94 protein-coding genes and 1 pseudogene are annotated in these 98551 nt (G+C 66.9%); 45 read left to right on the top strand and 50 right to left on the bottom strand.

The window, feature by feature from the left end; genetic code table 11:
* Positions 1–561: 561 nt before the first annotated feature.
* From Acor_RS27230 to Acor_RS27215, 4 genes are all read left to right on the top strand, one after another.
* Positions 562–819, top strand: a complete 258-nt coding sequence (locus Acor_RS27230) for a hypothetical protein (RefSeq protein WP_174876200.1) — start codon at positions 562–564, stop codon at positions 817–819.
* A gap of 28 nt (positions 820–847) precedes the next feature.
* A complete protein-coding gene (locus tag Acor_RS27225) occupies positions 848–1312 on the top strand; it encodes a DUF6879 family protein (protein WP_246239170.1) in 465 nt (154 codons plus the stop codon).
* A 254-nt stretch (positions 1313–1566) separates the two neighbouring features.
* Positions 1567–1800 (top strand): hypothetical protein, encoded by a 234-nt coding sequence (locus Acor_RS27220; RefSeq protein WP_155339600.1) that lies wholly within the window; start codon positions 1567–1569, stop codon positions 1798–1800.
* A gap of 186 nt (positions 1801–1986) precedes the next feature.
* Complete coding sequence (locus tag Acor_RS27215; protein WP_155339599.1) at positions 1987–2151, top strand: hypothetical protein; 165 nt, start codon at positions 1987–1989, stop codon at positions 2149–2151.
* A 125-nt stretch (positions 2152–2276) separates the two neighbouring features.
* On the opposite strand, the gene Acor_RS27210 is transcribed toward Acor_RS27215, so the two are convergent.
* On the bottom strand, positions 2277–2705 hold the full coding sequence (locus Acor_RS27210) for a GNAT family N-acetyltransferase (RefSeq protein WP_170317102.1): 429 nt from the start codon (positions 2703–2705) through the stop codon (positions 2277–2279).
* 108 nt (positions 2706–2813) lie between these two features.
* Positions 2814–3641, bottom strand: coding sequence for a hypothetical protein (locus Acor_RS27205; protein WP_155339597.1), 828 nt, complete (start codon positions 3639–3641; stop codon positions 2814–2816).
* Positions 3642–4236: 595 nt separating this feature from the next.
* On the opposite strand from Acor_RS27205, the gene istA reads away from it, so the two are divergent.
* Genes istA through istB form a run of 3 tightly spaced genes read left to right on the top strand, consistent with a single transcriptional unit; the run spans position 4237 to position 6892 of the window.
* Entirely contained in the window at positions 4237–5724 is a 1488-nt protein-coding gene (gene istA, locus Acor_RS27200) for an IS21 family transposase (protein ID WP_155339596.1), read from the top strand.
* Positions 5721–6074 (top strand): hypothetical protein, encoded by a 354-nt coding sequence (locus tag Acor_RS27195; RefSeq protein WP_155339595.1) that lies wholly within the window; start codon positions 5721–5723, stop codon positions 6072–6074. Before istA ends, Acor_RS27195 begins: the two co-directional genes overlap by 4 nt.
* Positions 6071–6892 carry an IS21-like element helper ATPase IstB gene (istB, locus tag Acor_RS27190; RefSeq protein WP_155339594.1) on the top strand — a complete coding sequence of 274 codons (822 nt, stop codon included), beginning with the start codon at positions 6071–6073 and terminating at the stop codon, positions 6890–6892. Before Acor_RS27195 ends, istB begins: the two co-directional genes overlap by 4 nt.
* A gap of 664 nt (positions 6893–7556) precedes the next feature.
* Here istB and Acor_RS27185 read toward each other — a convergent pair.
* Together Acor_RS27185 and Acor_RS27180 are read right to left on the bottom strand one after the other, a co-directional pair.
* On the bottom strand, positions 7557–8507 hold the full coding sequence (locus Acor_RS27185) for an inositol monophosphatase family protein (RefSeq protein WP_155339593.1): 951 nt from the start codon (positions 8505–8507) through the stop codon (positions 7557–7559).
* A 20-nt stretch (positions 8508–8527) separates the two neighbouring features.
* Positions 8528–9313, bottom strand: coding sequence for a hypothetical protein (locus Acor_RS27180; protein WP_155339592.1), 786 nt, complete (start codon positions 9311–9313; stop codon positions 8528–8530).
* 645 nt (positions 9314–9958) lie between these two features.
* On the opposite strand from Acor_RS27180, the gene Acor_RS27175 reads away from it, so the two are divergent.
* From Acor_RS27175 to Acor_RS27145, 8 genes are all read left to right on the top strand, one after another.
* Complete coding sequence (locus Acor_RS27175) at positions 9959–10891, top strand: SAM-dependent methyltransferase (protein ID WP_155339591.1); 933 nt, start codon at positions 9959–9961, stop codon at positions 10889–10891.
* On the top strand, positions 10888–11520 hold the full coding sequence (locus Acor_RS27170; protein WP_155339590.1) for a hypothetical protein: 633 nt from the start codon (positions 10888–10890) through the stop codon (positions 11518–11520). Before Acor_RS27175 ends, Acor_RS27170 begins: the two co-directional genes overlap by 4 nt.
* A 90-nt stretch (positions 11521–11610) precedes the next feature.
* A complete protein-coding gene (locus tag Acor_RS27165; protein WP_155339589.1) occupies positions 11611–11826 on the top strand; it encodes a hypothetical protein in 216 nt (71 codons plus the stop codon).
* A gap of 138 nt (positions 11827–11964) precedes the next feature.
* On the top strand, positions 11965–12486 hold the full coding sequence (locus Acor_RS27160) for an HAD family hydrolase (RefSeq protein ID WP_170317101.1): 522 nt from the start codon (positions 11965–11967) through the stop codon (positions 12484–12486).
* A gap of 179 nt (positions 12487–12665) precedes the next feature.
* A complete protein-coding gene (locus Acor_RS42370; RefSeq protein ID WP_170317100.1) occupies positions 12666–12833 on the top strand; it encodes a hypothetical protein in 168 nt (55 codons plus the stop codon).
* A gap of 8 nt (positions 12834–12841) precedes the next feature.
* A complete protein-coding gene (locus Acor_RS27155; protein ID WP_155339587.1) occupies positions 12842–14056 on the top strand; it encodes a JmjC domain-containing protein in 1215 nt (404 codons plus the stop codon).
* A complete protein-coding gene (locus Acor_RS27150) occupies positions 14053–14787 on the top strand; it encodes an aldo/keto reductase (protein ID WP_218034511.1) in 735 nt (244 codons plus the stop codon). The genes Acor_RS27155 and Acor_RS27150 overlap by 4 nt, the downstream gene beginning before the upstream one ends.
* Positions 14784–15644: a protein kinase family protein gene (locus Acor_RS27145; protein ID WP_155339585.1), complete on the top strand. Its 861-nt coding sequence runs from the start codon at positions 14784–14786 to the stop codon at positions 15642–15644. Before Acor_RS27150 ends, Acor_RS27145 begins: the two co-directional genes overlap by 4 nt.
* A 149-nt stretch (positions 15645–15793) precedes the next feature.
* Here Acor_RS27145 and Acor_RS44705 read toward each other — a convergent pair whose 3' ends face one another.
* A complete protein-coding gene (locus Acor_RS44705; RefSeq protein ID WP_246239168.1) occupies positions 15794–16141 on the bottom strand; it encodes a helix-turn-helix domain-containing protein in 348 nt (115 codons plus the stop codon).
* A 34-nt stretch (positions 16142–16175) separates the two neighbouring features.
* A pseudogene (locus Acor_RS46400) lies at positions 16176–16352 on the bottom strand (helix-turn-helix domain-containing protein); the annotation flags it as partial.
* Between the two features lie 503 nt (positions 16353–16855).
* On the opposite strand from Acor_RS46400, the gene Acor_RS43450 reads away from it, so the two are divergent.
* Positions 16856–17065, top strand: a complete 210-nt coding sequence (locus Acor_RS43450; protein WP_218034509.1) for a restriction endonuclease — start codon at positions 16856–16858, stop codon at positions 17063–17065.
* Between the two features lie 28 nt (positions 17066–17093).
* Here Acor_RS43450 and Acor_RS27130 read toward each other — a convergent pair whose 3' ends face one another.
* Positions 17094–17528, bottom strand: coding sequence for an NUDIX hydrolase (locus Acor_RS27130; RefSeq protein ID WP_155339583.1), 435 nt, complete (start codon positions 17526–17528; stop codon positions 17094–17096).
* 85 nt (positions 17529–17613) lie between these two features.
* On the opposite strand from Acor_RS27130, the gene gltX reads away from it, so the two are divergent.
* Complete coding sequence (gltX, locus tag Acor_RS27125; RefSeq protein WP_155339582.1) at positions 17614–19017, top strand: glutamate--tRNA ligase; 1404 nt, start codon at positions 17614–17616, stop codon at positions 19015–19017.
* A gap of 5 nt (positions 19018–19022) precedes the next feature.
* Here gltX and Acor_RS27120 read toward each other — a convergent pair whose 3' ends face one another.
* From Acor_RS27120 to Acor_RS27095, 7 genes are all read right to left on the bottom strand, one after another.
* Entirely contained in the window at positions 19023–19970 is a 948-nt protein-coding gene (locus Acor_RS27120; protein ID WP_170317099.1) for a hypothetical protein, read from the bottom strand.
* Between the two features lie 373 nt (positions 19971–20343).
* The gene (locus Acor_RS27115; protein WP_155339580.1) at positions 20344–20943 is read right to left on the bottom strand and encodes an FkbM family methyltransferase; all 600 of its coding nucleotides are present in this window, start codon (positions 20941–20943) and stop codon (positions 20344–20346) included.
* Positions 20940–21614 carry a phytanoyl-CoA dioxygenase family protein gene (locus Acor_RS27110; protein WP_155339579.1) on the bottom strand — a complete coding sequence of 225 codons (675 nt, stop codon included), beginning with the start codon at positions 21612–21614 and terminating at the stop codon, positions 20940–20942. The genes Acor_RS27115 and Acor_RS27110 overlap by 4 nt, the downstream gene beginning before the upstream one ends.
* Positions 21611–22249 carry a class I SAM-dependent methyltransferase gene (locus Acor_RS27105; protein ID WP_155339578.1) on the bottom strand — a complete coding sequence of 213 codons (639 nt, stop codon included), beginning with the start codon at positions 22247–22249 and terminating at the stop codon, positions 21611–21613. The genes Acor_RS27110 and Acor_RS27105 overlap by 4 nt, the downstream gene beginning before the upstream one ends.
* Positions 22246–22434 carry a hypothetical protein gene (locus Acor_RS43445; protein ID WP_218034508.1) on the bottom strand — a complete coding sequence of 63 codons (189 nt, stop codon included), beginning with the start codon at positions 22432–22434 and terminating at the stop codon, positions 22246–22248. The genes Acor_RS27105 and Acor_RS43445 overlap by 4 nt, the downstream gene beginning before the upstream one ends.
* Entirely contained in the window at positions 22431–23435 is a 1005-nt protein-coding gene (locus Acor_RS27100; RefSeq protein WP_218034507.1) for a methionine adenosyltransferase, read from the bottom strand. Before Acor_RS27100 ends, Acor_RS43445 begins: the two co-directional genes overlap by 4 nt.
* Entirely contained in the window at positions 23432–24328 is an 897-nt protein-coding gene (locus tag Acor_RS27095; RefSeq protein WP_218034506.1) for a radical SAM protein, read from the bottom strand. The genes Acor_RS27100 and Acor_RS27095 overlap by 4 nt, the downstream gene beginning before the upstream one ends.
* A 78-nt stretch (positions 24329–24406) precedes the next feature.
* On the opposite strand from Acor_RS27095, the gene Acor_RS27090 reads away from it, so the two are divergent.
* The 4 genes from Acor_RS27090 to Acor_RS42845 all read left to right on the top strand — a co-directional run bounded on the left by Acor_RS27090 (position 24407) and on the right by Acor_RS42845 (position 29086).
* A complete protein-coding gene (locus Acor_RS27090; RefSeq protein WP_155339577.1) occupies positions 24407–25717 on the top strand; it encodes a helix-turn-helix domain-containing protein in 1311 nt (436 codons plus the stop codon).
* On the top strand, positions 25714–27462 hold the full coding sequence (locus tag Acor_RS27085; RefSeq protein ID WP_155339576.1) for a S9 family peptidase: 1749 nt from the start codon (positions 25714–25716) through the stop codon (positions 27460–27462). Before Acor_RS27090 ends, Acor_RS27085 begins: the two co-directional genes overlap by 4 nt.
* 83 nt (positions 27463–27545) lie before the next feature.
* Positions 27546–27896 (top strand): LLM class flavin-dependent oxidoreductase, encoded by a 351-nt coding sequence (locus Acor_RS27080; protein WP_246239166.1) that lies wholly within the window; start codon positions 27546–27548, stop codon positions 27894–27896.
* A gap of 407 nt (positions 27897–28303) precedes the next feature.
* Positions 28304–29086, top strand: coding sequence for a hypothetical protein (locus Acor_RS42845; RefSeq protein ID WP_174876201.1), 783 nt, complete (start codon positions 28304–28306; stop codon positions 29084–29086).
* Positions 29087–29194: 108 nt separating this feature from the next.
* Here the strand turns inward: Acor_RS42845 and Acor_RS27070 are convergent, their stop codons facing one another.
* Positions 29195–29779: a hypothetical protein gene (locus Acor_RS27070; protein ID WP_155339574.1), complete on the bottom strand. Its 585-nt coding sequence runs from the start codon at positions 29777–29779 to the stop codon at positions 29195–29197.
* 557 nt (positions 29780–30336) lie between these two features.
* Here Acor_RS27070 and dpdE point away from each other — a divergent pair.
* The 9 genes from dpdE to Acor_RS27025 all read left to right on the top strand — a co-directional run bounded on the left by dpdE (position 30337) and on the right by Acor_RS27025 (position 48544).
* Complete coding sequence (gene dpdE / locus Acor_RS27065) at positions 30337–33447, top strand: protein DpdE (protein ID WP_155339573.1); 3111 nt, start codon at positions 30337–30339, stop codon at positions 33445–33447.
* Between the two features lie 11 nt (positions 33448–33458).
* Positions 33459–35891 (top strand): protein DpdF, encoded by a 2433-nt coding sequence (dpdF, locus tag Acor_RS27060; RefSeq protein WP_170317098.1) that lies wholly within the window; start codon positions 33459–33461, stop codon positions 35889–35891.
* Between the two features lie 28 nt (positions 35892–35919).
* Positions 35920–36852, top strand: a complete 933-nt coding sequence (locus tag Acor_RS27055) for a hypothetical protein (RefSeq protein ID WP_155339571.1) — start codon at positions 35920–35922, stop codon at positions 36850–36852.
* Positions 36849–39758: an ATP-binding protein gene (locus Acor_RS27050; RefSeq protein ID WP_155339570.1), complete on the top strand. Its 2910-nt coding sequence runs from the start codon at positions 36849–36851 to the stop codon at positions 39756–39758. Before Acor_RS27055 ends, Acor_RS27050 begins: the two co-directional genes overlap by 4 nt.
* Entirely contained in the window at positions 39755–40519 is a 765-nt protein-coding gene (locus Acor_RS27045) for a hypothetical protein (RefSeq protein ID WP_155339569.1), read from the top strand. Before Acor_RS27050 ends, Acor_RS27045 begins: the two co-directional genes overlap by 4 nt.
* Complete coding sequence (gene dpdJ, locus Acor_RS27040; RefSeq protein WP_155339568.1) at positions 40513–44967, top strand: protein DpdJ; 4455 nt, start codon at positions 40513–40515, stop codon at positions 44965–44967. The genes Acor_RS27045 and dpdJ overlap by 7 nt, the downstream gene beginning before the upstream one ends.
* Entirely contained in the window at positions 44964–45503 is a 540-nt protein-coding gene (dpdK, locus tag Acor_RS27035) for a phospholipase D-like domain-containing protein DpdK (protein ID WP_155339567.1), read from the top strand. The genes dpdJ and dpdK overlap by 4 nt, the downstream gene beginning before the upstream one ends.
* Entirely contained in the window at positions 45500–47755 is a 2256-nt protein-coding gene (gene dpdD, locus Acor_RS27030; protein WP_155339566.1) for a protein DpdD, read from the top strand. The genes dpdK and dpdD overlap by 4 nt, the downstream gene beginning before the upstream one ends.
* A 456-nt stretch (positions 47756–48211) precedes the next feature.
* Positions 48212–48544 carry a hypothetical protein gene (locus Acor_RS27025; RefSeq protein WP_155339565.1) on the top strand — a complete coding sequence of 111 codons (333 nt, stop codon included), beginning with the start codon at positions 48212–48214 and terminating at the stop codon, positions 48542–48544.
* A gap of 1156 nt (positions 48545–49700) precedes the next feature.
* Here Acor_RS27025 and dbpB (Acor_RS27020) read toward each other — a convergent pair.
* The 11 genes from dbpB (Acor_RS27020) to Acor_RS43440 form a co-directional block, all read right to left on the bottom strand.
* Positions 49701–50873 (bottom strand): DGQHR domain-containing protein DpdB, encoded by a 1173-nt coding sequence (gene dbpB, locus Acor_RS27020; protein ID WP_155339564.1) that lies wholly within the window; start codon positions 50871–50873, stop codon positions 49701–49703.
* Entirely contained in the window at positions 50870–52108 is a 1239-nt protein-coding gene (gene dpdA, locus Acor_RS27015; RefSeq protein ID WP_155339563.1) for a tRNA-guanine transglycosylase DpdA, read from the bottom strand. The genes dbpB (Acor_RS27020) and dpdA overlap by 4 nt, the downstream gene beginning before the upstream one ends.
* Positions 52105–53235 (bottom strand): DGQHR domain-containing protein DpdB, encoded by a 1131-nt coding sequence (gene dbpB, locus Acor_RS27010; RefSeq protein ID WP_155339562.1) that lies wholly within the window; start codon positions 53233–53235, stop codon positions 52105–52107. Before dbpB (Acor_RS27010) ends, dpdA begins: the two co-directional genes overlap by 4 nt.
* Entirely contained in the window at positions 53232–54158 is a 927-nt protein-coding gene (locus Acor_RS27005; protein WP_218034505.1) for a hypothetical protein, read from the bottom strand. Before Acor_RS27005 ends, dbpB (Acor_RS27010) begins: the two co-directional genes overlap by 4 nt.
* On the bottom strand, positions 54155–54955 hold the full coding sequence (gene folE2, locus Acor_RS27000; protein WP_155339561.1) for a GTP cyclohydrolase FolE2: 801 nt from the start codon (positions 54953–54955) through the stop codon (positions 54155–54157). The genes Acor_RS27005 and folE2 overlap by 4 nt, the downstream gene beginning before the upstream one ends.
* On the bottom strand, positions 54952–55308 hold the full coding sequence (gene queD, locus Acor_RS26995) for a 6-carboxytetrahydropterin synthase QueD (RefSeq protein ID WP_155339560.1): 357 nt from the start codon (positions 55306–55308) through the stop codon (positions 54952–54954). The genes folE2 and queD overlap by 4 nt, the downstream gene beginning before the upstream one ends.
* On the bottom strand, positions 55308–55952 hold the full coding sequence (gene queE / locus Acor_RS26990; protein ID WP_246239164.1) for a 7-carboxy-7-deazaguanine synthase: 645 nt from the start codon (positions 55950–55952) through the stop codon (positions 55308–55310). Before queE ends, queD begins: the two co-directional genes overlap by 1 nt.
* Positions 55949–56641, bottom strand: coding sequence for a 7-cyano-7-deazaguanine synthase QueC (gene queC / locus Acor_RS26985; protein WP_155339559.1), 693 nt, complete (start codon positions 56639–56641; stop codon positions 55949–55951). Before queC ends, queE begins: the two co-directional genes overlap by 4 nt.
* A 510-nt stretch (positions 56642–57151) precedes the next feature.
* Positions 57152–57901, bottom strand: coding sequence for a DUF2637 domain-containing protein (locus Acor_RS26980; protein WP_170317097.1), 750 nt, complete (start codon positions 57899–57901; stop codon positions 57152–57154).
* A gap of 260 nt (positions 57902–58161) precedes the next feature.
* Positions 58162–59187 (bottom strand): recombinase family protein, encoded by a 1026-nt coding sequence (locus Acor_RS26975; RefSeq protein ID WP_281353268.1) that lies wholly within the window; start codon positions 59185–59187, stop codon positions 58162–58164.
* A 28-nt stretch (positions 59188–59215) separates the two neighbouring features.
* A complete protein-coding gene (locus tag Acor_RS43440) occupies positions 59216–59581 on the bottom strand; it encodes a serine integrase family protein (RefSeq protein WP_218034503.1) in 366 nt (121 codons plus the stop codon).
* A gap of 5 nt (positions 59582–59586) precedes the next feature.
* Here Acor_RS43440 and Acor_RS42365 point away from each other — a divergent pair, with 5 nt between their 5' ends.
* The gene (locus tag Acor_RS42365; RefSeq protein ID WP_281353266.1) at positions 59587–59823 is read left to right on the top strand and encodes a GntR family transcriptional regulator; all 237 of its coding nucleotides are present in this window, start codon (positions 59587–59589) and stop codon (positions 59821–59823) included.
* Positions 59824–59956: 133 nt separating this feature from the next.
* Here Acor_RS42365 and Acor_RS26970 read toward each other — a convergent pair whose 3' ends face one another.
* The 4 genes from Acor_RS26970 to Acor_RS26955 form a co-directional block, all read right to left on the bottom strand.
* Positions 59957–60652 carry an MFS transporter gene (locus Acor_RS26970; RefSeq protein ID WP_218034502.1) on the bottom strand — a complete coding sequence of 232 codons (696 nt, stop codon included), beginning with the start codon at positions 60650–60652 and terminating at the stop codon, positions 59957–59959.
* A 514-nt stretch (positions 60653–61166) separates the two neighbouring features.
* Positions 61167–62342: a Dyp-type peroxidase gene (locus Acor_RS26965; RefSeq protein WP_155339557.1), complete on the bottom strand. Its 1176-nt coding sequence runs from the start codon at positions 62340–62342 to the stop codon at positions 61167–61169.
* Positions 62342–62875 (bottom strand): copper chaperone PCu(A)C, encoded by a 534-nt coding sequence (locus tag Acor_RS26960; RefSeq protein ID WP_155339556.1) that lies wholly within the window; start codon positions 62873–62875, stop codon positions 62342–62344. Before Acor_RS26960 ends, Acor_RS26965 begins: the two co-directional genes overlap by 1 nt.
* 122 nt (positions 62876–62997) lie before the next feature.
* On the bottom strand, positions 62998–63450 hold the full coding sequence (locus tag Acor_RS26955; RefSeq protein WP_155339555.1) for an MFS transporter: 453 nt from the start codon (positions 63448–63450) through the stop codon (positions 62998–63000).
* A 265-nt stretch (positions 63451–63715) separates the two neighbouring features.
* On the opposite strand from Acor_RS26955, the gene Acor_RS26950 reads away from it, so the two are divergent.
* Both Acor_RS26950 and Acor_RS26945 read left to right on the top strand, forming a co-directional pair.
* Positions 63716–63919: a heavy-metal-associated domain-containing protein gene (locus tag Acor_RS26950; protein WP_155339554.1), complete on the top strand. Its 204-nt coding sequence runs from the start codon at positions 63716–63718 to the stop codon at positions 63917–63919.
* 32 nt (positions 63920–63951) lie between these two features.
* On the top strand, positions 63952–66123 hold the full coding sequence (locus tag Acor_RS26945; protein WP_281353265.1) for a heavy metal translocating P-type ATPase: 2172 nt from the start codon (positions 63952–63954) through the stop codon (positions 66121–66123).
* Here Acor_RS26945 and Acor_RS26940 read toward each other — a convergent pair.
* The gene (locus Acor_RS26940) at positions 66120–67262 is read right to left on the bottom strand and encodes an acyl-CoA dehydrogenase family protein (protein WP_246239162.1); all 1143 of its coding nucleotides are present in this window, start codon (positions 67260–67262) and stop codon (positions 66120–66122) included. The two genes, Acor_RS26945 and Acor_RS26940, sit on opposite strands and share 4 nt — an antisense overlap.
* Before the next feature lie 136 nt (positions 67263–67398).
* Here Acor_RS26940 and Acor_RS26935 point away from each other — a divergent pair, with 136 nt between their 5' ends.
* Positions 67399–69132: a CoA transferase gene (locus tag Acor_RS26935; RefSeq protein WP_155339552.1), complete on the top strand. Its 1734-nt coding sequence runs from the start codon at positions 67399–67401 to the stop codon at positions 69130–69132.
* Positions 69129–70745, top strand: coding sequence for a class I adenylate-forming enzyme family protein (locus Acor_RS26930; protein WP_155339551.1), 1617 nt, complete (start codon positions 69129–69131; stop codon positions 70743–70745). Before Acor_RS26935 ends, Acor_RS26930 begins: the two co-directional genes overlap by 4 nt.
* A 38-nt stretch (positions 70746–70783) precedes the next feature.
* Here Acor_RS26930 and Acor_RS26925 read toward each other — a convergent pair whose 3' ends face one another.
* A complete protein-coding gene (locus Acor_RS26925; RefSeq protein WP_155339550.1) occupies positions 70784–71365 on the bottom strand; it encodes a sigma-70 family RNA polymerase sigma factor in 582 nt (193 codons plus the stop codon).
* 101 nt (positions 71366–71466) lie between these two features.
* Here Acor_RS26925 and Acor_RS26920 point away from each other — a divergent pair, with 101 nt between their 5' ends.
* Both Acor_RS26920 and Acor_RS26915 read left to right on the top strand, forming a co-directional pair.
* Positions 71467–72621 carry an MFS transporter gene (locus Acor_RS26920; RefSeq protein ID WP_218034501.1) on the top strand — a complete coding sequence of 385 codons (1155 nt, stop codon included), beginning with the start codon at positions 71467–71469 and terminating at the stop codon, positions 72619–72621.
* The gene (locus tag Acor_RS26915) at positions 72618–73607 is read left to right on the top strand and encodes a sugar ABC transporter permease (RefSeq protein WP_155339549.1); all 990 of its coding nucleotides are present in this window, start codon (positions 72618–72620) and stop codon (positions 73605–73607) included. The genes Acor_RS26920 and Acor_RS26915 overlap by 4 nt, the downstream gene beginning before the upstream one ends.
* Positions 73608–73713: 106 nt before the next feature.
* Here Acor_RS26915 and Acor_RS26910 read toward each other — a convergent pair whose 3' ends face one another.
* The 5 genes from Acor_RS26910 to Acor_RS26890 all read right to left on the bottom strand — a co-directional run bounded on the left by Acor_RS26910 (position 73714) and on the right by Acor_RS26890 (position 77322).
* The gene (locus Acor_RS26910) at positions 73714–74484 is read right to left on the bottom strand and encodes a metal ABC transporter solute-binding protein, Zn/Mn family (protein ID WP_155339548.1); all 771 of its coding nucleotides are present in this window, start codon (positions 74482–74484) and stop codon (positions 73714–73716) included.
* Positions 74484–75314: a metal ABC transporter permease gene (locus Acor_RS26905; RefSeq protein ID WP_218034500.1), complete on the bottom strand. Its 831-nt coding sequence runs from the start codon at positions 75312–75314 to the stop codon at positions 74484–74486. Before Acor_RS26905 ends, Acor_RS26910 begins: the two co-directional genes overlap by 1 nt.
* A complete protein-coding gene (locus Acor_RS26900) occupies positions 75311–75955 on the bottom strand; it encodes a metal ABC transporter ATP-binding protein (protein ID WP_155339547.1) in 645 nt (214 codons plus the stop codon). The genes Acor_RS26905 and Acor_RS26900 overlap by 4 nt, the downstream gene beginning before the upstream one ends.
* 83 nt (positions 75956–76038) lie before the next feature.
* The gene (locus Acor_RS26895) at positions 76039–76587 is read right to left on the bottom strand and encodes an MFS transporter (RefSeq protein ID WP_155339546.1); all 549 of its coding nucleotides are present in this window, start codon (positions 76585–76587) and stop codon (positions 76039–76041) included.
* Between the two features lie 183 nt (positions 76588–76770).
* A complete protein-coding gene (locus Acor_RS26890) occupies positions 76771–77322 on the bottom strand; it encodes a hypothetical protein (RefSeq protein WP_155339545.1) in 552 nt (183 codons plus the stop codon).
* Between the two features lie 158 nt (positions 77323–77480).
* On the opposite strand from Acor_RS26890, the gene Acor_RS26885 reads away from it, so the two are divergent.
* Together Acor_RS26885 and Acor_RS26880 are read left to right on the top strand one after the other, a co-directional pair.
* Positions 77481–78032, top strand: coding sequence for an MFS transporter (locus Acor_RS26885; RefSeq protein WP_155339602.1), 552 nt, complete (start codon positions 77481–77483; stop codon positions 78030–78032).
* A gap of 60 nt (positions 78033–78092) precedes the next feature.
* Positions 78093–78842 carry a YcnI family protein gene (locus Acor_RS26880; RefSeq protein ID WP_155339544.1) on the top strand — a complete coding sequence of 250 codons (750 nt, stop codon included), beginning with the start codon at positions 78093–78095 and terminating at the stop codon, positions 78840–78842.
* A 54-nt stretch (positions 78843–78896) separates the two neighbouring features.
* Here Acor_RS26880 and Acor_RS26875 read toward each other — a convergent pair whose 3' ends face one another.
* Both Acor_RS26875 and Acor_RS26870 read right to left on the bottom strand, forming a co-directional pair.
* Complete coding sequence (locus Acor_RS26875; RefSeq protein WP_155339543.1) at positions 78897–79454, bottom strand: copper resistance CopC family protein; 558 nt, start codon at positions 79452–79454, stop codon at positions 78897–78899.
* 99 nt (positions 79455–79553) lie between these two features.
* On the bottom strand, positions 79554–80105 hold the full coding sequence (locus tag Acor_RS26870) for an MFS transporter (protein ID WP_155339542.1): 552 nt from the start codon (positions 80103–80105) through the stop codon (positions 79554–79556).
* 399 nt (positions 80106–80504) lie between these two features.
* Here Acor_RS26870 and Acor_RS45600 point away from each other — a divergent pair, with 399 nt between their 5' ends.
* Positions 80505–81134 carry a PepSY domain-containing protein gene (locus Acor_RS45600; protein ID WP_155339541.1) on the top strand — a complete coding sequence of 210 codons (630 nt, stop codon included), beginning with the start codon at positions 80505–80507 and terminating at the stop codon, positions 81132–81134.
* Positions 81065–81937, top strand: a complete 873-nt coding sequence (locus Acor_RS26860) for a PepSY-associated TM helix domain-containing protein (RefSeq protein WP_281353267.1) — start codon at positions 81065–81067, stop codon at positions 81935–81937. The genes Acor_RS45600 and Acor_RS26860 overlap by 70 nt, the downstream gene beginning before the upstream one ends.
* Before the next feature lie 30 nt (positions 81938–81967).
* Here the strand turns inward: Acor_RS26860 and Acor_RS26855 are convergent, their stop codons facing one another.
* Positions 81968–82297: a hypothetical protein gene (locus Acor_RS26855; protein ID WP_155339539.1), complete on the bottom strand. Its 330-nt coding sequence runs from the start codon at positions 82295–82297 to the stop codon at positions 81968–81970.
* A gap of 228 nt (positions 82298–82525) precedes the next feature.
* On the bottom strand, positions 82526–82933 hold the full coding sequence (locus Acor_RS26850) for a four-helix bundle copper-binding protein (protein WP_155339538.1): 408 nt from the start codon (positions 82931–82933) through the stop codon (positions 82526–82528).
* A gap of 314 nt (positions 82934–83247) precedes the next feature.
* On the opposite strand from Acor_RS26850, the gene Acor_RS26845 reads away from it, so the two are divergent.
* Positions 83248–84396, top strand: a complete 1149-nt coding sequence (locus Acor_RS26845; RefSeq protein WP_218034499.1) for an MFS transporter — start codon at positions 83248–83250, stop codon at positions 84394–84396.
* Here the strand turns inward: Acor_RS26845 and Acor_RS26840 are convergent.
* From Acor_RS26840 to Acor_RS26825, 4 genes are read right to left on the bottom strand one after another with little or no spacing between them, the layout of a single operon-like run.
* Positions 84374–85138 carry an ATP-binding cassette domain-containing protein gene (locus Acor_RS26840; protein ID WP_218034498.1) on the bottom strand — a complete coding sequence of 255 codons (765 nt, stop codon included), beginning with the start codon at positions 85136–85138 and terminating at the stop codon, positions 84374–84376. The two genes, Acor_RS26845 and Acor_RS26840, sit on opposite strands and share 23 nt — an antisense overlap.
* On the bottom strand, positions 85135–86952 hold the full coding sequence (locus Acor_RS26835) for a dipeptide/oligopeptide/nickel ABC transporter permease/ATP-binding protein (protein ID WP_170317095.1): 1818 nt from the start codon (positions 86950–86952) through the stop codon (positions 85135–85137). The genes Acor_RS26840 and Acor_RS26835 overlap by 4 nt, the downstream gene beginning before the upstream one ends.
* A complete protein-coding gene (locus tag Acor_RS26830; RefSeq protein ID WP_155339535.1) occupies positions 86949–87947 on the bottom strand; it encodes an ABC transporter permease in 999 nt (332 codons plus the stop codon). The genes Acor_RS26835 and Acor_RS26830 overlap by 4 nt, the downstream gene beginning before the upstream one ends.
* Positions 87944–89503 (bottom strand): ABC transporter substrate-binding protein, encoded by a 1560-nt coding sequence (locus tag Acor_RS26825; RefSeq protein ID WP_155339534.1) that lies wholly within the window; start codon positions 89501–89503, stop codon positions 87944–87946. Before Acor_RS26825 ends, Acor_RS26830 begins: the two co-directional genes overlap by 4 nt.
* Positions 89504–90616: 1113 nt before the next feature.
* Here Acor_RS26825 and Acor_RS26820 point away from each other — a divergent pair.
* Positions 90617–91060 carry a CBS domain-containing protein gene (locus tag Acor_RS26820; RefSeq protein WP_155339533.1) on the top strand — a complete coding sequence of 148 codons (444 nt, stop codon included), beginning with the start codon at positions 90617–90619 and terminating at the stop codon, positions 91058–91060.
* Complete coding sequence (locus Acor_RS26815; RefSeq protein WP_155339532.1) at positions 91057–92349, top strand: ArsB/NhaD family transporter; 1293 nt, start codon at positions 91057–91059, stop codon at positions 92347–92349. The genes Acor_RS26820 and Acor_RS26815 overlap by 4 nt, the downstream gene beginning before the upstream one ends.
* Here Acor_RS26815 and Acor_RS26810 read toward each other — a convergent pair.
* The 5 genes from Acor_RS26810 to Acor_RS26790 form a co-directional block, all read right to left on the bottom strand.
* Positions 92342–94147, bottom strand: a complete 1806-nt coding sequence (locus Acor_RS26810) for a glycoside hydrolase family 15 protein (protein ID WP_155339531.1) — start codon at positions 94145–94147, stop codon at positions 92342–92344. The two genes, Acor_RS26815 and Acor_RS26810, sit on opposite strands and share 8 nt — an antisense overlap.
* Complete coding sequence (locus Acor_RS26805) at positions 94144–94560, bottom strand: hypothetical protein (RefSeq protein ID WP_218034497.1); 417 nt, start codon at positions 94558–94560, stop codon at positions 94144–94146. Before Acor_RS26805 ends, Acor_RS26810 begins: the two co-directional genes overlap by 4 nt.
* The gene (locus Acor_RS26800; protein WP_246239160.1) at positions 94557–95885 is read right to left on the bottom strand and encodes a molybdopterin-dependent oxidoreductase; all 1329 of its coding nucleotides are present in this window, start codon (positions 95883–95885) and stop codon (positions 94557–94559) included. Before Acor_RS26800 ends, Acor_RS26805 begins: the two co-directional genes overlap by 4 nt.
* A gap of 70 nt (positions 95886–95955) precedes the next feature.
* A complete protein-coding gene (locus Acor_RS26795) occupies positions 95956–96666 on the bottom strand; it encodes a TIGR04282 family arsenosugar biosynthesis glycosyltransferase (RefSeq protein WP_155339528.1) in 711 nt (236 codons plus the stop codon).
* On the bottom strand, positions 96663–97328 hold the full coding sequence (locus Acor_RS26790; RefSeq protein ID WP_155339527.1) for a glycosyltransferase family 2 protein: 666 nt from the start codon (positions 97326–97328) through the stop codon (positions 96663–96665). Before Acor_RS26790 ends, Acor_RS26795 begins: the two co-directional genes overlap by 4 nt.
* A gap of 229 nt (positions 97329–97557) precedes the next feature.
* On the opposite strand from Acor_RS26790, the gene Acor_RS26785 reads away from it, so the two are divergent.
* On the top strand, positions 97558–98544 hold the full coding sequence (locus Acor_RS26785) for an NAD-dependent epimerase/dehydratase family protein (protein ID WP_155339526.1): 987 nt from the start codon (positions 97558–97560) through the stop codon (positions 98542–98544).
* Positions 98545–98551 lie beyond the last annotated feature (7 nt).

Raw genomic sequence — 98551 nt, 5'->3', positions numbered from 1 at the left:
GTGCGATCAGGCTCAAATGGCCGTGATCATTAATTGAGTCAGGCGAACGCTCTCATGGACCCAGAGCCGAGATGATCTTGCAACGTCGAGTGGCTTCAGGAAGGAGTCCCTGCCGCAGAAGCGCAAAGAGTCCTACGGCCGGGGGCACCTGACAATGGAGAGGCCCGAGTTCGGCTGCTGGTGCCGCATCGGCCAGCGAGGCTGTCTCCTGGGTTCGGGCGGGTTGCGTGGGGGCGAATCGATATCGGCGCTGATTGCCGACTACGTCCTAGCGGCCGGGGCGCACAGCGCATCCCGAAGGTCAACCAACGCCACTTCCGGCTCAGCACTTCGCCATTTCGCCGCACTCTGGCCTGGTTTATCGCACGTCGCCCCGGTAGCGATCTCACTGGTTCCCTGGTCCGCGGGCGGGATGAAGTTCCGGGTTACCCGCGCGATCGTTTGGCGAGTGCGTCACCTCCCCCGGCGTCGTGTCATGAGTGAAGGAAGTCGCCGACAAGCTAGAGATCCTCCTCAACGGTTGACGTGACGACACCGGACACCGATGACGACTGTCCAGCCGTGTTCATCGACCCTGAGACCGGAGACTTCTACTTTCAGGGCGACACGGTCACAGATCCGGACGTGATCGCCTGGATCAATTCCGACAGTCGGATCAAGGACACAGAGTCGGTGGTACGACTCGCCGCAATGGCGGAGATCATCATGGAGGCGGCCAGTGGCAGGTACGAACGGGGCAAGCGGCGGTTCACGCCCGACACCCACCCCCGGCCCGCTGAGAACGTACGGAGCACACGAGAGCAAGCCGACATTCGCTGAACTACTAGCCGAATGCGATACCTCAGCCGTGCATCTGGAGATGCACGATCAACATCTCGTGACCGATCCGCGCTACCTGGCATGGAAGGAAGGCCGACCCCAACCAGAGACGCCAGGTGGAAGAGCGTTCCGCGAAACGGTCAGTGAGGCGGTAGCGCGAGGTGTGACGATCCGCCGGGCTCGTATCGTCTCGGAGCCGGTCAGCGACTATGTCCGCTGGGAGCACAGCCTCACGGCTGACCACAACATCGCCGCAGGTGAACTGGTCCGTTGGCTGCCCAGAGCGTTCGCGTCCGCTCTACCACTGCCCGGTAATCCCTTTTGGGTATTTGACCGGCGACTTGTGCGATTTTCCCTATTCGGTGGGGACGGCCAAGTTGTCGGCCACCAGTTCACTGAGGACCGTGCCGTCGTGGACCTTTGCGTGGCCGCGTTCGAAGCAGTGTGGGACCTCGCGATTGACCATGAGGACTACAGCCCTCCTGCCGCTTGATCAAGAGCCGTGCCATCCTCGTCATCGCCCAGCGCCCAGCAAGCCAGGCGAGCTCTCGCTGACCAACTCCGCGAGATCCGGCTCAATGCCGGACTGCCGCGAAAGAACTGGCGGACCGTGCTGGCTGGCACACCGAATGGACCGACGATCCGTCCGCGCACGGCGAGGACGGTGTCGCGGTCCTGGCCAGCGGCTCCCGCTGGTGTATCGCGGACGGCCTGGCGAAGGTCCGTGGCCTGCCCCCGGGCGCGGAGGTGGACATCGCCTGGTCGAGGTACAGCCGCGACGGCAAGACGTTCAAGGATGATGCCTGGCCGCTGACGGCGCACGCCGACGCCGACGGCCGGGTCGAGGAGTCCGTGGGCGGTCAGTTCTCGCTCAACACCAACAACCAGTTGCGTCTTCGCGTGCTCAACCCGCGCGAGGACGTCGCCGCGGCAGTCGTCGAGAAGGTCTCGATAGCCAAGATCAGCATGTCTGGCCGCTGATCACCCGCTTCCAACCCTCACCCAATTCGTTGGAAGCGCGGCCCGTGCTTCCAGCCTGCGTTAAACCCCCGCCATGGTGGCGGGACTCCCCGGAGGAGAGGCACATGCACGCTGAGCCCGTAACCTATTCCAGGCCCGTGGAAGCCAAGGTCAAGACGATGACCCTAACTTCCTACTTTCGCCGGTATGGCCATCCTGCAGGTGGTCGCGGACGACCCGTCGCTGATCTCGCTCCTGCCCGACTGGGTGGAGGCGATCGTCATGCCGCTAGTGCCGACCGGACTGGCGGCTCTGGCCGGCTACAAGGCCAAGCACACCCCGCGGCCGGACCTCCCGGCCAACCTGCGGTAGCACCTGCACGAAAAGCGATCGAGAGGTCGGCGGCAACGACAGCGACCCGCTGCACTTCGACGACGCGCTCACGGCAATGAGGAGCGACGCCGCAGGCGTGCCCCTAGGTGTTCGATGACGTGGGCCTATCGTCGGTCCAGGATCAAGACGTCGGTCACCATCGCATCCGGTGCCGGACGGCAGGTTCCGACCATCCGCCAGCCCCACCTCAAATACATGGCATGAGCAGCGGCGGCAGGGTTGGCCAGAAGCGTCGCATACGGCTCAGGCCGCCCCTCCAGGAGGAGATCCAGCAGGCGTTTGCCGTAGCCGTGACCGCGATACTCCGGCAGCAGATTGAGTTCGATGACCGCGAATTTCGCCTGCGCCACCGCCTCAAGCGGGCCGGGTGTCGTCTCGCCGCCCCACCAGGCCCCTTCGGCCATCGGAAGACCGAATGCAAACCCGACCAGCTTCCCGGCCTCATCGTTGGCGGCGACGAGGGCGAACCCCGCACGCTGGGCCTGGGCGCTTGTCCGGTCGCGGAACCTGTCGCGCCGATACAGGGGGTCCATTGTTGTACGGCGGTTCTTCTCTGATCCGGAGGTACACCTCGGCGTATTCGTCGCCGAGGACAGCGGCGGCGGCATCCTCTCCGGTCATGCGGTGGAAGGCGATGCTCATCACGAACCTCTCGGAAGGGCCAGCTTCTCCCGGTATTCGATCACAGCGGGCAAATGGGCTCGTAACTCGTTCTGAGGCACGACAGCGACAACGGTCGAAGCCGCGTGCAGGACGAAGCTCGTCACATCATCCGTGCCGAGTAATTCCAAAGTCCTCCGCGCGTAGGCCAGTCCTTCTGACACATCTCCTGAGCGCACCGCAGAGGTAGCCACATGCAGGTGCACTTGTGCCGACTGGCGGGCGGCATGGCGCGACCGGCCGGGAGCGTAGGCGGCGATCGAATCTTGCTGCGCCTGGCCGGCAGCAGGATGGTCGGCGAGGGTATAAACGAGCGAGCGAGTGTGAAGCAGCCTCTGTACCGGCCAACCCCACACAGACACCTCATCGTCGGTGATCGAGCCGGGAAGCAGCTTGTACACGCGCGCCTGCTCGTCGAGCGCCTCGAATGAACCCTGACGATCCCCCATTAAGGCCAAAGCATGCGCCCGAGCGCCTAACGCCTTGGTGGTCGCATGGCAAGGCATCCCGCGAGATGCCTTCAAGGCTGAATCGACGCGGGCGAGGATCAGCGGGAGCGGCCGGGGCTCGTAGAGTCCCAGGATCGCCTCGAAGGACGCCACAAGGGCGACCATGTCGTCACCGGCCGCCGCGGCGACTCGGCGCGCTGAGGACCACCAGTGGTGGGATTGTCTGGTGTGACCAGCCGAACCGAGAGCGTAGGCGAGGAACATCATCATTTCGGCATTGACTCGTGCCCAGCCTGTAGCTCTCTGCTTGGGCATGATTTCCTGCAAGGTCAGGATGTCCACGCTCAGGTCGCCGATCACTTGAGGCAGTGGGTGAGAGACCATCCGGGTGCGCGTACTCCCACGCGCGCTCCTCCCAATCGGCCAGGTCTGGCCCGCCCAACCCTTGGTCTATGACCGTATGCAGGCGTTCTAGTCCGTCCAACGGGGTAAACGCGGCGGTTGCTCCCAGGCCGACGATGCCGATGAGCAGTTGACGGCGTAGTTCTTCCATATCCATAGCATCGTGGGGGCGCGCGCTGGAGACGACAGGCTGGCGATCCGTATGGGCCTGGCCGCCGACGTCCTCCGTAGCCATGGTCCTCGCGCCAAACTGAAACGTTTCTCGCCGATTCGTTGGCGCTTCCTTTTCACGAGATGTCCTAGCGACACCTAAAGGCACTGTTATGACATCAGGAGGTCGAAACCCTTCGGGACGTTCCAGCCTCTTGGTGTTCAGCCAGCTCAGAGAGGCTGTCACCGGTGTAGGTCTTGGAGGATGGTGGGTGTGAGCGGACACGGAAGACTCCCCAGTGGCGGACATGAGGGCTCCCCACTGACGGACAGATAACCTCCCCGGTCGCGGACAGGAGATCTCCCCACGAGCCCCGGAAGACACACCGCAAAGTGGTCGTCCGTGAAGACGAATGAGGAGATCATGGAGATTCTGGCTGCCTACGACCTCACAGGCAGTTACCGGCGAGCGGCCGAGCTGGCCGGCTGTGACCACCACACCGTGCGCCGTTACGTGCTTTTGCGCGGTACCGGGGCCGACCCGGCGGCCCGTGCCGAGCGGGTGAAGATGATCGACGTCTTCATGCCGAAGATCGAGGAACTGGTCGAGGAGTCCCGCGGACGGATCGGCGCCGACCAGGTTCACAAGAAACTGGCCGCGATGGGCTTCACCGGCACCGACCGCACGACGCGGCGGGCGGTCTCGGCGGCCAAGCACTCGTATGCGTCCGGGCACCGCCGGGTGCACCGGCCGTGGATCCCCGAGCCGGGCCTGTGGCTGCAGTGGGACTGGGGAGCCGGCCCGCGCCTGGACGGGCGGGACACCTCACTATGGTGCGCGTGGCTGGCCTGGTCGCGCTACCGGGTGGTGATCCCCGTGCAGGACAAGACGATCCCGACGATCGCCGCGTGCCTGGATGCGACGTTCCGGATCCTGGGCGGCGTGCCGACCTACTGCCTGACCGACAACGAGCGCACCGTGACCACGGAACGGATCGCGACACTGCCGGTCCGCAACCCCGACATTGTGGCGATCGGCCGCCACTACGGCACGGTGGTGCGCACCTGCCGCCCCTACGATCCGGCATCCAAGGGCGGAGTGGAGAACACCGTGAAGATCGCCAGACGAGACCTGGTGCCGGCCGAGGTGAACCTGCGCCCCGCCTACGCCTCCTGGGGCGAACTGGAGGAAGCGTGTGACGCGTTCACCGCGCAGGTCAACGCCCGGCTACACCGCGAGACCCGCAAGATTCCCGCCCAAGCCCTGGCCCAGGAGCGGCAGCGGCTGCACCTGCTACCCGAGATCCCCTACACCGCCGCGTTCGGGCAGACCCGCAAAGTCCACGACAAGGAGGCCACGATCAAGGTCGACGAGGTCCGCTACTCGGTGCCCTCGACGCTGGCCGGGCAGCGGGTGTGGGTGCGCTACCACGGCCGGGACCTGGTGGTCATCGGCATCGTCGACGGGACCGCGGTCGAGGTTGCCCGCCATGTCCGCTCCACGCCGGGCAACCCGTGCATCCACGACGAGCACTACCCCGGCTCCGCACGCGGCCTTCAGGCCGCCCGCCCCACCACTGCCGCCGAAGAGGAGTTCCTCGCGCTCGGGCCGGGCGCCGAGGCGTGGCTGAGCGAAGCCGCGGCCAGCGGGGTCCGGCTGATCGCCACCCGGATGGCCGAGGCGGTCGCGCTGGCCAAACTCCGCGGCACCGGCCAGGTCGACCGCGCCCTGGGTGCCGCCGCGCTGGCGGGCCGATTCGCCGCCGCCGACCTGCGCTCGATCCTGGACCATCAGGCCCACCATGACGCCGAGGCGGTCGCCAGAGCCGGGGAGGAACACAGCCTGCAGCCGGGCACCGGGGCCTGGTCCGGCTTTGGAGGCCACCCGTGAACCTCATCGGCCCCGATCCCGGCCCCGATCCCGTCGCCGATCCCGTCGCCGATCCCGTCGCCGATCCCGTCGCCGACCCTGGCCGCGATTATGACACCGGCGCCGGCGAGTGGGCCTGGCTCCCCTTACGGATCTGGTTCGTTGAGGAACTGCGCGCTGTCTTGCGCGCCGCCGGCCAGCACGCGTTCGACCACCCCGACGAGGGCGGCCGGCTCGCCCGCGACCTGGCCTACCACGAAGGCATGCTCGGCTGGCACCTGCACAAACACAGCACCCAATGTCCCGGGCCCACCGCCTCCCCTGACATCGATCCAGCCGTCAACCCCGACACCAAGGACACCCCCCGATGAGCATCGACATCCCCGCCCCGGCCCGCCTGGCCGCTCCCACCGGCGCCGCGGCCGCCGTCTCCGGCGCGGCCTACGAGGAGGCGATCGAACTGACCCGCAGGCTCAAGCTCCCCCACATCCGCCGTGCCATGGCCGAGGTCATCCCCACCGCCAAGGCCCAGCGCTGGGATCCCGCCGAGACGGTGAAAGTCTTGCTCGCCGAGGAAGCCGCCGGACGAGCGACGGCGAACCTGCGCACCCGCCGCGCCCGAGCCGCGTTCCCCACCGGCAAGACCTTCCACATCTGGAACGAGCAGGCATCCTCCATCCCGGCCCCGACCCAATCCGCGCTGCGCACCCTGGAATGGGTCGCCCGCCGCGAGAATCTCTGCGTGGTCGGCCCGTCGGGCACGGGCAAAAGCCACTTCACCGAAGCCCTCGGGCAAGCGGCCGTCGACGCGGGAATGACCGTCGCCTGGTTCACCATCGAGGACCTGGGCGGGCTGGTGCGCCGCCACCGCGTCGACGACTCGGTGGCCAAGGCGTTCGCCCGGCTCACCCGCACCGATTTGGTCATCGTCGATGACATTGGCCTGCTGCCGGTGTCCGCCGACGCCGCCGAGGGCTTCTACCGCCTGGTGGATGCCGCCTACGAACGGCGGTCTCTGGCCGTGAGCTCGAACCTCCACCCCTCGGGATTCGACGAGATCATGCCCAAGACCCTCGCGACCGCGACAGTTGATCGCCTTCTGCACCACGCGCACGTCGTGGTCACCAACGGTGACAGTCACCGGCTCACCGAAGCGACCGGCGGACACGGAGTCGTCCCGCTCAGCTGAGCTGTCCCCCCGGAGATCTACTACCCGACCGGGGAGAACTGCTGTCCGTCAGCGGGGAGGTTATCTGTCCGCCGATGGGGAGTTCCTATTGTCCCTTGACAGGTGGGCGTCGATGCCGCCCGTTCCACCCCCTTCGGTTGACGAAATGTTGGCTGGGAGGTGCCAGCCTGCTGCCTGTGGAGGCTTGCACGCTAGGGGTTGTCTGCTTTGCTCTATCGGGGGCGCACAGCCCTACCAAGCGCGGGTGTGGGTAGACGCCTTTGCCTGAGCCAGGACCGGATTGAACGGTAAGGCCCCTCAGGGTTGGAGCTCCAATTAGACGTGTCCTGACCTGCGGGTTTGCACATAATGTGGCTGGGAACAGCGCGATGAAACCCCAAGGAGCCGAGCTTTGAACGAGTGCGATCACCAAGTTCTCCGCCCCGTCGATCCAGAATCCTGAAGATCCGGAAGCGTATGAGGCCGTGGCGGCCAAGGTGCAGCTCTCGATGTACTTGCTTCATCAGATAAGAGAGTGGTTGCGCAACCAGCAGCCAGAACTGCTGGCCCAAGCCCTTCCTCGATGGCTCTGCCCAAGTTGCGGCCATCCCGTTGATGTCGCGGTTGAGAGGCGAAGCCCCTGACCTCTGGCCATGCGCGATCCCTGTCAGCTCCCGTGGTGACGTTACGCTGACCCGGACATGCCTGTTTCCACCATCGTGTGGAGGATACTCTGGGCCAATGCTAGATCAGTGGCAGCAACGAACCTCTGACGCTTATTCATGGCCGCGTTGATATCGGCGAGAGTATCGAGTCGATAATCCAGTGGAATAGGGCGACCTTCGAGATCAAGAACGGCACCCCCAGCAGCATTGAGGATGTAATGACCTGGAGCTAGGTCCCATATCGCAAACCCTTTAGCGAACTCGACCATGGCATCGGTAAAGCCAGCGGCCACATGGCAGAGGCCGATCGACCCAAAATCGACCCCAAGGCGTCCCCGCCTCAAGCCATCCTGAGATCGCTGCCCCAACGCCTGCAAGAGATGAGTTTGCTTAGCCATCGGGAGGAAGCGTTCAGTTGGCTTCATCAAATAATTCGTGATCAGTGACTCAGGCAATGACTGGGACTCTCCTAGGTGAAGAGGATGGTGGTCTCCGTCTCTCGTAACTACGAACACTTGGTCTTGCCCGTCTTGATCACGTGCCGCAACGTAGACTTGAAGATGATGAAAAATGTCACCAACCACAGCTGCGATCGGGCGGCTGAGGGCACGCGAGTAGATCATGGCATGGGTATAACCATGCAGGGCTCGAACTGCGAGTTCGCTTGTATCAAGGGGATCGACCAGCACGCAGAGGTCGGGGTCTCGATCGGTCCCAATTACTTGCGGATCTGCCTCCTCTGAGGCATAGATGTATGATGGAATTCTTGAGCTAATCAGCTTTTTATATCGCTCATGCATCCATATATCATGGGCGGATAGAAAATTGCCCTCATGTCGAATGTTTTTGTTCTCCGCACGTTCTCTTGAAAGGGCGGCATCTACTAGCCGCGGGCGGATCTCACTCATGACGGTTTTGACCAGATCAGTGAGATGAAGTGCAACATCTGGCAAGGGTACCCGCGAAGTCATGGTGTTCCATCTCCTGCATTTCAGCGAAGTTCTAGGGGCGGTTCAATCCCGGGTGGACTCATGGTCGCCGCGATGAATACGGCAGCGAAATCGGCTGCCCGCATGATTTCTGCACCCGTTAGATCATCGAAATTTCTCACTTCAAGTGAAGGGTCCTTTGTCATCGCACCGAAGACGGCGAAATATATCTCAGCCCCCGGGTAGCGATGCCGGATTTCTTGAGTGATGATTCCGACCACATTTGCATGTTTTACTTCGAAGTCACATAAGACGATCGTCGGCGCGTCTCGCAAGTCCGGATAGGCCGAAGCATTGTCAAGAGTGATACCATCATGACTTTTGTTACACTTAAGATAGCCGATAGGACAGCGCCCGAACTGTGCGGACGCTAGGAAGGTTGCCATCACCAGGCCGGCCTCGTTTATACCGAAGCAGGCATCGGCATCCAAACGCCGCCCTAGATTCTTTATTTGACTGATTAGTCGTTCGAGCCCGTATCCGAAGGATGTCCATGTTAAATTGAGTAGTTGCCCCGAGTGAGGGTTTGGCAACGAATACAGCCGAATTGCTGGATTCCCATACTCAACTGTAGGGACGTCCAGAAAGAAATCGGGGCCAATAAGATTTTCGCCTGCGGAGGATTCGCGGGAACTCAATTTTGCAGACTTACTGGCGTCGATGATTGGCGGTTTCGTTTCCGGTAACAATTTGGCGGACGCCAGCTTCAACGAAAGCTGATCCTCGGGGGCTAAGCGCTCATATGCCTCGGCCACTAGGTCGCCAGGAGAGATGATTTCGTCTGCCATGCCATGGGGGCCGCGACTGTAGGCAGTGGCGAGAATTAGCAAGCTCGAATAGGTTGGTGGAGATCCACCCCCGCCGTGACTCCGCGCCCATGTCTCCCATGCATTTACAGTGGTACCGCCAAGGCTAGTCTGATGCCCAGTTACCTCGTTGTATCGAGCAGCAGCTTGATCTTGCGAGAGCCCGCAGGCGTAGCGATGTGCTTGCAGGCTACAGACATCAGGATGCCGAATCATCAATTCGCTGGCTGTAGCCCTGACAGAACCCAACTGCTGCCAAATCTGCCTTCCCAAGCGCGCTAGCTCGCGCCCTCGCGCTTGAGGGCTCACGCCGGTCTGCCTTTGAGACGTCACTGGGCCTCTCCCGCACTGCTTGGAAGCAGGTGTGCTCGTCGCTGTGCTACGTAGCGGCGGTTACTCTATTAGTTTACCCATTCGGATGGGCAATCTAATGCCAGTCCTGAAAACACGCAGGTCAGCGCCGCCCACAGATCCGGTTATCTACACCCCTTGCCGTAGGTGTGCCGTCCTCATGGAACTGCGATCCTCAAAACCCACCTTCTGTCAAGGGTGGCCCGAGACTGGACGGGCTCGAACTGGCGCTGACACGACCAGCCGAGCCCTTGATCGCACGCGGAGGTGCGACCCATGGGAGAGCCTAGAGCCATTGATGCCGCCGTTGCGGCAGTACTTACTGAAGCCGATCCGGAGTTGCTGAAGCGCAGGGGCCTGGTCCCCGGCGCGGTGGCCTATCAGGCAGAGGTCCCCAACAGCGCGCGCATCTACGATCGCCTGCTGGGCGGGAAAGACAACTTTGCCGCTGATCGTGATGCGGCAAATCGGCTGGTGCAGTTGATTCCCGATCTTCCCCTTCATGTGCAGGAGAACCGGTCCTTCCTTCACCGGGTAGTGACGGAACTGGCCGGGCTGGGAGTCCGGCAGTTCATCGACATCGGTTCAGGGTTGCCGACTCGCGATAACACTCATGAAGTCCTCCAGCGGAGGATGCGAGCGATGGTCGCCGGCACTGGCCGACCGGTGGAGCAGACGCGGGTGATCTACGTCGATTACGACGAACTGGCCTGTGTCCATGGCCGTGCCTTGGTCTACGGCTTGGACGGGGTGGCGATGGTCCACGCGGATCTGCGCACCCCCGAGGCGATCATGGAGGATGAGACGGTCCGCGACTTGATCGACTTCGGTGAGCCGGTCGCGGTTCTCATGATCGCCGTCCTGCACTTCATCACCGACCAGGAGGACCCCGCCTCCATCATCGACCGTTTCCGCCTCATGCTTCCCGGAGGAGGCTACCTGGCCATCTCCCACGCCTGCGGGGACGAGATGAAGCCGGACGAGCGTGAGGCGGCCGTGGCGGTTTACGCGAAAGCCTCGGCTCCGATAACCGTGCGGACCAAAACGGAGATCACCGGCCTGTTCGACGGCTGGGAGTTGCTGGAGCCCGGCGTGTGCGAGGTGTCGCAGTGGCGGCCCCAACTGGAGAAGATCCTCATCGGCGGGAATGGCGCGCCCAGGGTGGAACGGTCGGGTGCGGCCTTCATCGGCGCGGTGGCGAAGCGATGACGGCGGAAACGGTCGGCAATCCCCTGCCGGAGACGGAGGCCGGACCGCTCGCCCGGGTACGGAGCACGCTGCGAGCCCAGAAGGTTCTCTCGTTCTATCGGGAGGACCAGGACGACCTATCGCCGGACACCGGCTCGCGCGGCGACCTGGATGGGGACGATGTCGGCCGGCGGCTGGTGGTGGTGCATCCCCGCGGCGGGAAACCGGCAACCATCGGCTGGGCGAGTTCTCTGGGCGCCTACCTGTTGAGCGTCCCGCGCAGCGATGGCGGCGCCGACTCGCTGACGACAAGGACGGAGCAGGAGACGGTCGAGGCTCTGGCCCGCTTATGGGAGGGCACGGCGGTGGGCCAGCCGGTGACGGCCGCCGACCGGCTGAGGGAGCTTCGGCTGCTCCTGGAAGCCCGTGGGATCGCCACGAAAATCCTGAAAGCCGATGTAGAGGCCCGGCTGGAGGTCGAGGCGCCGGGCATCGCGGTGACGGTGACCGTGGGCGGCCGGGGCATGGCGTATCTGGTGTGCATCGGGTCGGGCCGGGAGGCTCCGATGCTGATGGCCGGCGAGGCCGGTGAAGCGGCCGGGTTCGTGGTACGCGGGATCAACCGGGGGCCTGACGCGTCCCCTGATTGAAGCGCATCCGGTCTTACAGGCTCGTAGTACCCCTCTCGGGTTCGGTGTTCGTCTCATCAGCTTGCGGCGAGAAACGAGAAAGAGGATTTCATGATTGTTCGAGGATTGGCCCTGGTCTCCTGTCTGACTGTCCTGCTTGCGGTGATGGTCACGCCTGCGGGTGACCTAGTTTCTGCGATGTACGAGTTCGCTTACTCGGCGGCGATCCTTGCGGGAGTGGCGGCGCTGCTGGTGGTCGCGTTGCACGTGGACCATCTGATGGTCGGAGCATGGCGGCAGATGATCCGAAGAGGAACGGCGCCCTAGTGCGTTATCCAGCTCGCAGCTGGCCGGTTTGCCCTCCTCGTAGCCGCACTCCACGGGCCAGCTGTGATCGTCCTCAACCCACTGCTCCCAGCTTCCATTCATCCTTAGGCGGGGCATGGCATGGGTGAAAGAGCCGTGATGGAGACGACGTTCCGGGATCGGATTTCCTGCGTGATATTCGACTACGGCAGTACGCTCACCGAACTCGATGCCCCGCCCGAGCCTGCCCTGGGGATGCGGCCGGTATCGGCGGGCGCGGTAGCCGCGCTAATGGCCTTTCGCAAGGCCGGGCTGCGCATGGTTCTGGCCTCCAACACCAAACCCGAGCAGGATCGGCGGCTGGCATTGCGGGCCGCCGGGGTGGAAGACCTGTTCTCGGTGGTACTCCAGTCCGCGCAACTCGGCGTGGCCAAGCCCAGCACAACCTTCTACGCGATGGCCATCGCCGCCGCCCAATCTCCGGCCGATCAGATCGTGTGGGTGGGCGACAACATGCGGACCGACGCTCTGGGGCCCGTCATGAACGGCATGCGCGCTGTCCTCGTCCGCCCCTTCGGCCTGGACGACGGGGAAGTTCACCCCTTCGGCGTTCACATCGTAAAGGACGTCGAGTCGGCCGCCCAATTGATCGTCTCCCACACGAAATGGTTCATTGTATGAGCATACGAGGGGACGGGCGCGTGAGTTCACTTCTTCTCTACTTTACCGCTCTCTATATTAAGCAACAGGCCGATAAGGAGGGATAACTCGACACCAATCCTTGTGGTATGCAACGTTCAATTCGATTCGCCCTCCATATGGACCCCGGAGGAGATCTCTACCAGAGAGGAACGCACCTCATGAACGAGACCGGGTTGATGACGGACCAAACCAGTCTGCTGATCGCCGTAGAAGAACTGGCGTCGGCGCACGATCGCCAGCAAGCGGAGCGCTCCGACCTCACCAGCTCAATGAACAGCGCTGGCGACGACGGCGACAACCGAGACCTGAACCTTCCCAAGGAATAGGAGAAAACATGGAGCACCGGCTCATCACCGGTATCGAGAAGGCGCTCGGCTGGGATGGGCCGGGCACCATGGGTACCGCGTTCACTCGCGGGCATTTGGCGGACCCGACGCTTACTATCCGCCTGCTGACCCCCTACCGGCTGCTGGACATCGTCAAGCGGCGCCATCTGTCCAACCCGCAACTACGCTGTTACGCCGAAGGGGACGAACTGCACCCCTCCTCCTACCTGTCCACCGCCGTAAACCGGCGCAGGCAGGCGGTCACTCAGGCCGACATGGCCGCCCTCGGAAGAATTCTCGGTGGCGGTGGGACCGCCATACTCGACGCCATCGATTCCTTCGATCCGACCTTCGAGGTGGCCTGCCGCGCGCTTGGGTGGTGGTCAGGCGAACTGGTTTCCGCCAACGCCTACCTGGCAGTCGGCGAGACCGATGGCTTCCATCTCCACTGGGACGATCACGACGTGATCGCTGTGCAGCTTTCCGGCGAGAAGGCATGGGAGGTGCGAGGCCCCTCCCGGCCGGTGCCGATGTACCGCGATGCTGAGCGCAACCTGGTGCCTTCAGAGACGATCCTGTGGTCGGGAACCATGGTGACCGGCGACGTCATGCACATTCCGAGAGGGTTCTGGCATACCGCCACCCGACTTGGTTCCGGAAGTGAGGGGCACTCCCTCCATGTGACCTTCGGGATCACCAAGCGAACCGGGGTGACCTGGGTCAACTTCCTGTCCGACACCGCGCGTGCAGACGAGGACTTCCGTACCGATCTGGAGAGCCAACAGGGTTCACTCAAAGGTGAACTACTCTCTGCGAAGCTCGCCGAACTGGCCCGCGAATACAACTCGGAACGCTACCTGGCCAAGCTGCGGGCGACGACCCCGCCCGCCCGGCACATGCCGTACCTGCCGACGTTCGGCCCGCTGGAACAGGTCGTAGCCGTCACCGAATTCGCACCGACCATCACCTCGGCGGACGCCACCGTTCAGGTGGCCGCAGGAGGCAAACGTCTCACCTTCCACGGCCGGGCCGAGTCAGCGCTGCGCGACCTGCTGTCCGGGCACCCTGTCCGCCTCGCGGGAGGCGGCCCCCACCTCATGGACCTGGCCGAGCAGTTGATCAAGGAGGGGCTGTGCGCACCGTTGAACGACGAATTGTCCTCGGGCTATACCGATCTAGTCCCATCCGTGAGCTACTCAAAGGAGCGCTCGACCTTGGTGTGACCGCACTCGATACCGCCTACAACTACCAGCACTTCGGCTCACATCGAGCCCTGGCCGCCACCGCAGCCGACCTTCTGCCGGACTTCTCCATCTCCACCAAGGTCGGCTACTTCCCCGGCGGCCACGACCTGGACCCGACGCGGCTTCGCCACGCAGTCCGACAGTCAGCCCAGGACCTCGGCCGCACACCGGACACCGTCTTGCTGCACAATCCGGAGCGTTCGCCTGGCGGCTTGGTTGATGGGTGCGCTGCGCTGGAGCAGGCACGCCAGGAAGGGCTGTGCCGCGCATGGGGCATTTCCACCTGGGATCCACAGCCTTTGCTCGGTCCTCTGCTCGATGGCACCGGCGCGATACCACGCCCGGATGTGGTCATGGTTCGTGCCGGGTTGACCGTTCCCGCGGCGGTGCTGGAGGCTGGAGAGCGGTTCGCCGAGCACGTTCGCGCCCGCCGCGTGTGGGGCATGGCCCCCTTCGGCGGGGATACCTCCGACCCGGTGTGGGCGAAGATCGACACGTCCTTGTTCCTGGCACCGGGGCAACAGGCCACGGCCATCCAGGCAGTCACGGCAGCGGCATTCGCGATACCCGAAGTAGCGTGCCTGGCTGTCGGAACCAGCAACCTCGACCATCTCAACGAGGTGTCCCAGGCGAGCCGTCTGGAAGCCGACATCGCCACCGTGAGGAGATATCGGGATTTGCTGAGCAGGAGGGCTACGGTAGGCCGATGAGCCCCAGCCCGAACGGCCGGCCAGCAAGCCCCAGCTTGGATGATCTGTCCACCGTTGGCATTGATGATGTCCTGGACATCATCGAGCAGCGGCTTGGGTGTCGGCTCCGGCACGAGGACGGCCACTTCAGCAGGTACAACGGGAGCGCTGGATTTCCCACCGAGGCGGACACCTGGGTACGGCTGACCTGGCGAAAGGCGAGGCGCATCAACGCCCAGGCGTGGACCGGGTTCGAAGGGGCGCAGGCCATCGAGGGGGTGCCCCGGCCTCGATGGTCGTCCGCTGTCATCTGGTTCGACATGGTCCGGGATGTTGTGTGGCGCGCTGATGAAATGACGCTGGCGGATGATCCGGTTCTTTCCGTGACGAGCGAGATTATCAGCGATCCCTTCCTTCCCGAACAGTGGTGGACCGACCTGCGGTCGGCGCTCGCTTCCCTGGCCGGCCACGCCACGGACCGGGTCTGTATGAGCCAGGCCCATCTCACATCCCGGATTCACGAGATCTACGGGGAGGAGGTTGACACCACGATCACGGATTGGGCTTGCGCGCACGGCGATCTCGGCTACGCCAATCTGTGCGGGCCGCGCCTGGCACTCCTTGACTGGGAGAGCTGGGGAATGGGTCCGGTCGGCTGGGATGCGGCTTGTCTGTGGTCGGCTTCGCTGGCCGTCCCTCAGCTTCCCGAGCGAGTCCTTGCCCTCTTCGATGACGTCCTGTCCACACGTTCCGGACGCCTGTCCCGGCTGTTGCTGTGCGCCAACACCGCGCGGGCGTTCAAAAGATCGGGCCTGTCGGCACCAACGACCGAGACTATGGCAGCAGTCGCAGATTCACTCCTTGACGAACTGCGCTGATTCGGGCTGGGCAGAGAATTTTGTTCGCCCCCGTGATGATCAGATATCCGGCAATAGTGGGCCAGATCGAGGATTCTGCCATTGGCCCGCACTCAACGGCCCCCACAGGTCATTCAAGGAGAAGAGTCCTCCGACCCTCCTGGAACCACTTATTTGGGTGGTCTCAGTCCTTGTCCCCGACTCGTCCTGGAAGCAGATCCACGCCGCCCGCTCGGCGGCCGTGCTTTTACCCGGGGCCAGGTCTCCTTCCGCCAGGCGGTGATCTCCTCATGGTCACGCTCGACCGCGCGTCGGGTCGGGACCTGTGGCGACCATCCGATCCGATGCAGCAGGTAGGAGGTCCCGCGCAGCGTGTAGGAGACCCCGGTCAACTCGGCGATCAGCGTGCTGATCCTGGCCAGAGTCCATCGCTGGTCCTGCCACCCGTGCGCGGTCGGACCGCGTCCCAGCTCCGACACCAGGACCGCGATCTGCCGCTCGTCCAGCCGGCACGGCAATCCCTGCGGGTCCTTTGGAGGCCAGCGCGGCCTTCCCGCCGTTCTTCCAGGCCCGATGCCACAGGTTGGCCGACTTGCGCGTCACCCGCAGCTGGTGGGCCACCTGCGGCGGCGTGAGTCCGGCCGCGAACAACTCCGCCGCCTCAAACCGGACCTGCTCCCGCTTCGCCCGGCCCTCCGCCGTTAACCCTCCACCATCCGGGTACCGCATACCTCGGTTGTACTGCTTAAACACATCGATGTAATTAACCGGTGACGCTACGAAACCCTACCCATTCAAGATCTGGTAGCGCCCCTGTCCAGGTTGCCCTGATGGGCGAAGCCGATCCGGAGTCTGGTGATTCCCGCTATCTTCATCGGCTCAGGTGTTGGCGCCCGGCTTGTCGCGCCGACATCACTGCCGGTGGCGGTGGCCGTGTGCGCGGCCGTGACGGCGGCGGCCATCGTGCTGGTGTATCGCGGGCCATCCCGTCAGATGCGCGATGCTGGAGCACGGCTGATCCCTATTTGGAGCGAGGTAGCCCACCAGGTGCCGGTCGGCCATCAAGAGGTGCTCGCACGGGCGATCTCCCGCAAGCAAGCCCGCCATCCTGCGGTCTCGGGAATTCACCCCTATCTGCTGCCGTGCCCAGACAGCGTCGAGGACGGCAGCTGCAATCACCTGCCGTGCACCTACATCGGGATGCTTCGTGTCGCTACCGCTTCGACCTCAGGGTGGGCAGCCGGGAGCTCCAGACCTTCGGCGGCACGTTCCAGATCGTCCACGGTGCGCATCTCGGCGTGGTGGTGACCACCTCGACCTTCACCAAGGCCGCGCTCGCCTACGCGGCCCAAGCGGACATCCGGACCTACGATAAGACCGCCCTCGCAGCCTGGGCATCCGCGACCGGCCCCGCTCCATGGAACTGGCCTCTCACACCATAGTGGCGCGGGATCACCACAGACCGCCGCCTCATTGGAGTTTGTGGATCAAGGCACCATGGCCAGCTGCGAGGACATGGGCATTACGTAGCGGGATCCACAGGCATCGCAGCCGAGTGGGCGGGCGTAGGCCGTCATGTTCCTCGCTGCTGTTCCAGTCTCTTGGGCGGGCACCTGGAGCGGCAAGCTGGAAGAAGTAGCGCCGTTGGACCTCAGCGCGCAGAGGGCTGACGTCGTAGGTGGTGCGTCCGATGAGCCCGACCATCTGGAGATCATGGAGGTTGGTCTCCTCCATCGCTTCGCGTAGTGCCGCGGCTGACGGCTTCTCTCCAAAGCGAATGGTGCCTCCGGGGACCTGGAGGCCCACCTCGGTCCATGGGTGGTCAACATGGCGGATGACGAGGAGTTCGCCAACGTCGTTGAGGATGTAGGCGAGCGCCTTGAACACGATGGTCTTGCTGGCCATGGATGGGTGACGGGTTCCTTGGGATGTGGTCGGCCTGGCTCGAAAATGACCAGCGGTTGGGGCGCTACGCGGTTAGGGTTCGAGCATGCCGAATCCTGTTGTGCGTACTCGGATCGCGCCGTCGCCGACGGGCATGTTCCACGTGGGGAATGCCCGATCCGCCCTGTTCAACTGGGTGGTAGCCAAGCAGGCAGGCGGGGTGATGGTACTCCGGATCGAGGACACTGACGCGGAGCGCAACAGCCAAGCCGGGGTGGACTCCATCCTCGATGCGATGGCGTGGCTCGGCATGGGCCCGGAAGAGTACGAGGGGCCGTACTTCCAGTCGGCGAACCTTCAGGCGCACAAGGACGCGGTCACCGAGCTGTTCGGCAAGGGGCTGGCCTATCGCTGTGAGTGCACCCGCGACGATGTCATCGCGCGCACCGGCGATTCGAACAAGGGCTATGACGGGTTCTGCCGCGATCGGAACCTCCCGGAAGGCGAGCGGCGGGCGGTACGGTTCCGGACGCCGGACGAGGGCGTGACCACGGTCGTGGACCTGGTGCGCGGCAAGCCGACCTTCGAGAACGCCCTTCTGGAGGACTTCGTCATCGCCCGCGGTGACGGGACGCCGACGTTCCTGCTCGCGAACGTCGTCGATGACCTGCTGATGAACATCACGCACGTCATCCGGGCCGAGGAGCATCTGCCCAACACCCCCAAGCAGCAGTTGCTGTGGGAGGCGCTCGGGCACGAGCCTCCGGTCTGGGCGCACGCGCCGGTCCTGGTGAACGAGAAGCGGCAGAAGCTGTCCAAGCGGCGCGACCGGGTCGCGTTGGAGGACTTCCGGGCCGAGGGCTATCTCGCCGAGGCGATGCGCAACTACCTGATGCTGCTGGGCTGGGCGCCGGGCGAGAACCGCGAGATCGTCCCCTGGGAGGAGATCGTCGCGGAGTTCTCTCTCGCGGACGTGAATCCGTCGCCTGCTTTCTTCGACGTGAAGAAGCTCCGCGCGTTCAACGGCGACTACATCCGAGCGATGGAGCTCCCGCGCTTCATCGCCGCGTGCCGGCCGTGGGTCGAGGGGCCTGACGTCCCGTGGCGGCCCGAGGCGTTCGATCCCACGTCGTTCGCGGCCCTGGCCGAGCTCGCCCAGACCCGGGTCTCGCTGCTGAGCGAGATCATCGACATGGTCGACTTTGTTTACCTGGACGATCTGGTGCGCGATGACGGCTCCTGGGCCAAGGCGATGAAGGACGACAGCGCCGAGATCCTCACCGCCACGATCGCCGCGTATGAGAAGGCGGAGTGGACGGCTGCGGAGCTCAAAGCGGCGCTTGAGGCGGTCGGCGAGGCGCGGGGCCTGAAGCTGGGGAAGGTTCAGGCCCCGGTCCGGGTCGCAGTCACCGGCCGGACGGTGGGACTCCCGCTGTTCGAATCGCTGGAGGTCCTGGGCCGCGAGCGGTCGCTCGGCCGGATGCGCGCCGCTCTGGAGCGGCTGGGCTGAGGGCTTCACGGCAGTCTTGGCGCTGGCACGGTCACCCCGAACGGCGGCGTGACCGTGCCGAAGTCGGTGCCGAAGGTCTTGTCGGCCAGGGCGAAAAGCTGCGGTGCGTACATGCCGACGGGACGGCCTGGGAGGTCGGCCAGGTTCAGGCGGGCATGTAGCTGCCAGCCCCTTACCCACGGCCGTAGCGTCATGTGTCCGTGGACGGGTTGGGCGGACAGGTGCGGGCCGTCCGCCGCCCATGCCAGGGAACATTCGGAGGCGTCTTCCGAGGCGCGAGTAGCGAGGCCATAGATGTCGATCCTGGAGCTGGTCAATGCCGCCGCGGCGAGTTCCTCGATGGCTGGGAGGTCGGCGTTCTCGCGGGCGAGGATAGTGGCCGCGTGGAGCATGACCCTGACGAAAGGGTCGGAGCCCTCGAAGGCTGAGGTAAGCCGGGTCGTGAGTTCGGTCGGAAGGAATCCGTAGGCCGTGAGAATGCCGTCTGCGGCGAAGGGCCCCCTGTAGGCGAACGCGCCGTCCAGGAACGCTCCCGCTCGCCGGGCCGCCTTCTCCAACTCTGGTTCGGTTCTGCCGAGTGGGACAGCGCCCGCCCAGAGGAAGGTTCCTCGGTCGGGACGCGGCAGCGACAGAAGTTCCAAGGGCGGGAACACGGCGGTTCTGCCGTTGAGGACCATGCCATGAACCCGGCACGGGACCCCTTCCAGGAGCGGCATGAGACGCACTCTCATCCCCTCGCCGAGGAAGGGGAACCCGGATGGGATGTCGTCGCGCCACCACCAGATGCCTTCTCCTCCCGCGCTGGGAGCGCCGCCACGATGTTGCACGCTGGCCACGACTCCGCGGCCGTCGCCGATCGTGGCGGCCAGTTCGGGGAAGGATGGGCCCAGGTCGCAGATCAGGGACTCGGCCCTCGGAATGTGGGCGAGGTCCCAGAGTTGGTCCACCAGCATCTTGTCCTCCACCATCGTCCATGCCGATTGGCGGTGTCCGAGACGAGGGCGGCGGCCGACGCGCCGGGGTCGGAGAGGGTCGGGTACGAGCAGGACGGCGTGTTCCTGCGGGTCGAAGTCGTCCAAGGGCGAGGGCGCGATGGTCAGGGTGGCGATGGTGTCGTGGTGGAGGTCCAGGTAGGCGGTCGGGCCGGTCGCCGTCCGGTCTCCGATGAGGTCAGGCGCACGAGGGGTATGACGAGGTGCGGAGCCTCGGCAGCGGTGAGCAAGGCGCGCCAGGCGGCGGCGTCTCTCCCATCGGGGCACAGCACGATCGCCGCGCGCTGATCGAGGAGGCGTCTCAACGCCGTGGTGATGACACCAGCCATCTGGATCATTCGCGGCTCCTCAGGATCAGGTTCGAGGGTGTTCGGTGGATCTGCTCGTACCGGGGGCCGAGATGACGCTTGATCTCGGCCGCGTTACGACCCCGCTGCTCTTCGCTGTACTCGATGATGACGATCCGCGAGTGGTGCCGGTGGTGATCGAAGGAGTCCCAGACATCGAGTTCGGTCCCTTCGACGTCGATGCTCAGCAGGTCGATCTTCCCAATGCCGGCGTCGGCGAGCAGCGCGGCGAGCGGACGGCACTCGACGGTGATCGGCCGGTAGTCCGGCCCGGCAACGGCCAGGCCGGACAGGGAGGGCCGAGGCCCGTACATCGAGAACGTCCGGGGTCCGGGTTGCGATGCGACCGCACAGCTCGCCGTCCTGCACGTCCGGCCGGCGAGCGACTGCTGGTTACGAGGGTCGGCATCAACGCACAGCCCCGTCCAGCCACGCCGTTCCCAGTACAGGGTGTTGCTTCCTCGGACTCCGTCTCCAGCGCCGACATCGACGAAGACGCCTCGCTCGGGAAGGTTCGCGTGTTCGGCCAGCCAGCGATCCTCACCCCATTGGGCGTGAAACGGAGGCGGCTGTGTGTAGGGGATCATCGGGCGTATCCCAGGATGAGGAGGCGGCGCAAGTGCCCCGACCGGTTGGCTCTGCTCGAGTGCACCAGGCGTGCGTCCCATGCCAGGACCGATCCGGCGGGTGCCTCCAGGATCATCGCGGAGTCGTCCGGCGCGGCCTCATCGGGGACTACCGGCCCCTGGAGCTGTGTCTGGAGGTGCGGGACGTCCCGGCGGTGGGTACCGGGCCACACTCGGACCGCTCCCGATTCGGCGGTGCAGTCGTCCAGGCACACGGCGACCGTGATGATCGGGTCGCCGAAGCCGCGCTGGTGGTAGTAGGCGGCGTCGGTGTGCTTGCGAATCTCCTCGTCAAGAACACGGTCGGGGGGCTCCCACGGGACCCGCTGCTTGTAGGTGATCTTGTCGTCCATCAGCCGGGCGGGGGTTCCGAGGAGTCGCTCGACCTGCGGCTGAACCTCCCCTGCGATCTTCTGTGCGGCGGGCGATCTCCGGATAACCGACTTGATCTTCAGTAGATAGGTCTCTCCGGAGGGGAGCCTCCAGCAGGTCGCCGCCGGGTCGTCGGGGCCGGAGGTGTCGAGGAACCGTTGCGCGTCGATCCGCATCCGGGCAAGCGCATCCGGGAGGACGCCCGTGGGCAGCACCGTGAATCCGTCGAGGCGGAAGAGCCGCACCTGATCGGGCGTCATCGGATGGCCACCGGAACGACGAACTCGCGAGTGGGCTTGGTCCACGCGGGAGGTCTCAGGTGTTCGGGCATGGTGTAGCGGTACTGCTCCCACCTCGTGAAGCACTTGGCCATGATCTCCGCCCTCGCCGCCGACAGCACCGGCCCGGAGGAGAAGAAACTGAACCGCCCGCCCGGCTTCAGCCCCGGGATCGCGAAGCGTCGGACGAACGTCTCGAAGTCGCGATCCGCGAGGCCGTCCGGCGGCCAGGTGTCGTACATGATGGCGTCGAACTCGGCCTGGGGCGGCGGGACGAGCTGCCACGGCTGTAGGTAGACCGTCACCTGGTCGCACACCTCGCGCAGCACTCGGCGGCGGGTCATGGAGGCGACCTGGCTGTGCGGCTCGATCGCTGTGTAGGACGCCGGCCGGTGAGCGGCGGCCTGCTGGGCGAACACGCCGAGCCCGAGTCCGACTTCCAGAACGTGCGCGCCGGACATGCCCCCGAGCAGCGCGTTGGCATGCAGGCTCATCAACTCGGCCTCGGCGAAGAACATCACGTACGTGTCGCCCACCTTCATGCCCTGCTCGTCGATCTCCACGGGCAGGCTCCGCAACGTGGCCAGGTGTTCCTCGTGTACCTGGGACAGCGTCACAGCGCCCCCGTTCGGAAGCGGTCGACCGGGTCCACCGCCAGGAAGTCGGACACGAACTCACTCGCACCCGCGAGGATTTCGCGAACGATCTCCTCAGCCGCGGTTCGGTCGGCGTCGTCGAGGAGCGCGATGTGGAGGAAGGCCGGGTCTTCCAGCGGTTCACCGTTGCGGGCGACGATGGTCACCTCGGCCGGGCTGCCGCTCTTGGCCTCCAACGCCTGTGCGGCGCGGCAAGCCAGAGCGCTGTAGATCTTCCCGCCGTGGTGGAGCGGGTTTTACCCGCGGGCGCTTCGCATCCGGCCGGCCGCAGCGGCTCGATCACCCCGTAGGCCCTGTTCCCTCGTCCGACGACACCGCAGTCACCCTTGCCGAGGGCCGTCCCGAACGGGGCGAGATAGCCGCGCTCTGCCCGGTCCTTGGTGTTCAGGTGGAGTTCGGCGTCGCAGCGCGCGGCCAGGTCCGATTTCAGACGGTCGCGGAAGGCGTCGATGAGATCGGCGTATTCCCGCCACGACTGGACGGTTTCGGGGTGCACGGGTACGGCGGCCGTCACGTCGTACCGGTCGCCCTGGCGGACGACGAGCGTCTTCACGTCCGTCCCGATCTGAGCGGGAGCGATGTGCCGGATGTGCTCTTCGAGCCAGATCGCGAGCCGTCCGGCCGGCCCAGGGCCCGAGCTGCCCGTGCAGATCACCGTGTCGTTGGCCACCGTCTCCGACCGCAGCACCTTCCGCAGATCCTCCGGACCGCCCGGCGCGTAGAACCGCGCGTCATGGTCAACGGCGGTGCCCGAGGTGCTGGCGATGAACAGCAGCAGGTGTGGCCAGATGGACGTCCCGCCGAGCGCCTCGGCCATGACGTGCAGCGTCGCCTGCTCGAACAACTCCATCAGGGGAATCGGCCGGTCACCGACCTGCTCCGTGATCTTCCCGATGAGATGGCACTGGACAGGACGGGCGATCGTGAACGACCCGAATGCCACATGGGAGGCCGCGCCGACCAGGGTGACCTTGTCGACCCAGTGGTTCGGGATGACGCCGAACTCCTTCAGGCACCATCGCGAGTATTCGCGCGAGAACGTGTCGGCGATCAGGTCGGCGAGCGTGTCGGGGTGACCGATGCCCTTGCGTTCCGCACAGTCGAACCCGGCCTGCGCCGCGCCGAGCGCGCTGAAGAGGATCTTCATGCTCCCGCCTTCACCGACTCGGAGCCGATCACGTAGGCCATGCACTGCGACATGACGAGGATCCGCTTAGCAGGGCAGGGCTCGGGCTTGTCGGCCGGGGCGAAGGTTCCGTCGTAGAAGTTCCCGTAGCTCGTCGGAACCGACGCGCAGCGCCGGACCTCGCCGGTCACGGTGACCTTGAACGAGCTCATCCCAGCCGTGCAGGGCCGGCCGCGGAACGAGAGCATCCCGTCCAGATACGGCTTGTTGAACACGTAGTCCCCGGAGTTGGCGAGGATCATCTTTCGCTCGTCTTCGGTGTACGCCTCCGGATACCGGCGGCCCTCGTAGACGCCCTTGAACACCTTGGCCCGGATGTGCTCCACCCCGAGCTCGTGGAGCAGATCGAGGTCTCCGGCGAGCCGAGAAAGCAGCGGCGGGTACAGGACGTATAGGGCGTCTACGTCGAAGCCCCGTTCCCGAAGCAGGTGGTAGTTGGCGGCGAAGGAGCTCAGGTCCAGGCCCAGGCGCTCCCGCTCCGGCACGTGCAGCGCCGCGACGATCTTCACGGTCCTGCCGGGATCGACGCTCCGGACAAACGCCGCGACGTCGTCGGAGGCGAGGTTGGTGTTGATGCTGATGTGGTGCCGTTCGGTGAGGCCCGCGCACAGCTCCACGAACCCGGGGAACAGGAAAGGCTCGCCTCCCGACATGTGCACCAGGCACGTCCGCCCGGTCTCGTTGAACCGCCGCACCACCAGTTCGGGGGATGGCTCGTTCAGGTCCTTCTTGTTGAGGACGTACCGGATCTGCGGGTGGCAGTATTCGCAGAAGAAGTTGCACCGGTTCGTCAGGTGCCAGTCGAACTCCCACTCCCACGGTGCCGGGGACGACGTCATGGCCGAGATGCGCATATTCACCTCCGTGAATTTGCATGAGCGATCCGGGTGACAGCACACCCCTCGGCCTGATTTGCTCGCAACGACGAGTAAATGCCGCCCGAAAGCGAGCGGAAAATGGCCCCGCCCCCACGGCGTAGAGGACGCCCCACCAAAGCGCTGCCGCCCCCTACCACCGCGCGGGGGCGCTTGGGGGCTGAGCTGCGGCGTCTACGGATCGAGCGCAATCTGACGTTGATGCGGCTCGGTGAGCTGACCGGCAGTTCCTGGCAGCACCTGGGCGCGGTAGAACGTGGCGAGGTGGCCCCCTCAGAGCCGGTGGTGGCCGAGTGCGATCGTGTGCTGGCCGCAGGCGGCCAGTTGCTCGGGCTGTTCCCCACGGTCGTCACCGAGCAGGCCGCCGCCCGGCACAGCGCGATCGTCGCTCGACGGCACGATGTCCGTCCGGAAGCGACCGAGGACCCCTGGGCCCGGCTGCGTGAGGGCGCGTTGCGGCCCTCGACCGTCTCCGCGACCACCATCCAGGAGCTGGAGGACATCACCGACCGGCAGCGGAAACTGTACGGCGTCCTGCCGTCCGCCCAGATGGCTGTGGTCGTTGAAGCCCACCTCGGCGTGATCATGTCGTTGCTGACGGCGCCGCAGCCGAACGGGCGGAAAGAACGCCTCGTGGCTCTCGCGGGAGAAGCCGCGGGATTCTCCGCGTGGCTCTGGTTCGATCTCGGCGACCACCACAAGATGAGCAACTTGTACGGGCTCGCGAGCGAACTGCTTTCCACGACGGTCGATCCCGGACTCCGGAGCTACGTCTCCGGCTATCGGGCCCTGACCCACGAGGCGAACGGTCTCGGCGTCCAGGCGATCGGCTACGCGAGCGAGGCATTGGCGCAGGCATCGGCCTCGACGTCGCTTCTCACGAGATCATGGTTGTGCGCGGTCTCGGCAAGCGCCAAAGCGCTCGAACCCGACCACCAGGCCGAAGTCCCGGCCCTTCTCGACCGCGCGCAATGCCACCTCGACGCCGCGCGGGGTAAGGAACCGTGGATGTACGACTTCGACCAGACCTCACTTGCCGGGTTCATGGGCCAGAGCTATCTGCGCCTGGGCGACGCGGCCAGGGCGGCGTCCGCCTTCACGGACGGTCTGGCCACCATCGGCGCGGGCAGGGAACGGAAGGGTGCGCAACTGACCATGGGGCTCGCCGAATCCAGGCTCCTCGCGGGTGAACCGGAGGAATGCTTGGACGCGGCGACACGGGCGCTTGAGGTGTTCGCCCGCGTCGGCTTCTCCTCGGGGCTGCGGCGTGTCGGCCGGCTCAGGAATCGTCTTGAGGGCGCAGGGCACGCTTCGATGGTCGCGAAGCTCGACGAACAGGCACGCGCGCTCACGAGGGGAGCAGCATGACCCCGTTGCCCGCTGAGATCGTGGCGCGCCGATCGGTCTCTTATGACGCCCTTCAGCAGGACGGCGACGACCTGTACTGGATCGAAGGACGTCAAGAAGGCGACGTCCTCGTCCACTGGACGCCCGAGGAAGGTGTGCGAGTCGTCCGCGTCGGGGTCGCCTCCTACGTTCACGAGTACGGTGGCGGTGCCTATATCGCGGTCAGCGGCGAAGTCTGGTTCTGCGACGCGCAAACCCAGCGTGTCATCTGCCTCGGCCGCGACGGCACCGAAACGCCGATCACTCCCGCGACCGAACCAGCGGACCGCTACGCCGACCTCCAGCTGGTACGCGACCGCGTCGTCTGCGTCCGGGAACGACGTGCCGGGATCGACACGGTGAACGAGCTGGTGTCCGTCCCTGCGGACGGATCAGGCCCGGTGGAAGTGATCGCGTCCGGTTGGGACTTCTACGCCTTCCCAAGATCCAGCCCCGACGGCCGGACGCTCACATGGATCTGCTGGAACGCACCCCAGATGCCTTGGGACGGCACCTTCCTGTACCGCGCAGACCTGCGCACTGACGGAACTCTCGGAGCGCCGCAGTACCTAGCCGGAGGCACGGAAGAGTCGATCTTCCAACCTGAGTGGAGCCCCAGCGGCGTCCTGCACTTCGTCACCGACCGAGACGGCTGGTGGAACCTATGCTCCTGGCGAGGCGGGGCCGCTGTACCGGTCCTCCAGGGCGAGGAGGAACACGCCGTCGCCCTCTGGGAATTCGGATACCGGACCTACACTTTCCTGAATCCAGGCACGATCGCGGTACTGGCCCAGAGGGGCGGTCGCACCGTCCTGCGCCTTCTCCAGGAGGGCAGAACCCGCCCCTGCCCCGACATCCCGTTCACCTCGATCAAGCCCTATATCGCGGGGAACCCCATGCGCCTCGCCGTGATCGGGGCGAACCCGAAACAGCTGCCCGCGGTCCACCTGATCGATATCGAGTCCGGTATGTGTGAAGCCCTGACCGCTGTTCACCGATGGGACGACGCGACCGAACCGCAAGCCTGGACGATCATTTCGCGCGACGGCTCCCCGTTGAACGCGCTAGTCCACCAACCTGCCGCAGGTGGTGAACTGCCGCTGATCGTCAAAGCACACCCGGGCCCGACCAGTTGCGCCCCACTGCGCCTCGACCTGCACACCCAGTTCTTCGTCAGCCGCGGTTACTGCGTCGCGGAGGTCGACTACCGAGGCAGCACCGGCTACGGCCGCGCCTACCGCCAAGCCCTCCTCGGCCAATGGGGAACCCTCGACCCACACGACTGCGCCGACATCGCGCTGCACCTCGCACATGAAGGCATCGCCGATTCCTCCAGAACCGTCATCTGGGGCGCCAGCGCCGGAGGCTACACGGCCCTCCGGGCCTTGCAGCTCACCGACGTATTCACCGCCGCCATCGCAAGAAGCCCGATTATCGACCCCGCGACCTGGCAACGAACGGCACCCAAGTTCCAAGCCCACCACTCCGACCTCCTGACCGGCGACGCCGCCGACCCAACAGAGATCACCAAGCCGGTGCTGCTCCTTCATGGCGAGGCCGACCCCGTCACCCCCGTTGAGGAGACCATCCGCCTCTCGGCAGAGCTAAAGACCCCTCATCCCCTTGTGATCTTCAAGGACGAGGGCCACGGCTTGGGAAAGCAGACAACCATCGTGGAGGCGCTGGCCGCGGAACTGGCGTTCCTAAACGAACCCACCGCGTCTTGAACGGGCCCACGTCCGACGCCGGCTGCTCAGCCGGAGCACGACGAACGATGCCACGGAGATTTCGCTTCGGTGCCGTCCTCCGCATGGCCGAGTCCGGAAAGGAATGGACCGACAAGGCCAGACGCCTTGAGGGCGACGGATACAGCACCCTCCTCATCTCCGATCACCTCGGCGGACCCCGCTTCTCCCCGATCGCTGCGCTGACCGCGGCAGCCTGCGTCACGACAACGCTCCGCGTGGGCTCCCTGGTATTCGCCAACGACTTCCGACACCCGGCCGTGCTGGCCAAGGAAGCCGCCACACTGGACGTCAGGCTTGGCACCATCCCGGCCCCATTGATATCCGACCTTTTCTCAGCCGCGAAGACGAGCGAGACGGTGATAGCGGCCGGCCTGGACGTACCCGCCGAGCTTCATCGCAATTTCATCCTTTGAAGTCCCCGAACACGTACCTCGAGCTGTTATCCGACCGATTCGAGCAGCTATCAAATTGCCAGATACGCCGGCGGTCACCTGAAAGGCGACTCAATCCCGTGCGTATATCTGATGACATCAGCCTTGCCGACACACAGAAACGCCCCGCTCCTTCCGAAGGGACCCCGCAGCCTGTCCCAGTGATCAATTCGCCAAACAGTGTCTTCCGGGCGGGGCGGGCCACCAGGCCCCTGAGCGGCGGCGGCCAGGCCGCTCGCCCCGAGCCCCTCTCCCACCTGGAACAGCAACCACGCTCAGCATGTTAACGACCAGCAGCACCGGGCTGGTCGGCCGGGCGTCCGTCGCAGGAGCGCGTTGCACGCCCGCGTGAACTCGCCGAACTCCACGACGCTTTCGTACGACGGAACGTGGACGCCCCGTTCCACCCCGAGGGGCGCCACGCCGGCAGTGACTACAACCAGCATTACATCGACCTCGAGCCGCCCGACGGTGAACAGGAAGCCTTCCTACGGCGCGCCCGCCAGATAATGGGGCTCGACCCTGAGACAGGGCCTGGCCCAGCGTCTGACCTGCTAGCGCGCGTGAACAGCGATCGTGCGTCCTCATCGAGAGAAGATCACATGACCACCGACCCGCACGAGCTTGAGCGTCACTGCGTGCACTTCGTCCGAACATGGGGCGAAGCGGTACTCCAGCAGGTCGACCGACTGCGGACCATACGCACAAAGTTCCACCGCGATGGCCGCAACTATGAGCGGCTGGAAGAGTGGAGCCCCACTCAGGAAGACCTGGATAGGAATTTCCGGGAGCTCTGGGCCGAGGAGCACACCCTGGTATGGGCTGCCTACCAGTTGGAACGGTGGAACCGTCGCCTCGTGAAAGTGCGAGGTGGGAGTGCCCCGGTTCCCGACGTCGTGCTGGCGAATGTACGGAACACGCTCGAACACCTCGACGACGCTGACTTTGACGATGGCGATGCTGTCCCTGGCGCGAGGTCCCGGTCACTGCAGAAGCTTCCGAACGGTCGGCTGGTGATCTCCGCTGGAAGCGATCTCGCGTTCGGCCTCATCGATCCCGACGAGTTGGAGAGGCGGGCATTGTCTCTCATCGGCATGATCGAGGATGACCTTGAGCGGGCCGCCGTCGATAGGTACCTTGACATGCTCGAAGATGAGCGGCGTGGCCGCTGAGCGTTTCAACTCGCCAGCAGGCCTCAAGTGCGACGGGGACGCCCACCGAGGTGATCGAACGGATCGACGAGCTACGGGCGGAGGTATGGCGGGCGGGCTGGGCAGCCGCTAGTAGCTATTCGTCGCCGTGTATCCCAGGCCGAACCCTATGGGGTTGGCTTGCGCGAACGGTGCCCGCGCCCTGGCTTGCCCGTCGCGGAAGTCCAGCGAAAGCCGCCCTGCCACGAACTCCGCCGCCTCTTCGGCAGGCATGCCGCGTGTCCGCCCGAGGTCTCGGATGACGACTCCGTCCGATAGGTTCTCGCGCACGATGATCTCGGTAACTCTGCTCTTCATCGGCGCATAGACGGTCTCCGACCACGCCTGCGGCGCGTACTTAAGGAAGGAGAGAGCCGGCTCTCCATAGCTCCAACGGAAGAGATCTTCCGCTGGGTTGAGCAGAAGGTACGCCCGGCTGTTGGGATACCAGTCGGAGCCGATGCCCCCGACGACGAGGCCATCGCGGGTTCGGGATCGAATACGGGCGTAACCGTCGCGGTCGATCATCTCTTCGGGATCGGTGCGCAGATGTAGACGGTGCAGCGCCAACCCTCCAGCGAGAAGGTCAAGCCACCGCAGGAACGACCTCCGCCACCGGTTGTACGAGGTCTCAGCTCGTTGCTGGATCTCCTGCTCGAAGATCTTCACGCCCACTTGGGGTCCCGCATGTCCTTGATAGACCGCCTGAGCGTGCGCATGAAGACCCCTGAGAGCGGAGCAAGGTCTCCCCCTTGGTCGCTGATCGCGAGCGCGTTGAGGTAGCGGTTGCGGTCACCGGCCACCGATGATCAGAGGCGGAAGGCCAGCAGCGCCGATGATGATGTTGGCGAGGAGCCGAGCCAGTCGCCGTTTCCGTCTTCGAACGGGTGGATACAATCCAATCCCGGAGACCGAACCAGACAAACAGGCATGGATTTGGCCAAGACAACTACCCAAGATTATTTGACAGGTTCCGCTTCACGGGTGCTACGCCATGAGGGCACCAATCCCCAACCGAAGCAAGGGTGTGTGAAATGGCGAGTGAAAGTGTCGGTCCCCCTTGCTAGGATTCGTCCCTGACCGTATCGATCACGATGCGGGGGGAGACGATCTGCTGGTCGGTGTGCTCGCGGACGCCTGCCAGTCAACGCCCGGCATTCCTGAACGCGATGATCGGGAGGTGGCCGTGTCTAGTGGGGAACGCACTGCCCCTGGGCAGGTGACGTCGGGCCTTGAATAACGCTGTCGCTGCAACTGCCGACGCCTTCATCCGTCATCCGGTCTACGGCATCGGCAAGGTTCGGAAGGGTATGCGCGTTGTTCGGTTCTTCGACGGGCCGACGACGGACGAGGTTGCCATTCCGATAGGTAAGGACACACTCGAAACGGTGCGATTGGAAAAGCACCAGCGGGTGTGGTGCCGTCACGGTGGGACATGGCGCGCTGGGTTCGTCGATTCGTGTGACTCGGATGGTGTGACGTACCTGGTCGACTTCCCGAATGGCCACTCGGAGTATGTCGAAATAGACCGGTTATACGCCCGGTGGTCGCAGCCGGTTCACGATCCCGTGGCCCTGTTGAAGGCTGGCACCGTGGAGAGCCGGTTTCTCCATGACCGTCGGGCGGCCTTCGTTGGCGATGTTCTCCGTCAGCGTGTCGCCGCTCAAGGGCTGGCCGGAATCTGGTCGTCCGGCGTTGAGATTCACGCGCACCAGGTTGGAGCCGCACGGCGCATCCTTGCCGACCCTGTAAAGCGATATCTGCTCGCTGACGAGGTCGGTCTAGGAAAGACGGTCGAGGCCGGTATGGTAATGCGCCAACTCCTGCTCGATAGCGCCGACGATGCGCTCGTTCTCGCCCCGGACGGTTTGACCGAGCAGTGGCGAGCCGAGTTGTCGTCGAAGTTCCGAGTAGATCAGTTTCCGGGGCGAGTGCGTGTCCTTTCTCATTCGGAGATCCGGTCAGTTGCCCCGATCGGCAAGCTGATCGTCGTCGTCGATGAGGCCCACCGACTGACTAGAGTCGCGGACGCCGGTCACGAGGAGGTCTACCAGCGACTGTGCGACTTTAGCCACGCGGCGTCGAGTGTGTTGCTGCTCTCGGCGACGCCGGTGCGGTCGAATGAGGACGGGTTCTTGCGGATGCTTCACCTGCTCGATCCCTCGGCCTATCCCCTCGACGGGCTGGCCCAGTTCCGGCAGCGGGTCGAGATCCGGGATGATCTGGCGCAGGCACTGGCGGCGCTCGGCGATGACACGCCGGTGATGTTCTTGGACGAGCCCAGCGCGACGCTGCGCCAGTTACTGCCGGACGCGCAGTGGCTCCAGCAGGAACTCGATGTGCTTGATCGCCTCATTGCAGACCGGGATATCGACGCGGTCCGCAAAGTCTGCCGCCGCGTGCGAATGCAACTTGCTGAGACACATCGCATTCACCGCCGGATGATCCGGACGCGGCGGAGTGCCTCGCTGGCCCGCCTGTTTCCGGTGCGTGGACGCACCGTGGGGCGAGAGTGGCTGCTGACAGATCCCGACGCGCGGCGTGCGGCGGTCTTGACGATGATCGAGGATTTGCGAATCGAACTCGCCGTACTTGAGTCGGCGGAACCTCAGAATGTCTTTCGCACCGTCCTCGGCCGAGCCATGGCTCCGGTGACCGCGCTTGCCGATCTCGCTAGGGCTTTGCGTGGCGAGGACTGCCACGACCTCGACGACGCGGAGAGGGCGTCGCTGACAGGCTTCTCCGGTACCGCGCTTGGCTACACGGTTGCAGCTCAGATCGAGGCGATCCTCGAATCTGACACGGACGCGGACCGTTTCGCGGCGATGGTGCAGTGGGCCTGGCCACACGTCGGCCGTCATCGCATCGCGGTCACTTGTTCATTTCCTGCGACGGCCGAAGCCGCCGCACAACGCCTGGAGGCCCAGTTCGGGACTGGCCGCGTGGTGCGACTGTTGTCAACCATGAGCGCGGCTGAGCGGGCCGAGGCGGCCCGCGGCTTCGCCGACGAGCCATCCCGGGCCGTGATCGTCATGGATCGAGGTGGTGAAGAAGGCATCAACTTGCAGGTGGTTGAGGAGGTCTTGCACCTGGACTTGCCGGTGAACGTTGCCCGGCTCGAACAGCGCCTCGGACGGTTCGACCGTTGGTCTCTGCGGGGCTCTTCGGCGAATGCCCCGGTGCGCTCCGTAGCGTTTCGGGAGCAAACCACAATCCTCGACGCGCATCTCGGGGGATGGCGTCACGCCCTCGACGAGGGGTTGAGCCTGTTCGGTGAATCTAGCGCAACCTTGCAGTACATACTCCCGGACGTCGAATGCGATTTCCTCGCCGACGCGATCGACCGAGGGCTGGACTACGCCAGTGAACGTATGGCCGCCCGGCGCGACGATCTCGACACGCAGCGGCGGCAGATCGAGGGTCAGGACCTGCTCGACGCGATCGAGGACCGCGCCGAGGACGAGCAGTTGGCCGACGGCATGATCCAGGCCGACCGCGCGGACACCATCCTCAGCGCATTCCGCGGCTATGCGGTCAAGATGCTCAGATTCACCGAGGACGTGGACAAGCGCGGCATCCGCTTCGGCGTGAGCACCAAGCACCCGCCAGGGGTGACCGAGTCGGACATCCACAAGATCGGACCGGGTCACCTGCGACGCCGCTACGCTCACCGCCGCGCCGACGCCGCGAACGGTATCGGCTTGCTGCGATGGGGCGAACCGCTCGTCGACGGATTCGCCCACTTGGCTATGCGTGACGACCGAGGACGAGCCTTCGCGATCGAGATACACCAACCGCACCGCGAGCCCGGCTCCATACTCGCTGTGTTCATGTTCAGTGTCATCGTCACGGCGGACCCCGCGCCGGTGGACGATTTGCGCGCCGTCGATGACGCGGCCGCGGCGGCCGCCGCCGTACGGCTGGGCCAGCTGTTCCCACCGCTTGCTGAACGAGTGTGGTGGCGGCCCGACCGGGGGGAGCTCCCCGACGAGGTATGCCAGGCCCTCGACGCCGCCGATGGCGACAACCTGGGAAGCCGCCCGGAGCGATTCGAATACTTGACCCAGATGGCCGGCTGGCGGGATCTGTGTGAACGGACCGCCCGCGAGGCGTTGCGGCTGGTGGCGCGGCGTCCGAGCGTGCAGCAGTACGTGTCTTCCGCCTCGATCGAGGCGAAGGCGATGCATGCGCGCGAGGAGGCCGTGGTAGAGGCTCGTCGCCGCGTCGGTGCGGACGCATTCAGTGACCCTCATGTTCTCAATGCGGTATTGGCGGCTGCCGAGGCGCCCCAGTTGGCGATCGACTCATGTGGGGTCGTCTTCCTCACTGGGCCGGAAGCATGAGCATGGCAAGCGTGACGCTGGACGAGTTACGCGCGCGGGACCGGCGGCTGGACCGCCGGTTGTCCAGGCGAGGGGCGTCGGCTGCTGACCTCGCGGTCCTGATCCGTACGGGGTTGATCGCCAGCCGCGCCTCCCTGGCGCTGCCTGGTACGCCTTTCGAGCACTGGGACCCAGGCGTGTGGGCTGGCCACGGCCTGCTACGCAAGGGGACAGCGCTTCGGCTGGCCGAGTGGAAGCCTGGCTGGCTGGACCACTATGACACCACCGCACCCGACGACGCCCCAAGCCGCCGCGCGCCACGACGGTTTGACGACGACGTCCCGGCGGATGTCTTCTACCAGCAAACTATGGGCCACGCCGCTGCCAAAAGTTTCGGGCAGCGCGATGCGCTGCGAGCCGCCGCCCTTGCGGGCCCTGGCGACACCGTTATCTGCGTGTTGCCCACCGGCTCTGGCAAGAGCGATGTGGTCCTCACGCGGGCGCTGCGCAACCGGCCGCGGCAGGCTGTCATCGTCGTGCCTACCATCTCACTCGCGATTGACCTCGAGCGGCGGGTGCAGGGGCTGCTGGGCGACGACCGCGACCCGTTCGCCTACTTCGGCAGCGCGGACCCGTCGGACAAGGAACGCATCCGCGACGGCATCGCGGCGGGCTCTCAATGGCTGACGATCGCCGCGCCCGAGGCGGCCTGCACCGTTCTCGCCGCGCCCCTGACGCAGGCCGCTGAGCGGGGAACACTCGACCTCATCGTCGTGGATGAGGCCCACATCGTCGCCGAGTGGGGCGACGCGTTCCGCCCAGCGTTCCACGCCCTCGCCGGCCTTCGCCAAAGGCTGCTCGATACCGCCCCACAAGGCCGGCAGGCGGCTACTGTTCTGCTTACAGGGACGTTAGACACCTACGGCCTGTCAACGCTGACCCGGCTGTTCGGTGGTCGGCACCGCGTTCTCGTGTCCGGACAGACGACCCGGTCGGAGCCGGCGTGGTGGTCGGCGCGCTGCACGAACGAAGCCGACAAGCGCGACAAGTTGATCGAGGCGCTGCGGCACCTACCCCGGCCGGCCTTGGTGTACACCACGCTGCACATGTCGGAACGATCCACCAACACCAGGACGGTGCGTTCATGGCTGACTGATGCAGGGTTCGCCGCCGTGGCCGAGATCGCCGGCAACCCCAAGCCCAGCGTCCGGCAGGCGGCCGTGCGTGGTCTACGCCTGGACGGCACACCGGACGAGGACCTGGATATCGTGGTGGCAACCTCCGCTTTCGGGCTCGGCATCGACATTGACGACGTCCGCAGCGTGGTCCACGTGTGCATGCCCGAGTCCGTCGACCGGCTATATCAGGAGGTCGGGCGGTCCGGTCGCGACGGTCGCGCCGCGACGGCTTTGGTCCTGTGGACCCCTGTGGACATGCGAGTGGCGAATGACATCGCGCGTGAGCGCCTCATTGGTCCCGACCTCGCGTGGCTACGCTGGCAGAGCATGCGACACGGACAGTGGTCGGGAGACGAACTCACCGTCGATCTGCGGGCGGAGCATGCCGGAGTTACATATCCATCCAGCCGCGCCAACATCTACTGGAACGTGCAGACCCTGGCGGCGATGGACCGAGCGGGAATGATCCGGCGGAGTTGGCCGGTACCGCATGACGTGCCCGTCGACGCCGACGACGACGAGGTGGAGGCGCTCTTCGACGCGCAGCGGGCGGCAGCCACCGTCGAAATCCTGCACAGTGACCTCGACGACGCGGAAGCGTTCCGTGCGCGCCTCGCCGCCGGTCAGCGGGAGACCCGCGACGCCGCCGCCGCCGCGCTCACCACCGCGACAGACCTGATTCAAGGGATTGACGAGTGCGTCAACCACTACCTGGCCCGCCGCTATCGACTGGAAGATGATGTCGGGAACCAATTTCCGGTGTCGGTGGGCTGCGGGGGCTGCCCACACTGCCGCCGCACCGGCAGACTGCCCGCCCCAGCCCCGGGCCACCCCACGCTGCTGGCGGGCGAGTCGCACGCAGAAGCGATCGACGACCTGCGCTGCCTGTCGGCCGACGGCAGGATGAGCGTACGTCTGGGACCCTCCAACGACAGCGCGCTGCAGACGCTGGTTGACCGTCTTCTCCGTAGAGGCGTCATCGTCATCGTCACCGCAGACCGTAAGGGCGTCGCCTGGCGCACCCGGGCAACGGGGCCTTGGTGGGTTGAGGATGTTCACGCGTGGTCCGGGCGGTCGAATGCAACGTGGCGAGTGCCTACGCTGCTCGTGGTTGACCCATCCCTCGGCGACACAATACTGGCCCGGGCGTTGTCACGCCTTGCCCGCCAGCCACTCGGAATCGTGCTGACACCCAGAACGCGACGTGATCCGGCGAATTCGAGACAACTTCTGCACGAAGCGTGGACGCCCAGCTACGAGATCGAAGATCTGTTGAGGAAAATTTGATATGCCGTTACTCACCCCCCCCGATATCTTGCCCGAGGCGATGCGATACCTGCTTCGAGCCGTGTTGGCCCACCGGAAGGCCCGGTGCCCGAAACCAGAGTTGCTGGCGTTGGTGGCCCCCGTGGGCCTCACCGAAGCGATGAGGCCGCTGGACAGCGACAAGGACGGGGACCCCGATGTCGACAACACAGCGGCGAGTGGCCAGCTGATCGCCGAGCGGTCGCTGAGCGCACTGATCTCGCTCGGGTTCGTCGCGCTGGACGGCGTGGACGTGACGGCGACCGAGGTCGCGCTCGGCCACTGGCGCACCGCGCAGGCGGTCACGGCTGCGTCATTCAGCCGGCAGCTGCGGTCGCAGATCTGGCGCATCGCGGCGACGGACGTCAGCAACGACGGCGACGCCCGGGTCGGGGATCTGGTCAACGCGTTGGCGGTCCTGTTCGCCGCCCGAGAGCCGCTGCGGCCGTTTGAGTTCGAAACCGGCGCTGGCCGACGATTCGCCGACGCACAGACGCAGTGGTTCGGGGCGCACAAGCGTGACTGGCCGGTGACCAACTACACGCAGTTCCTGCCGTTGTGCCGGTGGGCTCCCTACCTGGGCCTAGCCCAGCCGATCAGCGTCCGGTCGCTCGTCGCCGACGCCAGCAGGGCTCTGCTGGAGGACTTGGTCGACCTGCCGCAGAAGCGATTCCGGGCTGACGAGTTCGTTGCGGAATGCGGTGAGAGGTTACCGATCAGCGACGGCGGACCCCGGTCGCTATGGAAGGCAGATGACAGTCAGGAACTATCTCCGGGGCTGTCGATGTCTTTGTGCCAGTTAGAAGCGGCCGGACACCTTACCCTTCCGCCGCCCGAGAGCGACACCGACACCATGGTGGTCACGCTGGGTGTGGCCGGCGAGCCCACCCGGATCTCCCACATCAACTGGCACCCGCGGACCGCGGCGGGGGAGGGCTCGTGACGCCGACATCGATCCCCCCATGCTGGTCGCGGCCCGAGATCCAGGTGGTGGCGCAGGTCGACGCCGGCGGACTGGAGTTTGGAGATCCAGCCGCCGACGCAGTGTTCGATGCCGTGCACCAGTCCGTTCCGCTGGCTCGGCGCACAAAAGCAGGAACCCGCGAACCTGTTACCGAAGCGGAGGTGCTCGCGGACCTGTGTCAGCCGCTCGTCTCGAACGAACCACATATCCGGTTCATCACCGGACGCGCCGGCACGGGAAAGAGCCACTTCGTCCGGTGGCTGCGCGTTCACGCACCGCGTCGCGACAACTGGCACTTCGTCTACATCGAAAAGCGCAACACGTCTCTACGTCGCATCATCGAACACGTACTCGACGGCATCGACACCCCCTCCGCGGATAACCTGCGAGCCAGCCTGGCGCGGGCTGCGTCACGGATGACCACGGTGCAGGAAGCGATGCTGGCGCTGCTTAACCACCTACACCGGCTAATCGCGTTCGACGACACACCGGTCATCCAGAACCTGACCGGAGCAGATCTTGTCGACATGCGTCAACGCGTCGCACGGCTGGTCGGCGACTACACCTTCAAGCAGCAACTGTCGCGGTCTGGTGGGCCGATCGAACGGATCGCGAAACTCGCCAAGAACGGCCACGAACCCGGCGCCGACGTCAACTCCGAAGACCTTCACCTCGGCGAGGCCGATCTCAAGATCAGTCCTGAGGCGTTTCTCGATGCCGGTGCAGATTTCCAGCGCAAGATTCGGGACTTCGTGTCCAACCGGAGCGTGCGCACGGCGGCGGCGGCCATCCTGGACTACTACCTTCCTCGCGCCACAGCAGAGGTCTTCACCGGCAACTCCACCGACCTTCTCCACGTCTTCGAAGACGTCCGGGGCGAGTTGGCCAGGCGCGGCCAAGAGCTAGTTCTGTTCGTCGAGGACCTGGTCCTACTGCACGGCATCGACGCTCAACTCGCCCAGGCTTTGACACTGCCGGCACGCGCGGATCTGTGCCCCATCCGGGCCGTGATCGCCGTCACCTCCGGGTATCTCGACGACCGGTATACCACGTTCGCCGAGCGGGGCGTGCACTACACCATGGATGTGGACCGCACCCAGGTCAGCACCGGGGACCTGCGGTCCTTCGTCGGCAGATACCTCAACGCTGGCCGTGTCGGTCGCCACGGACTATCTTTAGCCGCTCACTCGGGCGAGCCAACGCCCAACAAATGCACCGATTGCGTGCACCAGGATCGATGTCACCCGGCGTTCGGGGTCACCAGTGAAGGACACGGGTTGTTCCCCTTCAACGCCGCCGCCGTCGATCACCTGGTAGCGCTCGCCAGCCCGGAGGACTTTGACCCTCGCAACATCCTCCGGGAGGTCATCCGTGCACCGCTCGAGGTCGCCGAGGCCGAGTTGTCCAAGCCCGGCGAGTTCCCTTCCGCACGCTTCGCCGCAGGCCTCGCGCCCACCCGGATGACAGTGCCCGTCGAACTACGCGACGCGATAACCCGGCAATCAAATACCTCGCCAGCCGAAATCAGCCTGCGTGCGTTCTACGCGGCCAAACCACCGGCCGCCGACGGCCAGGTGCAGCGCATCGCCGACATCCTCGGCGTGCACCTCACCGATCTCGCCGAGGACCACAGTACGGCACACACCGCGGCTGAACCGATACCACTGGCACCGATGTCCGAGATAGACCTGTGGGTCAGCGGCGGGCGAATGGGGGCATCGACCGCCCAAAAGATCCGCCGATGGATTCTCGACGCACTGGCCGCCCGCCTACAAACCGGTCCCAAGGGGCTGAACGTCAAGCGCGCGGCCAGCAACATCTTAGTGGGACCGGTAACGATCAAACCCAGTCATGTGATCTTGGAGAACGCAGCCGGCGGCGGCAGCACACCACCGGAGAGCGCCACCATTAAGTTCTCCAGTAACGATCGTGACGGCGTCCTCCTCAAAGGGGTTCTTGCCGCCACCTCGGGCAACCTGGCAGGTCCGAACAGTGGCCGCTGGTTCTTCGAGATGCAACACCGGCTGGCCAAACTCGAAGCTGAGATCGTTGAGCACGCCAGACACGAGGCGACGTCCGGAGTCTCGTCGGCCCTTGCGGTCTTGGGCGTGCTGAGTACGGTGGACAGTCGAAATGTGGAGTCACCAGCCGAAGCCCTCGCTGTCATAATTCGGCCCAGGCGTCCTAACGACATCAACCCGGGGATCGTAAAGTTCTTCGACGGGGTGGAGCGATACCGCACCTCAGCTCTGACCGTCGTGCGAGACAGCCTCACCCAGCGCAAGGGCAGCGGTGCTGCATCCATCTTCGACGCTGGCGCCGTCCTGACCAATCTGCTGCCGTACGCGCGACTCACCCAACTGCCCGTCGAACTCCACGACGAGGCGGGGGCTCGCATCAACGTACGCGGATTCCACGACAGGCAAAGCAGCGCAGCCGACGCCCTGTGGACGCCGATCCGATCCGTCCTGGGACAGATCGGCGGGTACGTCGCCGAGGGCGAGGATCTTCACGCCACTTTGACGATGATGGATAGCTTCGTTGAGCAGGCGCACCGAGCGTCCGCGCTGGCCCGCCCGGACGCTAAGGACGCTTACGATCGGTTGCGGGTCCGGGTCACCAGCGAGCAACTGAGCGCGCTGCGTCGACTCACGCGACTCGCCCGGTCCACGTCAAACGCCGCGTCGTTGTGGGATCTGGCATCCGATCCCCTCCCCATGCTCACCGACCTGCTCAACTACTGGCGTTTATGTGACCACCTTCTGGGCTCGCTGCGCGACACGGCACCGTCCCCGAGCGGCCTATCGGACACTTACGATCGGGCCCGCCTCCAACGAGCGCTGCGGGCGCTCGCGGACACTCTCGAAGGGCTGACCAAGCAATGATCGAGCCGTCCTGTCCCGCTGCTGACCCTGAGCAGGGTTCGCTGGCCGAACGCGCCAATCATGCTCTCCTGGCCCTCGCCGACCGAGCCGACCGGAAAAAGACCGAAGCCGAATTGAGCGCCATTACTGCGGCCTGCACCCGCGCGGAGGCCCTAACGGCCCGGCTTGCCTCCTGTATGCGGATCGGCGTCGAACTCGCGTCCCTCGGCTTGGGGTATGTCCGGCCATCGGTGCCGTCGCAGGCGTCCAAGGCGATCCCGAACCTGCGCAGGGCTGCGACACAGGCCGCTGACCCGAGCCAAGACCTGACCGAGCGGCTGCGCAGCGGAGCAGTTCAGGACGCCCTCAAGGCGGCTGAGACCACCGCCAAGCTCATCGACCAAGCCTTGATCCGCGCAGCAGAGGCGGAACGTGCCCGCCTCACACCTGCCGATCTCCACCGGCCCATCGCGACGATGCCCGGCAACGAGTCACTGCAGGCACGCATTCGAAAGGTCCAGGCATCCCTGTCACGATCTTTCACCGGGCCTGTTGCCGAGATTCCGGCTTTTGTCGACCGCTGGAGACAGTACGCGGAAGAGTGGGAGGACACCCGCCACGAGGTCAGCCAGCGCCTGGCCGAACTGCCTGCAGAAATCAAGGCTTTTGTCGAAGCGGCCGCCAGTGAACGTGGCGCACCTTGGTCGATGCTCACCGCGGCGGTACGCGAGTGGCTCGACACGGACGACCACGGCGACGGTTACGAGGTCCGCAAGTGGTGAACCATCTTTCGAATCTCCTCCTCCGTGTGCTCGACGACCTTGAAGACGTGGAGGCCCGCTACTTGGTTTGGGGGTTGACCGAGGAGAGTTGGCCGGAAGACCGGCTCATTGAAACGATCGCCGCGGCGGCGCCGTCACACGATCCTCGCGACCTTCTCGAACAACTCCTGCAGCACAATCTGGTCTTCGAACTCGACCGACGTTGGCCGAAGGAGTACCGCACCCGCATGGCCGAGACCATGCGGCTCATGGCGCATCTACGCCAACAGTTCCCCAACCGGCCCTGGCAGGCCGCCCCCACTCTGGTGGCCGACTTTCGCTTCCGCCACGAACCCCGATGGTTTCCCGAACGCGACCTCACCCCGGACACGGTCGCCGCACGGTTGACGGTCCACCAGGTCTCTACGGCCCAGGTCGAGGCCGCACGGCAGATCCTTGGCGGGCGCAAGTTATCAACTTTCCAACTGGACTCGACCATTGAGGTGTTCGCCGCGATGGCCGGCCGCGATCGTGGTGTGGTTGTCAGCGCGGGCACCGGCAACGGTAAGACATTAGCCTTCTACCTGCCCGCGCTGACCTATCTCGCCACCCGGCCGGTGTCTGCGCGTGGCGTTGGCGTCGTCGCGATTTATCCGCGCAATGAACTGCTCAAGGACCAACTCGCGTCGGCCCTGGACGAGACACGGCGGCTCCGCAAGGCAGGCGGCCGGCCGATCCGCATCGGCGCTTACTTCGGCAATACTCCAAACAAGATCGACGCGAGGAGCGCACCCAACCGGGCCTGGCGCAAAACGGCCACCGGCTGGGTCTGTCCGTTTCTCACTTGCCCCGCCCTGGCTGGCGACGGCCGTTGCGGGGGCGACCTCGTGTGGCTCTTCTCCGACTATGACGCCCCGAGGGATCGACAGCGCGAACGACTGACCTGTGCCCACTGCGGCGGCGTGGTCGGTGACGACGAGGTCGCCCTGACCCGCAAATCCATGCAGAACCGCCCGCCCGACCTTCTGTTCACCACCACTGAGATGCTCAACCGCTCCCTCAGCGATGGGTGGAGCATGCACGTGTTCGGGGTCGGGCCGACCGCGCGCACTCGCCCCGGGCTGGTCCTGCTCGACGAAGTGCATACCTACGAGGGCACCGACGGTGCCCAAGTCGCCTACCTGCTGCGGCGGTGGCGGCACCTGCTCGGCCGACCCACCACCTGGGTGGGCCTGAGCGCGACGCTGGCGAACGCGGACCGCTTCTTCGAGACGCTGTGCGGGCTCGCTGACGGCACCGTGGTCACCGTCGAACCGGAACAGAACCACATGAAGCCGCGCGGGCGAGAGTACCAGGTTGTGCTGCGCGGCGATCCGGGCCAGCAGACCGCCCTGCTGTCTACCACGATCCAGTCCTTGATGTTATTGCGCCGGGTTCTCGATCCGCAGCCGACCCCCCTGTCAGCCTACGGTAACCGCGTATTCGCGTTCTGCGACAACCTTGACCTGGTCAACCGGCTCTACCGCCAGATGTTGTCCGCTGAGGGCTTCACCGAGATGGGCCGACCCAGGCGCAACGGCGTTGCACTCGCCAGTCTGCGGATGAGTCGGGCTGGGCAAAGATTCGGCCCGGTAGTCGACTGGGGCCAGCGAGACGCCGACGGCCAGCAGTGGTGGATGCCCGAACTGCTTGGCTTCGACGATCGGGGGTTGGCGATCGGTCGTACGTCATCGCAAGACACTGGGGTCCGAGTGGGCGCCGACATCGTCGTGACCACATCCTCGCTCGAGGTCGGGTTCGACGACCCAACCGTGGGGGCGGTCCTGCAGCACAAAGCCCCCCGCGATGTGGCGTCGTTCTTACAGCGGCGAGGACGCGCCGGGCGCATCCAGACCCAGCGACCATGGACCGTCGTGGTGCTGTCGGACTTCGGACGCGACCGCAACGCTTACCTGGACTACGAAACCCTGCTTGCCCCGGCGCTGCCCGAGAAACGCTTGCCGCTGGGCAACCAGTCGGTACGAAAGATGCAGGCGGCGATGTGCCTGATCGACTGGGCGGCGCATCGACTGGACGTGACGGTCCGCGTGGGCGGCCGGAGCATGCGCAAGGTGTTCATCCAGCCCGACTCTGCGCATGCCCAACTGCGCCAAGAGGTGGGAGTCCGGCTCACCCAGGTGCTGAACGGCGGACCCGAACGCCAGGACTTGATGACCTTCATAGGGTCGTCGCTGCAGTTGACAGCCGAGGAAGTCGAGGCAGTGTGCTGGGAGCAACCTCGCTCGCTGCTCCTTGACGCTGTGCCGACCGCTCGCCGCCGCCTGCTGAGCAGGTGGGCTGCCTACGAAAACGGTGAGGTGAATCCCGGGCGGGAGGAATGGGTCAACGACTCGCCGCTGCCAGAGTTCATCCCGAAGGCACTATTTAGCGACCTGTGCCTGCCCGAGGTGGCCATCAATCCGCCGAGCGACTACGACGAAGCGGCCCGCGAGTCGATCGCGGTACACATGGCGCTCAACGAACTGGCGCCTGGCAAGGTCACCATGCGGTGGGCCGTAGAACGCGGTCAAGGCCTGTGGATCGAACCCGCATCCGACGGCGCCGCCGTCGCGCTGGAGGAGGGTCTTGCCCGAAGCGGGCAGATCATCGGGGAGGTTCCCAGCGATCACGAATCGGTCCCGCTGGTGCGCCCGCTCATCACCGCACCGCAGGTCCCTGAAAGGGCGGTGCAACCTTCGTCGAACGGTCGCCTGCACTGGCAGGTGCGCCGACAGGCACCCAACGACGGGATCGAGGTGACTCGGCCTCGCTCCGGCCCGCTGGTAGGCAACGTGACCTCCGTACGGGCATACCTGCACACCGGTCGGGGCGCGCTGCGCAACTGGCGGTACGCCACGCAGGCGTCGGCCAGCGTGGTCCGGCGCGGCGGTGGACGCCAACAGATGACCAACAGCTTCACCTGGCATGGCCAACCGGCCGCCGTCGGGTACGAGGCCACCGTTGATGCCCAGGTCATCACCGTCGCGATACCGCAGACGTTGGCAGCCTTCGGTCTTCACCGCTCGCCGCGACGCCTTCACCAACTTCGCCGGGACTTCTTCGTCGATCAACTCCGCGCCCGGCTGCACGCGCTTCGGGTTGACACGTTCTTGTCGCGCAACATCGCAGAGGCCATCGTCGCGGCGTCCGCCGTAGCAGTGCGAGACAACACCGACCCGGCGCAGTTGTCGATGCTGTCGGCCGCGCAGTGGCGCCGACTCGTCGCCGATCTGCTCAGCGAAGGGGTGATCGGGCTTGACGACGACGAGGACGACGACGAAGACCACGACTTGGCCCCCCGCCATCAACAACTGCTCGACGTGCTGATCGACGGCCCCGTGGCGCATGTGATCGCCGAGAGCATCGGCCTGCTGGTCGCCGAGCCTAACGACGCCTGGCTGCCCTGGCTGCGTACCCGTTACGTGCACACCATGGCCGCCGCGTGGCAAGCTGCCGCACAGCAACTCTGCCCCGACTTCGACACTGACCTCGACAGCATCGTCGACGTCGACCCTGTCGCGGACGGCCCGACCGCAACGTTCGTGCTCAGCGACGCCACCATCGGCGGAGGCGGGATGATCGAGGCACTGACCTCACGAATCAGCGACGACCCGCGACAGTTCGACTACCTCGTGGTCGCAGCCCTGCAACCGTCCGATCTGGAGGAGGTCGACCGGTCGCTCCGCAACACCCTAGGCCTGCTCACCAACGAACCCGAGATCGCCGACGCCGCGCACCAATTCCGCACTGCGACCAGGGACCGGCTCACTACCTGGCAGGATCTGCTCGCTCTGCTCACCGCCCACGGAGTCAGCCCCGCCCACGTCACCGTCACCACCCTGGCCAGCCGCGTCTTCCGCGCCAAGTCCGGGCCTGAGTCCGATCTTTTGCTGCGAGACTGCCTGGCCCGCTGGGAGGACATCGAAGCCCGTGCCGGGTTTGCGATCGATCACCGCAGCATCTGTATGGCCCTTGCCGCCGATCCCCACATCCGGGACAGGCTGGTCCTAGCCGTTCCCGAAGGCGCCAGCGAAGGCGAGACGTGGGCACAATCGGTGTTGCAAGGACTGTTGTGGCCCAGAGCCGAAGCGCGGCGGGCCCAGTCTCTCGTAGCATCGAACCGTTTCGTCAACGAGGGCCCGATGACCGAACGGACGCTGGTGCTAGACGCTCTGCCTGACCCCGTCGACAACGTCGACATCGACGATCCGCAGTGGACCCGCCGGCTCACCGAGCGGATCGCCGCCTCGGGGCGGTGTCGGCTGGTCTCGGGAACCAATGACCGTGCCCGCCTCAAGCAGGCGCTTCAGCACCTCGTCACGCAGCCGATCGAATTGGGCTGGCTGCACGTGCACCCGCATGTGGAGGCTGCCTCTCGCCGCGACGGCTTCCTGGCCGTAGATGTGTCGCTGGAGGAGTCGCCGCAGTGAGTACCCGCCACATTCACCGGCTCGCCGCCCGCCCGCACCGCCTCATCGGCGAGGCCCTCCAGGGGCTGATCGTCAGTGAGTTACTCGCGCCCGGACGCCGCCTGCTGATCGCCTCGCCCTGGATCAGCGACGTACCGCTTTTGGATAACCGGGGCGGACGTTTCAGCGTCCTCGATACGGCCTGGGGAACTCGAGTTATCCGCCTGTCGGCGATCCTGCGCACCCTTCTCGCCCGGCAGACCAGCGTCTACCTGCACTGCGGGCCCGGCGCGGCTCAAACGCGTTTCGTCGAACGGCTCCAAGACGTCGCACGACGCGACGGGACGGAGGCGCTGTTTCACCCGCGCCAGTCCACTCATGACCCGGACACCGTGCTCGACCACGAGAAGGCGATCGGAGGCGATGACTGGATCGTCCACGGATCGATGAACCTGACCTATCGGGGAGTCGAGATCAACGGAGAGTTGGTGACGGTGTCCACCGACCCGGCGCACGTCGCGACGGTCACCACCGAACTGATGAGCCTGTTCACATGAGCCAGGAGATTGCCCCGACGACCGTCCTACAGCGCTGGCCGTCACTTCGAGACGCGTTCTTCGCACCGCCCAACAACCTGCGCATTGGCAGCGGAATACCCGCCCTCGACCGTCTCGTCGCGACCGCCGATGAGCTCATCGCCCAGGAACCTCCCCAGCCGGTGGTGCTGCCCGCGCTCATCGGGGGCGCGACCCATTACTTCGCCATGGCGTTCACGGAAGACCAGTCCCGCATGCTGCGCGAACTGCTGCAGTCGCACATCGGCAAGACCTGGACCGACTTCGACGGCCAGAGCATATACGGCAGAACGAACGGCGATCCTCTGGAGGAGGCAGCAGTTGCGTTCGCCGGCAACAGCCGCTACGTCTATCGCTTCAGGGTTGCCGACCAGGCCCAGGCCCGCAACCTCGTACGCGAGTCGATTCAGGCCCTGCTGACCTCGATCGGGTCGGCGCCCCGGCGACAGGCACGAATCTCCCTGCCCATCGGACGCCTCATTGGCGGCCTGGCTGACGCCTGCGCCGCTGGCGCGGAACAGGCAGCGCAGGCTGCCTACGCGATCCTCGCCAACGACCACCGCTTGTCGCAGGCGAACCGACTGTTCCTCCAGATCCAACTGCTCGCCGCATTCGAACGCTGGAACGACCTCGACCAGCACCCGGCTCTGGACATGCTGCTGAGGCTCCCCCGTCCGAGCCTGGCCTCCGACGCCCTCGCGCGTCTGGCCATGTCAAACCTGCCGGACTCGCCCGACCTGGTGACGTTCGCACCGGTCGCCACACGCTTCAACGCCCTCATCGACTCGGTGTCGACGATCCGGTCAGCCGCTGGCGCGCGGTATTACGCGCTGTGGGCACTCGCCGCCGGCGAGCCACCCGAACTGCTGCGACAGCGACTAACAGAGGCGGGATGGGCCGCAGACCCGACCATTGTCGCCGTGCTGAGCACCGTACCTGCCGCTAGTCGTGCCCCCACCGCGCCCGTGGCCGCGCCCTCGATCGCGCAACTGCGCCAGCGCGCCAAGGAGGCCATCGAGGCCGGCCGCTTCGACGCCGCCGTCGACCTGCTGTCGGAGTTGTCCGCCGACCTCGTCGACCTACCAGCCGTCGTCGAGGCGGTGTCGCACACTTTCACGGCCAAAGCGATTGCCCTGCTAGAGCGTCACCGCGCTGAGTACGGCGACGACGCCATCCGCCGTGCCTTCAACTCGGCGCAACGCTTCGACAGTCAGATCGAACCGGCAGCGCTGCCAGTCAAGCTCATCGACTTGTTCTCCGCCTCGACGAACCGTCAACGGATATCTGACCTCGTCGCGTCCATCGAACGCATCGGCGTGGCCGAACTGCGGGCGCCTGGCGGTACCGACGCCGCGTGCCAGGCGATCCGGGAAGTCATGGGCGGCGACGGGCTTGGACGACTTTCCCCCGGAATCGACGTGTGCATCGATCTGGTCCGCGACCTCAAGACCAGTGAAGCCCCGATCGACGACGTCCGGTCGCTCAGCTACCAGGTGCTGGAGTTGTGGGCCTACCACGACAGCAGCGGTGACCGGCATCGTGCGGCGCGGATCGTGCAACTCGTCGGTGACCTCGTCGAGCTCGGTCTCGGCGTGCAGACCTTCGACGAGGTCGTCGAACTTCTCCGCGCCGGGTGGGACCCGTTCCTCACCGACGCCGACCTGCCGATCGGCCTGGACCTGCTCGAACACCTCCTCGCCCACCGCTCCGACGTCAGTGACAGCCTCGACAAGTTCGCCGCCCCGATGCTGTCACGCATCGGGGCCTACAACGCCACACGCGTCCCGTCAGCGGCACTCGCCATCGCCGTCGACCTTGCCCCGTCGTTCGGGCTCATCGTCGCGGTCCCGCCCCCATCGGAGACCGTCGGCGAGCGACCAGCGACCGCGCGCCCAGGCCTCTGCATCGGCTTGTACTCGCTGCAGGAACACGCGCTCGACCGCGCCGCGCGGATTCTGCGTCAGCGTCACCCCGGCCTCGACGTACTGGTCTGCGCCGACCACGTGGCGACCGACGCGTTGCGTGCCGCGGCGCGTGCCGCGGACCTGTTCATCGTCATGGATCGTGCCGCCACCCATGCCGCCACGACCGCCCTCAAGGCGGAACGGCCGACCGCGCCGATCCGCTACGCCGCCGGGAAAGGGTCGACCTCCATGATCGAGGCCGTGGAGGCATGGCTCCGCGACGAAGCCACGCCTACCCGCGACGACCGCCTCACGAGTGGTGCACCGTAACCAGCCCGGTGGTGGCCGGTCGATGATATGACCCGAATGACCTCCAAGCGCTACGGCAAGGGCTCGATCATCCTGACTCCCAACAAGGCCTCAGCCCCAGATGAATGGGGACAGGCTTTCGCGACGGTGGCGGCGCGAAAGCTGACGGACCCTGATCCGATGGAGGCAGGGGGCGAACTCGATGCGGCTTCTGCTGTTGCCCGTCGAGAAGGGGGCTTTGCTCTAAGTCGGAATTCGCCAGAATCCGGAGATCGGAGTTCCCGGCCTGCCTGCGTGAGTACGACCTGGATGGGGGTCTTTTGCGGACGTCCATAAAAGTAAGATGGTTGGGCCAAAATAGCCGGATTCTCAATGGAATGGAGCACTGAGCTCACTTGCCAACCTTGGCGAACGTTCGTATCATCATCAACAATAAGTCACTTTGGGGGAGTTTTGGAACGATCCCTAGAAGAAACGGTGGCGCGTGCCGCGGTTCGCCACGCCATCGACAAGGTCGGCGAAGCGCACGGTGTCCCCATTCTGGGGACCGTCACACTCGCGGTTTACGACGAACTCAGCCCGGAACCGCCTCCGACCTTGAAGGATCGATTGTCCGGGGCGATCTCCAGCGCTGCCGATACGGTCGGCGGGGCAGTCGATGCGGTCGCTGAGAAAGGTCCCCAGATCCTCGAAAGCGCAGTCATCATCGGATCTGTCGGTGCCGCGGTGGTGAGCGGGCTGACCAATAGCGGTCCACGAGGACCGTTGCCCACGGCGAAGAAACCTCCAAGGGGTCGAAGGAAGGCCTGATCCATGCCGGCGAGAGTGGAATGCGGGCACTGCGGACGGCGATACTGGAACACCCGGTCATCCCAGGAAGAGTCTTTTTTGGAAGAGGCGGATAAACTCTTTCACCTTTTCCGAAACACCATCACGAATGTCCGTATGGGTGATTACAGGCCGGGAAGCTCGGTCGAGATGAGTCGATGCCCGACCTGTCGGGAACTAAATTTTCGCTGTCCAAAAATATCCTGCGGGCGATGGGTCGGCGTCGGAAGAGAAGCTGCGGGAAGTCCGCATAAATGTCCCTACTGTAATGCACAGTTCACCACATAGGGTCTCATATGAAAATTCACTGCCCGCATTGTGGGCTCAAGCACGACACCGAATCACAAGCGTTGCCATCGGCCGGTGAATTTTTTGACCTATTCGTCAACGCGGTCATTGGCAGTGACTCCGGGCAAAACGCGCGCGAAGATGACGAAGGCCCTCTTCCCGATAGCCATTTCTGTCCAGGGTGCCATAAGGCCATAATACATTGCTCAAACTGTGAGCGGTGGTTCGGCGCCGCCGCAAAAGATATTAGATATGGTCGCTACTGTCCACACTGCGGGGTCAGCCTCTAGGTGATCGCCGCTGGCAGTGGGATTGGCGGTGCGGGTTCGATGTCGTCGTCGCCATGGTGACTTCTCGTCAACCGAGCGGGAAGCGTAGCAGGGCGAAGGGGGCCGTCGACGAGGTCTTGGTCACGCGATCCTGGACCGGCTCCATCACTAATGAAGGTCATCGCGAACAACGGCCCCAAGCTAGCGCCTCAAGAAACTGCCTAGCCACCCCCGATACCCACGTGCCGCCGCCGACTGACCGGCATCACCATGCCATCCAACACTCCGGCCTCGATCCGCACCGCAAGCCCAACTACACCCCGGCGAGCGGGCCCAACTGGCACAACTCCTCACCCAGATTCGACACGTCCCTCCGGGGCACCCCAAACACCCGAGACTCCGGCGACGGACACTCCCACGATCTCGATCACCAGATAACAGCTGCTGCAGGCCTACCATCTCCTCGCGGCGTTCCTATCCACCGGCCCCATGACTGGGGCCGAACCGCGCCAATGCCTGATCCGCCCTCTGAACATAAACCGACGCGCAGATCACTCTGAACGTTTACAGTATGCGGCGTGTTATCGAGTTCCGCCGCGCCTACGGCCTACCCTGACTTCGTAACAGGAGATGAGGTAGTCCTGCAAGCGGGCAATGTCGCGCGAGGTGTTCTCCACTCCATTCCATGCGCGCGGCCCATCCGCGAAGGGCCAAGATCCTTCGGTCCAGTGACAGTCATCGGCGATCACTTTAAGATCGACGGCGAACTCTGCCGCACTCACGATCTCATAAGCGCTGCCGCGCGCGTGCGAAATCTCGTCCATGAGCGCGCCCATGCCCATGATGCCGACCCCGTGCATAAGCCGCGACCGCCGCGGCGACTTGTTCCACGCGTCCGGGAACACCTCGGCCACCGCACCCCAGAAGTTATCCAGGATTGATATCATACAGCCGAAGTTCGGGCCTCTACCGTCGCCACGATAGGGATAAAGAGCTCCGTTACTCAGGCTATTCTCCAACATTCGCAGTATCGAGTTATCTTTGATCAGCCCATTCGGATTGGTCGGCGTCTGGATCATGCGACGCAGCGGCGACGTCGTTGAAAAGTTCAGTCGTTCAACGAGGGTTGCCGGCAATTGGCGTGCCATGAGCGGCGCCGGGAGCGCACCGGCCGCCCCGGGGAGAAGCTCGTGAATCAAGCCCTTCGGCAATGCCTTGGTGGAGTTGACAAGGATGAACTGGGATCGCTGGTCAGCATGAGTATCGGTAATGAACGCGGTGACGCAGATCGGGAATTCATCGAGCTTGGAGTCACGAATGGCGGCGCTGCGCTGCTGGCCGTCCACAATGAACCCCGGCTTGTCCGCCTCCTCCCCGTCGATGACAACAGGAATGATGATCGTTCCGGAGCGTACGAACGCAGGCCGTTCATCGGTGGACTCGTCTGCATAGAAGCGGACCCGCTCGTCGAAGGCGACCACGATCGCGTTGGGCAGCAGCGGGCTGGGGTCAGTGTCGAGATAACGGCGGATCGCCGCGACGTGGGCCTGGCTCTCCGGCCGTTGGTATCCGTGCAGTTCGGTGGCCTCGTCGCGACGGATACGGGACACAGTCGCGATGTCCGCGACGTGTTTGCCGTCGATGGCGAAGGTATAGACGCGCCGATTGGGTCCTTGCTGGATCTCCAAGGCTGGCAAGCGCAACGTACGCCGTTGGCGGCTGGCCTTAGGCGGCGTGGCGGGTGTCCGCGTCACGTGAGGTCCTCTCCGAGTTGGGCGCGCAACCGGTTCCTGAAGATGTGCAGGTTGTGGAAGCCGCGCCGTTTGTTGCGTTCAGTGCCGCGAAATACGGCGATCTCGATACCCAAGGTCTGGCACAGCGTGCAGGTGCAGTCTCGCCAGGGTCTATCTTGCAGCGTCCGGCGGTAGGCGGCACTGCGGTCGGTCTTACCGTCCCAGACTTGGCTGTAGTTCTGCAGCGCCGCCAAGGTGTCATCGAGAGACGCAATGCCGGCGTCGTAGTCGCGCAGCAGCCGCAGGGCGGAGCGTTCTAGGATGATTGCCTGCCGTTGGTCTACTTCACCGGAGGCAATCCGTTTGCGCAGCTTAACGTAGCCGTCAACCTGTGGCACGCGCAGAGCGATGTAGGTGCTATCGAAGGTGTAGTAGTTGTCGCGGTCGTCCTTGAACGCTTGCCGGAACGGCGAGGTACTGTCGAAACTGGTGACTCCATGAGTGGCGAAGGTGGGGATGTCGTCACAGCGGCTGATGCCTAGAAGATGTAGTTGGGTGTCGGATCGCCGTATGTCATCGACGGCACGCAGGCAGGCGAGGATCTCGCGGGTCTTCAGCGGCACCATGCCGCCCATAGCGATGCGCCGATAGCCGATGCGTTGCAGGGCGACCACCGCATCTGCGTAGGACTGTGGGCTCCACCCTTGGGCGACTCCGAGCGGGGAGAAGCGGACGCGGCGGTCTTTGCACCGTTTCCAGAAGTCGTTGGCCAGGGTGAGAGTAATGTCCTGGCGACGTACCCATTCAATGGCTCGTTCGTCGTCGCGGCTGATCTCTGGTTCGTATTGGAAGATGACGTGGTCAACGGCGATGCCGTAGTCGAAGCCGCACCCGTCATAGAAGTCGATTACATCATCGACGCTATAGGGCGGATAGGTCTCCTTGACGTACGAGAACGCCCCGCAGTCACCCATGATCCGTAGCGGTCCGCTGGCGTGGTCGAGACGGAAGAACTCGCGCGCACCTTCCCGATAAAGGCGGCGCCGTTGAGCACCCGTGTACTTACCGGCGCTCCCGTCGGAGTAGCCGTCCACGATAGATTTCGACACCAATAGGCCGTGGAAGGGCGGCGGATCCAGGACTTCGTGGGCGTAGAGGTCATCACGCTGCCGCACCCGTAGGGGGTCGCGTTCCTCGGTGACGAAATCGAAGCCAGGGTCAACCTGGTCCTGGCTGTCAGGAAAGAAGAACCTCACGACTGTGACGCCCTGACGTCGCGATAAACGCGGATGAGGTAGTTCGACAGCGTCTGGATTTGGCCGTCGACATTTTCCACGGCGTCCCAGGCCAAGTTGATCTGGTCCCAGGTACCGGACGTCCACCGGCAGTACGGGGCAATAAGGTCGAGATGCTTGCGGATCTCGATGGGAGCATCCGGACCACGGGGGTCGACGATGACGAGTACGCGGTCCATCAACTGGCCCATCGCGCGGATGCCAGCACCGTGCATGAGTCGGCTTTCGGTGGCTGGCTTACCCCAGGCGTCGGGGAACACGTCGCGCACGGCGCTCCAGTACGTGCACAGCGCCTTGTGGATGCCGTCGATGTCGATTTCGTTGCTCGTCAGGTTCCGAAACGGGTACAGGCAACCGTTGGCCAGGCTCTTCTTGATCATCGACACGATACTATTGTCCGCGATGACAGCAGTGTGGGCAGCCTCAGCGCGGGTAGATGCCCGCTTGATCATCTTGTAGAACGGGGACCGCTCGTCGGTGTTGAGCCGGTCACATACCAGAGACGGCGCCTTCCGCGCGCTGAGTCGCTGGGGCAGCGGCGCGTCGACCTCGGGAAGCAGTTCAGTGACCAGGCTCGGTGGCAACGGTCGGGTGTTGTTAACGCGCACGAACTGGTCGCGTTGCAGGCTGACCGTGTCGGCGACAAACGCGGTGACCGGGACTGGAAAGTTGCTGCGCTCGGAGCGGGACAAGGCGATCGCGCGTTGCTGCCCGTCGACGATCCACGCCAGTTTCGGCTCTCCGTAGGCGGCTAGGGGCAGGGTCAAGATACCAGCGGTGGCTAGGCCGTCGTTGGCGCGCGGCCCGCGGCTCCCCGTGAAAGTGGCCCGAGATGACAGGGCGAGGATGATCGCGTTAGGGAAAACGACCGGGCCGCTGTTGAGGTAGTCGATGATGTCTTGGACGTGGCTGCGGACCTCAGGCCGCTGGTAGCCGATCAATTGACTGGCCTCGTCGCGGCTGACTCGCGACACGTCCGCGACCTGGAGAACTTCGGCGGCAGTCAGTGTGAACAAATACAGCGGGTGGCCATCGAGCTGCTCGATACGCAGCGCTCGCCGCTTCAATTCGGGGGCCGATTCAGTCATGGTCGATGCGCCCCACATACGTCGCGGTGCAGTTGCGCGAAGCGGCGCTGTTCGCAGGAGCGGCCGGTGTCCCGCAGTTGCCGCAGCAACTGGGTCGCGCTGTTGTGAGCATGACCGTGGATGTAGGCGACGAGCTCGGCATCCGACATGCGCTGGCCTGTCGCGCGAGGCGTCGGCGGGTTATCGGGTGCCGCAGCCGCTGCGGCGTACCGCAGGGCAGTGCGGCGCGTACCGGCGCCGTGCTCGAGGAGGTATTGGGTGGTGCGGACGTTGAGGGCTTGCAGGCTGCCGCCGACGGTGTGTTGCAGCGTCGCGGTAACCGGTACCAGCATGTCGACGAGTAGTGGGTGTCCGTTAGACGGCCCGACCACCGACAGCGCGTCGGAGTCGAGGAGATCGGCGGCGGCGAGTAGGTCATCGCCACAGGCACGCTGATAGGCAGCGGACAACACCGCGATCACAGTGGCATCGGGGTCGCGTGCGGCGAGCGCGGCGAAGCTGCGTGGCTGGTCGGGAGCGGGCCCTGCCCAGGTGCTGAGGCGGTGCCACCAGTCGGCGACCTCACTCACGGAGACACCGACCGCGTCGGATGCTGGGACAGAGAAGGTAGCGGCGTAGGCGCAAATCGCGGCGTCGGCCGGGATGAGTCCGTAGCCAGCCGAAGCGATCCACAGCTGCGCCGTCTTGGCCGCTGGCGTCTGGGTGAGGGCGCGGGCGATCTGCCAGTGTTCGCCAGCATAGAGGTCGACAGCCGAGTAACGGCCGCTATCGCTATCGTCGAGGCGGGCAGTCCAAGCGGCGAACCGGGCCGCCGGCCGTCGCTGGGTGACCGCACGCAGGTGAAGGTCTACGGGGATGGCGTGGCGTTTGCGGTTGGCGCAGGTCACAACGAGGTGTAGCGGGCCGCCGCTGGTGGCCGTCATCGCAGACGGCCATCTTGTATGGGCCATGAGGCCTGGGCGAACGCGGCGTGGTTGTGGATACTCTCGTCGTTAACCACCCGGACGGTGCCGCAGGTGATCCGCGGGTCATCACGCAGGGCGATGACGACATTCCGAGCCATATCCTCAACGAATACTGGGTGTTCGTATGCGGCCATGGTCACGTGTCGCTCGTCCGGACGCTTCAGCAGCGCGTAGAGCGGCGACGAGCCGCAGCGTTCGCCAATGTTGATCAGTTCATCGAACCACAGGCCGCCTGGATCTTCGAGGTTGACGTCGATGGTGACCCGGCCACGTTGGTTGTGCGCTCCGTAGTCGCTGATCGCCTTGCTGCATGGGCAGACGCTGGTGACCGCTATTTCGGTGCGCAGTTGCAGCACATTGGTGTCGAAGCCGACGACGGCAGTGATGGTGCAGGGATAGTCCATGAACGAGGCGACACCGGTGACTGGTGCCTGGCGTTCCAGGAAGTAAACGAAGCTAGCCGCTACGGTCGCGTGGCGTGAGCCCATGCGTTGGCGCAGATCGTCCGCCATGAGCAGCATGCTTGCGGTGTCAAGTTGGTCTCGCCAGGTGTGCAACACCTCCACGAACCTAGACAGGTGCGCACCCTTAACCTCGGCAGCTACGTCGACGGTCATGGTCATGGTGGCAACCGTGTCGCGTTTGCCGCCCTGACCGTCGCACACCAGTACGGGGTAGCGCAGCCCTTCCACCCCGACTGTGCCAAGAGCGATACCCCGTTGGTCGGGTAAGGCCTGCACGTCGATGAGACTCATCGCTCACCCCTATACACACAACCAGAGGTGCACGTCTCGCGGACCACGATCGCTGACAGCGGCAATGCATCGGCCAGCCGATCCCACACCCAGCGGGCCAGGTTTTCACTGGTTGGATTCTCTAAGCCAGGAACCTCATTGAGGTAATAATGATCTAATTGCACGATTACCGGGTTGACGGCAGCTTTCAGATCACCGAAGTCCATGATCCAACCCATGGACGGGTCAACAGCGCCAGAGATGCGGACCTCAAGCCGATAGGAGTGGCCGTGCAGCCGGGCACACTTGTGTCCCTCTGGCACCTGGGGCAGCCGGTGCGCGGCTTCAAAGGTGAACTCGCGGAAGATCTCCATCACGAGATCCCCAGGTACTTATGCGTTTGCAGGCTGAGTTGCCACTGCGGATGCTCAAGGCAGTATGCCACCGCGGCAGCCGTGTTCGCCTCTCGATCCGGGCCATCCATCGGTTGCAGAAGCAGTCTAGTGAAGGCCAAGTGCTCGAATCGTTCAGGCATTGCCTCGGGCTGCGGGAACACCAACTTCAGGTCGTCACCAGCGGTCAGGGCCAACTCTGTGCCGGCCTTGGGGCTCACGCAGATCCAATCGATGCCCGTCGGCACAGGAAGGGTGCCGTTGGTTTCAATGGCGACTTCGAATCCTTCAGCATGTAGCGCCTCTACCGCAGCGGCATCGAGTTGGAGCAGCGGTTCTCCACCCGTGCACACCACGTACCGGCGGGCCTGTGGATGGTCTCCACCCTGCCAGGCCTTGGCGACTGCGGCGGCGAGATCGGCCGCAGAACGAAAACGGCCCCCGCCGGGGCCGTCCGTACCAAGGAAGTCCGTGTCACAGAACTGGCATATGGCCCGATGTCGGTCCCGTTCCCGACCGGTCCACAGGTTGCAGCTGGTGAACCGACAGAACACCGATGGCCGGCCTGCATGGCTACCCTCGCCCTGGAGCGTGTAGAAGATCTCCTTGACTCGGTACACGATCACACCGTCGCCATCACCGGGTCCGTCATCCCGAGCACTGCGAAGCCCCGGATGCGCAGCAAGCACGAATCACACGTTCCGCATGCGCGGTCGCCAATTGGATCGTAGCAACTGTGGGTCAGGCCGTAGTCCACGCCTAGCTTCAGGCCGTAGGAGATCGTCTGCGCCTTAGTCAGATCCACCAGCGGCATATGGATCTCCAGTTGTTGGGTCCCCTCGACGCCCGCCTTGGTGGCAAGGTTCGCCATCCGCTGATATGCCTCGATGTACTCTCGCCGGCAGTCCGGATAGCCGCTGTAATCCATTGCGTTTACGCCAATGAATATGTCCGAGGCACCGAGCGTCTCCGCCCATGCCAAGGCAAATGACAGGAAGATCGTGTTGCGGGCCGGCACGTACGTCACCGGGATCCCCGAGCTGAGTTCATCGGCGCTGTCGTGATGGGGCACCGCGATCGCAGGGTCGGTCAGAGCGGAACCACCGAACACCCGCAAGTCAATGTCGGCGATCACATGGCGGCGTGCACCGAGTGCTGCGGCAACGCGTGTGGCTGCCTCCAACTCAACGGAGTGTCGTTGGCCGTAGCGGAAGCTCAACGCGTACGGATCGAACCCCTTGCTGCGGGCGATTGCAAGTACCGTCGCGGAATCCAAACCACCGCTGAGCAGCACCACTGCCTTCGGATCGCTCATCGCACACCCTCGCTCAGAAACTGTATGAGATATGGAAACTACATGGGCGTAGTTCTGCGCATCAGCGGCCACCGTACCGTGAAATAACTGCATGAGGAAGTCGTAGCGCCGAGGGCAGGCCGCACGGGTGATGGTTGCCTGAGCCTCCCGACCTGGAGACCCCACGGGAACCCTCCCCCGCGCTGCTGGCGCTCGCCATAGCCACCACCGGCTGTGCGGCCACACAGACCGCGGTGCCCGCCACCACCCGGCCCAATTCAGCCAAATTCCTCGGCGCCCGCCGGGAACATCAAGGTCGTTGGCGCCGACAACCCCGACGCGACTGATGCTGAACTCACCGACCCCACTTCCAGGAGTGGCTCGGCACCCAACCCTGACACGGACGGATAAGTAGGAGTTCGTTTCCCTATCCACCAGGGCGGTGGATAGGGAAACGTGGACCTACCCGTCGCGGTTGTTCGCTGATCGCAGGCGAGAGCAGCACCCGCACATTGCGGCGATCAGGATGCCTTACGTCCCGTCCCCATACGTGCGGCTCGGCGGCACCGCGTCCTCCGTATCGGACGTCTGGCTCGCTTCCACATCGGTGGACTGTGCCCTTTCCTTGTCCACCTCAGCGATGATTTCCTCCGCTTCGCGCTGCTCCAATCCCCACCGGCGCATCAGTGGGCGCCGACCGATGCGCTGCTTACCCTCGCCAAGGCTGTCGATATAGCTGAGCCGTGCCGCTTCATGCCGGTCGAAAGGAAGCACCGGCACCACCCGTTCCACCTCGACCACGGTCTCCATGAGCTGGCACACGTGCTCTTGCGCCTCGACCGCCTCCAAGGGTCGCCGATTGTTGCGAACGATCCACATCAGTAGCTCGTACGCTCCCGCGAAAGCCAGCGGTGCCAGGGCACTGACCAGCCGCGATCCGAGTCCACCGGACCAGCCGTGCGCCACATTCGCCGCCAGCGTCACCGCGCCGCCCAGGGAGAGCGCCACCCACGCCAGCACTGGCACACGAAGCCGACGACGCGAGCAATAGACCATCACCAGCGAAGCCATGACGATCACGCCGTCAGACATCGCTGGATACAGGATGGCCATGTCGTGCCGCTCACCCAGGGCGATCGCAAGACCGTAGAAGTGGTGGTAGGAGACGTAGGCAGCCGCGCCGGCGACCGCCAAGAGGACAGCCACGGCAAAGCCCAGGATGATCCGGTCCCCGTACCGATCACCCCGGGTGCGCTCGACCCAAGCCCCTTCGATCGGCACCACATCCCCGGCAATTGCTCGTGTCGAGACGTGGCGCGCGGCCCGGCTTCCGGGTCGCTCAGGTTGCCGGGATGCGGGGAGGGGTTCGGTGTTGCAATCACCTAGGCCCTGCCCCCGTACCACCGTTGTCCTGGGCGCGGCTGAGGCTGTCTGCTGAAGATCCTTAACTGGCGGTTGATGGACTTCCCCGGCATGGGCGTGTGCCGCGAAGTAGGGCCCGATCTCGTTGAGGTGGGTGCGGGCACCGCCTCCCTGGGCGCCTATTCCGGACATGAGATGTCCAGCCATGGAGCGTCAGTGCTGCTCAGGAGATAGGCGAACGGTTCAAGTCCCCCCTCGGACACGTACCCGTACCCCATGGAGTCCTGGTTGCCATAAGCGGCGACCAGGACTTTGTGCTGTGCGGGGTGGTAGATCAGCTCCATGCCGAGTTCGGCGTAGATCTTGGCCTTGCGGGCTGGGTCGGCTTTCTCCAGAACATCCACGAGGCTCCTAAGGTCACGCAGGCACGCGGCCAGACCATCCCGACCCAAAGATCGTGGCCGCGTGATCGGAAGCCGTCTGAGCCGGTGTTCCAGCGTGGTCCTCCGCCCCTGTTCCTCGGTCATCCAACCGGCGATGAGCACAGGGTCTGCGCCAGCCTCTAGTGCAGCGCGGTGCCGGGCCAGCTTCCGGTCACACTCTGCCATCTGTCGTTTGATGGTCTCTGTCTCGCGCAGCTCGGGGACCGGGGCATCGTGGGACGCGACCAGGAGATCCATGGTCCGGTCGATGCTTGACGGAGTGAACAAGCGCGCCAGCCAGCGATCCAGCTTCCGCGTAATGTCGATCTCGCGCAGGTAGACGTTTCTGGGGTGGGTCACCCGGTTGGCAAGTGCGTATTCCTCGGGGAACCGGCACCGGTAGTAGGGCATCTCATTGGACCAGTGGCCTTGCATCCTTCGGTGGCAGAGTCCGCAGACCAGGCGTCCACGCAGCTGATACACATGCTGAGCTCTCCTGACGGTCTTATCAGTGGGGCGATCACCGCGACTGTGCAGCGTCTCCTGAACCGCCTCGAAATCGACACGGTTCACGATCGGTGGGTGAGCGGGAGCATCCGACCAGATCCATCTGTCCTTTGGGTTCCAGCGGAGTTTGGTGGTGTGGCCTAGGCCGACGTCGTCCACGTCGATGAGGACCTCGTCCATGAGGACCTCGTCCATGCGCTGTCGGTTCCATACCTGGTGGCCGGTGTAGCGGGGGTTGGTCAAGATGGCGCGCACCGCGCTCTTGGACCAGGCGATGCCGGAGCGGTGACGGTTCCGGTCCGGATCATGGGCTGAGGATCTCGTTGTAGGTCAGTCTCTCGGCGATGGCGAACAGGCCATAGCCGTTGAGGAATGCGGCGAAGATCTGTTCCACGACAGGCGCGGCAACGAGATCGAGTTCCAGCCGGTGGGCGCGCTTGCCGTCGGCCGCCTTGGCGGGGTTGGGGTGTGGGCCCGCGTCAGCCAATTGGTAGCCGTAAGGTGGCCGGCCTCCCAGGAAGCGGCCTTCCATCTGGGCTTGGGCGGACATGGCGCTTCGCACACGGACCTTGATCCGATTGCGCTCGCCCTTGCTCATACCGCCGAACACGCTCATGACCAGGTCATGGGCCTCGTTGTTCGGATCGATCGGACCGCCCACCTCGGGCACCCACAGTGGGATCCCGAAGTGCTCGTTACGGCGTGGCCATCGAGACGCTCCGTCGAGCCTTGGATGAACTCGCGCGCGAGGGCGTGATCGGCGCGCAATCGACGCGCGGTACATACGTGATCCAGGTTCCTGACCGCATCGAGCCGCCCGCCGAGTTGCAGCAAGTCATCAGCGAAGTCCAGCGGCTAGCCGAGCGCTTGAAAAGCCTGGAGGCACGGGTGCGGGACCTCGAAAGCCAATGAGCTACTCACGTCCATCCGTCACGAGCCCGGCTTTCGAGACGACGTAATTCGATGATCGAGTGATCCCCTGACCCATCGTGGTCCTCGCGTTCGGCTGATCACCTCTGGGACGCGAATGTAGTCGGCGATTCGTTCACGCGGTCGCCTCCTCACCCGCCCGCAGGGCGGTGGCGGGCGCGACGGCCCGCGGCGTTGAGGGCGTGGGGTATGACGGATGGCGTAGACGATCGCGGCGGCGGCGAGCAGGCCGGGAATGACCGACAGGCCGATCGCCCCTTGGACGCCGATGGTGGGCGACCAGGGCGATGGCCAGCAACGGCCCGAAGATGGCACCGAGGTTGTCCATCATCCGCTCGAACCCGTAGGCCCGGCCGTAGGCGGCGGCCGGGACGATGTCGGCCAGCAGCGCGTTGCGGGCCGGGACCCGAAGACCGCGGGTGGTCCAGGCAGCCGCGCGCAGCACGCCGACCTGCCAGACCGAGGTGGCGACCGCGGTCGCGGCGCCCAGGACGGCGGTGGTGGTGTAGCCGCCGACCGCGACGGTGCGCCGCCGGTGCGGGTCATCGGCCAGCGCGCCGCCGGCGAACCGGGCGGCCCCGGCCAGCGCGTCGGAGATGCCCTCGATAGCGCCGAGGGCTGCGGCGGGTGCGCCCAAGGTGGAGGTCAGCAAGGAGGGCAGCAGCGCGGTTGGGATCTCATGGCCGACATCGGCCAGGAAACTGGCCGAGCCGATCCCGGCGACGCCGCGGCTCATCCAAGCCCCGTTCTTGGCAGCGGCCGCAGGTGAAGCGGAGGGCTTGGTGGTCGACTCGGCGGGCCCGCTCGTCATGCAGGACAGTCTCGCCGAGCGCGGTCAGCCCTGGCATCAGCAGCGTGTCCGTCCTGGCCGCCCGGCACCGGGTGAGCCTGACCAGGGTCGCCCGGCCCCCTGCACATCACCACCGGGTGGTGGCTGGCCCAGCACGTCCGCACCGAATCTGACTACATCGTCATGCTCGACGCCTTCGCCAATACGCCCGGCGTGCCCCGAGCTCGATATTAATTGGGGCTCCTACTTCCGTCGTCCAGTTCGGACATGCCCCCCGGCTCTGGTCCCCGGTGCTCGGCTGCGCCATCATCCACGAGGTCATCCCCGACCTCGGCGGACTCCGGCAGCCGACGGACGGATCCGCCCTGCGGCTACCGGTCGCCCGCGGCTGGCGGGCCCCGTGGCGAGGCTCTGACGCGAGCCGTCTACGAATGCTCATTGCGCCGCCCGCCTGCCGACGGCCCTGCCGTCTGCCAAGACCCGCGAACCCGGTAGCGGCCCTCCGCCCGCCGGGGAGGACCGCGATCACCGGTGGTCAGGCGAGCAGGCGGTCTCCGATCCAGCCGGTTGGCGCGCAACCCGGCGGGATGGCGAAGACCGCCGACCCGATCGGGGTGACCCACTCGTTCAGCAGATCGCCGTCGGCCAGGCGGCGCTGGACGGGAACGAACTGCCGCTCGATGTCCGCCTGGTACGACGCGAACAGCAGCCCGGAATCGGAACGGCCTTCCCGGCTGAGCCCTTCGTCGTAGTTGTACGGCCGCCGCAGGATCCGCAGTGCCGGATCCTCCACGTGCGCCCGCCGGATGTGCGCGAACTCCGAGATCACCGGAAAGCCGATCCGGGTGACCTGGTCGAAGTCCGGTTCGTCGCGTTCGTTCCTGCCGGTGAGTGGAGCACCGCTGTCCAGGCGGCGGCCGATGGTGAACTCCCGGCCGACCCGGTCGGTGGCGTCCCACTCCTCCAGTTTCATCCGGATCCGGCGGAGCACCAGCGTGGTGCCACCGCGCAGCCAGTCCGGGCCGTCGGAGATCCACACAGCCCGGTCCAGGTCGGTGGGATTGACGGTTCCGTCGAGCTGGCCCATGAGGTTGCGCTGGGTCTCACCGGAGGCAGAGGTACGCCGGAACCCGCGCTGGGTCCAGCGGACCCGGGCGAACGCCCGCGCGTCCTTGACGATCATGCGCAGGGCGTGGGCCAGGGTGAGGGTGTCGTCGGAGCCGATCTGGACCAGGAGATTGCCTCCGCTCCACTTCTTCTGCAGGCGATCGGTCTTGAAGGACGGCAGGGCCGGTACCGGTGACTTCAGACCGGCCGCCGCGAACAGTCCGGGGCCGAAGCCGAAGGTGACCGTCAGTCGGGCCGGAACCGTGGCCAATTCTGGTTCGGTGTCGGCCAGTGCCGGTCGGCCGGCGGTCAGCCGGCGGGCGTCGTCGGTGAGCAGGCGCAGCAACCGGCCGATCGCCTCCCGGTCGATCCCGGCCCGCAGGTCGAACCCGGCGAAGACGGCATGCGCCTGCGGAGGTGTCGCGATTCCCGCCTGATGCGTTCCGTCGAACGGCTCGGCGACCGCTGGGGCAGGCGTGTGACCGACCCCCGGTCCCGCTTCCTGGGACTCTCCGCCCTGCGCGGAAGGGCGCGTCGCGAGGGCGCTGACCATGGTGGCGGCGCCTCCCGCGAACAGCCCGCGTCGAGTGAGATGCTGGGTCATCAGCTCTCGCCCATGTCCATGCCGGGCTGGTAGTCCTCCTTGCCTCCGGCGAAATCCTTGCCGACGGCGGTGAACTGGAGTGTCCCGCCGTCCTTGAGCGTGAGCGTGAACTCGATCTGGGCGCCCGGCTTCACTTCTTCGGTGACACCCATGAGCATGATGTGGTCGCCGCCGGGCTGGAGCTGGTGGCTGCTACGGGCGGGGATCGTGAACCCGCCCTCCTTCGGCCTCATGACCATCTTTCCGTCAGTGTCCACCACCTCATGCAGTTCGACCTTCGGAGACAGGGGTGAGGCGCCGGAGACGACGACCACGTCGGCGTCGGTGTTGTTGACGAGGGTGCCGAAGGCGGCGGTCATGCCTTCCTTGGTGGTCTTCACCCAGGGATCGGTGATCGACAGGGTCGGCGCGGGTGCCGGGGTGGCCACGACGGACGGGCTGGCGGGTGCTGGTGCGGCGGCAATCGGTTCGGAACCGCAGCCGGTGAGCGCGAGCGCGAGCAGGCAAAGGGATGCCGCACGGCGAACAGACATGGTCATGCCTTTCTCGCCCGGCACGGTGATCGTGACGGGCAGGGGGTTGTCACACAAGTACGGGAGACCGACCGGCGTCAGCGCGGGTCGATGAACGAGCGGTACCACCTGGACCATGAAGGTCAGGCGGCGATGACAACCCCGGGTGGCCCACGCCTGCTCAGCGCGTGACGGAGCACCGCGGACCGCATGATCGTTGGCTCAGCGCGCCAGGGCCTGACCCGGTACGTCCAGGCCGGGTCGGGATGGACGGCGAGTATCCGGCACAGCCGTACGACCAAGCGGCGAAGCAGTCCCCACAGGGCGGCTTCCCCGCGCGCCAGCCACATCGCGATCAGGCCGACCGCCCACCCGTGCAGCACGAGCATGCCCAGCCCCGGGACCAGCCCGGAGTGGACGTGCCCGAATGGTTCGGCAGCCGACATCGTGTGTGCCAGTGAGAACAGCAGATGCAGCCCGACCTGCACCCCCGCGAGCAGCCCCAGGATTACGCCGAACGTCCGTTCCCGCCCGGACAGCGGAAGCGCGGCGACGAACACGAGCCCAAGCCCGCCGATCAGGCCCGGCGCAGACACCGAACCTCCGCCGAAGACATGCGCCAGCGCACTCAGACCCACGCTGACGACGGCGAAGGCCGCAGCGCGAGCAAGGCGGAAGGGCATGGTCGCGGACATGATTCGGCAATCATTCCATGCGAACCCTGCGCTCTAGAACCCGCCGCAGGACACCAAAACTCGCGGGAACTATTGGCGTAGCGCATCCGACAGCTGCCATGGGTCAGGACTGAACCCGCTCAGGTCCCAGGCCGTAGCTGCTGATGACACCAGATCGAGGAGAGCCATGAACACCCACGAGTACGTGGTGCAGGGGATGCACTGCCAGAACTGTGTCGCCAAGCTGACCGGAAAGGTCAGCGACGTTGCCGGCGTGAGCGGGGTCGACATCGACCTGCCCACGGGCCGGATGGAGGTGACCGGAGTGGACCCCGTCGACGACGCGGCCATCCGGCAGATCATTGAGGAGTCCGGGTACACCCTCGCCTGATCGTGACCCTGATCGTGACAAGGACATTGACGGTGACGACCACCGAGCTCTCCATCGGCGGCATGACCTGCGCCGCCTGCGCGAACCGGATCGAGCGCAAGCTGCGAAAGCTCGAAGGTGTGAGCGCGGCGGTCAACTACGCGACCGAGAAGGCGAGCGTCACGCATCCGGCGGACCTTGACCCGGCGGTCCTGGTGGCGGAGGTCGAACGCGCCGGATACACCGCCGAGCTGCCGCAGACGATCCGCACCCGCGAGGAGCGTGACACGCTGGAGGATCGGCTGATCATCTCCGCGTCCTGCGCCGTCAGCGTGATCGTGCCCGCGATGGTTCCGGCGCTGTGGATCGCCGGGTGGGAGTGGGTTTCGCTGGCGCTCACCCTCCCGATCGTCCTGTACGGCGGATGGCCGTTCCACCGGGCCGCTTGGGCCAACCTGCGGCAGCGCTCGGCCACGATGGACACGCTGGTGTCGCTGGGCACTCTGGTGGCGTTCGGCTGGTCGCTCTGGGAACTTCTCGCGGCGCGGGCACAGCCGACCGGACATCACGCCACGCATGCCTCCGCGTCAGCCGCAACGCATCCGATGGTGTATTTCGAGGTCGCCGCCGGAATCACAGTGTTCATCCTGGTCGGCAGGTATCTGGAGGCCAGGGCCAAACGCCGTGCGGGTACGGCGTTGCGCGCGTTGCTGGATCTCGGCGCCAAGGAGGTCGCCCTGCTCCAGGACGGCCGCGAGATCCTCGTCCCCGCTGACCAGATCAGCGTGGGCGACGTCTTCGTGGTACGCCCCGGAGAGAAGATCGCCACCGACGGAACGGTGATCGAGGGCGTCTCCGCCGTGGACGCCAGCCTGCTCACCGGCGAGTCCGTGCCAGTGGAGGTCGGCGTCGGGGATCGGGTCGTCGGTGCCACCGTCAACGCGGGCGGACGGTTGGTGGTGCGGGCGACCCAAGTCGGCGGCGATACCCGGCTGGCCCAGATCGCCCGCCTGGTCGAGGCGGCACAGTCGGGCAAGGCCGACGTGCAGCGCCTCGCGGATCGGGTGTCGGCGGTCTTCGTCCCGGTGGTCATCGTGATCGCTCTGGCCACGCTGTCGGCATGGCTGCTGCTGGAATCGCCGCCGGCCGAGGCGATCCGCGCCGCCATCACCGTCTTGATCATCGCCTGTCCTTGCGCTCTCGGCTTGGCCACGCCCACGGCCTTGCTGGTGGGAACCGGTCGCGGAGCCCAGTTGGGGATCCTGATCAAAGGACCGGAGGCGTTGGAGCGCACCCGCCGGATCGACACCGTCGTCCTGGACAAGACGGGCACGGTGACCGAGGGACGGATGACGCTCACCGCCGTGGTTGCCGCCGATGGCGAGGATTCGGACGAGATCCTCCGATTGGTCGGCGCATTGGAGGGGGGATCGGAACATCCCATTGGGCGGGCGATCGCCGAGGCGGCGGAGTCCACCCTGCCCGTAGCGGAGTTCGCCGCTCTGCCGGGGCTCGGCGTTGAGGGCAGGGTGGCGGGGAAGTCGGTCCTGGCCGGTCGGCCGGATCTGGTCGCCGGACGGTGGGGCGATCTGCCTTCGACGGTGGAGAAGGCTCTGGCAGAAGCGGGATCGGTCGGTGCCACGGCGGTGGTCGCGGGCTGGGATGGTGCGGCCCGTGGAGTGCTGGTGGTCTCCGATGTGGTCCGATCGACTTCGGCACAGGCCGTACAGGACCTGAAGGACCTCGGGCTTTCGCCTGTGCTGTTGACCGGAGATCATCCAGCTGTGGCCGAGGCCGTCGCGGCCGAGGTCGGGATCGGCAAGGTGATCGCCGGAGTGCTGCCCGAGGGCAAGGTCGAGGCCATCCGTGACCTGCAGCGTCAAGGGCGTTCGGTCGCCATGGTCGGTGACGGCGTCAACGACGCGGCGGCGCTGGCCCAGGCTGATCTGGGCATCGCCATGGGCACGGGCACCGATGTCGCGATCGAGGCGTCCGATCTCACCCTGGTCAGCGGCGACCTGCGCGCGGCGGCGGATGCGATCCGCCTCGCCCGGCGGACGCTGGCGACCATCAAGGGCAACCTGTTCTGGGCTTTCGCCTACAACGTCGCGGCGCTTCCGCTGGCCGCGGCGGGACTCCTCCATCCGATGATCGCCGGAGCCGCGATGGCGCTGTCGAGCGTCTTCGTGGTCACCAACAGCCTGCGGTTGCGGCGCTTCCGCTAGCGGAGCACGCGCCGCGCCACGGCGCTGATGTGGAGTTCGTCCGGGCCGTCGAGCAGTCGGGCCATCCTGCCCGTACGGAACAGGGCGGGCAGTGCGGTGTCGGGGCCGAGCCCGGCCGCGCCGTGGACCTGGATGGCGGCGTCGGTGACCTGTTGAAGCATCCGGGCGGCGGCCACCTTGGCGAGGCCGGTTTCGATGCGCGCGTCCTGGTCCGCGTCCACCAGGGCGACTGCCTCGAAGATCAGGGCACGGGTGGTTCTGATGGCCAGTAACGCCTCGAAGACCAGGCTCTGCACGAGCTGCAGATCCGCGAGCCGTCCGGTGGAGATCGAGCGCGTGCGGGCCCGCTCACGCATCAGGATGAACGCCCGCTGAGCCTGGCCCAGCCAGCGCAGGCAGCGCAGGAGACGACCGAGCCGGACTCGTTCGCCCACCACGCGGAGGCCCTTTCCCTCCTCCCCCAATATGTGGTCGGCGGGCACGCGTACGCCGTCCAGGGCGATCTCCCATTGGCCTCCGGCCCCGAGGACCGGGAGTTCGCGTACCACCCGGAAGCCGGGGGCGGAGGTGGGAACCAGCAGGGTGGACAGGCCGTTCGTGCCCGGCGATCCACCTGACGTGCGCGCGAGCACCACGGCCAGGTCGGCGTGGGCGGCGCCGCTGACGAACCACTTGCGGCCGTGGACCGTCCACGAGCCGTCAGGCCCACGGGAAGCGCGCGTGCGGGTGAGCGCGGGGTCGGAGCCGGGGGAATCGGGCTCGGTCATGGCGTTGCACATGGTCAGTTCACCGCTGGCGAGCCGCGACTGGTATCGGTCATGACCGGCGAGGGTCCGGACGTCCAGCAGCAGAGCCGATCCCAGAATGGCGGGGCCGTGGTCGCTCGCACCCTCTGCCACCGCGATGTGGGCGTAGTCCCGCAGCGCCAGGCCGTTGCCGCCGAGTTCGGGCGGCAGCGACAGGCCCCACAGCCCTTTCGCGCGGGCCTCACTCCGGAGTTCTTGGACCAGCGCGTCCGTCGCGCCGGCGTCCAGGGCGGCTTCGTGAGGAATGACGCGTTCGGTAATGAATCCGGCTACCTCGTCCCTCAGGTCGCGGACATGCGGCGGGCAAGCGGGCGCGCCCCACTGCTCTCTCATCCCAACTCCAGACATGCCGGGAACTGACAGAAATTTCCATACGACTCCCTGCTTGGAACAGGTCGTAGGAACGCGCGTCCTGGTTCCCGCCCGCGTCAGGCACGACTCACGGCTACCGCCGTGGGAGAGGAGAGCCATGACAGGCCCACTTCGGGATATCGAGGTAACGGCGTCAGGACCGCCCGCACTCACCGCCATCGCCGTACGCCATCTCGCCCTTCTGGGAGCCGAAACCACCGAACGCCCGGCCACGGAAGGCCCCGGGATCGTGACGGTCACCGGGCAACTGACCGCGGAGATCGCCTGGGCGATGGCCGCCCCGGAAGAAGACGTGAGCGATGAGGCCACCGCCCAGGCAGCCACCGGCGTCACCCATGTGCACGGGCGCAGCGGCGGCGCGCCCCGGGGGCTGGCGGCCGACTATCTGACCACTACCTGCGGCGTGCTGGCCGTACAAGGCGTGCTCGCCGGATTGATCGGCCGTGCTCGCGGTGCGGCGGTGGAGAGCCTCAAGACCGGGGTCGACCTGGCCGGGTTGCTCAGCGTGAGCCAGTATCTGGCCGCCGCGACCGCGGACGAAGACGAGGCAGTGGCGTACGCGCCGGGCGGGCCTCCCTTCACCACGAGCGACGGCGTCCGCTTCGAGGTCGAAACCCTTGATGCGGAGGTATGGGTCGCGTTCTGGCGGGCGCTCGGCGCGCCGGAAAGGCTCGCCGCCTCCGCCTGGCGGTACTTCCAGTTCCGCTATGCCACCGCGAGTTCCCCGCTGCCCGATGAGCTGCACCTGCGCGCGCGATCCACCGACTGGTATGCCGTGGGGCAGGCCGCGAAGGAGTCCGGCGCATCCCTGTGCGCCCTGCGCTCCCTCGCGGATCGCCTGAACGAGCCACGACCTGACGCGCCCTGGGAGCTGTCGTCCACGCTTCCCGCAGGCGATCTGCCCCGATCCACGGCGGAGGTCAGCAGGCCGTTGGCGGGGTTCACGGTCCTGGAGGCCGGGCGAAGGATCCAGGCGCCGCTGACCGCCCACCTGCTGGGCCTGCTTGGCGCCGACGTCGTCAGGATCGAACCGCCGGGCGGAGACCCGCTCCGCGGCATGCCGCCCACCTGCGGAGATCTGTCGGCGCGCTGGCTGGCACTCAACCGGGGCAAGAGCGCGGTGGAGATCGACATCAAGTCGGCGGCGGGCCGGGCCGAGCTCCGTGACCTGGTCGCGGACGCGGATGTCTTCGTCCACAACTGGGCCCCGGGAACGGCGGAACGGCTCGGCCTGGACGACGGCGATCTGTCGGCGGTCAATCCCGGCCTGGTCTACGCCTACACCAGCGGCTGGGCCGGGCGGCTGCCCGGCGCTCCGCTGGGCACCGATTTCATGGTCCAGGCCAGAACCGCCGTGGGCGAGGCGGTACGACCTGCCGGAGAACCCTCCGCCCCCTCACTGATGACCTTGCTCGACGTCCTCGGCGGCCTGCTCGGCGCGGAGGCCGTGCTGGCCGGGCTGCTCCTGCGCGAGCGGGACGGGCGCGGGGTCCGGGTGGACTCCTCACTGCTCGGCGCGGCCGAGGTGCTCACCGAGTCGGCGTTACGCAAGCTCGCCCAGGGCCTCGATCCGCGCATGCCCGCGGGGTTCCGCCACCCGTACCCGACCGCCGACGGCTGGGTGGCCGTGGCCGACGGGTGCGAAGATCCTGGACCGCTCACCGGCATGACCACAGCCGAGGCAGTCCAGAGGCTGCGCACGCGCGGATCGCGGGCCACCGCGGTCACGACCGACCTCAACGCACTCCCGAGCGACGAACGCTTCGCCTCCGTTCTGACCCGTGACGAGCACGGCGCGATCGCCGTGCCCCCTCCTTGGAGATTCGCATGACCTTGCACCTGAATGATCTCGTCCCCGCGACGCTCCGCAGAGCGTGGGCGGCTGATGGCACCTGCCCCGACCTTGACTTGTACGCGCTGTTCCGGGCCCACCGCCTGGCGGACCCGAGTCGGGTGGCCGTCGTGGACGATGCGGGCGAGCTGGTCTACGCCAACCTCGACCTGCGGGTCCGCGCGGCCGCCGCAGGGCTCAGACAGCTCGGCGTATGTCCTGGCGATGTAGTCGGCATCCAGCTGCCGAACGGCAGGGACGCCGTGATCGCCGATCTGGCGGTGGCCGCGCTCGGCGCGGTCGCGCTGCCCTTCCCGGTCGGCAGAGGAGCCGCGGAGGCGGTCTCGCTGCTGGGCCGCTCCGGAGCGCGGGCAGCCATCGTGGCAACCGAGTATCGCGGCATGCCGCACGCTCAAGATCTGGTCGCGGTCGCGGCCCGCCTCCCCGGCCTGCGCACGGTGATCGCCGCAGGCACGGAGGAGCCTCCGGCGGGTGCCGTGGACTGGATCGACGTGCTCTCGACCAATGGCCGGACCTTCGTCCCCGCCCGCCCCGACCCCGACAGCGCCGCCCGCATCCTGGTCTCCTCAGGTTCGGAGGCCGAACCCAAGATGGTCGCCTACTCGCACAACGCGCTCGCCGGCGGCCGGGGCAACTTCATGGCCACGCTGATCGCCGACGAGAACCCGCCGCGCTGCCTGTTCCTGGTCCCGCTGGCCTCCGCGTTCGGCAGCAACGGCACCGCCGTCACGCTGGCCCGGCACGGGGGCACGCTGGTGTTACTCGACCATTTCACGCCAGCGGGAGCGCTCGCCGCTATCCGCGACCATCAGCCGAGCCATGTGCTGGCCGTACCAACCATGATCAGAAGAATGCTCGACCAGCCGCGCTCCGGCGACCTGCCCGCGATGACCGCCCTGGTCCTCGGCGGCGCGGAGCTGGACGCCGCCACGGCCGCCGAGGCGAGCGCGGCTTTCCGCTGCCCTGTCGTCAACCTGTACGGTTCGGCGGACGGCGTGAACTGCCACAGCGGCCTGCGGCGGACCCCGGACGACGATCCCGGGCCGGGTGTCGTGGTCGGCCTGCCGGATCCCCGGGTCACCGAGATCCGCATCGATTCGGACACCGAGGAGTTCGGGGAGATCATCGCCCGTGGCCCGATGACCCCCATGTGCTACGTCGGAGCCCCGGAACTGAACCAGCGCTACCGCACCGCCGAGGGCTGGGTCCGCACCGGCGACCTCGGCATGATCGACGAGGCCGGGCGGCTTCGCCTGGTCGGCCGCCTCAAGCAGGTCGTCATCAGAGGCGGGGCCAACGTCAGCCTCGCCGAAGTCGAGAACGCCGTGTCAACCCACCCGGGGGTGCGTGAGGTGGTCTGTGTGGGGGTGCCCGACCAGGTGATGGGCGAGCGGCTGGCCGCCTGCGTGGTCCCGCGTCCCGGTTTCGGCCTCGACCTGACCGACCTGTGCGCGCACCTGACCGCCGCGGGCTTGGACAAGGTCAAGCATCCGGAACACCTGCTGGTCGTCGCCGAGTTCCCGCTGACACCCGCGGGCAAGCCGGACCGCGCCGCGCTGCGCGCCATGCTGCCGCAACCCCAGTCGGCGTGATCAGGGCAAGGGCCGGGGGATCTCCGGCCCCACCCTGCTCACGCCGCCCGGTCCGCCTCCAGCAGTGACGCGATGAGCTGGCCACGCGCCCGCGCGACGCGGGACCGGATCGTGCCCACCGGGCAGCCGAGAAGGGCGGCGGCGTCGGCGTAGGGCAGGCCGACGAGCTGGGTGAGCACGAAGGCCTCCCGCCGCTCACTCGGCACGGCCGCCAAGAGATCCGCCACGGCCACTCCGTCCCCGGCGTCGGGCAGATCGCGAAGCTGGCACCGCTCGGCGGCGGACTGCCAGTCGGCGAGGTCGGCGACCACCGGCCGCGCGGAAGCCGACCGGAAACGATCGACCACGACCCGGCGGGCGATCGACAACAACCAGGTCCGGGCCGATGACCGGCCGGCGAACCCCGGCAGACTGCGCAGCACGCGAACAAAGGTCTCCTGGGTGAGATCCTCGGCCGACTGGTTGTCGGTGAGATAGGCGAGGAATCGCCGCACATCGCCGTACACGGCGCGAGTGAACGCTTCGACCTCGGCCGGTGTTCCCTCGCGTGCGGCCAAGGCGAGCATGGTCAACCGCTGGTCGTCCTCAACCGTTCGGTGGTGGGTCGCGACAGAACTCATGTTGATCGTTCCTTAAGAGCGGGACACGGTTCGGGGAACTGGGCCGGGTTCGCCGACGACTGTCTGGTTCGCCGGGATCTCACGGACGGAAGGGGAGCGCGATGGCGCGACCACAAGCGATAACGGCGCTGCTCACCGCGGTGATGGGCGTCTCGATGCTGCAGCTGTTCCTGGTCGGCGCGCTCGGGCCTCGGCTGGTCGAAGAGGCGGGCATCTCCCGCTCGGCGCTCGGCCTGACCACCACCGCCGGATTCGGCGTCGCGGCACTTCTGTCGCTCAGCGCGGGGCAGTGGGTCGATCGATTGGGTCCTCGTCGTTGCCTGGTCGTGCTGCTGGTCGTGGCCGCCGCGGCACTCGCCTTGATCGGATCCGCGTCCGGCACGCCGATGCTCCTGGCGGCGGTGGCGCTGGGCGGTCTCCCGCAGGCACTGGCCAATCCCGCCACCAACAAGGTCATCCTCGCCGTGGTCGAGCCCGTGCGGCGTGGCGCGATCACCGGCTGGAAGCAGTCGGGAGTGCAGCTGGGCGCCTTCGCCGCCGGACTGCCGCTCGCGAGTCTCGCCATCTGGACGGGCTGGCGTGGCGCGGTGTGGACGGCGGCGGCCATCGCCCTGGTCATCGCGGCCTGGGCGATCCGCGCCCTGCCGCCTGACCGCCCAGCGACGCCGGGCACCGCCCGGAACGCGGACCTGCCTCGCACCGCCGTAGGCCGACTGGCGCTCTTCTCCTTCCTGCTGGGCAGCGGGATCGCCTCGATCAACACCTATCTCGCCCTTTACGGCACGCAGCGGCTGAGCCTGAGCCCGGTCGTGGCGGCCTGGCTGGTCGCGATCCTGGGCATCACCGGAGTGGCCGGGCGAGTCGGCTGGTCCCGGAAGGCAGGCCGGCTCGGACAGCCCGACGCACTCCTCGGACTCCTGGCAGCCGGAGCCTGCGGTGCGGCGCTGCTCATCGCCGCCGCCGCTTGGTGGCCCGCCCTGGTCTGGGCCGGTACGGCGGCCGTCGGCGCCTTCGCCGTCGCGGGCAACGCCGTCACCATGGTCGCGGTGATCAAACGCGCCGACCCGCGAACGGCCGGCCGCGACTCCGCGCTCGTCTCGGCCGGTTTCTTCGCCGGCTTCGCCGTCGGCCCACCTTTGGTCGCACTGCTGATCGAGGTCGCCGACTATGGGTGGGGCTGGGCGCTGGTGGCCACGGAATTCGCCGCCGCGGCACTGCTGGCCGCCGCCCGCAACCGTGCCGGAACACGGGCATGAGCTGGGCGGAACGGGCGCTCGCCGAGATCCTGGAACGAGCGGGCGAGACCGAGGAGGAAGTAGGGGACCGCTGGCCGCTGTACGCCGACCCGGCCACCGGACGATGGACGACCACCGGGCGCGGTTCATGGACGGCCGGTTTCTGGGCGGGCCTGCTCTGGCTGCGGGCGACCGTCACCGGCGGGGACTCCTCTTCCGCGGCGTCCCGCACCGCGTCGCTGGCTCCCTGGGCTGACGTCGACACCGCGACCCGCGGCCTGATCTTCTGGTACGGCACCGCGCTCTCCGGCGACACCGCGTTGCGCGACAGCGCGGCCCGCGAATGTATGGACGCCTACGATCCGGTGCTCGGGCTGGTCCCCTGGGGCGGCGCGTTCGGTGGACCTCGGGAGCTGGCCAGGGTCGACGCGCTGCCAGGCTTGATACCCCTGCTGAGCCGGAGCGGCCCCGAGGGAGAGCACGCCGCGCGTCGCCAACTCGACCTGCAGATCGAACTGACGCTCGGCGGCCAGGAGGCACATCCCGCCTGGGCGGCCCGGCCGGATGGCACATGGGCGCCACATCCTGACCCTCCGCTGGGCTGGAGCCGCACGGTGGGATGGCTGGCGCTGGCGGTCGCCGACGCGGGCGCACCGCACCGAATCCTCGAATATCCGGCCGTCGCGGCCAGATTCGCTCCTGGCTCGGAACGGATACCCGCCGCTTCGGCACAGCGGTCCAGCCCGCCGGATACCTCCGCCGCCGCGATCGAAGCCGCCGCGGCGCTGAAACTGGCCGACAGCGATCCATCCGGCCCACTTCGGGACCGGGCCGCTCAGCTTCTCGGCACATTGGTCTCCGAGCACGTGCGGGCAGGTCGGCTGCTCGACGGCTGCTACGACTTCGACCGCGGTGTCGCCACCCGCCACGAGTTGGTGTGGGGGGACTTCTTCCTGGCGCTCGGCCTGGCGATCCTCACGGGAGCGATCGATCCCTTCGCCTGCTGAGCACCTGGCGCGCGGAGCGGCCGTCTCGCCGTTCTCCATGAGAATGGGGATGTCCACGTTTGATCTCCCAAGGGGAGGGGCGGTCCGAAGACCGCCCCGGGGACGGTCAGCCGAGTGCGGTGACGATGGCGTCGGCGTTGGCCCGGTACATGGTGATCAGGTCGAAGCTCGGGTCGGGGAAGTTGTTGATCACCACGCGCTCGGCGTCCACGTTGGTCAGGGCGTCCCCGCCGGGCATGGCGGAGTTGTCCAGAATGAGGTGGGGTTTCTTGGCGGCCAGGGTGGAGATCTCCCCGGCGGTGGGCGGCTGCGGGCCGTACACGCCCGCGGGTTGAGCGCCGGTCAGGTCGGCGGCCCAGGCGACGAACGCCTGGGAGACGATCACCGGCGCGGTGCCCTTGGTGGCTTCGGTGACCTTCTGCTTGAGCGCGGCATATTCGGTGTCGAAGGTCGCCGTCCACGCTTTGGCGGCATCCGCGGTGCCGAACTCGGCGGCCAGGCGCTCCACCTCGGCCTTCACCTTGTCCGGGGCGTTGTCCAGCGCCACCTCGATGAGCTTGGCGTCCGAACCCGCGGCCTCCTTGAGCTTGCCCGCGAACCCTTCGAAGGCGGCGTAGAGCAGGACGTCGGCCTCGGCGACCTTGGCCAGGTCGGACGGTTTGGGGTCGTAGTCGGGCGCGTGCTGCACACCGGGCGGCACGATCACCGTGATGTCGGTGGCGCCCGCGGCTTTGGCGAATCCGGCCTCCCAGCTGGAGGCGGCCACGACCTTCAGGGCCCCGGATTCCGGCGTCGCCGCTTCGTCGGTCCCCCCGCAGGAGGTGAGTGTGAGGACGGCGGCGAGGGCCGTGAGGCCGATTCGGCTCAGGGTGCGCATCAGTGGAGAACCCTTCCTGGGTGGAATGCGGTGGATGGGATGGCATGGAGGAGAAGCGTGCAGACGCCGCCGACCAGGACGAGCGTCGGGCCGGGCGGGAAGTCGAAGGCGAGGGCGAGGAAGAATCCGCCCACGTTGAAGGCAAGGCCGAAGATCACCGACCAGCGGATCATCGCGGCGAGCGAACGGCCGACCCGGCGGGCGGCCAGTGCGGGCAGCAGGGTGAGCGCGTCAACGAGCAGCGCCCCCGTGAGCCTGATCGCCGAGGCGATCGCCACGGCGATCACCACGAGCAGGATCAGCGTGAGCCGCTCCACGGCCACTCCGGAGCACAGGGCCAGCTCCCGATCGTGCAGCAGGAGAGCCAAGTCGCGGCGGCGCGACCAGAAGAGCAGGGGGACGATCACGGCGAGCGCCGCCAGCGCGATCACTTCTTCCGGCCGGGTGGCCAGAATCGATCCCCACAGCAGCTCGAAGGCGCCGTTGGCGTTAACCCCGGAAATCGACAGCAGCAGCAGCGCGGCGGCGATGGCCAGCGTCATCAGCAGACCCATCGCACCCGACAGGCCGGTCGTGCTCCGAGCCATCGGGGTCAGCGCGCCGCCGGTCAGCGCGCACAACACCAGCGCGCACAGCAGCGGATCCAGACCGATCAGCAAGCCGATCGCGATGCCGAGCAGGGCGACATGCATCATCGCGAAGCGGACCGGCATGATGTCGAGCCCCACGATGAACACCCCGACGATCGGCAAGCCCACCGACCCGAGCAGCAGGGCCAGCACCGCCAGCCGTACCGAGGGAAGCTCCATGAGCACGGCGATGTCGTTCACCCGGCCTCCCGCAACCGGCCGGCGGCCATCTCGGCCACCCGGTCACAGGCCCCGGCCACGACCCGGTCGTGCGTGACCACGACGACGCCCACGGGCAGGCCCGCCAGCACCGCCGCGACCTGTTCCTGCCCGTCGAAGTCGAGCGCCGCCGTCGGCTCGTCGGCCAATAGCAGCCCGGCTCCGGCCGCCACCTGGCCGAGCGCCCTGGCCAGATAGGCCCGCTGGAGCTGACCGCCGGACAACTCCGACAACGGGCGCTCAAGCAGTTCGCCGACGCCCAGCTCCTGGGCGGCCCTGGTGGCCTCCCCGGTGTGGCGACTGCTGGCCAGCAGTTCGCGGACCAGCAGCGGGAAGCGCCCCGCCGCCTGCCGCTGCGGCACCCAGGCCACCTCGGAGCGGCGCCGCGCCCACTCGGCGGAACTGCGCGCGCGCCGACCGGCGACCTCGATCACTCCACCCGCCGCACGGTGAAGCCCCAGGACGGCGCGCAGCAGCGTGCTCTTACCCGAGCCGTTGGTGCCGGTGATGGCCAGGTGCTCGCCGGGGGCGAGATCGAGGGCGACGTGGTCCACCACGAGCTGCTTTCCGTACCTGCAGATCACCTCGGACAGGCGCAACGCGCTGGGGAGGGGAGGGGGCATGGGCGTACTCCGGGTCGAGGAAGGCGTACGACGAGAGCCGGACGGAGGTATCCGCCCGGTGAAGAACCGGTTCTGCCTGAAGGTCAGCCGGTGGGAAGGGGGATCGCCGGAGGGGCCCGGCCGCTGGTCACGTGCCGCAACAGGGCGGAGCGGAGCACTTCCGGCCCAGGGGAGTCGCCGCGGAGCGTCGCAGGCGGGGTCGCCACCGGTGTGCGGCAGATCATCAGCCGGAGCACCCTGACGATGAGGCGGCGCAGCACGGCCCACAGGGCGGCTTCACCGCGCGCGAGCCACAGCGCCGTCAGCACGACGGCCCAGACGTGCGTCACCAGCATCCCGAGACCGGGGACCAGGCCGGAATGCACGTGCTCGCCCGTCACCGCCAGGGGCGCGAGCGTCGACGCGAACCAGAAAAGCAGATGGAGGACTACCTGGACTCCCGCGAGCAGAAGCGTGATCGCGCCCGTTCCGCGCTCACGGGCCGTGGCCGGTAACGCGGCGAGGAACGCGACCGCCAGTCCGCAGGCCGCCGCCCGTTCGGAAACGACGCCGCCGCCGAGCCGGTGGGCGAGGATGCCCAGCCCGGCGCACACCACGGCGAAGGCCGCGGCGCGGGCAAGACGGAGCGTCACTCCAGCGGTCATAAGTCAGCGGCTCGTTCCGTGCGGTCAGGCACGAATGCTGGCGGGATAAAGCGCGATATGGGTGCCATTACCAACTCCATGGCAGATTCCCGGGCGTACCGGGCACAACGGGAACAGCGCCACCGCAGCGGGAGCGCCTGGTCACCGGAGGGCCGACCGGGAAGATACCTCTCAGCCGGCGAGAACCGCCAGGGGAGGGCCGCGCCGACTGACCACCGTCGCGATCTCACGGCCGGCGAAAGTCTCGGGCTCGGCTGTCTGCACAGGTCGTCGCACGGGCGGGGGTGGCTGGCAGAACACGAGGAAAACCCAGCGCAGCGCCGAAAGGGATGCCCGCGCCCACAGGCGCAACATCAGCCAAACCGCGCGCTCACCCCGATACAGCCACCATCCGGTCAGCGCCGCCACCGCGAGATGAACCAGCAGCATGCCAAACGGGTGATCGTGCTCCGCGTACGTGATCATTTTGGGCGCGGACCAGCTGAACAGCTGGTGGAGAACGATCTGCGCCCCGATCGTGGCCGTCAGAACGACCTCGGCTCCGCGCTCGCGACCGTTGAGCGCATACGCCATCACCAGAGCGCCTATTGCGCCCAGGCCGATTACCGCCAGTGGAACCGATCCGCCACCTGCGAACGTGTGACCGCCGACCGAGACGCTGACGCACGCCGTGGCGAAGACGGCGGCTCGCACCAAGCGAAAGCTCGGCTCCCGGGGGGTCACGACCGACATCCTTTCAGCGAAACGCCCGGCTGAGAAGACCGGTCAGTCAACGCGCGCGAACGGGAAGTCAGTGATCCGCGTTGTCGCCAGTGTCGGGGATCATACGCGCGCGAGAAGCGCGGGACAGGCGTCGCTGCTTGTGGGAGCATGTGGGCGTCATGCGGGCCTATATCCCCTTACGCGTCGTGCGGTCGGCGGCCTTCACCGCCGTCTGCGTTGCGCTGGCGGCTCTGGGGCACTGGTTCGCGGGCGGGCTCTCCCCAGGTGCGGGTACGGCTCTGCTGGGCGCCGGTGGCGTTCTGGGCGTGACGATTCTCGCGGCGGGCAGGGAACGATCTCCTGCGGTGATCACGGGCTTGCTGGGAGCCGGGCAACTCTTCCTCCACGAACTGTTCACGTTGACCTCCCAACCCGCCCACCCCCTCCACGGCCACGACCTGAGCGTCGATGTCGGGATGCTCCTCTGCCACCTGGTGGCGGCGTTGATCGCCGGGTGGTGGGTCGCGCGAGGAGAAGCCGCCTTGTGGTCGGTGTTGTGTCGCCTCGTTGGCGATATCTCCCGCCTTCTCCCTGTGCTGCTGTCAGGCCCCGCACAGATCGACGTGGTGGCGCGTTTCAAGGTCGCGGATGTGTCCGGCTTCGCCTTGCTCGAACGCGTACTCAGATACGCCGTGCTTCGGCGTGGTCCTCCGCTTCCTGCCGGTTGCTGAGTTCTTCGCGTGAGCCTTTGCTCGCGTCCTTCCGGCATTCCCGTACATAGTGGAGATTCCATGTCCGTTTCAACCGTCGGCCGTCGAACAGGTACGATCGCCGCCGCCGCCCTCGCACTAGTCGTGGCCTTGGCCGTACCGGCTCTGGCTCACGTCACGATCCAGCCGGGCACCGCCGAGCAGGGCGGATTCACGAAGATCGCTTTCCGGGTCCCGAACGAGCGGGACGACGCTTCGACCACCAAGCTCGAAGTCACTTTCCCCACCGACCATCCGCTGCCCTTCGTCTCGGTCAAGCCGATCCCAGGCTGGGACGCCAAGCTGACCGAAGGCAAGCTCCCCAAGCCCGTCGTGTCCGACGACGGCGACGAGGTCACCGAAGCAGTCCTGAAGATCACCTGGACGGGGGGCAAGATCGAGCCCGGCCAGTTCCAGGAGTTCGAAGTCTCGGTCGGTCCGCTGCCGACCGATGTCGACGAACTCGCCTTCCCCACCGAGCAGACCTACTCCGGCGGCGAGGTCGTCAAGTGGGCGGACCCGCCCAAGGCGGACGGCTCCGAAGGCGAGCACCCGGCCCCCACCCTGAAGCTCGTCGCCCCCACGGGCGAGGGCCACGGGCACGGCACAGAAACGATGTCACCGTCAGCGTCGGCTCAGCCTTCCGCCACAGTCACGGTGACACCTGTCCCGGTGGCGGCGGCCTCCTCCGCTGACGGCACCGCGCGGACTCTCGGCTGGGTGGGCATCGTCATCGGTCTCGTCGGCGCCGGTGTCGGCATCGCCGGATTCCGCCGCTCTCGCAGCCAGTAGCCGCTCGTCCGTGGCCCTCCTCCGCACGGAGGAGGGCCACGACATGGGTCGGGGCTATTCCGTGCTGTGGGGTCGGGTCTTCTGGAAGGTGCGCATCCAGACCGCGATGCCGATCACCACCAGGACCGCCAACGACACCCACAGCCAGCCCGAAATTCGCGACTCGGGTTCATCCGTCGCGACCGTAGTGGCGGACGGAGTCCGCGCCGCCGCCGCGGGACTACTTGTGGATGCCCCCGATCCGGTGACGGTGAAAGGGATCTCGCCCTCAATGGGATGACCGTCGGAGGAGACCACTCGCCACGCGATCGTGTACCCACCGGGAGCCAGTGGGGCGGCGACGTCGGTGAAGACGGTGGAGTCGACAGACCGGGGCTTGCCCAGAGCGACGTTCTTGCCCGCCGGGTCGAGCAGGACAACGGCGGGAAAGCGCACATGCGCGCTGTATTCCAGTTCGATCGTTTCGACGCCGGGGACTTTCGCGTTCTTGTTCGGCGAGCTTCGCTTCAGGCTGTCGTGCGCGAACGCGGCAGGCGCGGCGAACACCAGCAGGAAGCCGCAGGCGACCGCCGCGGATACTGTCGTACGGATAAATCGCGATATGGGTGCCATACCAACTCCATGGCATATCCCGGGCGTGCCGGGCGTAACGGGAACAGCGTCACCGCAATCGCGGGCGCCTGGTCACCGGAGGCCGACTGTGCGAATTCCTCAGCCGGCGCGCACGGTCAGCGGAGGCCCATGCCGCCAGACCGCGGTCGCGATCTCCCAGCCGAGGTGGGGCTCGGGCTCGTCCGCCGGGGCTGCTTGCCGTACGGGTGGAAACTGCTGACGGAACATGCCGAAAAGCCAGCTCAGCGCGAATAGGGTGCCAGTCGCCCACAGGCGCAACATCAGCCACACCGCCCGCTCACCCCGCTGCAGCCACCATCCGGTCAGCACCGCCAGCGCGAGATGGACCAGCAGCATGCCGAACGGATGCTCGTGCTCGGTGTGCGGCAGCATGCCGGGAGCGGCCCACGCGAACAGCTGGTGCAGGATGACCTGCGCTGTGATCGTCACCGCCGGCACGACTTCAGCGCCGCGCTCGCGACCGTTGAGGGCGTAAGCCATGCCTAGCACGCCGAAGGCCCCCAGGGCCATCACGGTGACCGGGACCGATCCGCCACCCGCGAATGCGTGTCCAGCCGCGGAGGCGATGACACACACCGTGGCGAACACAGCGGCTCGCGTCAGGCGCAGGCTCGGTTCCCGGGGGGACACGGTCAACATCCTTTCAGCGGAAGGGCCGGCGGAGAAGACCGCTCCGGCAAAGCGTGCCGATCGTCTCAATACGCCCGCAGGTACGTGCCGCCAGGCAGGTCAGTTCACCGCAAGCATGACCTTCCAGCTTGGGCGGCCTGAGTCCTGGCACGTTGCTTCCGGCACTAGACGCTGCCGGATCCGTCACAGCCTGTTCCTGGATCGCGGTTAAACGATCAAGTTTCGGCCGGTCTCAGGTCATTTCACCGCTTACGCGCTGGGCGGTGGCGACCAGGTTGCGCTGGTTGGGCCATCGTCCCGCCGCGCCCGGTCACGTGCGCGGACACCGGCGTCCTCCCGGGAACCAGACAGTAATGCCGAACGACTACTGAACCGAACAACGATGTGAGGACAACGCATGTGGTACCGATACCGGGCGGCTTCGGCTGGAGCTCAGCCGCGGGGCGGGCGGGCAGCGGTTCCGGCCAGCCGGTTTCCATTGCGCCGATCCGGCGCCGCACGCACGTGTCCTGCGTCGATGAACAACCCGCAGGCGGCGACCCTCCGCCTCCCGCAACCGATCCCGCGCAGGTCTCGGCGGCCCGCGCGGCGCATCCCGCCGGAGACGTCACCTCGGTGATGCCCGCCATCGACGAGACCAGCACCACGCGCGTGGTGTTCAGCGACAGCACCGTGCCCGCCGACTACGCCATGGCGGTCTTCGCCGATCCCTATACCGCTGAGATCCGCGGCCAGGTCCAGACGTTCGGGCAGTGGCTCGGGGTGCGCGCCTGGATCGATGATCTGCACCGTAACCTGCACCTGGGCGCGTTCGATCGCAACTACAGCGAACTGGCCGCGAGCTGGATGTGGATCGTCGTCCTCGGTGGGATCTCCCTGTGGCTCGGGCGGCGCCGGGCCGATCGCCGGCTCCGTCGCGTGTTCTTGCCGGACACCTCGAAGCGGGGCGCACCCGTAACCTGTCGTGGCACGCCTCGACCGGTATCTGGATCGCGCTCGGCCTGCTCCTGCTGTCCGCCACGGGTCTGACCTGGTCCAACCACGCGGGGGCCAAGATCGCCGACATCCGTTCGGTCCTGGAGTGGACCAGCAGGCCGCTGGAGACCAACCTGACCGCGACGACCGCGGCCGGAGGCTCCGGGCACCAGCACGGTTCGCCGGACTCGACTACCTCGGCCGACGTGATGAGCACCGGGGTGGGGATCGACGGCGTGATGGACGCCGCCCGCGCCCAAGGGTTGCAGGTCCCCCTCTTCATCACCCCGCCGGATGAGGCCGGCAAGGCGTGGACCGTGGCGGAGAGCAAGCGGGACTGGCCGACACGGTCCGACGCGATCACCGGCGACGGAGCCACGGGCTCGGTCGTCGACCGGCTCGACTTCGCTGACTGGCCGTTCATGGCGAAGATGGCGAACTGGACGATCGACGCGCACATGGGGATCCTGTTCGGGCTGGTCAACCAGCTCGTCCTGGTGGCGCTGGCCGTCTGGATCAGCTACGTCATCTTCCGCGGCTACCTCATGTGGTGGCAGCGCAGGCCGACCAGGCGCACCGGCGCGGGCGCGCGTTTCGGCCGCCCCGCTCCGCGCGGCGGTCTTCGCGCCCTATCTCCCTGGGTGCTGGTGCTCGTCATCGTGTCGGCTCTCGCCGTCGGCTACTTCGTGCCGTTGTTCGGCGTCAGCCTGGCGGTCTTCCTGGTCGTCGACACCCTGCTCGGGCTCAGGCGGGCCGGAGGGCGGACGGCCAGACTCTCGGCGTCCCTCCCGGAGACCCCGGCGAACGACAAAGAGTCGGAAACCCCGGCGGACCACAAGGAGAACATCGGGGCGTGACGCCGCAAGGCGCTGGTCGGATTCAGCGAGTCATGGAGCCGAGGAGAACGACAATCGTGGTGAGAGCGGCGGCGAAAGCCATGGCGACAGGCGATCCAGGCGCCTGTCGTGGGGCGAACGCCGGTAGGCGACCTTCACGGCGACCCAAGCGCCCTGGGCGAGAACACCTGCGACGAAGGCCAGCAGTAGTGGCATGAGTCCGGCCGGGACAGGCAGGGCGCTCGTGATCAGAGCACCCGCGACCGGACTCAGGCAGGCCAGCCCGATCCATGGGGCCACATACCGACGTGGTCGTGCTCCCAGCAGCGCGGCCAGCGCCAGCCCTTCGCTGCCCGCGTGGACGAACAGGGCCGAGACCACGATGATCGAAGGAGTCAGGGCCAGGGTCGCCCCCTCCAGAAACCGGTGCAGGGCGAGGCCGGACGCCGCGCCGATGCCGCCGGCGCGGCTTGGCTCGCACGGACAGCAGGCCCATTGCCGACAATTGTTTCGGCGTAGAAGACAGAGGCCATGTCCTCTCCCGTGAGTCCCGCCCAAGCCGTCGGCGCGGCCGTCGCAGGATCGTACGGACCTGTGCCAGGCGCGTATCTACCTGTGAAGTGCTGCGAGAATCCCCCGGCACATGTCGGCGGAGCGGCGCGTGACCTCCGCGCACATCTGGCAGTGGGCGTGTTGAGCGGCGTGCTGGTTACACAACGCGTGACTACGCTCGCATGCCAGTAGGCAGGCTTCGACCTGTGCGCTGATCAGGCTGCTGTCAGGACCGCTTCCCCGGGTCAGGACCCGGCGTGTCGTTCCCGCAATGTCCGCGCAATCCAGGTCCCGGCTGATCGCCGACGCCATGGTGAGCGCGTCCTGCTCACCCAACATGCCCATCGCGCAGGCGGTCACCGCCTCCTCGCATTCCTGCAGGGTGTCCACCGCATTGGCGAGGATGTCGCTGCTCAGTCCACCTTTGACGGTCATCGTGTCGAACAGTTCACGAGTCCGAGGCATGATTCCTCCTCGTCGAGACGACGTTTCCCTTCCACACTAGTCCAGACTTCTCATAATGGAATAAATGGGACGAATATTTCGATTTGGAGCACCCGAGCCGGCTGGCCCCAAAGTTCCGTTGTGTAGTCCGCTTCGGGGAATAACGGACGTCGGGAACTCCCCGAACTCCCGGGACGACCATCTCTGTGGGCCTGGAGACGCGAGTAGGCATGGAGGTCGCTGGTGGGATGGTGTGAGGCACGCGATCAGCGCCACGCCAGCCGGTCGACCGGCTGATGGCGGCACCTTCGCCGGTGCGCCTGCGTGGTCTCTCCTTGACCGGTGCTCAGTTCGCGGTGCTGGCAGGCGGATTGCTGGTCAACGTCGGCTCTTTCTCGGTTCATCCGTACATGGCCGTGCTGTTGCGTGAGCGTATGGGCCTGGCGATGGAGCAGGTCGGCCTGGTGCTCGGGTTGGTGACCCTGGTGCAGTTCGCCAGCGCGCCGGCGACCGCGGCGGTGGCCGAGCGGGTGGGGCTGAAACGATCCCTGCTCAGTGCTCTGGTCCTGTACAGCCTCGGGGGTGTGGCCTTCCTCGCGGGAGCGGTGAGCCCGGCGCTCACCGTCGCGGGCCTGCTTTTCATCTCCGGCGGCGGGTCACTGTATTCGCCCGCGTACCGCAGCTACCTCGTTCAGGGGGTGAGCAGTGAGCAGCGGTCCCGGCTGGTGTCGGCCGGCAACGCCGCCGGCAACCTCGGCATCGCTCTCGGGCCGGTGGTGGGGGCCCTGCTCATCCAGCGGCCAGAAGAGATGTTCGCCGTCGTCACCACGGTGTACGTCAGCCTGGCGGTCGGGCATGTCTTCCTGCGGCGGAAGCCGCGCGTCGAGGACGCCCCGGCGGTTGAGCCGTTCCGGCGGATGCTGCACGGCCTGGCGGTGCTGCCTTTCGTCGTCACCGCCCTGTCCCTGTACATGCACATGCAGTTCTACCAATACCTGTCCAGCTACGCCCAGGACCGGGTGACCGTCCTGACCTTCGGCGTGGCCATGATGGGATACTCCCTCGGCCTGGCACTCATTCAGCCCCTGGTGGCGCGGTGGGTCGAGCGCATGAGCTACCCGGTGGCGATGGCGATCGGGTTCGGCTGCCTGGCGGCGGGGATGGTCGCCTTCGCCGGTGGGAACGGGCTCACGATCGTGGCCGGGGTCACCGCGATCAGTGTCGGCAACGCGGTGTTGTTCCTCAAGAACGACCTTGAGGCGCTGGCGCGGTCGAAGCGGTCCACGACCGTGGTCTTCGGGCAGCAGCGGCTGGCCGTCGGGGTCGGCGCCTGCCTCAGCGGCGTGGTCGGCGGCATGGTGTACGGGTTGTTCGAGCGCGGCGGGTACCTTCCGGGGTTCTGGCTGGTCGTGGCCGCCCAGTGCGTCCTGATCCCGGTGCTCGTGCTCGCCGTGGCGCGAGTCAGCGGCCGAACGGGATCGTAGGGGTCGCCGCGATAAGGGCCCGGGTGTACGGGTGACGGGGGTCCGTGGTCACCTCCAGGGTCGGGCCCTGCTCGACGATACGGCCATCGTGCATGACCGCGATCCGGTCCGCGAGCTGCCTTACCACGGCGAGATCGTGGGCGATGAACAGGCAGGCCAGGCCGAGCCGGTCGCGTAGGTCGCACAGCAGGTTGAGCACTTTCGCCTGCACCGACACGTCGAGCGCGGTGACGGGTTCGTCGCACACGAGCAGGCGGGGCTCCAGGGCGAGCGCACGGGCGATCGCCACCCGCTGCTGCTGCCCCCCGGACAGCTGCCGGGGCCGTCGCTCGCCGACCTCGGGATCGAGCCCGACAAGGTCCAGCAGTTCATCTACGCGCGCGGACCGGGAGCGGGCGTCGCCGATCCGGTGGATGAGCAGCGGCTCGGTGAGAGCCTGCCGTACCGTCTGACGGGGACTGAGAGTGAGATACGGATCCTGGAACACCATCTGGATGTGCCGTCGATGCGCCCGCAACGCCTGGCCCCGGAGGGCGTGCACGTCCACCCCTTCGAAGCGCACCACGCCCGCCCTGGGGCGACTGAGTCCGGTGATGACGCGCGCGAGCGTCGTCTTGCCGCAACCCGACTCGCCGACGACTCCGACGATCTCGCCCGCGTCGACGCGGATGGTGACGTCCTTCACCACGTCCACACGATTCCGGTATCCGGCGCTGAGCCTTTCGACTTCCAGCACGGTCACGCCCCTCCTCTCGAACAGGCCGACCGGTGTGTGGCGGCGGAGGTCAGGACTTTCAGAACCGGCCGGTCGTTCGTGCAGGCCGTGACGGCGATCGGGCACCGTGGAGCGAACGCGCAGCCGCTGCTGTCGTCGGGACCGGCGCCGGGGCGTCCCGGCATGGTGCGGAAACGGGTGCCCGGCACCGCACCGGGGAGCGGCACGGCGTCGAGCAGGCCACGGGTGTAGGGGTGGCCCGGATCGTTGATCACGGTGGTGAGCGGGCCCGATTCGACGATCCGCCCGGCGTACATGACGGCCACGCTGTCGGCCAGCCGCGAGACCACCGCCAGGTCGTGGCTGACCACGATCATGGACATGGACAGCTCGTCGCGCAGCCGTCCCAGCAGGTCGAGCAGTTGCGCCTGCACGGTCACGTCGAGCGCGGAGGTCGGTTCGTCGGCGACGAGCAACTCCGGCTCACCGGCGAGCGCGATGGCGATCTGCACGCGCTGGCGCATCCCACCGGAGAGCTGGTGGGGGAACTGCCGGGCGAGCGCGGCGGGGTCGGGCAGACCGACCAGGCGCAGCAGCTCTTCGGTGACGCGGCGGGTGGCGGCCCGCCGTCCGCCCCGGCCCGCGTTACGGACGGCCTCATCGACATGCGCGCCGATGGTCCGCAAGGGGTTGAGCACGGCGAGGCTGTCCTGGAAGACCACGCCGACGCGACGGCCGTTGACCAGGCGCCGCTCGTGGGGGGTGAGACCCATGAGCTCGCCGGATCCCAGCGTCGCCGAGCCGGTGGCGACGGCACTGGGATCCAGCAGCCCGAAGGGCGCCAGCACGGATGTGGTCTTGCCGCTGCCGCTCTCGCCGACGATGGCCAGGACCTGTCCGCGCCGAACCTCGTAGGAGACCTCGGCGACGACGCGCTGCGGATATCCGACAGACAGATCTTGTACGCTCAAAACGACGTCACCCTCGGCAGCGGTGGGCACGTGGTCGGCGAGCCGACGCCGGGCCGTGGGGCGTACCCACCGCAGGATCGAGGGCCTCTCGTCGTCACCCGCCAGACGCTCCCCGAGCAGGTTGCTCGCGAACACGACGGCCGTGATCGCGATACCGGGCGGGTAGGCCAGCCACCAGGCGGAGGCCAGGTAAGGCCGCCCCTCGATGAGCATCTGACCCCACTCGGCGTACGGCGGCGGGATGCCCAGGCCGAGAAAGCTCAGCGTGGCCACGCCGAGCACGATGGAGCCGACGTCGGTGCTGGCGTAGACCAGGCACGGCGCGAGGGCGGGCGGCAGCAGATGCCTGCCGATGACCCGCGCGGGCGAGGCGCCGAGCAGCCGCAGCGCGTCGAGGTGCGGACTGCCCCGCAGACCGGCCACCCGGGCCCGCGCGATCCGGGCGTACGGCGCCCACGCCCACAGGGACATCGCGATGATGAGGTTCACCACACCGGGACCCCGCACCCCGATGACCGCCAGCGCCACGAGCATCCCCGGCAGTGAGACCGCCATGTCGACCACCCGGGAGATCACCCGGTCGGCCCGGCCGCCGAGATATCCGGCGATGGTGCCGGTGATGACGCCGACGGTCAGTGAGATCGTCAGGACCGCCGCCGTGACCGCGAGAGAGATTTGCGCGCCGTACAGGATCCGGCTGAGCTGATCCCGGCCGAGCTGATCGGTGCCGAGCGGATGGTCCGCCGACGGCGGCAGCAGACTGGCCGCCAGATCGACGGCCGTGGGATCGACCGGCGCGAGGACGGGCGCCAGCAACCCCGCGATCGCGAACACGACCAGCGGAAGGGCGACCAGCACGGTCCGGGTCACGCCGTCCCCTTCCGGAGCCACGGCGTGGGCACGCCGCCGTCTCGGCGGGACCGGGGGTCGATGAGGACCTGCAGGACGTCGGCGAGGCGGTTCGCCAGAATGAACCCCCCGCCCAGAATGAGAGCGCTGGCCTGGAGCGCCGGGACGTCCCGGGCAGCGGCCGCCTGGACGAAATAGTCCCCCAGACCGGGCCAGCCGAAGATCTGCTCCACGACGACCGTGCCCACCAGCAGACTGCCGACCGTGATTCCGGACAGGGACAGGATCGGCCCGGCGGCATTGGGCAGACCGTCACGGAACACGATCGAGATCCATCCGCTCCCTCGGGCCTGCGCGGCCAGCACGTACGGCCGGTCGAGCGCCTCGCGAAGCGTGACGGCCACCACCCGGCTGAGGGCACCGGCCGCCGGCAGCCCGAGCACCGCCATCGGCATCACCCACGTCGCCGGACCCGCCATCCCCGACGTCGGCACCAGGCCCAGGCGCAGAGCCAGCACCAGCACCAGCAGGTAACTCAGCCAGAACACCGGCAGCGAGGTCACCAGCAGGGCCCCGCCGCGCAGGGCTCCACGCGGCAGGCCAGGCCCGAGCACCGCTCCGGCGATGCCGACGGCAAGCCCCACCGCGAGCGCCACCACGGCGGAGCCGCCCACCAATCCCAGCGTCACGCCCATCCGATCGGCGATCTCCGGTCCGATGGGGGTGTTCGTCCGCAACGACAGCCCGAAGTCCCCGGTGACCGCGTCGGCGAGCCACCGCGCGTACCGCACCAGGGCGGGCGCGTCCAGGCCCAGTTCGGCCCGGACGGCCTCGACCTGTTCCGGCGTGGCGGAGCGACCGGCCCGGGTCGCCGCCAGGATCGCGGCGGGATCGCCGCGGGCCAGTAGAACGAGCGCGAAGGTGCCGGCCGTGAGAGCCAGGAGCACGCCGACGGTGTCGACGGCCCATCGCGTGACGCGGCGTCCAGCGAAACGCGGCCGCCCTGGAGCTCTCATTCGATGGTGACCCCGGTCAGTTCCAAATCCACGTCGGTCGTCGGGACGGCGAAGCCCTTCACGTTGCCCCGTACGGCCCACAGCCGTGGCCGGTACACGAGCGGCACGAACCCGGCGTCCTCGGCCACGGCGTCGTAGAGGGCCTGGTACGCCAGCCCCCGGGCACCGGGGTCGCGGGCGAACAGCGCCTTGTCGACCAGGTCCTCGATGGCCGGTGTCGCCCAGAGCGGCGCCCGCGCCTCGTCGGTGAACAGCGACACGATCGAGCTGGACGGGTCGTAGGGCGCGCCGAGCGTCTCGAAGAACGTGATGTCGTACGTGCCTTCCGCGCGCTCGTCGTAGTACACGGCGGCGTCGACCGGAGTGATCTCGACGGTGATGCCCACCTTCTTGAGGGCGTCGGCGATGGCGGCGGCCATGGTGCGGGGGTCGAGCTGGCCCTCGGCCGGAGTCGAGGGGATGAGCAGCCGCAGCGACAGCGGCTTCCCGTCCTTGACCCGGGTCTCCCCGTCGAGCGTGTATCCGGCGGCCTCCAGCACACCGGCGGCACCGGCTTGGTCGAAGCCCAGCTGCAGATCGGTGCCGGAGTCGGGCACGTCCGGCGGGAACACCCGCTTCGCCGCTTCGGCATGGCCCGCGAACAGCGCCTTGGCCAGGGACGCGGTGTCGATCGCCTTGATGACGGCCTCCCGTACCGCCTTGTCACCGGCCGGGCCGTCGGGATTGAACCCCAGCATGATCGAGACATCTGGCGCGCCAGTGACCAGTTTGACGTCGTCGCGCCCGCTCAGGGACTGTGCCTCAACGGGAGTGATCGGGGCCAGATACGCGCCACCGACCAGGTCAAGCTCGCCGTTGGCCAGCGCGTCGACACGCGCCTGCGAATCAGGGATGACCTTGAACTCAAGCCGTTCCAGACCGGGTTTGGTGCCCCAGTAGTCGCCATTGCGTTCCAGTACCGCGCCGGTGGCGGTGTTGGACGCGAGCTTCCAGGCCCCTGTGCCCACGGGGCTCTGGAAAGCGTCGTCGGCGGCGACCGACTTCGGGCTGAGCAGCCGGACGGGCCGAACGATCGACATCTCCTGCAACAGCGGCTCGTACGGCTCGGACAAGGTGACCCGGACGGTGTCCGGATCCGGAGCCTCCACCGAGGAGATGACCTGCGACGCCCGGAAGAACGAGAAGCGCTTGTTGCTCACCCACCGCTCGAAGTTCCACTTGACGGCGGCGGCGTCCACGGGTGAACCGTCGGTGAAGCGCACGCCGTCCCGCAGGTCGAAGGTCACCTGCTTGCCGTCCTCGGCGACGGTCCACGACTCCGCCAGGCCCGGCTCCAGCTTGCCGTCCTCGGCATAGGTGACCAGCGGCTCGTAGATGGCGTCGAGCATCAGGAAGTTTCCGGTGAACGCGTGCGGATCCAGCGCACCCGACTCCGCGCTCAACCCGATGCGTAACGTCGTGGACGCGGCGGGGCTGGCGGGTTCGGAACTACTACAAGCACTGGTGAGCAGGATCGACACGGCGAGGGCGGCAAGGAACGGACGTGGTCGCGGCACGGAATCTCCTGGGGGCGGCAGCCGACGGATACAGGTGACGGTGAACGCACCCGTATGAGTAGTCGGTGACACATCACAGCTGGTTCCTGCGACTTCTCGGTCCTGCGGAAGATCCACCTTCAGCCACCCACCGAGCGAGCACAGTCACGTCCGGCTGCCCGATCTGACGCTCGGCGTCTACAAGAGACGTTCGGACTGTTCACGACCAGGGCGGTGGCGTTATCGCCCGCTGGTGCCACAGGTTCGGCTTGGTGTTGAACGGGCCATCTTCCTGTGGCACCTCAAGGCATCCGTCAGGCAGGAACGACTATTCGCGCGCTGGCGGACCGAAGATCACCCGGTCCTCGATGTAGCAGTTGCAGCTCCCACAGCCAGGGGTCATTGCAATCTCCTCTCGTGAACTGCGATGCGGGTGAGTGGCGACGCGAGGGACCGTCGCCACGAGCACCCTTCTTCGGTAGTCGTCGATCGCTGCCGCCAAGTTCCCGGTCTTCCAAATGTTTCGCTCGGCCTCAGCTCATCGCAAAGCAGAGCCAGTGGTCTCCCGCAACTGGCCGGAGGGGTCGATGCCCAATTCGCCCCCGGCGGTCGGCCCGCAGCGTCCTCGCTTCCATCTACACCGAGATCTACGCCGAACCGCCGTACAGCAGTGGCCCCCTGTTCGACCGCGAACGATTCCTGGCACGGACCCGCAGTCAGGTCGGGCGGCCTGGGTTCGAGCTGCTATCGGCCATCGATGTCCAAAGCCGCGAGCTGGCGGGCTTCTGCTTCGGCCTGCACTTCGCGCCCGGCACTGGTGGGGCGGGACCACCTCTCCCCCTCCGCCCGAAATCGTGGACGCGTCGAAGGTGGCCGTGATCGAGCTCATCCTGCGCAAGCCGTACCGGGGAGTCGCGTCGGCAAGCAGCTCCTGAACGACTTCCTGGCGACGCGGGACGAAGAGTACGCGGTGCTCTCGTCCCACCCGGAGGCACCGGCGCGAGCCTGGTACGTGGGCTACGCGCTCCCGATGGCGGGCTTCGTTTCTGGTTTCAGGCGTTGATAGGGTCGGTCTCAGGTGAGCCGGGAAGTCTGGTCGGCGGTTCTGTCGCCGACCCCGTAGGAGATCCCGCCGTGCGTGCTCGTGACCTGCTCACCGATTTCCCCACCGTCACCCTCGACACCCCGGTCCGCGAGGCCGCCCGGCTGATGGCCGAGCAGGACCTGGCCGGTCTGATCGTCCTGGACGCCGACGGGAGGCCCTCAAGCATCCTGCCGGGCACCCAGGTGCTCCGGCTCGCGGTCCCCGGCTACTGTCAGGACGACCCGGCGCTGGCCCGGGTGGTCGACGAGGCGCATGCCGACCGCTTTCTGGAGGAGGTCGGGGACCGGACCGTGCGGGAGGCGTTACCGCCCGAGCCGCGGGAGCTGCCGGTCACCGATCCGGGTGCGACGATGCTGGAGATCGCGGCCCTGATGGCGCGCACCCGCAGTCCGCTGGTCGCGGTGGTGGAGGACGGCCGGCTCGTGGGCGTGGTCACGCTGCGGGTGCTGATGGACCGGGTGACCTCCACGTGAGCGTCCTCGCCTGGCTGTCGGTGGCGGTCTTCTTCGGCGCGTACGCGCTGATCGCCACCGAACGCATCCACCGCGTGGCCGCCGCGCTCGGCGGCGCGGGGATCATGCTCCTGATCCACGCCACCGACGCCGGGGCCGCCTTCTTCTCCAAAGAAAGCGGCGTCGACTGGAACGTCATCTTCCTGCTGCTCGGCATGATGGTCATCGTCGGCGTCCTCAAACGCACCGGCGTTTTCGAGTACCTGGCCATCTGGGCCGCAAAACGGGCACGCGGCCGACCGTATCGGCTGATGGTGCTCCTCGTGGTGATCACAGCGGTGGCTTCGGCCATGCTCGACAACGTGACCACGGTGCTGCTGGTGGCGCCGGTGACGTTCCTGGTGTGCGCGCGGCTGGCGCTGCCGGTGGTGCCGTACCTGATCGCCGAGGCGCTGGCCTCCAACATCGGCGGTGCGGCCACGCTGGTGGGCGATCCGCCGAACATCATCATCGCCAGCCGGGGCGGGCTGTCGTTCAACGACTTCCTGGTGCACATGGCGCCCATGGTCGTGCTGCTGATGATCGTGTTCGTCGGCCTGTGCCGGGTGATGTTCCGCAAGGTGTTCGTGTACGACCCGGTTCGTGCGGCGGAGATCATGCAGCTGGACGAGCGGGAGGCGATCGCCGACCGGACGCTGCTGTGGCAGAGCCTGGCCGTGCTGGGGGTGGTGATGGCCGCCTTCGTGCTCCATCCGGTGCTGCACTACGAGCCGTCGGTGGTGGCGATCCTGGGCGCGGGGATTCTGGTGGCCGCCACCAAGGTGACGACCGCGCAGGCCATCGAAGAGGTGGAGTGGGAGACGCTGGTCTTCTTCATGGGCCTGTTCGTGATGGTGGGCGCGCTGGTGGAGACCGGCGTCATCGGGCAGGTGTCGCAGCTCGCCGTCGACGCCACTGAGGGCCGGCTCGGGCTGACCACGATGGTGCTGCTGTGGGCGTCGGCGGGGTTGTCGGCGATCGTGGACAACATCCCGTACGTGGCGACCATGAGCCCGATCGTGGCGGATCTGGTACATGCCAACGGCGGCGGTGAGCAGGGCCAGGTGCTGTGGTGGGCGCTCGCGTTCGGCGCCGACCTGGGCGGCAACGCGACCGCTGTCGGGGCGGCGGCCAATGTGGTCGTATTGGGCATCGCCGCCAGGAACCGGCATCCGATCAGCTTCTGGGAGTTCACCAAGTACGGGCTGATCGTCACCGTCGTCACGGTGGCTCTGGTGACGCCGTATCTGTGGCTGCGCTATCTCAGCTGAGGCCGCCGATGGCGCGGGCGGCGTTGATCAGGCCGATGTGGCTGAGGGCCTGCGGGAAGTTGCCGAGGGGCTCGCCGGTGGCCGAGTCGACCTCCTCCGCGAGCAGGCCGACGTCGTTGGCGTGGGCCGCGGCGGTCTCGAAGGCGTTGCGGGCCGCCGCGCCGTCTCCGGTCAACGCCAGGGCGTGCGCGAGCCAGAAGGTGCACAGCAGGAACGTGCCCTCCTGCCCGGGGAGCCCGTCGGCGGTGCGGTAGCGGTGCACCAGTCCGCGGGCGTCGGTCAGCCGGGCGGCCACGGCGCGGACGGTGGAGCGCACCCGGGGGTCATCCGCGCTCAGGAATCCGACGAGGGGGATCATCAGCAGGGCGGCGTCGAGATCGGCGCCGCCGAAGGTCTGGGTGAAGCTGCCGGCCTGTTCGTTCCAGGCCTGGCTCAGGATCGCGGCGCGGATCTCCTCCCGGGTGCGCGACCAGTCGGCGACCCGGTGCCCGGCCCCCAGCAGGGGAGCGAGGGAGATGGCCCGGTCCAGGCCCACCCAGCACATCAGCTTGGAGTGGGTGAAGTGGCGGCCGGAACCGCGTACCTCCCACAGTCCCTGGTCCGGTTCCCGCCAGCGGCGGGCGGCGGTCTCGGCGACGGTGACCAGCATGGTGCGGATGAGGGGGTCGAACGGGCCGAGGTCACGGTAGGTCTGGTAGGCCGCGTCCAGGAGTTCGCCGTAGACGTCGAGCTGATCCTGACGCCAGGCGTCGTTGCCGGCCCGGACCGGGGCGCTGCCCCGCCAGCCGCTCAGGTGAGTGAGCTGCCGTTCGCTGAGGTCTCGTTCGCCGCCGATGCCGTACATGATCTGCAGGTCGGCGTCACGGTCGAGCCGGGTGGCCGACGCGCGGGCCAGGAAGGTGAAGAACGCGGTTTCCTCCATCTCGCAGGCGGCGGTGGACAGGGCCTGCAGGGTGAAGCTGGCGTCCCGGATCCAGGTGTAGCGGTAGTCCCAGTTGCGCTCGCCGCCGACGGTCTCGGGCAGCGAGGTGGTGGCCGCGGCCACGATGGCCCCGGTGGGGGCATAGGTCATCGCTCGGAGCACGCGGCCGCTGTGCTCCACGAGTTCACGCCACGGGCCCTGGTAGGAGGTATGGGCGCGGGACCAGGAGCGCCAGCCCGCGAGGGTGTCCCTGATCCGCCACCGCACCTGCCGGGTGCTCCGGCGCGGCGGCTCCTGGGCCCACGCCCATCCGGCCTGGAGCGCCAGGCCGATGCTCTGGCCTGCGCGCAGGGTGAAGGCGGCGGTCGCGGTAGAGCCGTCCACCCGCAGGTCGACCGGGCAGGACAGGGTGAGCGCGGTGGCGCCGCCGCGTGCGATCAGCCCGCCGCGTACGGGCTGCAGGAGCGGCTGGACCAGACCATACTCCGGCCGGGGCGAGTAGATCATGGTCACGGGTACGCGGCCCGCGACGCAGGTCACCTGCCGCAACAGCAGCCCCGGGGATGACCTGCCCAGCTTGTGGACTCGTTCGCGCGTGCCCAGGGCGAGCGCGTCGAGCAGGCTCAGGGTGCCGTCCCGGGTGTGGAAGGTGGTCTCCAGCACCAGGGTCTGGTCGAGGTAGCGGCGGGTGACCTCGGCGGCGGCGTCCGGGCCGATGGACCAGTGGCCCGCGTTCTCGTCGAGCAGGCGGGCGAAGATCGCCGGGCTGTCGAACCGAGGCAGGCACAGCCAGTCGATCGAACCTTCCGAGGTGACCAGGGCGGCCGAGCGGCAGTCCGACAGCAGGGCGTGGTCGCCGATCGGGCGGCGACTCATCGACGCAACCGGCGGATGGCGTACACGATCGCCGATCCGGCGAAGAGGGCGCACGTGATCAGCAGCCAGCGGAGCAGGTAGGGCTCGGTGCTCAGCCCGGTCGACGCCCGGTAGTAGTACTCGGAGGAGCGCAGGATGAGCGGGAACCAGATGAGCAGCAGCAGCCCGGACAGCGCGGCCGGCACCCGCACGTAGTTCACCGGCGGCCGTCGCGGTCCGCGCTGAAGCCCGGTGTCGGCCAGGGAGTAGAGCGGCAGGACGATGAAGTCGTGCAGGATCACGGCTCCGACGAACCACAGCAGGAATCCCAGCACGATGCCGGCGGAGATGACCCGGGTGAAGACGTAGAGCGCCACCGCGTAGCAGGCGATCAGGGCGATCAGATGCCAGGCGGGCGCGCCGTAGCGGTTCACGGCAGAGTCCGGAAGTCGAGCTCGCGGACCCATTTGGTGTTGTGTACGCCGGGGGCGTTGGGCACCATGATCCGGGCCGGGAACCCGTGGTCCAGCGACAGGTCGGCCCCGTTGACCCGCAGGGCCAGCAGGGAACGGTGATCGGCCACCTGCCCGGCGCTCAGCGACACCCGGTTGAACACCCCGCCTTGTTGCAGGGAGCGGGCGTGTACGCCGCCGGGCTCCGCGACTCCGCACAACCGGGCCAGATCGGCCAGCCGTACGCCGGTCCACTCCTGTTCGGTCGACCAGCCCTCCACGCAGGCGATCGGCAACCGGTAGGTGTGCAGCGGCAGGGCCAGCAGTTCCTGGCGCGTGAGCAGAACCTGCTGGGCTCCCAGCAACGTCAGCCGCCAGTCCGGGCCGGTCTGGGCGTCGGTGACGCCGACGCTCGCGGCCGTCTTGTTCACCTGGAAGTCGTTGGGGCCGGGGCCGTAGTCGCGGCCGTGCGGGGCCAGCAGCGCCGTGGAGCGGAGCGGGCCGTCCAAGGTCTGGCCGACCGACAGGCCGAACATGGTCAGCGAGCCGCCGCCGACGAAGGCGAGCAGCCCGCGTCGCGACATCGACGGCGGCGCGGGTGTGGCGGCGACCAGGCCGTCGGGATCGGGCGGCTCCGGGCGCGTGTCACGCAGATTGGTACGCATCTCCCGGCGGAAGCCACGCGACCGCAGGGCGGTGACCAGCCGGGGAAGCTTGAGGGCGACGTGGACCACCAGCGCGGCCATGAAGATCCAGGCGCCGTACAGATGCGCCGGATAGAAGGAGAAGGGGAAGACGTAGAAGAGCTGGATGTTGAGGATGCCGGTGACGAACTCGAACACCGCGCCGCCGACCAGGAGCAGCAGGCTGGCCCGCTCCAGCAGCTGGGCCGGGGATCGGGACGGCGGCCAGGCGAACAGTTTGGGGATCACCGACCACAGCTTGGCCAGCAGGATCGGCACCAGCGTCAGCCCGAGGATGACATGCGTTCCCTGGGTGAGGCGGTAGAGCCAGACCGGGCTGGTGGGCCAGTCGAACAGGTAGAAGCCCAGCAGTCCCTTCTCCGGGGTCATGTCGTTGCCCGGCAAGCCGGGGTTGTAGGCGGCGTACGACACCAGCCCGGTGAGGGCCACGATCGGCAGGCCCACCAGCAGCACCAGCCCGAACACGGAGGTCAGCCACGGGCCGCGGAGCGGGCTGCGCCAGAACTCGGGCCGGAACGGGCCCGGCGGCTGCCCCTGCCCGCGTAGCCATCCTCGTACGCGTGCGCCCTGTGCTTTCCGGCGCTCGCGTGACGCGTTTGACACTGATTTACCCCCGAATCGCGTGTCCATACGGACGCTGTTCCGCTGGTTGTCCTTACCGCGAACACCGATCTCAAATGCCGGACCGTGCCACGCTTTCCGCTGAATACGATGTCCGTCCGGCAAAGGTCGTCCGGGAAGCGCGGGCCCGGCCGACGGTCACGCGCATGGCGGACAGCGCCGCCGCGAACCGGGATCCGGGCGCCTGCGCGGCGACCTGGAAGGCGTCCTCGGCCGTGTCGACGTCGGTCAGGCTGGGCAGGAGCGCCACGCTCAGCCCGGCCGCGGCCAGCCTCTTCAGCTGGGCGGCTCCGGTCCCGGCCTGTGACATGGGTACGCCGAGCAGCAGAGCCGGGTCAGGGCGGCGCAGGCCGAGCAGCCAGAAGCCGCCGTCGGCGGCCGGGCCGAACACCGCGTCGTGCCCGGCCAGCGCGGTCGCGGCAGTGTGGAGCAGGTCCGGGGTGACCTGCGGGGTGTCCATGCCGATGAGCACCGTCGGCACCGGGTGCAGCCGGTGGGCGTCGGCGAAGGCCGCGGCCAGCCGCTCGTCCAGGCCGTCCCCGCGTTGCGGGATCACGGCGAAGCCGTCCGGCAGCCAACTGCCGGGCAGCCCGTCCAGGGCTAGCACCCGGTGCTTCACCCGGGTGGCGGCGACGGCGCGCAGCGTGTCCTCCAGGGCTGCCGCCGCCAGATGGGCGCCCTGGCCGGGGGTGAACGGCGGGGTGAGCCGCGTCTTGACCCGGCCGGCCACCGGCTCCTTGGCGATGACCAGGATCTGTGTCACGCCGTCTCCCTCGCGGTCTCGGCCATGATCCGCCGCATGTCGCCGATCGTCCGCACGGTGCCCCGCACCGTGCCGGTCACCTTGGACCGTCCCGCCCGGCGCAGGTAGTCGATGTCCACCTCGGTGATCCGCCACCCGGCCGCCGCGGCGCGCAGCACCATCTCCAGGGGGTAGCCGAACCTGCGGTCACGCAGCCCGAGGCCCGTCAGTTCGGCACGCCGGGCGGCGCGCATCGGGCCGAGATCCCGCAATCGGGCACCGGTCCGCCGCCGCAGCTGCCGCGCCAGCACGGCGTTGGCGATCCTGGCGTGCGCGGGCCACGCACCCGCCTCCGGCACCCGGCGGCCGAGCACCAGGTCGCTCCGGCCGGCCAGAACCGGCCCTGTCACTTCGGGCAGCCGCGACGGGTCCAGGGAGGCGTCGGCGTCCATGAAGCAGACCACCTCCGACGTCGCGGCCAGCAGGCCCGCGTGGCAGGCGGCGCCGAACCCGCGCCGTGGTTCGACGACCACCCGCGCGCCGAGTCCGGTGGCGATCCGGACCGAGTCGTCGGTCGAACCGTTGTCCACCACGATGGGCCGGTAGCCCGGCGGCATGCGGGTGAGCACCCAGGGCAGCGCGGCCTCCTCGTCCAGGCACGGCAGCACCACATCGATCTCCATGGGGCCGACCCTAGGCCGACGGGCCCTCGTCAACTCTTACGAAACGGTGATGTGCGCTCGGGATAGCCCCTGTTCAGACCTAACGTTGGAGCGTGGTTGAAGATCGGCCGGGGGGTACCGCCATCTAAAGTGCATCGCTCGATGGTGTTTTGCGAAAGAGATATTACGGATCGCGGATGAGCGGGCCAGATCGCGGCCGGTCGGCGGCCGGATGGCTTACCGTCGCGGGGTGAAAGTGGTGCTGACCGGCGCGGCCGGCTTTATCGGAAGTCATGTGGCCGAGATCCTGGCCGAGGCCGGGCATGAGGTGACCGGGGTGGATGTCCGGACCGGGCTCGACGTGCGGGACCGGGACGGGCTCGGCCGGGTGCTGGCGGGCGCGGACGCGGTCGTGCACCAGGCGGCCAAGGTGGGTCTCGGCGTGAACGTCGCCGACCTGCCCGACTACGCCTCGGTCAACGTGTACGGCACGGCCGTCCTGCTGGCCGCGATGGCCGAGCACGGCGTCGCACGCCTGGTGCTGGCCTCCTCCATGGTCGTCTACGGCGAGGGCGCCTACGACTGCGCAGAACACGGCGGGGTACGGCCCGGCCCGCGCCTGACGGCCGACCTGGAGCGGGGACGCTTCGAGCCGCGCTGCCCCCGGTGCGGGTCGGAACTGGCGCGGGCCACGATCGACGAAGGCGCTCCTCTGGATCCGCGCAACGCCTACGCCACCACCAAGCTCGCCCAGGAGCACCTGGCCGCCAACTGGGCACGGGAGAGCGGCGGTTCGGCTGTCGCGCTGCGCTACCACAACGTGTACGGCCCCCGGATGCCCCGGGACACGCCGTACTCGGGGGTCGCGGCGATCTTCAGGTCGGCGCTGGCGGCGGGCCGGCCGCCCCGGGTGTTCGAGGACGGCGGCCAGATGCGCGATTTCGTCGAGGTCCGCGACGTCGCCAGGGCCAACCTGGCCGCGCTCGGCGGCGGCAGACCCGGCTGCCTGACCGCGTACAACATCGCCAGCGGCGTGCCGCACTCGGTGGGCGAGATGGCGGCGGAACTGGCGGCGGCTCATGGCGGTCCCGAACCGGTCACGACCGGCGAGTACCGGCTGGGGGACGTGCGGCACATCGTCGCCTCACCGGAGCTGGCCCGCAGGCAGCTCGGTTTCGTGGCGGAGATCCCCTTCGCCCAAGGCATGAAGGAGTTCGCCACCGCGCCTTTGGGCTGACGGACGG

Origin of the sequence: Acrocarpospora corrugata (assembly GCF_009687845.1) — a bacterium.
GTDB lineage: Bacteria > Actinomycetota > Actinomycetes > Streptosporangiales > Streptosporangiaceae > Acrocarpospora > Acrocarpospora corrugata.
The sequence above is the reverse complement of the archived record's forward strand: the minus strand, read 5'-3'. Positions and strand labels throughout refer to the sequence as shown.

Bases quoted from the DNA above. Each gene is read 5' to 3' on its own strand.
- Acor_RS27215 (WP_155339599.1), top strand. From the start codon at position 1,987: ATGGCCATCCTGCAGGTGGTCGCGGACGACCCGTCGCTGATCTCGCTC.
- Acor_RS27210 (WP_170317102.1), bottom strand. From the start codon at position 2,705: ATGGACCCCCTGTATCGGCGCGACAGGTTCCGCGACCGGACAAGCGCC.
- istB (WP_155339594.1), top strand. From the start codon at position 6,071: ATGAGCATCGACATCCCCGCCCCGGCCCGCCTGGCCGCTCCCACCGGC.
- Acor_RS27185 (WP_155339593.1), bottom strand. From the start codon at position 8,507: ATGACTTCGCGGGTACCCTTGCCAGATGTTGCACTTCATCTCACTGAT.
- Acor_RS27180 (WP_155339592.1), bottom strand. From the start codon at position 9,313: ATGGCAGACGAAATCATCTCTCCTGGCGACCTAGTGGCCGAGGCATAT.
- Acor_RS27175 (WP_155339591.1), top strand. From the start codon at position 9,959: ATGGGAGAGCCTAGAGCCATTGATGCCGCCGTTGCGGCAGTACTTACT.
- Acor_RS27170 (WP_155339590.1), top strand. From the start codon at position 10,888: ATGACGGCGGAAACGGTCGGCAATCCCCTGCCGGAGACGGAGGCCGGA.
- Acor_RS27165 (WP_155339589.1), top strand. From the start codon at position 11,611: ATGATTGTTCGAGGATTGGCCCTGGTCTCCTGTCTGACTGTCCTGCTT.
- Acor_RS27160 (WP_170317101.1), top strand. From the start codon at position 11,965: ATGGAGACGACGTTCCGGGATCGGATTTCCTGCGTGATATTCGACTAC.
- Acor_RS42370 (WP_170317100.1), top strand. From the start codon at position 12,666: ATGAACGAGACCGGGTTGATGACGGACCAAACCAGTCTGCTGATCGCC.
- Acor_RS27155 (WP_155339587.1), top strand. From the start codon at position 12,842: ATGGAGCACCGGCTCATCACCGGTATCGAGAAGGCGCTCGGCTGGGAT.
- Acor_RS27145 (WP_155339585.1), top strand. From the start codon at position 14,784: ATGAGCCCCAGCCCGAACGGCCGGCCAGCAAGCCCCAGCTTGGATGAT.
- Acor_RS27130 (WP_155339583.1), bottom strand. From the start codon at position 17,528: ATGGCCAGCAAGACCATCGTGTTCAAGGCGCTCGCCTACATCCTCAAC.
- gltX (WP_155339582.1), top strand. From the start codon at position 17,614: ATGCCGAATCCTGTTGTGCGTACTCGGATCGCGCCGTCGCCGACGGGC.
- Acor_RS27120 (WP_170317099.1), bottom strand. From the start codon at position 19,970: ATGCTGGTGGACCAACTCTGGGACCTCGCCCACATTCCGAGGGCCGAG.
- Acor_RS27115 (WP_155339580.1), bottom strand. From the start codon at position 20,943: ATGATCCCCTACACACAGCCGCCTCCGTTTCACGCCCAATGGGGTGAG.
- Acor_RS27110 (WP_155339579.1), bottom strand. From the start codon at position 21,614: ATGACGCCCGATCAGGTGCGGCTCTTCCGCCTCGACGGATTCACGGTG.
- Acor_RS27100 (WP_218034507.1), bottom strand. From the start codon at position 23,435: ATGAAGATCCTCTTCAGCGCGCTCGGCGCGGCGCAGGCCGGGTTCGAC.
- Acor_RS27095 (WP_218034506.1), bottom strand. From the start codon at position 24,328: ATGCGCATCTCGGCCATGACGTCGTCCCCGGCACCGTGGGAGTGGGAG.
- Acor_RS27090 (WP_155339577.1), top strand. From the start codon at position 24,407: ATGCCGCCCGAAAGCGAGCGGAAAATGGCCCCGCCCCCACGGCGTAGA.
- Acor_RS27085 (WP_155339576.1), top strand. From the start codon at position 25,714: ATGACCCCGTTGCCCGCTGAGATCGTGGCGCGCCGATCGGTCTCTTAT.
- Acor_RS27080 (WP_246239166.1), top strand. From the start codon at position 27,546: ATGGCCGAGTCCGGAAAGGAATGGACCGACAAGGCCAGACGCCTTGAG.
- Acor_RS27045 (WP_155339569.1), top strand. From the start codon at position 39,755: ATGATCGAGCCGTCCTGTCCCGCTGCTGACCCTGAGCAGGGTTCGCTG.
- dpdD (WP_155339566.1), top strand. From the start codon at position 45,500: ATGAGCCAGGAGATTGCCCCGACGACCGTCCTACAGCGCTGGCCGTCA.
- dbpB (WP_155339562.1), bottom strand. From the start codon at position 53,235: ATGACTGAATCGGCCCCCGAATTGAAGCGGCGAGCGCTGCGTATCGAG.
- Acor_RS27005 (WP_218034505.1), bottom strand. From the start codon at position 54,158: ATGACGGCCACCAGCGGCGGCCCGCTACACCTCGTTGTGACCTGCGCC.
- folE2 (WP_155339561.1), bottom strand. From the start codon at position 54,955: ATGAGTCTCATCGACGTGCAGGCCTTACCCGACCAACGGGGTATCGCT.
- queD (WP_155339560.1), bottom strand. From the start codon at position 55,308: ATGGAGATCTTCCGCGAGTTCACCTTTGAAGCCGCGCACCGGCTGCCC.
- queC (WP_155339559.1), bottom strand. From the start codon at position 56,641: ATGAGCGATCCGAAGGCAGTGGTGCTGCTCAGCGGTGGTTTGGATTCC.
- Acor_RS26970 (WP_218034502.1), bottom strand. From the start codon at position 60,652: ATGACGAGCGGGCCCGCCGAGTCGACCACCAAGCCCTCCGCTTCACCT.
- Acor_RS26965 (WP_155339557.1), bottom strand. From the start codon at position 62,342: ATGACCCAGCATCTCACTCGACGCGGGCTGTTCGCGGGAGGCGCCGCC.
- Acor_RS26960 (WP_155339556.1), bottom strand. From the start codon at position 62,875: ATGTCTGTTCGCCGTGCGGCATCCCTTTGCCTGCTCGCGCTCGCGCTC.
- Acor_RS26950 (WP_155339554.1), top strand. From the start codon at position 63,716: ATGAACACCCACGAGTACGTGGTGCAGGGGATGCACTGCCAGAACTGT.
- Acor_RS26940 (WP_246239162.1), bottom strand. From the start codon at position 67,262: ATGAGAGAGCAGTGGGGCGCGCCCGCTTGCCCGCCGCATGTCCGCGAC.
- Acor_RS26935 (WP_155339552.1), top strand. From the start codon at position 67,399: ATGACAGGCCCACTTCGGGATATCGAGGTAACGGCGTCAGGACCGCCC.
- Acor_RS26930 (WP_155339551.1), top strand. From the start codon at position 69,129: ATGACCTTGCACCTGAATGATCTCGTCCCCGCGACGCTCCGCAGAGCG.
- Acor_RS26925 (WP_155339550.1), bottom strand. From the start codon at position 71,365: ATGAGTTCTGTCGCGACCCACCACCGAACGGTTGAGGACGACCAGCGG.
- Acor_RS26920 (WP_218034501.1), top strand. From the start codon at position 71,467: ATGGCGCGACCACAAGCGATAACGGCGCTGCTCACCGCGGTGATGGGC.
- Acor_RS26915 (WP_155339549.1), top strand. From the start codon at position 72,618: ATGAGCTGGGCGGAACGGGCGCTCGCCGAGATCCTGGAACGAGCGGGC.
- Acor_RS26910 (WP_155339548.1), bottom strand. From the start codon at position 74,484: ATGCGCACCCTGAGCCGAATCGGCCTCACGGCCCTCGCCGCCGTCCTC.
- Acor_RS26900 (WP_155339547.1), bottom strand. From the start codon at position 75,955: ATGCCCCCTCCCCTCCCCAGCGCGTTGCGCCTGTCCGAGGTGATCTGC.
- Acor_RS26885 (WP_155339602.1), top strand. From the start codon at position 77,481: ATGCGGGCCTATATCCCCTTACGCGTCGTGCGGTCGGCGGCCTTCACC.
- Acor_RS26880 (WP_155339544.1), top strand. From the start codon at position 78,093: ATGTCCGTTTCAACCGTCGGCCGTCGAACAGGTACGATCGCCGCCGCC.
- Acor_RS26875 (WP_155339543.1), bottom strand. From the start codon at position 79,454: ATGGCACCCATATCGCGATTTATCCGTACGACAGTATCCGCGGCGGTC.
- Acor_RS26850 (WP_155339538.1), bottom strand. From the start codon at position 82,933: ATGCCTCGGACTCGTGAACTGTTCGACACGATGACCGTCAAAGGTGGA.
- Acor_RS26830 (WP_155339535.1), bottom strand. From the start codon at position 87,947: ATGAGAGCTCCAGGGCGGCCGCGTTTCGCTGGACGCCGCGTCACGCGA.
- Acor_RS26810 (WP_155339531.1), bottom strand. From the start codon at position 94,147: ATGAGTCGCCGCCCGATCGGCGACCACGCCCTGCTGTCGGACTGCCGC.
- Acor_RS26790 (WP_155339527.1), bottom strand. From the start codon at position 97,328: ATGGAGATCGATGTGGTGCTGCCGTGCCTGGACGAGGAGGCCGCGCTG.